Raw genomic sequence first — 113859 nt, 5'->3', positions numbered from 1 at the left:
CGATAACCCTGAGAACTTGAAGTTCGTGGGAGAGCAAGGGACACTCGCCAGGATTTCCCAAGCCCGTACAGTCGCTTGGGCCAAGCTCCGGCCGGGGACCAAGCCCGCTATGCGCAAGGATGGGACACCGAAATTCTCAACAAGCTCCTCATTCCCAAGCCCCTTCGTGGCTTGCAGCTCAAGACAGTCGCTCTCCCCGCAAGCGGGGAGAGGGGACTTGCCCCACGTAACGTTGGAAGTTTGGGAAGCCGTTGCGGCATATCCCCTTCTCCCCAGCGGGGAGAAGGTGCCGGCAGGCGGATGAAGGGGGATGCCGAAGGCAGAAAGAAAAGTTTCTCTTTGCCGCCCCCCTCATCCAACCCTTCGGGCCACCTTCTCCCCGGGGGGAGAAGGGAAGGACGGCGACGTCGAATTCTATAGGCGATGACCCTGCCGCCTACGGGGAGCAGGGGCGTACCTTACTTGCGGCTATTGGTTGAGGAACCCGGTGCGGCATATCTCCTTCTCCCCACTTGCGGGGAGAAGGTGGCCGGCAGGCCGGATGAGGGGCGGACCCCGGCCAAAAAAGACATCGCCCCTATTCGATGAACACCCGCACGCTCGCCGCCCGCCCGGCGGCGTCGATCACCGTCAGCGTCGAGAAGCCCGCGCCTTCCGGCGTCCACTGCGTCGTGCGCCGGCGTGCGGCGTCGGGCAGGACCTTGCCGTTGGCGAGCCAGCGGAAGGGCGCGCGGCCGCCCTGGAGCTTCAGGATGAGGGGTGAGATTTCCGCGCCGGCCGTCGCGCCGAGCTCCACATGGGCACCCTCCGGCGGATAGACGATCTCCGGCGCCGGCTCGCGCCCGGCGGTCGCGACGAGGCCGCTCGACGTGGTGGAGAAGCGGCGCATGCTGGCCGGCAGTTCCGATTGCGCGATGCGCACGGCGCCGGCCGGCGCGCGCGGCAGCGCGGTGATGGCGACGCCGGAGCGCGAGAAGGCTTCGAAGAGGATGGGCGCGGCAGCGCCATAGCCCGTCAGGCCCGGCACGGCGCCGTTGTCGGCGCGGCCCACCCAGACGCCGAGCACATGCCGGCCGTCGTATCCGACCGACCAGGCGTCGCGGTAGCCGTAGCTCGTGCCGGTCTTGTAGGCGATGCCGAGCCGGCGGCTGCCGGTCGGCGGGATGACGCCGGACAGCACGTCCGAGACATGCCAGACGGCGACGGGGTCGAGCAGCGGATCGCCGTCGATGACGGCGGCATCGCCCGTGATGCCGTCGCCGAGCCGGATCGGCATGCCGCGATTGGCGAGCGCGGCATAGAGCTGGGTGAGGTCGCGCAGCGTGATGCCGAGGCCGCCGAGGCCGATGGCAAGGCCGGGCGTCTCGCCCGGCGGCAGCTCCGGCCGCACCTCGGCGCGGCGGAAACGCACCATCAGCCGCGTCGGGCCGACGGCGTCGAGCAGGCGCACGGCGGGCACGTTGAGGGACAGTTGCAGGGCCTTGCGCACGCTGATGTCGCCCTGGTAGGTCATGTCGAAATTGCGCGGCCGGTAGCCGGAGAAGTCGGCGGGACGATCCTCGACGATGGTCTCCTGCGCGACGAGGCCCTCCTCGAAGGCGAGGCCGTAGATGAACGGCTTCAGCGCCGAGCCGGGCGAGCGGCGGATGCGCGTCATGTCGATCCAGCCCGCGCGGCTGCCGTCGAAATAATCCGCCGAGCCGACCTCGCCGAGGATCTCGCCGGTGCGGGCATCGGCCATCACCATGGCGATGGAGACCTTCGGCCCGAGCCGCTCGGCCGCCTCGTGGGCGACGGTCTCCAGCCCGTCCTGCACGGTGCGGTCGAGCGTGGTGCTGCGCGTGACCGCCTTCGGGTCCTTGCGCAGCGCGAGCTCCGAAAGATGGGCGGCATAGGACGGAAGCTGCCGGCGGCGGGTGGGGATGGCCTCGGCGCTCGCGCGCTCGGCCTCGCCCTCGCCGATGATATCGGAGACGGCCATGCGGTTCAGTACGCGCTCGCGCGCCTTTTCCGCCACCTCCCGGTGCCGGTCGGGCCGGCGCTTTTCGGGAAGCTGCGGCAGGGCGACGAGGAGGGCGGCTTCGGCGACGGACAGCCGCTTCGGTTCCTTGCCGAACCAGGCGAGGCTTGCCGCCCGCACGCCTTCGAGGTTGCCGCCATAGGGTGCGAGCGTCAGGTAAAGGTCGAGGATCTCGCCCTTGGAGAGCCGCCGTTCGAGCTGGACGGCGCGCGCCATCTGGCGCAGCTTGGCGAGCATCGACCGGCTCTCGCGCGGCTCGATCAGGCGGGCGACCTGCATGGAGAGCGTCGAGCCGCCCGAAACGATATGGCCGCTGGTGACGAACTGGCCGGCGGCGCGCAGCAGCGCCAGCGGATCGATGCCGGAATGCGCGTTGAAGCGCCGGTCCTCATAGGCAAGCAGCATGCGGACGAACTGTGGATCGACATCAGCGGCCGTGGTCTTCAGCCGCCAGTGCCCCTCCGGCGTCGCGAAGGCGCGCAGCAGCCGGCCGTCGCGGTCGAGCACTTCCTTCGAGACGGTGTCCGCCACCGCCACGGGCGGCGGATAGGCGCGGTCCGCACGGTCGAGCCCGAAGGCGAGGGCGGCAATAGCCGCCGCCCCGCTCAGGGAACCGACGAGGAGCTTGCGCCAGAGCGCCATGGCGTCTCCTCCTACTCGGCCTTGACGACCTGCATGCGACCGGTCGCCGTGCGGGCGGAGTATTGCGGACGGTACATGTCCTCCACCTGCGCGGCCGGCAGGTCGTAGGTGCCGGGGGTCACGGCGCGCACGACATAGGCGAGCGTCACCTCGCGGTTGTCGCCTTCGCTGCGGTTGAAGGCCGCCACGAAGCGGTCGTAGCGGAACTCCGTATGCGCCGCCTCGGTCTCGCCGAGCCAGTCGAAGTTGGAAAGCTTCGCGCTGTCGACGAGGCTCGGATTGTCGATCTCGAAGCCGGCGGGCAGGAGGTCGGTGATGATGATGCGCGACGGCCAGCTATTGTGCTCCGTCACTTTCAGCACCACGACGTAACGCTCGTTCTGCGTGGCCTCCGTGATGTTCGCCTCCTCGCCGTCTAGCGTATAGTAGGCGCGCTCGATGGCGAAGCCGTCGCCGCCGGCCGGCAGCGGATCGGCCGGGGCCGCGACGGTGGTCAGCATGGCCGAGACCGGCTCGCCGGTGCGGTTGGCGATGGTCAGCGGATACTCCAGCAGGGACTTGCCGGTCATCTGCGCGGCATAGCCGCCATCGCGCGGCGCGCCGTTGATCTCCAGCTTAAGGCCCTTGTCGGCATCCCGTACGGAGCGCGCGGCGAGCAGCATCCATGTCTGTTCCTGCGTGCTGGTCCAGCGCTTGTTATCCCACTCCTTGGCGACGAGCTTGGTCAGCTCCGGAATGACATCGGGAACCGGCCGGCTTTCCGCGGCGAGCGCCAGAATCGCCGCGCCGTCGCGCAGCGACGAGCCGTAGTCGGTGCGCGAGAGGCTGGCATTCATGACGGTCTCGCGCGACAGGCCGAGCGCGTTGGAGAAGATCGTCATCGAGCGCTGGGCATCGCCGTAAAGGCCGAGCGCGCCGGCGATCTGCGCGCGGGCGAGCGGCGAGGAGAACTCCGGGAGCTTCGTATCCGCATAATAGCGCAGGTCGCTGATCGCGGCCTTGCGGTTGCGGGCGAGCACATAGAGCGCATAGGCGATCTCGTTGCCCTGGGTCGAGACATTGACGTCGTAGGAGAGGGCGTTCTGCAGGTTGGAGAGCGCCTGCACCATCGCCTGTTCCGGCACCTCGAACTTCTGCTCGCGGGCGCGGGTCAGGAAGTCGGTGACGAAGGCGTCGAGCCAGAGGTCGCCATAGCCGGGAGACCAGAGGCCGAAGCTGCCGGAGGAGGACTGGTTGGCGAGCACGCGATAGATGGCGTCCTGCACCCGCTTCTGCGTTTCCGTGTCCTCCGGCAGGCCGGACTGCCTGGAAAGCTCGCTCAGATAGAGGAGCGGCAGGGCGCGGCTCGTCATCTGCTCCGTGCAGCCATAGGGATAGCGGTCGAGCGCCATCAGGAGGGCCGGAATGTCGAAGGCGGCGGCGCGCGAGACGTTGAGGCTCACCGAGGCGCCGGCAAGCTGGCTGTCGGCGAGCAACTGGTCGTCGATGGTGAGGCTGCCGTTGGCGGCGATCTCGATGGGCCGGCGCGTGGTGATGGGCATGGCGGCCGGGCGCACCGGCACGTTGAGCACCTGCTCCAGCGACATGTCGGCGCCGTTCGTCAGCCTGACGGTGATGAGGCCGTCACCGGCCTCCCCGCCGATCAGCGGCAGGGTGAGCGCGGTCTTGCCGCCGGGTTCGAGCTTCAGCACCTGGCCGGCGCCGGTCTGATCGACCATGACCGAGGCATTGTGCGTGACCTCGACCATATAGTCGCCGGCCGGCGCGTCGGTATTGGCGATGTCGAGCCTCAGGTCCGCGCGGTCTCCGGGGGCGAGGAACTTCGGCAGGCTCGCCGTCACCACGACCGGATCGCGGATGACGACGTCCTTCGACGCGCTGCCGACGCCCGTCTTCGTCCAGGCGACGGCCATGACGCGGGCGGTGCCGTTGAACTGCGGAATGTCGAAGCTGACCTTGGCGTTGCCCTCCGCATCCAGCTTCACCAGGCCGGCGAAGAAGGCGACGAGCTTTTCCTTCGGCGGGTTGCCCTGCAGCGCCCCTTCGCCGCCGTCGCCGCCGGTGCGCAGGCGCCCCGTCGTGCCGAGCGAGCCGTCGATCAGGCGGCCGTAGATGTCGCGGATCTCCATGCCGAGGCGGCGCTGGCCGAAATACCAGCCGGCCGGATCGGGCGCCTCGTAGCGGGTGAGGTTGAGGATACCGACATCCACGGCGGCGACCGTGACATAGGCCTCCTCGTTGGCGCCGGCGCCCGCGACCTTCAGCGAAATGTCGAGCGGCTGGCGCGGCAGGGTCTTTTCCGGCACGTCGAGCGCGATGTCGAGTTTCCGCTCAGCGGGATCGACCTTCAGCCAGGTGATGCCGATGGCGCGCATCGGCATGCGGCTTTCCTGGTCGGAGCCGGGACGGAAGAGCGTCGCAGTGACGTAGGAGCCGGAACCCCATTCCTCGGTGACCGGGATTTCCACCTCGCCGTCTTCGGCGCCGATGGTGGCGGTCTGGGTGGCGATCAGGCTTTCCGCGCCGATGGTGACGAGGAGCTGGCCGGCATGGCGCGGCGAGACCTTGAGCTTCGCCGTCTCGCCGACGGCATAGCTTTCCTTGTCGAGCGAGATTTCCAGCGCGTCGGGCGTTTCCGTCGAGCTCGCCGCGACATACCAGCCGGCGTCGAATTCGATGCTCGTCGCCGGGCCGTCCGGCTCGGGGCTCTCCACCTCGAGGCGATAGCGGCCCCAGGTGACGGGAACCGAGATGCGGCCGCCGTCGGCGGTCACGTCCAGCGTACCGTTGGCGATCTGCGTCGTCGAGAGCACCGGCTCGTAGCGCCATGAGCTGCCGTCGCGATACCATTGATAGTTCCGCTCGACGGAAAGCAGCTTCCAGGGCAGGCCCTGCATCGCCGCCCTCGCGCCATCAGGATCGACGGCGACGACATGGAAGTTGGCGACGCTGTTCTCCGAAAGCTCGCCGGCAAATTCCGGCTTCACGCCGATCATCGGGCCGGATGCCTTGACGGGCAGCGTCAGGTTGCGTTCGACCGCGCGGCCGCCCGCCTCCTTCATGCGCAGCGTCACCAGCGCTTCGAGGCGCTGCGTGGTGGAGGGAAGGTCGGAGACGGTGAGGTCGAAGGTCGTCCTGCCCTCGTCGTCGAGTACGTCGAGGCCGTCAAGCGGGATGCGGTTCTCCTCCAGCGCTTCCTCGTCGGCAAGGCCGAAGACATAGTTCGGATAGGCGGCATCCTGCCGCGTCGGCTTCAGGGCGACGTCGCCCTCGATCTCGAGCCCCGCGCCCGGCGCGCCGTAGAGATAGCGGCCCTCGACCGTGATGGGGGCCGGCGTCTCGGCATCGACGAACTTCGCGTCCGTCTTCATGTCGAATTCGATGCGATCAGGCACGAAGTCGTCGACGAGGAACTGCTTTTCGGCGATCGCCGTGCCCTTCGCGTCGGTATAGACCTGCATGGTCCAGGTGCCGCGCATGCTGTTTTCCATGAGCGGCAGGTCGACGGCATAGCCGCCGAGCGCCGCGCCGTCGGCCACCATGCGGCGGTCCTCGACGCCATCAGGGCGGCTGAAGACGAAGGTGAGCGGCAGCTTCTCGACAGCGTTCGATTCGATGTCGCGGGCAAGCGCCGCGACATGCACCGTCTCGCCGGCGCGGTAGATGCCGCGTTCCGTCCAGGTGAGCACGTCGATGGCGCCCGGCGCCGGGCGGCCGGTGACGCCGCGGTCGGAAAGGTCGAAGCCGGCGCGCGTCATGTCGAGGAAGACGAAGTCGCCCTCGCCCTTCTTTGCGAGGATCACGGCGGGCGTGTTGGCGGCGGTGCCGCGGATGAGGCCGGCGGTGAAGGTGGCGCGGCCGTCGGCATCGGTCGTCGCGGTGCCGAGCACCTCGTTGTTCTTGGCGATGAGCTGCAGCTCGACGCCTTCCAGCGGGCCGGCACTGTCGAGCGAGCGGGCGAAGACGTTGAGGCCATCAGTGCCGGCATAGGTGGTGAGGCCGACATCCGAGACGACGAACCATTGCGTCGCCTTCGAGTCCCATTCGTTGCTGCGCCCGTTCGTTGCCGCGGCGGTCAGCACGTAGACGCCGGGCTTGCGCTCGGGCAGCGCCTCGTCGACCGGGAAGCTGGTGACGACGTCCTTGTTGAGCTCCGGCGAGATGTCGATCTTGCCTTCCCAGACGAGCTCGCCGTTCTGGTTCTCGATAGTGCTCGCCGAATAGCCGTCGAGCTGGGTGAGGAAGCGGCTGTCGGCGAGCAGTCCGGCGATGGCGCGGTCGCCGACGCGGTAGAGCTTCAGGTCGGCGCTGTCGGTGTTGACCGAGACGATCGGGATGCCCCTGCGGACGCTGCCGGGCAGCACGAAGCCGTCCCCGGTGAAGCGCACCATCGCGGCGCGGTCCTGCACGTAGACATCGAGGTCGACGGCGTTCGCCAGCGGCTCGTCGACGGAGGAGGGCAGGCCGGGGCGGAAGGCGATCTTGTAGCGCTGGCCGTGCTTCAGGCCCTCCACGCAGATCTGCCGATCCTTGGCTTCCACGGCCTTGGGCGCCGCGCCGTCGAGCGTGACGAAGGAGGCGTAGTCGGCGCCGGATTTTACCAGCGGCTCGGAGAATTCCACGCAGGCCCGCGGGCTGGCGCTGTCGGAATCGATCGTGTGGTTCACGACGCGGAAGCCCTGCCGGTCCCGCAGGCCGAGATAGGCCGAGCGCACCGCCACGTCGTCCTTCAGGTCCAGGCTCGCCTTGTAGGCGTTGATGCCGGCGCGGTAGCTGCCGGACTTGTCGAGCGTGTCGCCGAGCACGGCGAGCGCGCGGGCGCGCGTTTCCGTCGAGCGCGAGAGCTGGTAGGCGTTGATGGCGGCAAGCGCGCCCTGGCCGGCGAGATAGCTGTTGTCCTTGGCACGGCCCATGGCCTCGGCCGTCTCGATCCACAGATAGTAGTCGTCGGGGGCAATCGAGAGGGCGCCCCTGTAGGCGGCCAGCGCCTCGTCGAAGCGGCTGGAGGACGCCTCGATGCGGCCGAGCGAGGCAAGGCTTTCCGAACCCTGGCCCTCCTGGCCGTCGGGAAGCGCGAGATTGTCGCGGAAGGCGCGGGCGTCGTTCGCCATGGATTCGCCGATGAAGGAGAGCGCCGGCGGCGCGCCGAGGTCGGCGGCATCGTCCGCCTTGACGATCTTGCCGGCGACGGCGCCCTGGAAATGGTTGAGCTGGTTGAAGTCGCTCTTCAGGAAGCACCACTTCACCTTGGGATTATAGGTGAAGGCGCGGCAGGACAGGTCGTCGATGCAGTCCGTCTTGCACTGGTCCAGCGTCACGTCCTGCACGGTGCGCAGGTCGAAGCCGAAATAGTCGCTGTTCTCGGTGGTGACGACGGTGCGCGTCTCTGCCGCATGGGCGGGCAGGGGCGGAGCGGCGGCCGCGAGAACAAGAAATGCCGAGAAACCGAAGATTGCGCGCATAGACATCAAGTCCTCCTACCGCTGCCCGTCCCGTTGGCGCCACTGTCCAGACCCGATCCCCGCTTGTCAATCGAAAGACCGGGCATATGGGAGGGCGGAAGGAGGATGGCGCATGGAACCAGGGGAAAGACGTTTGAGGCAGGCGGTTCAATCGCCCGGAAATGCGAAATTCTTCGATCTCCGCCGCGTTAACCTTTTGTTAACCATATGCGCGCAGACTTCACATCATCGACGGGCGTTATTCTGTCATAAGGCTGTTACAGCGGGCCGGTAGAACCCTCGTCAGACACGAAAGTCGTGTTTCGCACACGCGGTGACCACGGATGTACTGGCACCCGCGCGAAACACTTCCCCGGCCAGGCCGGGATGAGGAAGCGGGGGGCGACCCTCGCTTTTTTCATTTGTGGCAGTCTCTCCCCCAGGCGATGCATCGTCTTGATTTCATGGGCTTCCCGATGCGGGGTGTACCGTACGCCCTGCCGGAATTGCTCTGGACCCTTCCCGTCGATTGGCCTACCCATGAAGCCGCAGGGCGGCCGCCTTGCCGCTTCTCCCTCCTTCGGACGGTTTCATGTCGGACGTCGCCCTCAATGTCCTTCCCATCTTCGCGCTGATCCTGATCGGCTGGCTGCTCGTGCGCACCGGTTACCTGCGGGAGGAACTGGGCGAGGGGCTCGGCGAGTTCGTCTTCCGGGTCGCCGTGCCGGTCCTCTTGTTCCGCACCATCGCGGAGGCGGATTTTTCCGGCGAATCGCCGTTGCGCATCTGGCTCGCCTATTTCGCGGGCGTCGCCTTCACCTGGACCGTGGCCCACCTCGCCGCAACGCTCGGCTTCGGGCGGGATCGGCGGATCGGCGTGCTGGCCGGCGTCTCCTCCGCCTTCGCCAACACCATCTTCATCGGCTTGCCGCTGGTCTCGCGCATTGTCGGAAACGAGGGCGTGGTGGCGCTCTCGGTGCTTATTTCCGTGCACCTGCCGGTGATGATGATCGCCGGAACCGTCCTCATGGAGCGGGCGGAGCGGAAGGAACATGCGCGCGAGCCGCAGCGCTTCTCCGCGCTGCTGCTCGGCATCGGCCGGAGCCTCGTGCGCAACCCGCTGGTGATCGGCCTTGTCGCCGGGGCGCTGTTCCATACCGGCGGCGTGCCGCTTTCCGGCCCGGTGAAGGTGGTGATCGACCAGCTCACGGCCCTTGCCGCGCCGGCCGCGCTCGTTTCCATCGGCATGGCGCTCAACAAGTACAAGGTCGGCGGCAATGCCGGCATCGCGCTCGCCATGACCGGCCTCAAGCTCCTCGTCCTGCCGGGCTCCGTCTATGTCGCCTGCCGGCTGCTCGGCCTTTCGCCGGAATGGACGGCGGCGATGGTGCTGACCTCTTCCGTGCCGACGGGCGTCAACGCCTGGCTGCTCGCCAACCATTTCGGCGTCGGCCACGCGCTCGCCTCCTCGACGATCACCATGACGACGGCGCTCGGCGTCTTCACCGTTTCCTTCTGGGCCTGGCTGCTCGGCTGAGATCCCCTTTCGCCGGCAACAAAAAACCCGGCGCGAAGGCCGGGTTTTCCAAATCCGTGGCTGGCGCTCTTTTTACTGAGCGGCCGGCTGTTCCGTCGTGGTGCCCTGCGTGGCGCCGCCCTCGGCCGGAGCCGCGCCCTCGGTCGTGGTTGCCGCGCCGCCTTCGGCCGGGGTCGCCGCGCCATCCTGCGTTGCCGCAGCGCCGCCTTCGGTGGCCGCGCCGCCCTCAGCGGGGGCTGCGCCTTCCGTCGCGGCCGCGCCTTCGCTCGAAGCGGTCGGCAGCGGCGCCGGATTGTCGGAGAGCGTGCGCAGATAGGCGATCAGGTTGGCGCGCTCGTCGTCCTTCTTGAGGCCGGCAAAGCCCATGGCGGTGCCGGGAACGTGCTTCTTCGGCGCTTCGAGGAAGAAGTTCAGATGGTCGAAGTCCCAGACGACCTTGTGGCCTTCGGAGAAGGTGGTCATGCCGGCGGAGTAGCTGAAGCCCTCATGCGAGGCGATCGGGCGGTTGACGACATCCCAGAGGTTGGGGCCGACCTTGTTCGGTCCGCCCTTCTCTGGGGTGTGACAGCTCGCACATTTCTTGAAGACGGTTTCGCCTGCGCCCGCGTCGGCGCTGGCGAGCAGGGTCGCGATCGGAACGGCTGCCGCCGCGGCCTCGCCGCCGCCTGCCGCCTCGCCGCCCGCTTCCTCGGCAACGATCGCGAAACCTTCCTTCTCGGGAGCGCCCGAATGGAAAATGCCTTCAGAAGCGATCGACACGGACATCAATACGAAGACGGTGCCGAGCAGGGCACCCACGCCCATGTTCACATAAGAGTTCATCCAAACGCTCCCCTAGCAACCGGCGGACCTGATACCGGCCAGTCTTGAAATCGCGCGGAACCTATGTCTTTTGCTGCTTCGTTGCAACAGTGATTGTAGCCCCCGCACTGAGACTTTTTGACACTTTTCCAGGGGGTTTTGAAGGGCCTGAGATGAATCGCGCCAATTTTGACAAGACCCTCGTGCTCATACCGGCGCGCATGGCCTCGACCCGGCTTCCCGGCAAGCCGCTTGCCGATATTGCCGGCCTGCCGATGATCGTGCAGGTTGCGCGCCGGGCCGCGGCGGCCGATGTCGGCCGCGTCGTCGTCGCCGTCGATCACCAGGACATCTTCGATGCCGTCGTCGCGGCGGGTTTTGCGGCGGTGATGACCCGGGTCGACCACCAGTCCGGCTCCGACCGCATCCACGAGGCGCTGGCGAAGAGCGACCCGGAAGGCCGCGCCGAGGTCGTCATCAACGTCCAGGGCGACCTGCCGACCATCGACCCGGAAACCATCCGCGCCGCCCTGCGCCCGCTGGAGAACGCCGCGACCGACATCGCGACGCTGACGACAGAGATCCGCGACGAGCACGAGAAGACCAATCCCAACGTGGTCAAGGTCGTCGGCTCGCCCATCGGCGAGAGCCGCCTGCGCGCGCTCTATTTCACGCGCGCGACCGCGCCCTACGGCAACGGCCCGCTCTACCACCACATCGGCCTTTATGCCTACCGCCGCAAGGCGCTGGAGACCTTCGTGACGCTGCCGCCATCGACGCTGGAAAGGCGGGAATCGCTGGAGCAGCTTCGGGCGCTGGAGGCCGGCATGCGCATCGACGCGGAGATCGTTGACACCGTTCCGCTCGGTGTCGATACTCCCGCCGACCTCGAAAAGGCCCGCGCGATGCTCGCCGCCCATCCCATCTGACACGGATACCTGCCATGATCATGAAGACCAACAAGATCGCCTTCCAGGGCGAGTTCGGCGCGAATTCCGACATGGCAAGCCGCGACATGTTCCCGAACATGGAGCCGCTGCCGTGCCAGACCTTCGAGGATGCGTTCCTCGCCGTCGAGAACGGCGATGCCGACCTCGGCATGATCCCGATCGAGAACACGATTGCCGGCCGCGTCGCCGACATCCACCATCTCCTGCCGGAATCGCGCCTGCACATCGTCGGCGAATATTTCATGCCGATCCGCTTCCAGCTCATGGTGCTGCCGGGCGTGACGAAGGACGAGGTGCGCACGGTCCACAGTCATATCCACGCGCTCGGCCAGTGCCGCAAGATCGTCCGCCTCAACGGCTGGAAGCCGGTGATCGCCGGCGATACGGCGGGCGCGGCGAAGCTCGTCTCGGAGACCGGCGACCGCACCATGGCGGCGCTCGCCCCGCGCCTTGCCGCCGACCTCTACGGCCTGTCGATCATCGCCGAGAATGTCGAGGATACGGAAAGCAACGTCACGCGCTTCGTCGTGCTCTCGCGCGATCCGGTGCCTGTCGTGCGCGACGGCGACGAGATCATCGTCACCACCTTCGTCTTCAACGTGCGCAACATCCCGGCCGCGCTCTACAAGGCGATGGGCGGCTTCGCCACCAACGGCATCAACATGACGAAGCTGGAAAGCTACCAGATCGGCGGCAAGTTCTACGCCACGCAGTTCTATGCCGATATCGAGGGCCATCCGGACGACCTGCCGGTGCGGCGCGCGCTGGAGGAGCTGCGCTTCTTCTCGGAAAAGGTCCGCATCCTCGGCACCTATCGCGCCCATCCGATGCGCAGCGCATTCTGAACGATCCGCCCGAACTTGACGATTGTCAGGCAGGGCGGAACCACGCCGCCCTGCGGGCATTTCCCAATGGAAAGGAGATGCCCATGCGCACGATCACTTACATTACCATTCTCGTGTCGATGATGGTGAATGCCGTCGTCTTCGGTGCCGGCACCATCGCCATCCTCACCGTTCCCGTCCTCAACGAGTACGCGAAATACCTGCTGCCGGCCTGGATCGTCGTCACCTTCCTCGTCAGCCCGGTCATCGCGCGCTTCATGGCGCCGAGCCTCAGGCTGCGCGAGCACCCCGGCGACCAGCCGCATTTCAGCCTGCGCTGATCAGCCGCCCCAGTCCAGCCAGTCGCGCATCAGCCGGTGCGCGATGGCACCCTTCGGCGGCGGGGTGGTCATGCCGGGCGTCACCCCGGACAGGGCGCTGCGGGCGATCATCGCCGCCGTTTCCTCGCGGGTGAACCAGCGGCAATCCTCCAGTTCCCGCTCGTCGCGGCGTATGTCGAAGGAGATCGCCTCGCCATAGCAGCCGATCATCAGCGAATGCGGCATCGGCCAGGGTTGCGAGGCGTGGTAGCGCACGCGGCCGACCCGGATGCTGGATTCCTCGAATGTCTCGCGGCGCACGGTATGCTCGATCGTCTCGCCCGGCTCCAGGAAGCCGGCTAGGCAGGAATACATGCCCTCCGGGAAATGCGGCGAGCGGCCGAGCAGGCACAGGTCCCGCTCGATATCGATGACCAGCATGATCGCGACCGGATCGGTGCGCGGGAAGATCGTGTGGCCGCAGGCCTCGCAGACGCGGCGGTAGCCGCCGATCTCCGATCGGGTCGCCGAGCCGCACTTGCCGCAGAAGCGGTTGTTGCCGTTCCAGGTCATCAGGCTGGAGGCTTGGGCGAACTGGCCGAGCAGGTCGTCGTCGAGCATCTGCTGGCGGTAGAGCGTGCGCCCGTCGGCCGCCTTCAGCGGCTCCTGCAGCGTATCGGGATCGGCCCTGACGGGGATCGCCAGCCGCGGCTCGCCGTTCTTCAGGTAGCCGAGCAGGATGGCGTCTTCCGGCATCGGCCCGAGCTCGGCGAGCTCGTAGGGCGCGAAGAGCGGATCGATGATCTTCTCGTCATGCTTGACGACCAGCTTGCCGCCGGCCAACGCAAAGGCATGCACGTTCTCCGCCCTGAAAGCCTGCTCCAGGCAGTCCGGCGCACGGTGCTCCGACTGGCGGTCGAGGCTGTTTTCCGCAAAGGCCACCATGGTGCTGGGTTCCGGATGCGGGCGGTAGAGATCGAAAAGCGATGGCTTCATGGGGTCAGTGCGTCCAGCAGCTTGGCGGCGAAGGCCTTGGTTTCCTCGGCCGAGCGCGGCTCGGCGGTGCCGTGGCCCCAGACGGGACCGGGCCAGTTCGGGTCGCCCTCGCTGCGCGCGACGACATGGACGTGAAGTTGGCGGACGATGTTGCCGAGCGCGCCGGTGTTGATCTTCGTCGCGCCGGTCACCGTCTTCAGCGTCTCGGCCACGAGGTTGGTCTCGAAGGTCAGCATGGTCTGGTCGAGCGGCGTCAGGTCGAAGACCTCGCTGACATCCGCGCGCTGCGGCACGAGCACCAGCCAGGGCCAGCGCTTGTCCTTCATGAGGCGCAATTCGCACAGGCCGATCCTCGTTACGAGATCGCTGTCGCGAACCAGCCGTTCGTCAGGTCGAAAATCGCTCAAGGGAGCCTCCCGAATGCTCATTGCAACGCACTACCAGCAAAAGCGTAAAGCGGATTTACGTCCGGTACAGACGATTCATGCCACGCACCCGATTTCGCTCCAACAGTTTTTTATCGCCTCCGCTTGCATTCGGATGGAATATTGCCGATATGGGGAGCGGGAGGTTGGTGGTGGACGAGCCACTCGCCAACCGGGTCAGGTCCGGAAGGAAGCAGCCCTAACGAGCCCCGGCACGGGTCATCGTGCCAGCCTCCCACCTTTCCGTCCTGTCGGGACAGACGTTCGATTAACGGCAGGGTCGATGAGCGACGCAACCTCAAATCCGTCCACCGAGAAGCCGGCCGCCTACCGGGTGCTTGCCCGCAAGTATCGTCCGAAGGACTTCTCCGACCTCATGGTCGGCCAGGAGCCGATGGTCCGCACGCTGACCAACGCCTTCGAGACCGGCCGCATCGCCCAGGCCTACATGCTGACCGGCGTGCGCGGCGTCGGCAAGACGACGACCGCCCGCATCCTCGCCCGCGCGCTGAACTACAAGACATCAGAGATCGACAAGCCGACCATCGACCTTCGCGTGCCCGGCGAGCACTGCCAGGCGATCATGGAAGGCCGGCATGTCGACGTCATCGAGATGGACGCCGCCTCCCATACCGGCATCGACGACATCAGAGAGATCATCGAGCAGGTGCGCTACCGCCCGGTCTCGGCGCGCTACAAGGTCTATATCATCGACGAAGTGCACATGCTCTCCACGCAGGCCTTCAACGGTCTCTTGAAGACGCTGGAAGAACCGCCGGAGCATGTGAAGTTCATCTTCGCGACGACGGAGATCCGCAAGGTTCCGATCACCGTCCTGTCGCGCTGCCAGCGTTTCGACCTGCGCCGCATCGCCGCGTCGGACCTCGTCGGCCTCTTCACCACCATTCTCGGCAAGGAAGGCGTCGAATTCGAGCCGGACGCGCTCGCCATGGTCGCCCGCGCGGCCGAGGGCTCGGCACGCGACGGCCTGTCGCTGCTCGACCAGGCGATCGCCCATGGCGCGGGCCGTGTCGAGGTGGAGGCCGTGCGCTCCATGCTCGGCCTTGCCGACCGCGCCCGCATCGTCGATCTCTTCGAGCATGTCGTGAAGGGCGATGCGGCGGCGGCGCTGGCCGAGTTCGCCGCGCAGTACGAGGCGGGCGCCAGCCCCTCGGTCGTCCTCACCGACCTTGCCGATTTCACCCATCTCGTCACCCGCATGAAATATGTGCCCGACGCTGCCGGCGACCAGTCGCTGAGCGAGATCGAGCGCACGCGCGGCGTCGAGTTCGCCAATTCCATCGCCGTCACCGCGCTTTCGCGCATGTGGCAGATGCTGCTGAAGGGCATTCCGGAAACCGAGGCCTCCAGCCGCCCTGCGGGTGCTGCCGAGATGGTCATCATCCGCCTTGCCCATGCCGCCAACCTTCCCTCACCGGAAGAGGCCGCGCGCCGGCTCGCCGAACTTTCGAACGGCGAGGGCGGCGGCAATGGCGGCCGCGCGCCGCAATCCGGCGGTTCTTCCGGCCAGCCCTCGGCGCAGGCGTCCGTTTCCGCCGTCGCGCGCCAGCCGGATGCGCCGCTGCGCGCCCAGTCGAACGGCGCGACCATGCTGCGCGCCGTGCCGCAGGCCGAGCCGGCGCCCCAGCCCGTCGGCCGCACCGAGGCCGCTCCCGCCGAACAGCCGGCCGCCACGCCGAAAGTGCCGGTCAATTCGCTCTCCGACATCGCCGATCTCTGCACGAAGAACCGCGACATCCGCCTGCGCGCCCTCGTGCGCGCCTTCGTGCGCCCGGTGAGCGTCGAGGCCGGCAAGCTGGAAATCGGCCTTGCCAATGATGCCCCCAAGTCACTCATCGCCGACCTCCAGAACCGGCTTCTGGAATGGACCGGCATCCGCTGGCTGGTGATCCTGTCACGTGAAGCCGGCGGGCCGACCCTGTCGGAAGCCGAAACCATGGCGCAGGAAGCGCGCGTCGCCGATGCACGCCAGGACCCCGACGTCGCCGCCATCCTGCAGCGCTTCCCCGGTGCGAAGATCACCGACGTGCGCATCAAGGTGCAGGAAACGGAAGACGAGGCCGAGACCGTCGAGGTCGTGGCCGCCGCCGAATCCGCCGAGGGCGACATCCTGCCCGGCGACGATATCGAACATTAAATAGTTAGAGACGAAGAGGAGAGGCCGATGCGCGACATCATGGGCATGATGGGCAAGGTCAAGGAAATGCAGGCCAAGATGGAGAAGATGCAGGAGGAGATCGCCGCGCTCGAAGTGAGCGGCACCTCCGGCGGCGGCCTCGTCTCCGTCACGCTCGACGGCAAGGGCACGCTCAAGGGCCTGAAGATCGATCCCTCGCTCTTCAAGGAAGACGATGTCGAGATCCTGGAGGACCTGATCGTTGCCGCCCACAAGGATGCCAAGGACAAGGCCGAGGCCGAGGCTGCCGAGAAGACCAAGGCGCTGACCGCCGGCCTGCCGATCCCGCCCGGCTTCAAACTGCCGTTCTGATCCTGTAGGCTCGAAGGCTCCCCAGGAGGAATTCCCATGAGCCTGACGACCCTGCTTGTCTTTGCCGGCGCGCTGATGATGGCGGCCGGCTCGCCCGGCCCGAGCATCGCCGCTCTGGTCGCCCGCGTGCTGTCCCGCGGGCCGAGGGACGTGCTTCCCTTCCTCGCCGCCATGTGGATCGGCGAGGGCGTCTGGCTCACCTGCGCCGTGCTCGGCCTTGCCGCCATCGCCGAGACCTTCCAGGCCGCTTTCGTCGCCATCAAGTGGCTCGGTGTCGCCTACCTGCTCTATCTCGCCTGGAAGATGTGGTCCGCGCCGGCCGATACGGGCGAGGAGGCCTTGCCCGAGGCGCGCTCGGGCGTAAAGCTCTTCTTCGCCGGGCTGACGGTGACGCTCGGCAATCCCAAGATCATGATGTTCTATGTCGCGCTGCTGCCGGCGATCATCGATCTTGGCGCCGTCACGCTCGCCGGCTGGGCGGAGCTGGTGGCGACCATGTTCGTCGTGCTCGTCGCCATCGATCTCGCCTGGGTCTTCCTCGCTTCGCGCGCCCGTCTCTTCCTGAAGAGCCCGCGCGCCGTGCGCATCGCAAACCGCGTCAGCGCCGGCACCATGGCCGGTGCGGCGGCCGCCATCGCCACCCGCTGATCAGCCGGTGAGCGCCGCGCGCAGCTTGTCGTTGATCGGCGCGGCGAGGTAGCGGAGGCGGTCTTCCTCGGCAAGGTTCTTGCCGTAGGTACGCAGCAGTTCCGGCATGGTGACGGGCTCGCCGTCGAAGGGCGTGTAGGTTACGGCATCGCCGGCCTGGATGACGCCGTCGCGCAGGACGCGGCAGTAGAAGCCCGGCCGGCCCGCCTGCATGAAGCGTTTTGCAAAGGCCGGATCGCCCATCCGGGCGGTCAGCGTGTTGCAGGGGATGCGGGTGGAGGTCACTTCGAGGAGCACGCTCTCCGTCTCGAACCGGTCGCCGACGGAAACACTGCGGCTGTCGAGGCCCGAGATGACGAGGTTTTCGCCGAAGGTGCCGGGCGCGACGGTCCGGCCGAGCTCCTTCGACCACCAGTCGAGATCGACGGAGCCGAGGCCGTAGACCGCCTGTTCCGGCCCGCCATGGTGCTTGCGGTTGCAGATGGCGTCGCCGAGAAGGCCCTCGCGGTCGACGACCACGGCCGCATCGATCGGCGTCTTGAAAATGCCGGTCTTGTAGCTTTTGCCGGGCACCGGCCGGGCAAGGCCCGTGCATACCGCGACTATCCTGATCAGTGCTGCCTCCCGCGAGGTGGATTCCGTTTCCCCTTGATATGGGCTAGATACCGGCAATGGCAAAACGAGTCACCGGCCCCGAAATCGAAAAACTCATCCAGCTTCTGGCGAAGGTGCCGGGCCTCGGGCCGCGCTCGGCGCGCCGCGCGGCGCTGCATCTCGTCAAGAAGAAGGACCAGCTTCTCGGCCCCCTCGCCGAGGCGATGGGCGAGGCGCATCGCAAGGTGCGCATCTGCTCCTGCTGCGGCAATGTCGATACCAGCGATCCCTGCACGGTCTGCACGGATGTGCGGCGCGACCAGTCGGTCATCATCGTCGTCGAGGACGTCTCCGACCTCTGGGCGCTGGAGCGCGCGGGCGCGATGAACGCGGCCTACCACGTTCTCGGCGGCACGCTCTCGCCGCTCGACGGCGTCGGGCCTGATGATCTCAACATCCGCGGCCTCGTCGACCGGGTGGCCAAGGGCGACGTGCGGGAGCTGATCATCGCCGTCAACGCCACCGTCGAGGGCCAGACGACGGCGCATTACATCACCGACCAGCTCTCCGGCCTCGACGTGAAGATCACGCGGCTCGCCCATGGCGTGCCGGTCGGCGGCGAGCTCGACTATCTCGACGAAGGCACCCTGACGGCGGCGCTGCGCGCCCGCACGGCGATCTGAGGAGACCCATGCAGCTTATTCGCACTGTTCTCAAGGCTTCCGCCGGCATCGCGCTGATCGCGCTTGGCCTTGCTCTTCCCGCCCATGCAGCCTCCAAGGCCGAGGTGGAGAAGATGTTTCGCGCCTGGATCGACAGGGATCTCTGGCCCTCGGCCCGCAAGGAGGGCGTGAGCGAGCGGACCTTCCGCGTCGCCATGCAGGGTGCGACGCTCAACTGGGACCTGCCCGACCTCGTTCCGCCCGGCTCCAGGCCGAAGAAGGAGCAGGCGCAGAGCCAGGCGGAGTTCTCCTCGCCGGGCGCCTATTTCTCCGAAAAGCGGCTACAGAGCCTTGCCGGCCGGGGAGGCAGCCTTGCCAAGACCCATGCCGCCACGCTGCGCAGGATCGAGAAGCGCTTCGGCGTGCCGGGCGAGGTCGTCCTTGCGGTCTGGGGCCGCGAATCCGGCTTCGGCAGCGCGAAGATCCCCTATTCCGCCGTGGACGTGCTGGCGACGAAGGCCTTCATGTCGACGCGCAAGGACATGTTCCGCAAGGAGCTGATCGCCGCGCTCCATATCGTCGACGGCGGCGACCGCACGGTGGACCAGCTCAAGGGTTCCTGGGCCGGCGCGCTCGGCCAGCCACAGTTCATGCCGACGAGCTTCCTGAAATATGCCGTCGATTTCGACGGCGACGGCGTGCGCGACATCTGGGGCTCGGTACCGGACAGCCTTGCCTCCATCGCCAACTACCTGGCGCAGAAGGGCTGGCAGGCCGGCCGCGGCTGGGGCTACGAGGTCTCCATTCCGGATGGCGTCTCCTGCGCGCAGGAAGGCCCCGACCTCGCCAAGCCGATCTCGGCCTGGGCATCGAGCGGCATTACGCGCATTTCCGGCAAGGCGTTTCCGGCCGGCGAGGCGAAGGCATCCGGCATGATGCTGGTGCCGGCGGGAACGCACGGGCCGGAATTCATCGTCACGCCGAATTTCTACGTGATCAAGGAATACAACAATTCCGACCTCTACGCCCTCTTCATCGGCAATCTCGCCGACCGCATCGCCTTCGGCAGCGGCCCGTTCCGAGGCGAATGGGGCGATGTCGGCAAGATGCTGCGCTCGGACGTTCTCGCCATGCAGAAGGCGCTCGTCGCCAGGGGCTACGATGTCGGCAAGGTCGACGGCCTGCCCGGCTACAAGACGCGCCGTTCGCTCGGCGACTGGCAGGCCAGGAGCGGGCTTGCGCCGACCTGCTATCCGGATGCCTCGCTGAAGGCGAAGCTTCGCTAGAGCAGGCCGAACGAAAGTGCGCGACGGTTCGCGTCCGCAATTGCCGGGAAATTACCGGGCGCCGCGTGCCTAGTGAATTTCGATCTGCCGCTTGAAGCGCTCGTATTCGTGCGGGACGATCGTCTGCCGCTCGATCATGCGGTGGACGCGCGGATCCTCCGCGCCGCGGTGCAACTGACGCAGCCTCTCGCCGTTGGCGGCATCCGCATGGGTGCGGCGCAGGTTGTGGCGCACATATTCCACCCAGGTCGGCACATGGTAGGTCTCCGTCCAGATCGTCGGGTTTTCCAGGTCGCGCATCAGCGCCCACTGGCCGGCGCCGTCGCGGATGCGGATGCGCCGCCGCTCGGTCATCGTCTCCAGGAATTCGGGGATGTCCGCCTCCGCGATCTCGTAGTCGATGAGGACGACGATGGGGCCGCTGCGCGGCTTCAGGTCGAGCGGCAGGTCCGGCTCGCTGAAGCGGCCCAGCGGATCGACATTGAGGCTCTGCAGTTCCGGCAGGCCGTAGCGAAGGCCGAGCGCCGCGCCGGCGATCATGACGACCGCGGAGGCGAGCAGCGCGGCCTCCGCGCCGTGCGTGTCCGCCGTCGTGCCCCAGATCCAGCTTCCGGCGGCGATCCCGCCGAAGGTCGTCGTCTGGTAGAGCGAGAGCGCGCGGGCGACGACCCAGCGCGGCGTCGAGAGCTGGACGGTCGTGTTGAAAAGCGAAAGCGCCATCACCCAGGAGGCACCTGCGATCAGCAGGACCGCGCCGGTCAGGACGGCGGACGAGCTGACGGCCGAGACGGTGGCGCTCGCCGCAAAGCCGGTGAAGGCGAGGCGGGCGATGGTCTCGCTGGTCAGGCGCTCGCGCACCCGGGCGTTCATCAGCGCGCCGCCGATGGCGCCGAGCCCGAAACAGCCGAGCAGCACGCCGTAGGTGAGCGGCCCGCCGGCAACGAGGTCGCGGGCGATCAGCGGCAGCAGCGAGAGGATGGAGCTGGTCGCAAGGCCGAAGGCGAAGCCGCGCAGCAGCACCTTGCCGATATTCGGCGACATGGAGACATAGCGCAGGCCCGCCGAGATGGCGCGGCCGAAATCCTCCCGCGGCAGCGTGCTTGGCGAAACCTTCGGCTTCCAGCGGACGAGCGCGTAGAGCAGGGCGAAATAGCTGAACGTGTTGGCGGCGAAGGCCGCCGCCGCCCCCGCCGCCGCGACGATCACGCCGCCGATGGCCGGGCCGACGCTGCGGGTGATGTTGAAGCCCATGCTGTTGAGAGAGACGGCCGCCGGCAGGTCCTCGCGCGGCACCATGTCGCCGACGGAGGCCTGCCAGGCCGGATTGTTGAGGGCGGTGCCGCAGCCGATGAGGAAGGTGAAGGTGAGGAGAAGCCAGGGCGTTATCGCGCCGTACCACGCGCAGAGCGTCAGGGCGATCGAGACCGTGAACATGAAACACTGGGCCGTCAGCATCAGCTTGCGCCGGTCGAAATTGTCGGCAAGTGCGCCGGCGGCGACGGAGAAGAGCATGATCGGCAGGGAGGTGGAGGCCTGCACCAGCGCCACCATGTTGGCCGAGGAGGTGATCGAGGCCATCATCCAGGCCGCGCCGACGGACTGGATCAGCCCGCCGAAATTCGAGATCAGGCTGGCTGCCCAGATCACCCGGAAGGTTTCGTTTCGGAAGGGGGCGAGGGGGGATGTCCGGTCCGGCACGATGGGCACTCATTCTCGACGCAGCGTTGTGTGCAATCTAGTTCATGGGACGAAAGCGGCAAGCCGGTGGCAGGAAAGAAAGACCCCTCCCCGCAAAGGAGGAGGGGCTAGACCTGCCGCTCCGCTGGCGCGCGATTTCGAACGATGAGCAGACCCCCTCCTTCTTCCCGCTTGTGGGGCAAATGCCGGCAGGCGAAGGCGAACTTACGCGGAACTTGCAATTCCGGCGAACCCGGTCTATATCACCCTCAAATTCTTGATCGTCAGATGAAGAGTGGGCCCGCGAGGACCCGCTCTTTTTTATTGCCCCGATCGAGCGCATCATAACGACTATCCCGGGAGGGCATGTCATGACCGACACGACCCAGACAGAAATCGCCGTGGAGCCGAGGCTCGTCGTCGAGACCGGCCTCGACCGGCGCGTTGCCGACATCATCGAGCCGACCATCGAGCAGATCGGCTACCGCCTCGTGCGGGTCCGGCTGTCCGCGCAGAACGGCGCGACGCTGCAGATCATGTGCGAGCGCCCGGACGGCACCATGACCGTCGAGGACTGCGAGAAGGTCTCGATGGCCGTCTCGCCGGTGCTCGACGTTGAGGATCCGATCGACAAGGCGTATCATCTGGAAGTGTCGTCGCCCGGCATCGACCGGCCGATGGTGCGCAAGTCGGACTTTTCGCGGTGGCTCGGCCACCTCCTGAAATGCGAGACGTCGATCCTCGTCGACGGGCGCAAGCGCTTCCGCGGCAAGATCGTCGCGACCGACGAGAACGGCTTCACGCTGGAGCGGGACCAGCCCGCCGCCGGCGACGAGCCGACGGTCGTCATCCCCTTCACGGCACTTGCCGAGGGCCGGCTGATCCTGACCGACGAGCTGATCCGCGATGCGCTCGCCGCCGACAAGAAGGCGAAGGCCGCGCAGGCCGCCAACCAGAACGACGAAGACGGCGACGACGAAGAATGAGTTTGTGAGTGCGTTCCGCCCACTAAGGCGGGGCGGAGAGGACGGAACCGGAGCGGCGCGCCGCTCCACGGATGCCGGCGGCAACGCCCCGGCTCGACCATGGAGACCTGAGACAATGGCAGTCAGTGCGAACCGGCTTGAGCTTCTGCAGATCGCGGATGCCGTGGCCCGTGAAAAGGTCATCGACCGCGAGATCGTGCTTGCCGCGATGGCCGACGCCATCCAGAAGGCGGCCCGCTCGCGTTACGGCACGGAATCCAACATCCGCGCCGACATCAATTCCAAGACCGGCGAAATCCGCCTCCAGCGCCTGCTGGAAGTCGTCGAGCATGCCGAGGACTATTCCACCCAGATCCCGCTGGAACTGGCGCGCGACCGCAACCCGGACGCCAAGCTCGGCGACTTCATCGCCGACCCGCTGCCGCCGATGGATTTCGGCCGCATCGCCGCCCAGTCGGCCAAGCAGGTCATCGTGCAGAAGGTGCGCGAGGCCGAGCGTGACCGCCAGTACGACGAATACAAGGACCGCATCGGCGAGATCGTCAACGGCACGGTCAAGCGCGTCGAATACGGCAACGTCATCGTCGACCTCGGCCGCGGCGAAGGCATCATCCGCCGCGACGAGATGATCCCGCGCGAGAACATGCGCTACGGCGACCGCGTCCGCGCCTATGTCTACGACGTGCGCCGCGAGCAGCGGGGCCCGCAGATCTTCCTGTCGCGCACCCATCCGCAGTTCATGGTGAAGCTCTTCACCATGGAAGTGCCTGAGATCTACGACGGCATCATCCAGATCAAGTCGGTCGCCCGCGATCCGGGCTCGCGCGCCAAGATCGCCGTCATCTCGAACGACTCGTCCATCGATCCGGTCGGCGCCTGCGTCGGTATGCGCGGCTCGCGCGTCCAGGCCGTCGTCGGCGAATTGCAGGGCGAGAAGATCGACATCATTCCGTGGAGCCAGGACCCGGCCTCCTTCATCGTCAACGCCCTTCAGCCGGCGGAAGTCGCCAAGGTCGTTCTGGACGAGGATGCCGAGCGCATCGAAGTGGTCGTTCCCGACGAGCAGCTCTCGCTCGCCATCGGCCGCCGCGGCCAGAACGTGCGCCTCGCCTCGCAGCTGACCGGCTGGGATATCGACATCCTGACGGAGGCCGAGGAGTCCGAGCGCCGCCAGAAGGAATTCAACGAGCGCACCAACCTCTTCATGGACTCGCTCGACGTCGACGAGATGGTCGGCCAGGTCCTGGCTTCCGAAGGCTTTTCCGCCGTCGAGGAACTGGCCTATGTCGATCTCGACGAAATCGCCTCCATCGACGGCTTCGACGAGGACACGGCCCAGGAAATCCAGACCCGCGCCCGTGAATATCTCGAGCGCATCGAGGCCGAGATGGATGCCAAGCGCAAGGAACTCGGCGTTTCCGACGAACTGCGCCAGATCGACGGCATGACGGGCCAGATGCTCGTCGCCCTCGGCGAGGACGGCATCAAGACGATGGAAGACTTCGCGGGCTGCGCGGCCGACGACCTCGTCGGCTGGTCGGAGCGCAAGGACGGCGAGACGAAGAAGTTCGAGGGTCTCTTCTCGAAGCTCGAGGTCTCCCGCGCCGAGGCCGAGGCCATGATCGTGCAGGCCCGCCTTGCGGCCGGCTGGATCACGGAAGAGGACCTCGCCACCGAGGAAGAGGCTGTGGAAGGTGCCGTGGAAGGCGCCGAGTAGGACGCCTGACCGGCGTCCTGTACGGTTCGACATGCCGCCCGCCCCGTTGCGCAGCGGTTTGCGTTGGCGAGAGCGGAAACCTATATGGGCAAGAAGGACGACGGCGTGAACGACCGCATGTGCATCGTGACGCGCGAAAGCGGCGAGGCGGATGATCTCATCCGCTTCGTCGCAGGTCCCGACGGCAGCGTCGTGCCGGACCTCAAGCGTGAACTTCCCGGACGCGGATGCTGGGTGAAGGCCGAACGGGCGATCGTCGACAAGGCGGTCGCCAGGAAGCTTTTCGCCCGCGCCCTTCGGGCGGATGCCAAGGCGGGCCCGGAGCTCGGGGCCGATGTGGACCGGCTTATCGCGGCCCAGCTCGGCGGCATGATGAACATGGCGCGCAAGGCCGGCCAGTTCATCACCGGCTCGACGAAGGTCGACCAGGCGGTGCGCTCTTTGGCCGCCCTTGCCGTGTTCCACGCGACGGATGCGGCCGAGGACGGCGTGAGGAAGATCGACCAGGCGAGGAAGGCTGCAAGCTTCCTCACCGAAGACGAGATGCAAATACCCTCCTTCAGGCTCTTCTCGGAGGGCGAATTGGAGGGCCTTTTGGGCCAGAATGCTTTTATCCATGCCGCAGCGCTTGCAGGGCAGGCGGGTGAGGGTGTAGTGAAGCGCGCAATCATGCTCGAAAAATACCGGGGCGGCGCCCGGGTGGGAGCACATGGCGGCGCTGGCCAGCCAAACCAATGACGCGGTCACCGGCATTCCGCCGGACGAAATCGCATTGGATGTACACAATTGAACGACAGGGTCCGATCCGCATCCGGCCCTGATCTTAGGAACGGAACGGAATGACCGACAACGAAGACGACAAGACGATCAGTGTGGCTGGCAAGAAGACCCTGAGCCTGAAGCCCTCGGGGGTTCACCAGGGAACCGTGCGCCAGGACATGGGTCGTGGCCGTACGAAGGCCGTCGTGGTCGAGACCCGCACGAAACGCCATTTCTCCCGCCCGGGCGAGGAGCGCGCGGCGCCGGCACCTGCCGCGCCCGTACGCCAGCCCGAGCCGCAGCAGAAGCGCCCCGCTCCGCAGCCCTCGCGTCAGGCCCCGCAGGCCGAGCAGAGCCGCCCGCGCGTCGGTGTCGTGCTGAACCAGCTTTCGCCCGATGAGGTCGAGGCCCGTCGTCGCGCGCTCGCAGAAGCGCAGATCCGCGACGCGGCCGAAGCGCGCCAGCGCGCCGAGGACGAGGCCCGCCGCAAGGTGGAAGAGGAAGCCCGCAAGAAGGCCGAGGAAGAAGCCCGCATCATCCGCGAGAAGGAAGAGGCCGAGCGCCGCGCCGCCGAGGCCGCCGCGCCGGCGCCTGCCGTCGAGGAAGTGGCCGCCCCGCAGCCTGTGACAAGGCCTGCCGCTGCCGCGGAGACCCGCCCGCAGCCCGGCCGCGCGCCGGTCCCGGCGCCTGCCGCGACCCCGCTCGCCGGCCGTGGCCGCCGTGAAACCGAAGAAGACGACGACAAGCGTCCGCGCGGTGGCGCGCCTGCCAACCGCGGCGCCGTCAAGCGCCCGGAACCGGCCAAGGTCCCGGCCCGTCCGAAGGCCGATGACGGCCGCCGCCAGGGCAAGCTGACGCTGACGACCGCCGCGACGGACGAGGACGGCGCGCAGCGCGGCCGTTCGCTGTCTGCGATGCGCCGCCGCCAGGAGAAGTTCAAGCGCAGCCAGATGCAGGAGACCCGCGAAAAGGTCATGCGCGAAGTCATCCTTCCGGAAACCATCACCATTCAGGAACTGTCGCAGCGCATGTCAGAACGCGCCGTCGACGTCATCAAGTACCTGATGAAGGAAGGCCAGATGATGAAGCCCGGCGATCTGATCGACGCCGACCTGGCCGAACTCATCGCCGGCGAATTCGGCCACACGGTCAAGCGCGTCTCCGAATCCGACGTCGAGGAAGGCATCTTCAACGTCGCCGACCAGGAAGGCGACATGGAATCCCGTCCGCCGATCGTGACCATCATGGGTCACGTCGACCACGGCAAGACCTCGCTGCTCGACGCTATCCGTCATGCAAACGTGGTCGCTGGCGAAGCCGGCGGCATCACACAGCATATCGGCGCCTACCAGGTCGAGCAGAACGGCCACAAGATCACCTTCATCGACACCCCCGGCCACGCCGCGTTCACGGCCATGCGTGCCCGTGGTGCGCAGGCGACCGACATCGCGATCCTCGTGGTGGCGGCCGACGACAGCGTGATGCCGCAGACGATCGAATCCATCAACCACGCCAAGGCGGCGGGCGTTCCGATCATCGTGGCGATCAACAAGGTGGACAAGCCGACGGCGGACGTCCAGCGTGTTCGCACGCAGCTTCTCCAGCACGAGGTCTTCGTCGAATCCATGGGCGGTGAAACGCTCGACGTGGAAGTCTCGGCCAAGAACGGCACGAACCTCGACAAGCTGCTGGAAGCGATCCTGCTGCAGGCCGAAATCCTCGACCTCAAGGCGAATCCGAACCGGACCGCCGAGGGCGTCGTCGTCGAAGCCCAGCTCGACCGCGGCCGCGGCGCCGTTGCCACCGTTCTCGTGCAGACGGGTACGCTGAGACCCGGCCAGATCATCGTGGCCGGCGACCAGTGGGGTCGCGTGCGCGCGCTCGTCGACGACAAGGGCGACCACGTCAAGGAAGCCGGCCCCTCGATGCCGGTCGAAGTGCTCGGCCTGTCCGGCACCCCGGCCGCCGGTGACAAGTTCGCCGTCGTCGAGAACGAAAGCCGTGCCCGCGAGATTTCCGAGTACCGCCAGCGCCTCGCCCGCGAGAAGCAGGTGGCGCGCCAGTCGGGTTCGCGCGGCTCGCTCGAGCAGATGATGACCCAGCTCCAGAGCTCCGGTCTCAAGGAGTTCCCGCTGCTCATCAAGGGCGACGTGCAGGGCTCGATCGAAGCCATTGCCGGCGCGCTCGAAAAGCTCGGCACGGACGAGGTGCGGGTGCGCATCGTCCATTCCGGCGCAGGCGCCATCACCGAGTCGGACATTTCGCTCGCCGAAGCGTCCAACGCCGCCATCATCGGCTTCAACGTCCGTGCGAACGCACAGGCGCGCTCGCTCGCCGAGCGCCAGGGCATCGAGATCCGCTACTACAACATCATCTACGACCTGGTGGATGACGTGAAGGCGGCGATGTCCGGCCTGCTCTCGCCGGAGCGCCGCGAAACCTTCCTCGGCTACGCCGAGATCCTCGAGGTGTTCAACATCACGAAGGTCGGCAAGGTCGCCGGTTGCCGCGTCACCGAAGGCAAGGTCGAGCGTGGCGTCGGCGTGCGTCTGGTGCGCGACAACGTCGTCATCCACGAAGGCAAGCTCAAGACGCTCAAGCGCTTCAAGGACGAGGTCTCGGAAGTCAATGTCGGCCAGGAATGCGGCATGGCCTTCGAGAACTACGAAGACATCCGCGCCGGGGACCAGATCGAGTGCTTCCGCGTGGAGCACATCACGCGCACGCTGTAAGCGTCCGTTGGATAGAGTATCGTGCGAGCGCCGGACCGTTTCGGCGCTCGCATTTTTTTGAAGGTGACGACCCATGACCAGAGCAACATCCTCGGCGCCGTCGCAACGCATGCTGCGCGTGGGCGAGCAGGTGCGCGCGGCGATCACCCAGGTTCTCCAGCGCGGCGAAGTGCGCGACCCGCTTCTCGAAAAGACGGTGATCGCGATTTCGGAAGTGCGCATGTCGCCGGACCTCAAGCACGCCACGGCCTATGTGACGCCGCTCGGCGTCAAGGACCACGATGCGGTGATCGAGGCGTTGAACCGCAACGCGAAGTTCATCCGCGGCCGCCTCGGCCCGCAGCTTCGCCAGATGAAGTACATGCCGGACGTGCGCTTCCGCGACGATACCAGCTTCGACAACTACAAGAAGATCGACGAAATCCTGCGCTCGCCGGAAGTCGCCCGCGATCTTGACGCCGAAGACGGCGACGACGATCAATAATCCAGGATACAGATGTCCAGACCCCGCAAACCCAAGGGCCGGCCGGTTTCCGGCTGGCTGATCCTCGACAAGCCGTTCGACTTCGGCTCGACCGAGGCCGTCTCCAAGATCAAGTGGCTGTTCAAGGCGCAGAAGGCCGGCCATGCCGGCACGCTCGATCCGCTCGCCTCCGGCATGCTGCCGATCGCGCTGGGCGATGCCACCAAGACCGTGCCCTATGTCATGGACGGCCGGAAGATTTACGAATTCACGGTGACCTGGGGCGAGGAGCGCACGACGGACGACCTCGAAGGCGAGGTGACGCAAAGCTCCGACAGGCGGCCGACCGCCGGCGAGATCACCGCGATCCTCGGCGGCTATACGGGCGTCATCCGCCAGGTTCCCCCGCAGTTCTCCGCGATCAAGATCGACGGCGAGCGCGCCTATGACCTCGCCCGCGAGGGCGAGACCGTCGAAATCCCCTCGCGCGAGGTGGAGATCCACCGCCTGACGCTGATCGGCTCGGACGAGAACACGGCCGCCTTCGAGGTGGAATGCGGCAAGGGCACCTATGTGCGCGCGCTCGCCCGCGATTTCGGCCGCCAGCTCGGCTGCTACGGCCATATCTCGGCGCTGCGCCGCACCTTCGTCGCGCCCTTCGGCGAGGACGACATGGTGCCGCTCGCCGACCTCACGGCGCTGGAGAAGATCGAGGACGATGCCGAGCGGCTCGCCGCCCTCGATGCCTTCCTGATCGATACGGGCGAGGCGCTTTCCAGCCTGCCGCAGGTGGTCGTCAACGACGACCAGGCCCACCGGCTGCGCATGGGCAACCCGATCATCCTGCGCGGCCGCGACGCGCCCGTTTCGGCGGACGAGGCCTATGCCACGGCGCGCGGAAAGCTGGTCGCCATCGGCGAGATCGGCGGCGGCGAGTTCCGCCCGAAGCGGGTTTTTGCAGGCTAGCAGCCGGAGCGAGGGAACCCGGCGCGCCCGACTTGATTTCACCACAAGCTGAGGGTCTTATGGACCGGCGAGGTTCGCCGAGGGCGGGCACGATGGCGTTTTGCCGTCGCGGCCGGCTTGGGCGAGGGGTTGAAAGGGCTGGCCGTTGACGATTGCGCCGACTGACCGAACGGTTTCCGCAAGGGAAGCTGACAAGGACGCCGGCCGGGTCCGGGATCGCCGGCGCATGCATCATCCGGTCGCCTTCTATCTCGTCTGCCTCATCCTCGTCGTCGTCATCCCCGCCTTCCTCTTTTCGATCGTCGTGCTGAAGCGCACCAACGAGGCGCAGGAGCGCATCTTCGAATCCCTGCTGCGCACCTCGACGGGCGCCGTCAACCGCGCCGTGGAGCGCGAGATCACCGGCATGTTCTCGACGCTCAATTTCCTGTCGACGTCGGACAGCCTGGAGACGGGCGACTATGCCGCGCTGCACGCGCAGGCGCGCAGGGCGCTCGACGGCACGGACATCTATTTCATCGTCATCGACCAGACGATGCGCCAGCTTCTCAACACGCGCGTGCCCTACGGCATGCCGCTGAACACGGCGTCCGAGCCGGTCTCGGCGGGGCTCGCCCTCGCGCGGGGCGAGCGCATGGTCTCCGATCTCTTCTTCGGCAGGACCGCGCAGCAATGGGTGTTCAACGTCTATCAGCCCATGCGCCTCCGTGATGGCCGCCATGTGCTGCTGACGCTGACGAAGAACGCGGAGGCGCTGCGGCGCGCGGTCAATCCCGACATCCTTTCGCCCGGCTGGAACGCGGCGGTGCTCGACACCCAGGGCACGGTCATCGTCTCGACGGACGAGAAGCAGAAGACCGGCCAGCCGTTCTTCCTGCGCGTCGTCCCCTCGCTGCGCCTCGGCGTCAGCACCATGCGCCAGGACGGCACGAACTATCAGGTCGTGACCGAGTTCTCCTCGCTCGCCGGCTGGCGGATGATCGCCTGGGCGAAGTCCTCGGACGTGCAGGCACCTGCCGTGTCGTCCTTGCTCTGGCTGACCATCGGCGGGTCTGTCTTCGCCATCCTCGCCGCCATCAGCGCGGCCGGCATCGCCCGCGTGCTTTCCCGCGACGTGCGCCTGCTGGCGCAGGATGCGCGCCGGCTCGGCCGCGGCGAGCGGGTCGCGCCGCGGCCCTACGCGATCTCCGAACTCGAGACCGTCTCGCGCGCGCTCGCCGAGGCGGCGGATGCGCGCGTGAAATCGGAAAACGAGGTGCGCTTCCTGATGCGCGAGGTCGCGCACCGCTCGAAGAACCAGCTCACCGTCATCCAGGCCATGCTGAACCAGTCGGCGGCCGGTGCCGAGAATGCCGTCGATTTCGCCGAGACCTTCCGCAAGCGCGTCGCGGGCCTTGCGCGCTCGACGGACCTGATGATCGCCAACGCGACGCAGGGCGTGAACCTCGGCGAACTCGCGCGCAACCAGTTGAAGCCCTTCACGCCGGACGATGCGGGGCGCGTGCGCATCGCCGGACCGGCGGTGCTGCTCGATCCGCAGGCCTCGCAGACGCTCGGCATGGCGCTGCACGAACTGTCGACCAACGCCACGAAATACGGCGCGCTCGCCACCGAGGCCGGCATCGTGTCCCTGAGCTGGACGACGTCGGGCGACCATCTCGACCTCGTCTGGCGCGAAAGCCGTGCCGTGATCGACAAGGACGCCATCGCCGCGAGCCGCAAGGGGTTTGGCAGCGTGGTGCTGGAGCGCATGCTCGGCATGGCGCTCGATGCGAAGCTGGATTTCATCGTGCACGACGACGGCATAGAGTGGCGGGTGACGATCCCGCTCGCCCGCCTGCGCGACGAGGAGGCCCATCAGCCGGGCGAGGCGGGATGACGGCGCCGGCCCTTCCTTGGCGAAGATCTGTGTGACGGCGTTCCTGCTGCGCGCCGGGCCTGCCGGGGCCCTCGATGACGGCCCTTCCATTTCGGCAGGGAATGGTTTATAGGCACCGCCAGCAATGCGGGCCGCCCGCTTGCCTTCACGGCCATTGCTGGACGACATCCCGGCTTTTGGCGTCCTCGGTTCTCCATTCATGAAAGGACATACGATGTCGATCACTGCTGAGCGCAAGGCTGCGCTGATGAAGGAATACGCCACCAAGGAAGGCGACACCGGTTCTCCGGAAGTTCAGGTCGCGATCCTCACCGAGCGTATCAACAACCTCACCGGCCACTTCAAGGACCACAAGAAGGACAACCACTCCCGTCGTGGCCTTCTGACGCTGGTCTCCAGCCGCCGCTCGCTTCTTGACTACCTCAAGAAGAAGGACGAAGCCCGTTACAGCAAGCTGATTGCTGCCCTCGGTATTCGCCGCTAAGCAATTTCGGCGGGCGTTCTTCGTGAGCGCCCGCCGCTTTCTTTTGCGAAGCAGACGCTTCGCCAGACGTTTCGCATGTGCCGGTTGCGACCGCCCTCGCGAAACGGTTTCTCCAGCAGGCCGGATGGGCCGGTCCTGCGGAACCAACCGATGACCTGTCATGGGGCAGGATTGCAGGATGCTTCAGTCCCGTGAGAACGCGGGCCGCCTGCCGGAAGCCTCCCGCTGTCTTGCCCATGATGCGTCACGAACGCGGATAGACCACCTGCGCCTTTCGGGCGGCGGTGCGCGTATCCGCCAAGAAGGACAAGACATGTTCGATACCCATACGGTTGAAATCGAGTGGGCGGGCCGTCCGCTCAAGCTGGAAACCGGCAAGATCGCCCGTCAGGCCGACGGTGCGGTCCTCGCGACCTACGGCGAGACCGTCGTTCTCGCCACCGTCGTTTCCGCCAAGGCGCCCAAGCCCGGCCAGGATTTCTTCCCGCTCACCGTCAACTACCAGGAAAAGACCTACGCCGCCGGCAAGATCCCGGGCGGCTATTTCAAGCGTGAAGGCCGCCCGTCGGAAAAGGAAACGCTGGTTTCCCGCCTGATCGACCGTCCGATCCGCCCGCTCTTCCCGGAAGGCTACAAGAACGACACCCAGGTCGTCGTCACGGTCGTCCAGCATGACCTCGAAAACGACCCGGACGTCCTGTCGATGGTCGCCGCTTCCGCCGCGCTGACGCTCTCGGGCGTTCCCTTCATGGGCCCGGTGGGCGCTGCCCGCGTCGGCTACATCAACGGCGAATACGTCCTCAACCCGCATCTCGACGAAATGGACGAGTCGAGCCTCGACCTCGTCGTCGCCGGCACGCAGGACGCCGTCCTGATGGTCGAGTCCGAAGCCAAGGAACTTGGCGAAGAGATCATGCTCGGCGCCGTCATGTTCGGCCACAAGGGCTTCCAGCCGGTCATCGACGCGATCATCAAGCTCGCCGAAGTGGCTGCCAAGGAGCCGCGCGACTTCCAGCCGGAAGACCATTCCGCCCTCGAAGCCGAAATGCTCGGCCTTGCCGAAGCGGAACTGCGCAACGCCTACAAGATCACCCAGAAGGCCGAGCGCTACGCCGCCGTCGACGCCGTGAAGGCCAAGGTCAAGGCGCACTTCTTCCCGGAAGGCGTCGAGCCCAAGTACACGGCCGAAGTCGTCGGTGCCGTCTTCAAGCATCTGCAGGCCAAGATCGTCCGCTGGAACATCCTTGACACCAAGAGCCGCATCGACGGCCGCGATCTGGAAACCGTTCGTCCGATCGTCTCGGAAGTCGGCATCCTGCCGCGCACGCACGGCTCGGCCCTCTTCACCCGCGGCGAGACCCAGGCGATCGTCGTCGCCACGCTCGGCACCGGCGAGGACGAGCAGTATGTCGACAGCCTGACCGGCATGTACAAGGAACGCTTCCTGCTGCACTACAACTTCCCGCCCTATTCGGTCGGTGAAACGGGCCGCATGGGCTCCCCGGGCCGCCGCGAAATCGGCCACGGCAAGCTCGCCTGGCGCGCCATCCGCCCGATGCTGCCGACGGCGGAACAGTTCCCCTATACGCTGCGCGTCGTCTCCGAGATCACCGAGTCGAACGGCTCGTCCTCGATGGCCACCGTCTGCGGCACCTCGCTCGCCCTCATGGACGCCGGCGTTCCGCTGGCAAAGCCGGTTGCCGGCATCGCCATGGGCCTCATCCTGGAAGGCGACCGCTTCGCGGTTCTCTCCGACATCCTCGGCGACGAAGACCACCTCGGCGACATGGACTTCAAGGTCGCCGGTACCGCCGACGGCATCACCTCGCTGCAGATGGACATCAAGATCGCCGGCATCACCGAGGAGATCATGAAGGTCGCTCTCGGCCAGGCACAGGGCGGCCGCAAGCACATCCTCGGCGAGATGGCCAACGCCATCACCGAAAGCCGCGGCCAGCTCGGCGAATTCGCCCCGCGCATCGAAGTCATGAACATCCCGGTCGATAAGATTCGTGAAGTCATTGGCACGGGCGGCAAGGTCATCCGCGAGATCGTCGAGAAGACCGGCGCCAAGATCAACATCGAAGACGACGGCACGATCAAGATCGCGTCCTCGTCCGGCAAGGAGATCGAAGCGGCCCGCAAGTGGATCCACTCCATCGTCGCGGAACCGGAAGTCGGCCAGGTCTATGAAGGCACGGTCGTCAAGACCGCCGACTTCGGCGCCTTCGTCAACTTCTTCGGCCCGCGCGACGGCCTCGTGCACATCTCGCAGCTCGCCCAGGAGCGCGTTGCCAAGACCTCCGACGTCGTCAAGGAAGGCGACAAGGTCTGGGTCAAGCTGATGGGCTTCGACGAGCGCGGCAAGGTCCGCCTCTCCATGAAGGTCGTCGACCAGGCGACCGGCAAGGAAATCTCCGCCGAGAAGAAGGGTGACGGCGAAGCCGCCGAGTAATCCTGTCTTCCAATATTCGAAGGGGGCGCGGAGCGGCACGTTCCGCGCCCCTTTCCTTTGATCGACACACGCACCGCCCGCCGAAAGCCAGCCATGACCCGCGAAGCCCTCAAGACCCTGTTCCATCCCTTTGCCTCCGGTACGCTCGCCATGCCGGGCGAGGGCGAACGCTACCTCTTCCTCGGTGCAGAAGCCGGCCAGCGTCCGCCGGAAGGCTTTGGCGCGGCCCTTGAGGCCGTGCAGCCGCTTCGCTCGCTCTATCGCGGGCTGGAGGCCATGCGCGTGCCGGTCACGCCGCTGGTCGAGGGCGAGGACTATGACGGCGCGCTCGTCCTGATCAACAAGCACAAGGGCGAGAACGAGAACCGCATCGCCGAGGCGCTGCGCCGCGTGCGGACGGGTGGCCTGATCGTCGTCGCCGGCAGCAAGGAAGACGGCGTGCAGTCCATGCGCAAGCGCCTCGACCAGCTCGGACTGACCGGCGATTCCATGCCGAAATACCATGGCATCGCCATCTGGTTCGCCCGCCCCGAGGATCCGGCGGAGGCGATCTCGAAACTGGCGGCCAAGCCGGTGCGCATCGTCGGCCGCTTCACCGCCGCGCCGGGCATGTTCTCGCATGACCGGATCGACGAGGGTTCCGAACTGCTCGCCACCCGCATCCCGGAAGATTTCCACGGCCATGCCGCCGATTTCGGCGCCGGCTGGGGCTACCTTTCGGTCATGCTCGGCGGCCGCGCGCCGCAGGCCAAGGGCATCGACCTCTTCGAGGCGCATTACGAGGCGCTGGAAGCGGCGAAGGAAAACATGGCGGAGAACTGCCCGAACGTTCCGGCCCGCTTCTACTGGTTCGACCTGACGGCCGAGGCGCCGCGCGACCATTACGACCTTATCGTCATGAATCCGCCCTTCCATGAGGGCCACGCCGCGGATCACGGCCTTGGTGCCGGGATGATCCGCATGGCGGCGAAATCGCTGAAGTCCGGCGGTCGGCTGCTGATGGTGGCCAATCGCGGCCTGCCCTACGAGCCCGTCCTGAAGGAAGCCTTCAAGGAAAGCGGGGAAGTCTGCCGCAACGCCCGCTTCAAGGTGCTGTGGGGCCGGCGCTGACAGCGCGCCCGCGCACGCTCAGGGCGGATTGACGCAGCGGATTGCCAACGATCCAAAAGAGGTTCACCATCTTCGGAGCGTACCGTTCCGGAGATCAGCAATGGCTTTTGGACCTGCAAGACCGCCGATGATGGAAGATGTGGCGGAAGTCATCGCGAAGGACGTGAAGGAAGGGGAGGGGCACACGCCGACCTCCGAGGTGCCGGTCGCCTTTCTCAGGCGCGGCACTGCCGGCAAGGGGCTGGAGATGAACAGCCGCGTGCGCATGCTGCTCACCGGCACCCTCGCCGCCGTGATCCTGCTCGTCGTCGTGCTCATGGCGCTTTGAGAGGCAGGAGGAGACGGCGCGAAGCGTCGGGCCTCGCGCCGTATTTTCCTATTCGCTGTCCGCCTTGGCCAGACGCTCCAGCGTCGGCATGGAGGTGATGTTGTAGCCGGCGTCCACATAGTGGATTTCGCCCGTCACGCCGCTCGAAAGTTCGGAGAGCAGGTAGAGCGCCGAATTGCCGACGTCCTCGATGGTGACGGTGCGGCGGAGCGGGGCATTCTTCTGCTGCCAGGAGAGCATGGCGCGCGCATCCGAAATGCCGGCGCCCGCAAGCGTGCGGATCGGGCCGGCGGAGATCGCGTTGACGCGGATGCCCTGCGGACCGTAGTCGCCGGCAAGGTAGCGCACGGAGGCTTCCAGCGCGGCCTTGGCAACGCCCATGACATTGTAGTTCGGCATGATGCGCACCGAGCCGCCATAGGTGAGCGTCAGCATCGCGCCGCCGTCGGTCATCAGGCCGGCGGCCCGCTTGGCGATCTCCGTGAAGGAGAAGCACGAGATCACCATCGTGCGCGAGAAGTTGTCGCGCGAGGTGTCGGCATAAAGGCCCTTCAGCTCGTTCTTGTCGGAAAAACCGATGGCATGCACGACGAAGTCGAGCCTGCCCCATTTCTCCCCGATCGCCTCGATCGCCGCATCCACCGATGCGATGTCCTCGACATCGCAGGGAATGACGAAATCCGAGCCGAGCTCGGCGGCGAGCGGCTTGACCCGCTTGCCGAGCGCTTCGCCCTGATAGGTGAAGGCGAGTTCGGCGCCGGCGCCCGCAAGCTTCTGGGCGATGCCCCAGGCGATGGAATGGTTGTTCGCGACCCCCATGATGAGGCCGCGCTTGCCGTTCATGATCCCCGTCATTGACATCATCCGTTGTGGCGCTGGAAGACCAGCGTGGCGTTCGTGCCGCCGAAGCCGAAGGAATTGGAGAGAACCGTGTCGATCTTGGCATTGTCGATGCGCTTGCGCACGATCGGAACGCCTTCGAATTCCGGGTCCAGTTCGGTGATGTGCGCGCTCTCGCCGATGAAGCCGGCCTGCATCATCAGGAGGCCGTAGATCGATTCCTGCACGCCCGCCGCGCCGAGCGAATGGCCGGTCAGCGACTTGGTCGACTGGATGTGCGGGATCTTGTCGCCGAAGACCTCGCGGATCGCGCCGATTTCCTTCGAATCGCCGACGGGCGTCGAGGTGCCGTGCGTGTTGATGTAGTCGACATCGCCCTTCACGGTGGCGAGCGCCTGGCGCATGCAGCGCACCGCGCCTTCGCCCGAGGGGGCCACCATGTCGTAGCCGTCCGAGGTCGCGCCGTAGCCGACGATTTCCGCGTAGATCTTCGCGCCGCGCGCCTTGGCGTGCTCCAGTTCCTCAAGGACGAGGACGCCCGCGCCGCCGGCGATGACGAAGCCGTCGCGGCTGATGTCATAGGCGCGCGAGGCCGTCGCCGGCGTGTCGTTGTACTTGGAGGACATGGCGCCCATGGCATCGAAGAGGTTCGACATGGTCCAGTCGAGGTCCTCATGGCCGCCGGCGAACATGATGTCCTGCTTGCCCCACTGGATCATTTCCGCGGCATTGCCGATGCAGTGCGCCGAGGTCGAGCAGGCCGACGAGATGGAATAGTTGACGCCGTGGATCTTGAACCAGGTGGCGAGCGTCGCCGAGGCCGTCGACGACATCGCCTTCGGCACCGCGAAGGGGCCGATGCGCTTGGGTGAGTTGTTCTTGATGGTGATCTCGGCCGCCTCGATCAGCGTGCGGGTGGAAGGTCCGCCCGACCCCATGATGATGCCGGCGCGCGGGTTGGCCGAGTAGTCGGATTCTTCGAGGCCCGAATCGGCGATCGCCTGCTTCATCGCGACGTGGTTCCACGCACCGCCCTGCGAGAGGAAGCGGGCCGCGCGGCGGTCGACGAGGTCGGTCGTGTCGATGTTCGGCGAACCCCAGACCTGGCACTTGAAGCCGTGGTCGGCGAAATCCTGCGAGAAGCTGATGCCGGAGCGCGCGTCGCGCAGCGATGCCGTCACTTCGTCCGCATTGTTCCCGATGGAGGATACGACCCCCAGACCCGTGACAACTACCCGTCTCATATTCCTGACCTTTTCTTGAACGTCTCGTGGCGGGGGCGGCGTGCCGCCCCCGAGGCTTTCCGCCTCAGGCTTCCTTGTCCTTCGACAGGCCGACGCGCAGGTCGCTCGCCTGGTAGATGGTCTCGCCGTCGGCCTTCAGCCAGCCGTCCGCCGTGCCGAGCACGAGCCGGCCGCGCATGACGCGCTTGAAGTCGATGCCGTATTCGAGGAGCTTCGTGTCCGGGCGGACCATGCCCTTGAACTTCACTTCGCCGGTGGAGAGCGCCATGCCGCGGCCGGGCTCGCCGAGCCAGCCGAGAAAGAAGCCGGTGAGCTGCCACATGCCGTCGAGGCCGAGGCAGCCCGGCATGATCGGGTTGCCCTGGAAGTGACAGGGGAAGTACCAGTCGTCCGGCTTCACGTCGTATTCGGCGCGGATATAGCCCTTGTCGAAGGCGCCGCCCGTTTCGGAAATGTCGGTGATGCGGTGGACCATCAGCATCGGCGGCAGAGGAAGCTGCGCGTTGCCCGGGCCGAAAAGCTCGCCGCGGCCGCAGGCCAGGATTTCCTCATAGTTGTAGCTGGATTGCCTGGTCGTCATCGATTGTCTCATCCCCGGTCTGTATTCGCTTCGTCAGCGATAGATTTAGAGGAGGTGCGGTGCGAATTGAAGCACCCCGCGCCGTCCCATTTTGTCGCCGCACCCGGCATGGGCGCGACATTAATTCAGCAGTTCGCATACATGATGCGTGCGGTGACAGCCAGCGCAAATTGCCGTGAAGCGGGCGAAGGCCCCGGTTTTCCGCATGTTGCGCGCCCTTTGCGCGTCGTAATCCTATTGAATACCGGCAACGCTAAAGTTATATCGAAAGTTCAAGAATGTTGTTCAAGGCCAGACAAGCGGATCCGTCGCCCATGACGCATGCACATGAATTGCCCATCGAGGAGCGCCTGCGCCACTCCGGCCTGCGCCCGACGCGCCAGCGTGTGGCCCTTGCCGACCTGCTGTTCGCCAAGGGCGACCGGCATCTGACGGTGGAGGAACTGCACGAGGAAGCCGTCACCGCCGGCGTCCCGGTCTCGCTTGCAACCGTCTACAACACGCTGCACCAGTTCACGGAGGCCGGCCTCATCCGGGTTCTGGCCGTCGAAAGCTCGAAGACCTATTTCGACACCAACGTGTCGGACCACCACCATTTCTTCGTGGAGGGCGAGAACCACGTCCTCGACATTCCCGTGAGCAACATCGCCATCGGCAACCTGCCGGAACCGCCCGAAGGCATGGAGATCGCGCATGTCGACGTGATCATCCGCCTGCGCCCGCGCCGCGGCTGATTTGTCCCGTTACATCACGTCGTCCGGATGCCGCCCCGGCCGCGGCCGGTAGACCGGAAAGCGCCAGCCGAAGCGCAGCGCCCCGCCGCGCACGATGAAGGCCGCGCCGATGCCGATGGCCGAGGCCGCCCAGAGCGGCGCGCCGGCGACCGTCGCCGCCGTGAAGGCGGCAGCGCCGATGAGCGCTGCGGTGATATAGATTTCCGGCCTCAGCAGCACCGAAGGCTCGTTCGCCAGAAGATCGCGGATGATGCCGCCGAAGCTCGCCGTCAGCACGCCGGTGGTGATCGCGACGGTCGGCGAGCCGGTCGCCGCATAGCCCTTGGCCGCGCCCATCACGCAATAGGCCGACACGCCCATGGCATCGAGCCAGAGCAGCAGCCGGTAGCGCGACTCGATGCGGTGCGCGAGCACGAAGACGATCAGCGCCACCGCCACGCAGACGATGAGATAGGTCGGGTTCACCACCCAGAAGACCGGCGTCGCGCCGAGGATCACGTCGCGGAACGTGCCGCCGCCGATGCCCGTCGCCGCGGCAAGGAACAGGAAGCCGATGATGTCGAGCTGCTTGCGCGAGGCCGAAAGCGCGCCGGTCGCGGCAAAGACCGCAACGCCCGTGTAATCCAGCAGTTCAAGGATCGTCACGTCTTTCCCCTTCTCGCGCGGTCCTGCCGAGGCCAAGCCTCGCGTCAGCTTTGCCGCATAAAGCTGTTCCCGCAAAAATGCGCAGCGGTTTTGCGTACAGCAAAGCTGGCGTGCCCGCGCGGCAGAATCACGCCGCGCGCCGCCCCGGCCGCATAATGACCGAATCGCCCGCCATGGAAAGGTTTGAGAGATGGCCATCCGCATGAGTTTCCTCGCGCTCCTCTCCGCCGCCCTCGTCGCGGCCGCCACGCCCGCCCGCGCGGCCGAGCTCGTGCCGGACGCCATGGCGGCCGTGCAGACGGAGGTGTCCGGCCGCTGCAAGACGGCCATCTACGGCGAGGATTTCGCCGACAACGTCGACTTCAACAACGACCGCCTCGTGGATGCCATCTTCAATCTGGGCGCGGTCAATTGCGACGGCGTGCCCGGCGGCCTCTGCGGCAATGTCGGCTGCCCGCACGAATTCTACATCCGCGTGGCGGAAGGCGGCTATTTCCTCGCCGCCACGGCCGATCTCTACGGCTACGAGATGAAGAAGCGCTTCGGCAACATGGTGCTGGAGCTGAAGGCCAATGCCGCAAGCTGCGGACGCGATGACGACGAATACTGCACCATGACCATCCGCGTGCGGAACACGCGCTTCGAGACCATCTCGAAAAAGTGATCCCTACTGCGGCAGGAGCGTGTGGGTCCGGCCCGCGAGGTAATAGAACAGGAGGCCCGTCCATTCGCGCAGCGCCGTCGTCATCAACTGGCTGTTGGCCGACGGCTGGGTGAAGTCGAGCCCGAGGCCGGCGCGCCCGCTCGTGCGGTAATCCGTCGGCCACGGGCGCACCGCAAGGCCGAGCTTGCGGAAGAGGCCCACCGAACGCGGCATGTGGAAGGCCGAGGTCACCAGCAGGCAGTCCCGCAGGCCGTTCGCGGCAAGAAGCGCCCCGGTATTGCCGGCATTCTCGAACGTATCGCGGGAGCCCTCTTCCCGGATCAGCCGGCTGGCGGCAACGCCGAACGCCTCGAAGAAGCGCGCGCCGACCACGGCATCCCCCTCATAAGCGCCGCTGAACGACCCGTCGCCGCCGGAAATCAGGATGCGCGCCTCGGGAAATTCCCGCGCCAGCCGCAGCGTCTCGACGAAGCGGTCGCCGGCCTGGGTCATCTCGAAGCCGCCGCGCGCCGCGATGATCTCCGATTCGAATCCGCCGCCGAGCGTGATGATGCAGGCCGGGCTGCTCCCTGCGAGGTCCGCCCGGGGAATACGGTCCTCCAGCACCTGCAGCAGGACCGCGCCGGTCGAGGTGAACAGCGTCAGGAAGAGGACGATCGCGGCCGCCGCGCTCGCCAGCGTCCGGATGCGGCCCCAGCGCAGCCAGCCCGCGACGAGGCCGATGACGAGGAGCAGGAAGGCGAGCGAAAGCGGCTGGGCGAAAAGCCAGAAGATCTTCGAAATGTAGAACGTCACGTCTCGCGCCTCCTGCCTCTGCCGTCGCGCGCCCTCGCCGAGACTGCCGTGCCGCAGATAGAGGATGCCCGTGGCAAGCGCAATGCGGCGAGGCGGGAACTTTCGCGGCCGCTCCCCCATTCATGACGATGAATGGAAGGGAACAAGACCATGAACGACGACCGCGAAGACCGCATCCGCAGGCGTGCCTATGAACTCTGGCAGCAGGAAGGCTCGCCCGAAGGCAAGCCGGACGACCACTGGCTCCAGGCAGAGCATGAGATCGACCACGGCGACGGCGAGATCGAAGGAGACGACGAGCCCAACCTCGCCGCCCTGCGCGAAGCCGCCCGCCAGCACAGCGACACCTTCCTCGTGAAGACGGACCTGGAGGACGCCGACCAGCGCGAGGCGACGCCCGGCATGCGTGAGCAGCCGTAGGGCGCGATGGGCGTGAGCAACCATAGGGGCTGCGGGCCGATCCGTTTGTGTCGGTACAAATTCTGACGGTCGCGGCGAGACTCCTGCGATGGCGGACTATCTGGTCGATGAGGTCCGTCTTGGCGTGAGCAGGGTCGGGAGCGCGGCGTTGTGCGCGCAACAGGGGCCTGGCCGAAGTCTCTTTCTTGCTCTGTTTCACGAGGCACCTCCTGTTGGAGAGTGCCGCCGGTCACATGCAAGGAACCAGCCAGGCGGCCAAATGAATTGCCGCCTTGGCCAGTTGTAACGCTCAGGGCGTTACGAGGTTGATTTCGAGCTTGGCTCCAGTGGCCTCGGCATAACGGCGCAGGGTGGAGAGGGACGGGGAAACGCCGCCGCCTTCCAGCCGGGCGATGGCCGATTGCGTCGTGCCGATGCGCTTTGCAAGCTCGGCCTGGGAGAGCTTCGCCTTCGTCCGGGCATGGACGAGGGTTTCGATAAGCCGGAATTCCGCGTCGGCCTTCTCGTATTCCTGCCGGAATTCCGGGTTGTCCATCAGCTTCTTCTTGAGGTCTGCAATCTTCGTCATGGCTTCACCTCTTTCATCCGCGCTCTCGCAATCTCAAGGGCGGCTTTCGGGGTCTTCTGCGACTTCTTCACGAAGACATGCAGGATGACCACGCGTCGTCCGGTGACGGTCACGTAAATGCCGCGTGCGATACCTTCGGAAGCCTTGGCGCGCAGCTCCCAAAGCTTGCCTTCGAGATGTTTGATATGCGGCTCCCGCAACTGCTCCAGGCCAACGTTCTCGACCGCTTCCATGAGGCGGATGAGCCGGGCTGAAGTCCGGGCGGCAGCGCCTCGATTCCTGAATCGACAATTTCGAGGGTTTCAACCGTCTATCGCATGGATGCCATATAGCGAATATGCGATAATCATGCAATGGGCATGGCGGTAGGAGGCAGAGCGCTGATTTGCGTCCTCGGGGTGCCCCGAAGTCCGAAAGCAGAATACAGCGAAAGCCGCTGATTGATAACTTACTGTATTATCAGGGGGAGTTTGGTGGAGCTAAGCGGGATCGAACCGCTGACCTCTTGCATGCCATGCAAGCGCTCTCCCAGCTGAGCTATAGCCCCATAACGGGTCCGGCAAGGCCGGTTTCCGGGAACCGGGGCGGCATTGCCGTCCGGTGTGGCGGCTTATTACTTCCGGGTTTCGGAGATGGCAAGCCGAAAAATGAGATCCGGCCGGATTTTTTTGAAACCGGCCGGAAAATCAAACCCTTAAGCTTCGTCTTCGTCGCCCGTGACGCCGATGAGGCCGGTCATGTCGTCATCGTCGTCGTCTTCGTCCTGTTCCAGGAACGTGTCGTCGTCGTCGCCGTCGATTTCGACGTCGTCGTCGCCGAGATCCGGCAGGTCGTCGCCGCCGGATGCATCCTCGTCGGCATCCTCGAGCGAGACGAGCTCGACTTCCGTGTTCTCCGTATCGACTTCGTTGACGTCCTCGTCCTCATCCTTTTCCAGGACTGCGGCTGCGGAGGTCTCCTCGAAGAAGGAGAGCGGGTAGGACTTGCCCGTATAGGGAGAAACGATCGGGTCGCGGTTCAGGTCGTAGAACTTCTTGCCCGTTTCCGGATCGATGCGTTTGGTTCCGAGTTCCGGTTTTGCCACTGTCAAAGCCTCTAAGGTGCCGTTCGTTTCCGGCGTGGCCGGGGTTCCGGCGCGTTGAAGGGGAAAATGATTAGCCGGTCCCCTTAATCGTCTTGCGCTATCCTGTCAAAGCCAAACTTCCGCATCGTCCGGCGCCATCCTTTCCGGCGAATGTTTTTCGGCGGGATGATGACGCTTTAAATCGTTTATGATAGCAAGCCCGCGTTCTCCCGGGCGATCCCTGCCGGGGAGCCGTGGATATATAAGGAAGACGCCCATGTCGCACGGCGCCAGCGCACGGCCCGCAACCGCCCGCAAATCCTCCGGCCTTTCCGGAACCGTCCGCATCCCCGGCGACAAGTCGATCTCCCACCGCGCCTTCATGTTCGGCGGCCTTGCGAGCGGCCAGACGCGCATCACCGGCCTGCTCGAAGGCGAGGACGTCATCAATACGGGCAAGGCCATGCAGGCCATGGGCGCGAAGATCCGCAAGGAGGGCGATACCTGGATCATCGACGGCGTCGGCAACGGCGCGCTGCTGGCGCCCGAGGCGCCGCTCGATTTCGGCAATGCCGGCACCGGCTGCCGCCTGACGATGGGTCTCGTCGGCGTCTACGATTTCGATTCCACCTTCATCGGCGATGCCTCCCTCACCAAGCGCCCGATGGGCCGCGTGCTCAACCCGCTGCGCGAAATGGGCGTGCAGGTCACGTCCGCCGAGGGTGACCGCCTGCCGGTGACCCTGCGCGGGCCGAAGACGCCGACGCCGATCACCTATCGCGTGCCGATGGCCTCCGCCCAGGTGAAGTCCGCCGTCCTGCTCGCCGGCCTCAACACGCCCGGCATCACCACCGTCATCGAGCCGATCATGACGCGCGACCATACGGAAAAGATGCTGCAGGGCTTCGGCGCGAATCTCACCGTGGATACGGATTCGGGCGGCGTGCGTACCATCCGGCTTGAAGGCCGCGGCAAGCTGACGGGCCAGGTCATCGACGTGCCGGGCGACCCGTCCTCGACGGCCTTCCCGCTGGTCGCGGCGCTGCTCGTGCCGGGCTCCGACGTGACCATCCTCAACGTGCTTATGAACCCGACCCGCACCGGCCTCATCCTGACGCTGCAGGAAATGGGCGCGGATATCGAGATCCTGAACGCGCGCCTTGCCGGCGGCGAGGACATGGCGGACCTGCGTGTCCGCTCCTCCGCGCTGAAGGGCGTGAACGTGCCGGAAGACCGCGCGCCGTCGATGATCGACGAATATCCGGTGCTCGCCGTCGCGGCCGCCTTCGCCGAAGGCACGACCGTCATGAACGGTCTGGAAGAGCTGCGCGTCAAGGAAAGCGACCGTCTCTCCGCCGTCGCCAATGGCCTCAAGCTGAACGGCGTCGATTGCGAGGAGGGCGAAGCCTCGCTCGTCGTGCGCGGTCGCCCGGATGGCAAGGGCCTCGGCAATGCGTCGGGTGCGGCCGTTGCGACCTATCTCGACCACCGTATCGCCATGAGCTTCCTCGTCATGGGCCTCGTCTCGGAGAACCCGGTGACGGTGGACGACGCGACGATGATCGCCACGAGCTTCCCCGAATTCATGGACCTGATGACCGGCCTCGGCGCGAAGATCGAGCTTCACGACACGAAGGCCGCCTGATGACCTTCACCATCGCCATCGACGGTCCCGCCGCCGCCGGCAAGGGCACGCTCTCCCGCCGCATCGCGGAGGAATACGGCTTCCATCACCTCGATACGGGGCTGACCTACCGGGCAACGGCGAAGGCATTGCTGGATCGCGGCCTGCCGCTCGATGACGAGGCGGTGGCGGCCGATGTCGCGAAGCATCTCGATCTCGGCGGGCTCGATCGCTCCGTGCTGTCGGCCCATGCCATCGGCGAGGCGGCCTCGAAGATCGCGGTCATGCCTGCGGTGCGCCGGGCGCTGGTCGAGGCGCAGCGGGGCTTTGCGGCACGCGAGCCGGGCACGGTGCTCGACGGGCGCGATATCGGCACGGTCGTCTGCCCGGATGCGCCGGTGAAGCTCTATGTCACGGCCTCCGCCGAAGTGCGCGCCAGGCGCCGCCACGACGAGATTATCGCCGGCGGCGGGGTGGCCGATTACGATACGATCCTCGACGATATCCGCCGCCGCGACGAGCGCGACATGGGCCGGGCGGACAGTCCGCTGAAGCCGGCTGACGATGCGCACTTGCTCGATACCTCGGAAATGAGTATAGAGGCGGCGTTTTCCGCTGCAAAGTCGTTCATCGACGCTGCGGTTAAGCACCAGTAACGCCAGGAAAAGTGCGCAAGCGGTTTTCCGTCCGGTGTTGCGAAACATAAGAACAAGGCCTGTCCCCGCGCCGGATTTGCTGCCCAAGGGTAGCGGATGGAGCCTCGTTCATCACCAACGCTAACCCCCGGCGCCCGTGCCATTGGCACACCAGGAGTTTCAATGTCTCAAGCAAACCCCACGCGCGAAGATTTCGCAGCCCTTCTGCAGGAATCCTTTGCCACGAACGATCTCGCCGAAGGCTATGTCGCCAAGGGCATCGTTACCGCGATCGAAAAGGACGTCGCCATCGTCGACGTCGGCCTCAAGGTTGAAGGTCGCGTTCCGCTGAAGGAATTCGGCGCCAAGTCCAAGGACGGCACGCTGAAGGTCGGCGACGAAGTCGAAGTCTACGTCGAGCGCATCGAAAACGCGCTTGGTGAAGCCGTTCTGTCGCGCGAAAAGGCTCGCCGCGAAGAGAGCTGGGCCAAGCTCGAAGTCAAGTTCGAAGCCGGCGAGCGCGTCGAAGGCGTCATCTTCAACCAGGTCAAGGGTGGTTTCACCGTCGATCTCGACGGCGCCGTCGCCTTCCTGCCGCGTTCGCAGGTCGACATCCGCCCGATCCGCGACGTCACGCCGCTCATGCACAACCCGCAGCCCTTCGAAATCCTCAAGATGGACAAGCGCCGCGGCAACATCGTCGTTTCGCGCCGCACGGTTCTCGAAGAGTCGCGCGCCGAGCAGCGTTCTGAAATCGTCCAGAACCTCGAAGAAGGCCAGGTTGTCGACGGCGTCGTCAAGAACATCACCGATTACGGTGCGTTCGTCGACCTCGGCGGCATCGACGGCCTGCTGCACGTCACCGACATGGCCTGGCGCCGCGTCAACCATCCGTCGGAGATCCTGTCCATCGGCCAGCAGGTCAAGGTTCAGATCATCCGCATCAACCAGGAAACCCACCGCATCTCGCTCGGCATGAAGCAGCTCGAGTCGGATCCGTGGGATGGCATCGGCACGAAGTACCCGGTCGGCAAGAAGATCTCCGGCACCGTCACGAACATCACCGACTACGGCGCGTTCGTCGAGCTGGAACCGGGCATCGAAGGCCTGATCCACATCTCCGAAATGTCCTGGACCAAGAAGAACGTACACCCCGGCAAGATCCTGTCCACGAGCCAGGAAGTCGACGTCGTCGTTCTCGAAGTCGACCCGACGAAGCGCCGCATCTCGCTCGGTCTCAAGCAGACCCTCGAGAACCCGTGGCAGGCCTTCGCGCACAGCCACCCGGCTGGCACGGAAGTCGAAGGCGAAGTCAAGAACAAGACCGAATTCGGCCTGTTCATCGGCCTCGACGGCGACGTGGACGGCATGGTGCACCTCTCCGACCTCGACTGGAACCGTCCGGGCGAGCAGGTCATCGAGGAGTTCAACAAGGGCGACGTCGTCAAGGCCGTCGTTCTCGATGTGGACGTCGACAAGGAGCGCATCTCGCTCGGCATCAAGCAGCTCGGCCGCGATGCGGTCGGCGAAGCTGCCGCTTCCGGCGACCTGCGCAAGAACGCCGTCGTTTCGGCTGAAGTCATCGCGGTCAACGATGGCGGCATCGAAGTGAGGCTCGTCAACCACGAGGACATCACCGCGTTCATCCGTCGCGGCGACCTGTCGCGTGACCGTGACGAACAGCGTCCGGAGCGTTTCTCGGTCGGCCAGACCGTCGACGCCCGCGTCCTGAACTTCTCGAAGAAGGATCGCAAGATCCAGCTTTCGATCAAGGCGCTGGAAATCGCCGAAGAGAAGGAAGCCGTAGCACAGTTCGGTTCGTCCGACTCGGGCGCTTCGCTCGGCGACATCCTCGGCGCGGCTCTGAAGAACCGCAACAACGCCGAGTAAGCCTCGCTTACGAAACAAAAGGCCCGCGGAGAGCGATCTCCGCGGGCTTTTTCTTTGGGGAATCGGTCAGGTCCAGTAGTCGCCGAGCTTCTGGTAGAAGACGAGGCCCGGTTCCATGACGCCGACCATGTCGGCCGTCTTCTCGCGCCGGCGCGCCATGTCGGGGCTCTCGGGCTCCTCGCCCGGCGGCTCGCCCTCGGCCTGCGCCTGTTCCTCGCCGTTCCCGTCGCCCGCATCCTCCGGGTTCTGCTCGTCCGCCTCGTCCTCATCGGACTGGTGCGGCTCCGGCCACTCGACATTTTCCTCCGCCGGCAGGTAGGGCACGAAGGCGAGCGGCACGCCGTCGCGAAGGACCGGTGCCGCGAGCAGCCTTTCGGCCGCCGCCTCGGCGAGGATCGCGGAGGGCACCGCCTCGCGGGCCGCCGGCATGGGCGCGGGCCTGTCCGGTTCCGGCGCGGCGCGCGGCTGTGCCGTCGCTTCGGGCTGTGCCTTGCCCGGCTTGGCGCTATCTTCTGCCTGCTCGCGGACGATCTGGGCAAGTTCCTGTTCGATCTGTGCACCCAGCGGGCGTTCGAGCAGCGCCCGCAGGAAGGTGGCTTCCTCCGGCGAGAGGCTTTCCATGAGATGCGCCACCGCCTGCATCAGCACTTCCGGGGAGACGTCCCGCGCAATCGCCTGCATCCCGCGGGCAAGTGCCTGGCCGGCGGTGTGGGCGGTCTGCGCCCGGGCGGGCGCCGTCTCGCGCCGGGCCGTGTCCACGTCCTCGACGCTGCCCTGGTGGCGAAGCGCCGCTGCCGCGGTGTCCACCGGCTGCCCGTCCTGCGGCTTTGCAGCGGGCAGGCGGGGCTCCGGCCGGGATGCGCCGCCGGCGGCAATGGAGGCGCGGTTCGTGCCTGCGGGCATGGGTTCGCCGGCCTCGGCCTCGGCTGCATTGGCGGCGGCCGCGCGTGTCCTACCGCTGCCGTCGAGATCGAAGATGCGCTTCAGCGCCGTCTGGAGCGCACGGACGTCGCCGGGCGTCTGTCCCGCTTGCGCCGTGTGCTGCGCGCCGTGACGGCCGACGGCGGCGAGCTGCTGGGCATTGAGGCCGACGGGCTTTTGCTGGCGCTCCGTGCCGGCTGCCGACAGGTCCTCGGCCGGCAGGTTCGTCGCCAGGAGGCTGGCGAGTTTCTGGGCCGCCGGCCCGTTCGGATCGCGCACGATCTCGACGAGGCTGCGTGTCGGCATGGCCGAGAGCACGGTGCCGACCAGCTTCTCGACGCTGGGGCGAAGCTCCGGCGGCAGCCGGCTGACGATGTCGGCAAATTTACGGGCGCTTTCGCCCTCGCGGCCCGGCAGGGTTTTCAGGGCGGCAAGCAGCGTTTCGAGAAGGTCGCGGCCAGGATTCGGCTCTGCGGTACGCGGCATGTGCTTCAGCATCGTCTCGATGAGACGGAGCAGCACCTCGGCCCGCAGATTGGCGAGCGCGGCGGCGGAGAGCACCGGCCTGACCGCGGCATCGGCCGAACCGCCCGCCGGGAGGGCGGGGGAGGGCTGCGTCACGCCGGTCGTCCGTGCCACATGCGGCAGCATGCCTGTCTCCTGTTCGCCGTTGCCGATGCCATCCGCATCGCCGGGCCTGCCAATGTTCCATCGTTCGTCGGATGGCGCATCATGCGCGACGCTGCGAGGTGATGAGCTTACGGCCCGGCTGGCCGGGCATGCATGCGTGAGGCGGCGGGTAGGGCCGCCGACGGGACCGGTCGCAAACCCCGGGACACCCGACAGTCTTCTGCCTGTAACAAATGCCATTTTATGGTTAACGAATTGCTAATACGCGCGAAAAGGCTTCGCACATGCAGCATATCCGGCCGATCTTGCCGTCGCGACGGCCCTTGCCCCTTATGCTCGGCTCGCGTAAATCTTGCCGGCATGGTCGTTTCGGGCGGCGGATGCGGCGGAGACCCTTGATGAACCTCACCAACCTCATCCTCAATACGGACAGCTACAAGCTGAGCCACTACCTGCAATATCCGCCGGAAACGCACGCGATTTCCTCCTATATCGAGGCGCGCGGCCATTCCGACCGCGCGGAAGTGCTGTTCTTCGGCCTCCAGATGTTCCTCAAGGAATATCTGTCCAGGCCGGTGACGATGCAGGACATTGACGAGGCCGAGGGGATCGTGACGGCGCATGGCCTGCCGTTCAACCGCGAAGGCTGGACGCATATCGTGCAGCGGCACGGCGGCTACCTGCCGCTCCTCATCGAGGCGCTGCCGGAAGGCACGCTGGTGCGCCGCGGCGTGCCGGTCGCCCAGGTGGTCAACACGGACCCGGCCTGCTTCTGGCTGACCTCCTATATCGAGACGGCGCTGTTGCGCGCCATCTGGTATCCGAGCACGGTCGCCTCGAATTCGCGCAAGGTGAAGCAGGTCATCCAGCCGATCCTGGAGAAGACCTGCGACGACCCGGCCGCCGTCCTGCCCTTCCGCCTGCACGATTTCGGCGCGCGCGGAACGACGAGCTTCGAGCAGGCGGGCATCGGCGGGGCGGCCCATCTCGTCAATTTCATGGGCACGGACACCGTGACCGGCGTGCTCTACGCCCGCCGCTACTACGGCGCGGACATGGCCGGCTTCTCGATCCCGGCGTCCGAGCATTCCACGATGACCTCCTGGGGCCAGGACCGCGAGGCGGACGCCTACGGAAACATGATCGACCGGTTCGGCGGCAAGGGCCTATATGCCGTCGTCTCCGACAGCTACGACATCAACAATGCCGTCTCGGAAATCTGGGGCAAGCAGCTCAAGGACCGCGTGCAGGCCGCCGGCGGCACGCTCGTCGTCCGGCCGGACAGTGGTGATCCCGTGGAAACGCCGGTGCAGGTGGTGCGCCAGCTCGCCTATGCCTTCGGCACCCATCTCAACGGCAAGGGATACAAGGTGCTCGACGACAGCGTGCGCGTCATCCAGGGCGACGGCATCTCGTCGGCCGACATCGGCCTCATTCTCGGCCGCCTGGAAGCCTTCGGCTTCTCGGCGGAGAACATCGCCTTCGGCATGGGCGCGGGCCTCCTGCAGCGCGTCAACCGCGATACCTATTCCTTCGCCATGAAGGCGAATGCCCGGCAGGATGCCGCCGGCGCCTGGCACGACGTCTACAAGCGCCCGGCGACGATGAACCTCAAGGCCTCCAAGGCCGGCCGCCAGGCGGTGGTCGAAAACTATATCGGCCTCGAGGCCGCGCGCGTCGACCAGCTCGCCGGCCGGCAGAACCTGCTGCAGCCGGTCTGGCGCGACGGCAGGCTGCTCGTCGACTGGTCGTTCGACGAGGTGCGCGCCCGCGCCGCCTGAACCCCTTGCGATCGACCAGCCGCCGCTCCATCTTTGCTCCATGACGGGAGACAGGAGATGACGGTTCGTCCGCCGCAGGCGCTCGCTCCTTCCTTCTCGAAGGAAACGGGCCTCAACATCCTCGAATACGAACTGATGTCAGAACGGGCGGATTCGCTCGGCCGGCACGGGCTGAAGGTGGAAAAGGCGCTGGCGCTGCTTGCCGAGCGCCTCGCCGCCGGCTGCGGCGAGACCGAGCGGGAAGACCTCCTCGACGACGCGGCCGACAAGGTCTGGGCCTTCTTCATCCAGCGGGAAATGTGCGGCCTGCGCAGCCAGAAGGATGCGATCCGCCGCTACGGCATCCCGCCGGCGGTCATCGCGCGGCTCGGTATCGTGCGTCGCAAGCCGTAAAACAGTTCCGGCAGCCGTGCGAAACGCCCCGGTCTTCAGGCGAAGAGCTGGCGCGTGATGAGGTCGTAGACACCGTTGTCGTCGACGCGCAGGGCGAAGATCTCCTTCTTCGCCTCTTCCTGTTCCTGCCGTTCGCGGGCGCCGGCCGCATCGAGATTGCGCACCGCTTCGCCGCTGGTCCCGGCCGTCGCGTCGGTGCTGCCCTCGTGTGACTGGTCCGGCTTGCTTCCCGTCTTCCTTGCGACCTCCGCCGCCTCGGCGCCGGCTGCAAGCAACTGGATCGTGTCGAGCACCTCGCCGGCGGTCTTGCCGTCCGCCTTGTCCTTGACGGCGGCTTCGTGGGCGCGGCCCACGGCGTCCTGGAGCTTTTCGACATCCTCGAGCTTCCGGCCCGCTTCGAGCTTGCCGATCGTCTCCTCGCGCTCCCTGCGCGTTTCGGCGTCCTCCACGCGTGTCGGATCGCGTCGGGTCCGGTCGAGCTTCAGTTCCTCCAGCGACTTCGGGTTCGCCGCATCCTCCAGGCGGGCGAGCACCTTGCGCATTTCCGGCGTCAGCGCCTTTTCCGCATCGGCCTTGTCGGCGAGCGCGTCCTTCACGCGCTGCGCTTCCGGGCCGTAGGGATCGCGGATCGCGGCGACGAGATCGCGTGCCTTGAGGCCGAGGTCGGAGAGGCCAGACGTCTTTTCCAGCGTCGCGACATCGGCCGGCAATTCGCCGCGCTGGCGCGTGAGCATGGCGGAAAGGCGCTGCTGGAAATCGGCGTCCGGCTCATCCTCGCCCTGCGTCACGCCCGTCGTCAGCGCAAGGCGGGCGACGAGGCTGGCCGCCGCGTCGTCCGAGCCGCCGCTCATCGCCTGCTTGACGGCGGAAAGCGTCGTGCCGAGCGAGAGCAGCGTGACGCCCGCGGTGCTGTCGCTTGCCGGCCGTGCCACGCTGTCGATGAGGGTGAGCTTGTCGGCGAGGCGCTGGGCGAAGGCGCGGCTGGATTCGCCATCCTGCTGGCTGACGCCGAGCATGTCGCTGAAACGGGAGATCAGCTTGGCGAGCGTATCCCCGCCGCCGGCATTGCTGCCGAAGAAATGCTCGTTGATGCGGGTATTCGCCTTGCGCGCGGCGTCGTCCGGGCGAAGCTGTGCCTGCCCGGGCATGTCGTCCTTCTTCTGGCCGTTCGCCTTCTCCGCCTCTTCGCGGCGGCGTTCCTCGATCGTCTCGACGATCGACTGCATGGCCGAGGCGGCGGCGGTGGACCGCGCGCTTTCAAGGGGTGTCAACATGGCAATCTCCGGTCTTGCCGGAGAATACCGCCGGGGCCGTTAACCGGGCGTTAAGCCTGTGCCTGCCGGATTTGACGGTGCCTCCGGCGGCTGCGGCCGGCAGACGATCGTCACGAGCACGAAGCTGACATAGAGCAGCAGGTACCAAGAGCCGAGCTTGGTGAAGGGCACCATGTGCCATGTCTGCTGGCCCGGATAGAGCCAGACGCCCGTCGCCGTGCCGATGTTCTCCGCGATCCAGAGGAAGATGCTGGTGAGGAAGGCGGCGACCACCAGCGGCATCCAGCGCGGCTTTTGCTCCACGGTATAATGGATGCGCACGCGCCCGAAGAGCAGCACAGTCGCCGCAAAGAGGACGAGGCGGATGTCGGGAAGGAAGTGGTGCATGTAGAAGTTGGCATAGATCGCGGCCGCCAGCAGCGCCGTCGTCCAGAACGGCGGATAGTGCGTGAAGCGCATGTCGAAGATGCGGATGGCACGCGCCATGTAGCTGCCGACGGAGGCGTACATGAAGCCGGAAAAGAGCGGCACGCCGGCGATGCGGATGACCGCCTCCTCCGGATAGGTCCAGGAGCCCATATGCACCTTGAAGATCTCCATCGCGGTGCCGACGAGGTGGTAGATCAGGATGACCTTCGCTTCCTCGAAGGTCTCCATCTTCAGCGCCAGGAACGTCACCTGGATGACGAGCGCCATCGCGAACAGCGCGTCGTAGCGATGGATCGGCCAGTCCGGCTGCCAGGCCAGCTTGGTAAGGATGATGAGGCCGAGCATGAGCCCGCCGAAGAGGCAGGCCCAGGCCTGTTTCAGGCCGAACAGGATGAATTCCGCAAGGCCGGGGGGAAGCGTTTCCAGCCGGGCGCGGATCAGCCGGCGCAGCGGCTCCAGCGTCGGTCCGGTCTGGTGTTGCCGGCCGTTCTCCATGGGAAGGCTCAGCTATGGGCGAAGATGTCGGTCTCTTCCCAGCCGAGAAGGTCGAGCTTGGCGCGCGTCGGCAGGAAGGCAAAGCAGGCTTCGGCATGGTCGAGCCGGCCGTCGCGCACGAGGCGGGCCATGAGCTTGTCGCGCAGGGCGTGCAGATGCAGGACGTCCGAGGCGGCATATTCGAGCTGCGCCGGCGAGAGGGTCTCCGCCGCCCAGTCCGAGGACTGCTGCTGCTTGGAAATGTCGACTTCGAGCATCTCCTTGAGATTGTCCTTGAGGCCGTGCCGGTCGGTATAGGTTCGCGTCAGGCGCGAGGCGATCTTGGTGCAGAAGACCGGCGTGGTGGTGACGCCGAAGGTGTGGAACAGCACGGCGATGTCGAAGCGGCCGTAGTGGAAGATCTTCTGGCGGGCCGGGTCCGCCAGCATGGCGGTAAGGTTCGGCGCGTCCTTCTGGCCGGCGGCGATGCGGATCACGTCGGCGGTGCCGTCGCCCGGCGAAAGCTGCACGACGCAGAGCCGGTCGCGGCGCGGGATCAGGCCGAGCGTTTCGGTGTCGATGGCGATCGCGCCGGTATAGCGGGCAGCGTCCGCCGCCGGGATGTCGCCTTCGTGATACCGGATTGCACTTGCCATGAAAAACCCCATCTAAGCTGTCTGAACGTTTGCAGGCCTATAGCGCATGTTTCCGGCCTGCGGTACTTCTTTGTGGAATGCGGAAGGCCGGCCCCGGCCGGGAAAGACGATGAAGACACGAGCCATCCTCGCCGTTCTGGCGATCCTGCTGTCCGCGCCTGCCGGGCAGGCGCAGGCGTTCAAGGATCTTCCCGGCGTCGTTCCTTCCGATGCCACGGAGGAATACAGCAACAGGAATGACGCGAACTGCACGCTGAGCGTGGAGGTACCGCGCAGCACCAGCTCCCGCTGGATGCCGCGCGATGTCTATGTCTGCGAGAAGAACGGCATAAAGTCGAGCAGCACGCGCCCGCCGCCGTCGAGCATACGCGCCCTGCGCGGCCTGAACTGGTAGCGGCAGGGCGCTGTCCGGTCAGGCCCGCTTGATGACCTTGATGAGGACGAGCAGGATCACGGCGCCGATCGTGGAATGGATGATGGCGGCGACGATGCCGGTGCCGAGGCTGACGCCGAGGGCCGGGAAGAGATAGCCGGCGATGAAGGCGCCGACGATGCCGACCACGATATTGCCGATGAGCCCGAAGCCGAAGCCCGAGACGATGAGGCCCGCAAGCCAGCCGGCAATCGCACCGACGATGAGGAAAACCAGAATACTTTCAATGCCCATGATGTGCTCCCTTTGACAGTCTCATTCTGTCGCCAGCAGAATGTGGCAGGCGACCCGGGGAAAGCAAGAGGGCATGTGACGGTTGTCCCGCGCGATACGCTCAGAAAACCCGCACCTTCACCGGCGCACGCCCCGCATCGATCCCCATGAGAAGACAGATGGCCGCAAGCGTTGCGGCGGCGATCACGGTGGCACCCAGTCCCAGAACAATCATTGCCCGTTCCTCCTGACATCATCGTCAGTCAGGACCGCTTCTACGCGCGCGAGCTTGCCCGTGGCTTGCGCAACGTCAGGCAGTGTTAATTTCGCCGAGGCCCGAAGCAGGCTATGAATTATTAACCTTCAGGCAAGGAATTAACCATAAACATGGCTTTACACGTCGGAATGGGAAATTCGCCGTTTCTCACCCAGGCATGACGCCGAACCGCCGTACCGGAACCGAGCCGGTATTCGATTTTCACCGAATTTGATCATGGATCGTCGGGTAGCGCCGCAGGCCGCCTTGCCGGCAGCGTGCCGGCCGTGAGCACGGTTCCGCGAGCCGTCTCCGCCATGTGAGGGTTCGCTCGGCTGCCGAAGGGCGGCCGGGGCATCGTGGTTTGGGAGCATAGTGGTGCAGGAAATGCCGGCAGAACAGGCTCGAACGGGACAGGCGGCCAGCCTGCGCGACCGTTTGCGCTTTGCCGGCGTGGAGAGCGCCGAAGGCGAACTGCTCCGCCGCCACCGCCAGACGCTCGAACGGCATGTCGAAACGGCGCTCCGTGACCTCTTCCAGCGTTTCCAGACCTTTCCCGATGCCGCTCGCCATTTCCAGAGCGAGCGCCAGATCGACCGCCTGCACGACCTCCAGAACTCCCACTGGAGCGTGCTGACCGACGCCCGGTTCGACGCCCTCTATGCCGAACGCGTCAAGGTGCTCGCCGACAGCGAAAGCCAGATGGGCCTCGACCCGCGCTGGCGCATCGCCGGCCATTCGGTCGTCCTGGAGACGGTCGTCACCGGCCTCATAGAGGAATACTGGCCGAAATCCATCCTGCCCGGCGCCGGCAAGGCCCGCCGCAAGGAACTGACGGACCTCGTCTCGGCCTTCCTGCGCACCGCCATGGTCGATGCGGAGATCGGCGTCTCGCTGCGCTTCAACGAATTGCGCCATGCGCACAGCCGCGCGCTCGGCGAGCAGCGCAGGGAAGACCGCGCCGAGCTCGACCGCGTCTTCGGCGAAACCATCCGCAGCCTCTCGCAGCTCGATTTCTCCGCCCGCGTTTCCGGCGAGATGCCGGAAGCCTGGCAGGAGCTGGCCGAGACGCTGAACGGCGCGCTAAACGAAATCCAGTCGCGCCTCACCTCCGCCGCCGACCGTGCGGGCGAGAGCGACCGGCTCGTCTCGACGCTGGCCTCCGGCGCGGACGCCTTGTCCAACCGCTCCGCCGAGCAATCCGCGCACCTCCTCGAAACGGCCAACGCGCTCGGCGCCATCGTCGAGCGCGTGCGCCATACGCTCGCCGAGACGCGCAAGGCGCAGGGCGCGGCCGCCTCGACCCGGCAGTCGGTCGCGCTCAGCGGCTCCATCGTCGGCGAAGCCATGTCGGCCATGGCGGATATCGAGGCTTCGGCGGAAAAGATCGGCCAGATCATCGGCGTCATCGACGAGATCGCCTTCCAGACCAACCTGCTTGCGCTCAATGCCGGCATCGAGGCCGCCCGCGCCGGCGACAGCGGCCGCGGCTTTGCGGTCGTCGCGCAGGAAGTGCGCGCGCTCGCCCAGCGCTCCGCCGATGCCGCACGCGAAATCAAGCAGCTCGTGACGGGCACCAAGGCGCAGGTGGAAACCGGCGTCGAGCATGTCCACCGCACCCAGGATGCGATCGGCGACATCGTGCGCCAGGTTGAGGGCATCAACGAGGCCATCACCGGCATCGTCCAGGAAAGCGCCGTCGATGCCGAGGGGCTGGATGGCGTGACGGCGGATATCGGCCGCGCCGGCCGCGCGCTGGAGGCGGACGCCGCCGATGCGGGCCGCATCGGCACGATGGGCGGCGACCTCCACACCGTGATCCTGGAACTCGGCCGCACGATCCGCGAATTCCGCGTCTCGGCGCGGCAGGAAACGCGCGCCGCCCGGCCGGCGCCGCGCACCTTGCCCGAGCGGCCGGACGCACCGTCTTCTCCCCTCGACTTCCTGACGGCGCGCACTGCCGGCCTGGGAGGCTGAGATGGGGACGAGACGGCCCCGGCACTGGTTCTCGACCGCGCGCAGCCGGCTTGCGGACGCAAGCCAGCCACCCGCCACGAAGACGACTTTGGACAGACGCAGACAAGGAACACGGTAATGGCGAGCAAGAAAGCCGCTCAGAAAAGTCTAAGCCTTGCCCCCGTCCTCGACCTCAACGAGGCGACGGCGCTGCACAAGCAGCTCATGGGCCTCAAGGGCAATCCGCTCGTCATCGACGCCTCGGCGGTCGAGCGGGTCGGGGCGCTCTGTGCCCAGGTCCTGATGGCGGGCGCCAAGAGCTGGGAGGAGGACAGGCAGCCTTTCACCTTCGGCAAGGTTTCCGACCCTTTCATGAAGACAATGCAACTCATCGGCGTGAACATCGATCACTTGCTGGCACAGGAGGCTAGGCAATGAAGAAAAAAGTCCTGACCGTGGATGATTCCCGGACGATCCGGAACATGCTTCTGGTCACCCTCAACAATGCGGGCTTCGAGACCATCCAGGCCGAAGACGGCATCGAGGGCCTCGAAGTCCTGGAAAACGCCAATCCCGATGTCATCGTCACCGACATCAACATGCCGCGCCTCGACGGCTTCGGCTTCATCGAGGGCGTGCGCCGGAACGAAAAATACCGCGCGATCCCGATCCTCGTCCTGACCACCGAGAGCGATGCGGAAAAGAAGAACCGCGCCCGCCAGGCCGGTGCGACCGGCTGGATCGTCAAGCCCTTCGATCCGACCAAGCTGATCGATGCAATCGAGCGCGTAACCGCCTAATCCAGGATTTTCCGCGATGGATATGAACGAAATCAAGGAGATATTCTTCCAGGAATGCGAGGAGCAGCTCGCCGAACTGGAAACCGGTCTCTTGAAGCTGAATGACGGGGATCGCGACCCGGAGACGGTCAATGCCGTGTTCCGCGCCGTTCACTCGATCAAGGGCGGTGCCGGTGCATTCGGCCTCGACGATCTCGTCTCCTTCGCCCATGTGTTCGAGACGACACTGGATTGCGTTCGATCCAACAAGCTGGAGCCCGCCCCGGACGTCCTGAAGGTCATGCTGAAATCCGCCGACGTCCTGGCGGACCTCACCAACGCGGCGCGCGACGGCGGCTGCGTCGACGAGGCGCGCAGCCGCACCCTGATCCGCGAGCTGGAAGCGCTCGCGCAGGGCCAGGCGCCGGCTGCCGCCGAAGCGCCCGCACCCAAGGCGGCCGCGCCCGCGCCCGTCATCGAAAAGCCGGCGGTGAACGAGGAGGGCTTCCAGCCGATTCCGTTCTCCTTCGGCGATTTCGACGAGGAGCCGGCCGGCCACTACGTTCCGACCGTCCAGATCGACTTCAAGCCGAAGAAGGACCTCTACGCCAAGGGCAACGAAGCGGTCCTCCTGCTGCGCGACGTTTCCCGCCTCGGCGAAGTGAGCGTCTATTGCGACATGGACGCCCTGCCGACCCTCGACAAGATGAACCCGGAGGAAGCCTATTTCTCCTGGAAGATCTCGGTCACGACCGAAAAGGGCGAGGACGGCGTGCGCTCCGCCTTCGAATTCGCCGAATGGGACTGCGACCTCGACATCCGCACGATCGAGGAAGAGGTGGCCGGCGAGGCTCCGGATGCGGAAGAGCCGCCGATGCAGGCGGTTCCGTTCGACCTTTCCCTGCTCGACGATGCCGCGCCCGCCGCAGGTGACGAAGAGCCGGCCGCCGTTGAAAGCGATGCCGATGCTGCCGCCGCCGTCGCCGCTGCCGAAGCGGCCACGAAGATCGCGCAGGTCGCAAGCCGCGCCGCCGAGAACGCCAAGGCCGCCGCGTCGGCCGCCAGCGCCGCGCAGGCAAACCAGGCCGCCGCCGGCCAGACCATCCGCGTCGACCTCGACCGTGTCGACCGCCTGATCAACCTCGTCGGCGAACTCGTCATCAACCAGGCGATGCTCTCGCAGAGCGTGGTGGAAAACGACAACAACGGCACGTCCTCCATCAACATGGGTCTGGAAGAGCTGCAGCAGCTCACCCGCGAGATCCAGGATTCGGTGATGGCGATCCGCGCGCAGCCGGTCAAGCCGGTCTTCCAGCGCATGGCCCGCACCGTCCGCGAAATCGCCGACGTCACCGGCAAGTCGGTCCGCCTCATCACGGAAGGCGAGAACACCGAAGTCGACAAGACCGTCATCGACAAGCTCGCCGAGCCGTTGACGCACATGATCCGCAACGCGGTCGACCACGGCCTCGAAATGCCGGAGAAGCGCGAAGCCCTCGGCAAGAACCCGGAAGGCACGGTCCGCCTGACGGCCAAGCACCGCTCCGGCCGCATCGTCATCGAGCTGGCCGATGACGGCGCCGGCATCAACCGCGAGAAGGTGCGCCAGAAGGCCATCGACAACGACCTGATCGCGGCCGATGCGAACCTCTCGGACGAGGAGATCGACAACCTGATCTTCCACGCCGGCTTCTCCACCGCCGACAAGGTCTCGGACCTGTCCGGCCGCGGCGTCGGCATGGACGTGGTCAAGCGCTCGATCCAGGCGCTGGGCGGGCGCATCTCGATCTCGTCGAAGCCCGGGCACGGTTCCGTCTTCACCATGAGCCTGCCCCTGACGCTCGCCGTCCTCGACGGCATGGTGGTCACGGTCGCCGGCCAGACGCTCGTCGTGCCGCTGACGGCCATCGTCGAGACGCTGCAGCCGGAAGCCTCCGCCATCCATTCCTTCGGCGCCTCGCAGCGGCTCATCTCGATCCGCAACTCGTTCTGCCCGCTGGTGGATGTCGGCCGGATCCTCAACTTCCGCGCCACGCAGGCCAACCCGATCGAGGGCGTCGCGCTTCTCGTCGAATCGGAAGGCGGCGGCCAGCGCGCCCTGATGGTCGATGCCATCCAGGGCCAGCGCCAGGTCGTCATCAAGAGCCTGGAGGCCAACTACACCCACGTTCCGGGCATCGCCGCCGCCACCATCCTCGGCGACGGGCGCGTCGCCCTGATCCTGGACGTCGATGCGGTCGTCGCCGCCTCGCGCGGCCAGTCCCTGAAACAAGACATCTCGCTTGCTGCCACCGGTTAAGCCATGACGAATGCGGTCAAGACTCTCACCCATGGACGCGAACTGATCGCCTTCCGGATCGGCGACCAGGAGTTCTGCGTGAACATCATGTCGGTCAGGGAAATCCGCGGATGGACCCAGGCGACGCCGATGCCGCATGCGCCCGCCTACGTGCTCGGCGTGATCAACCTGCGCGGCGTCGTCCTGCCGATCGTCGACATGTCGCTGCGTCTCGGCATGAAGCCGGCCGAGCCGACGGTGCGCCACGTCATCATCGTCGCCCAGGTCGGGCCGAAGGTGGTGGGCCTGCTGGTCGACGCCGTTTCCGACATCCTGACCGTGACCGACGACAACATGCAGCCGACGCCCGACATCGCCAATGAATCGGAAAAGGCCTATGCGCGCGGCATCCTCGCCATCGAGCGCCGCATGATCTGCCTCATCGAGCTGGGTGCCCTGTTCCCGCATACCGAAAGCGAAGCCGCATGACCTATTCCCCGGCCATCGATGTCAGACAGTCCCCGGACGAGTGCCTGGCGAGCGGCGAATACCCGCTGACGCGCCGGGACCTCACCGAGATCGCGGCGATGATCTATGCGGATGCGGGCATCTACCTCAACGAGACCAAGGCCTCGCTCGTCTATTCCCGCCTGTCCAAGCATATCCGCCAGCTCGGCCTCAAGGGCTTCAGGGACTATTGCGCGCTCGTCTCCTCGCCGGCCGGCGCCACCGCGCGCAGGGAGATGCTCTCGCACCTGACGACGAACTTCACGCGCTTCTTCCGCGAGAACCATCATTTCGACCACCTGCGCACCGATGTCCTGCCGGAGCTTCTGGCCCGCGCGCGCAACGGCGGGCGCGTGCGCATCTGGTCGGCCGCCTGTTCCGATGGGCAGGAGCCCTATTCCATCGCGCTCACCGTGCTGTCGCTGATGCCGAACGTCGCCGACCTCGACTTCCGCATCCTGGCGACCGACATCGACCCGAAGATCCTCGCGATCGCCCGCAGCGGTGCCTATGACGCGACGGCGCTGGAGACCGTCAGCCCCGCCATGCGCAAGCAGTTCTTCCGCGAGACGGAGGCCGGCGGCCGGCAGAAATGGCAGATCGACGACCGGGTCAAGCGGCTCATCACCTTCAACGAACTGAACCTGATGGCCCAGTGGCCGTTCAAGGGTCCGTTCGACGTCATCTTCTGCCGCAACGTCGTCATCTATTTCGACGAGCCGACGCAGACGCGGATCTGGTCGCGCTTTGCCGGCATGCTGGCCGACAACGGCCATCTCTATATCGGCCATTCCGAGCGCGTCTCGGGCGAGGCGAAGAACCAGTTCGACAATATCGGCATCACCACCTACCGCTACACCGGCAAGTACAGGAGGGGCGCATGATGGCACCTGCGCGCGTCCTCGTCGTCGATGACTCGGCGACCATGCGCGGCCTGATCACGGCCGTGCTCAATGCCGATCCGGAGGTGGAGGTCGTCGGGCAGGCGGGCGACGCCATGGAAGCCCGCAACGCGATCAAGCAGCTCAACCCCGATGTCGTGACGCTCGACATCGAGATGCCGAACATGAACGGCCTCGAATTCCTCGACAAGATCATGAAGCTCCGGCCGATGCCGGTCATCATGGTCTCGACCCTGACCCAGCGCGGTGCCGAAGCCTCGCTGATGGCGCTGGAGATCGGCGCCTTCGATTGCGTCGGCAAGCCGCAGCCGGGCGATATCCGCCCCTTCGGCGACCTCGTCGAGAAGGTGAAGGCCGCCGCCCGCTCGCAGCGCCGCCATGTCCGCGCGGACGTGCCGGCGCCGGTGCCGGCCGCCGCCAGCGTCCATCCCGTCACAGGCTACCGGCCCGGCCGCAGGGTCATCGCCATCGGGGCGTCGACGGGCGGGGTGGAGGCGCTGATCACGGTGCTCCAGAAATTCCCGGTCAACTGCCCGCCGACGGTCATCACGCAGCACATGCCGTCGACCTTCACCAGGAGCTTCGCCGAGCGGCTGAACCGCCTGTGCGCGCCGGTGGTGGAGGAGGCGACGGACGGCGCGCGCCTGGAGATCGGCAAGATCTACCTTGCGCCCGGCGGCGAGCGTCACTTGCAGGTTTCCAGCCCGAACGCACCCTGCTGCCGGCTGGTGGAACGGGATCCGGTCAACGGCCATCGCCCCTCGGTGGATGTGCTGTTCGATTCGGTGGCGGAACTGGCCGGGCGCAACGCCGTCGGCGTCATCCTGACCGGCATGGGCCGGGACGGGGCGGCGGGCTTGCTGAAAATGCGCCATGCAGGGGCGCGGACAATCGGCCAGAACGAAAAAACCTGCATCGTATATGGAATGCCGAGAGTGGCTTTCGAGCTGGGTGCCGTCGAGCATCAGTTTCCGCTCTCCTCCATAGGGGAGGAAATCTTGAAGATCACTGCGGCCCGTAGAGAAGGGAGCGAATAATGTCTATCGCTGAAAAAATCAAAGTACTCATCGTCGACGACCAGGTGACGAGCCGCCTGCTGCTGGGCGATGCCCTCCAGCAGCTCGGCTTCAAGCAGATCACCGCGGCCGGCGACGGCGCGCAGGGCATGGCCATCATGACCCAGCAGCCGCACCACCTCGTCATCTCCGACTTCAACATGCCGAAGATGGACGGCATCGAGTTCCTTCAGGCGGTTCGGTCCAACCCGAACACCAAGAAGGCGGCCTTCATCATCCTGACGGCCCAGGGCGACCGCGCGCTGGTGCAGAAGGCGGCGGCGCTCGGCGCCAACAACGTGCTGGCCAAGCCCTTCACCATCGAGAAGATGCGGGCGGCCATCGAGGCCGTGTTCGGGGCATTGAAATGATCGCAGACGCCGGGGCGCGCCGCGTCCATGTCATTCAGGGCGAATACAAGGTCGTCAACGACCCGAATGTGGTGCTCACCACCATTCTCGGTTCGTGCGTGGCCGCCTGCATGCGCGACCCGGTCATTGGCGTCGGTGGCATGAACCACTTCCTGTTGCCGGGCTCCGCCGAGGCCATGGCTTCTGGCGGCGATGCCACGCGCTATGGCGTGCATCTGATGGAGCTTCTGATCAACGGCCTCCTGAAGCAGGGCGCGCGCCGCGACCGGCTGGAGGCGAAGATCTTCGGCGGGGCGCGGACGATCGCGCGGTTCTCCAATGTCGGGGAGCAGAACGCTCGCTTCGCGCGGCAGTTCCTGATGGACGAAGGCATCAGGATCGTCGGCGAGAGCACGGGCGGCGAGCACGGGCGCAAGCTGGAATACTGGCCATCGACCGGCCGGGCCCGGCAATATGCCCTGACCGGCGTCGAGACGCAGAAGACGGTTGCGCTGGAGCAGCAGCGGCCAGCCCCCGTCGTGCGGCCGGCCGAAAGCTCGATCGAATTCTTCTGAGCGGGCGTTTCGCCCGGCGGAAGCGGGAATACGAAGTTCAAGTGCGTTGCCGGCCGCATTGCCGACCGACGCCGCGCGGCGAAAGAGGGTAACCATGCAAGCCGAGTATCTGAGTTCAGCGACTGCCATGGAGGAGACCCTTCCGGATGTCCTGATGCGGGTCGTGTCCGAACTGCACGACGTCGCCTACCTCATCGAGCGCATCGAGCCGCAGCTTGCGGCCGTCCACGCGGACACCGCCGAGCACGCGGCCGAGCGCATGATGGTGCTGCAGGGCATCGACCTTGCCGTCCAGAAGACGCGGGGGCTCGCCGAGTTCATCGACACGATCACCGGCAGCATTCCCGCGAGCTGGATCGTCGACGTCACGACGGCGCTCAACCTGGTGAAGCTTGCCGACATGCAGAAGGCGCTCGGCAACGGAATGCGCCACGGCCACTCCCAGCCGATCGGCAAGGCGGCGGGCGACTTCGAGGCTTTTTGACGGTTTGCGCAATATGATCAGCCTGTTCGGCGGCGCCCCCGGGGCGCCGTCCGCGTTTGTGCCGGCCGTTTTCGGTGCGTGGGCACGAAATGCTCGCGCAAGTTTCACGCTCTAGTCTCCAGGCCGGATCAGTTAGGTCCGCGTATTCCATGGGGCAGGTCGGTGCGTGCGGAAATGTACCGGCCCCGCCTCACGAGATTGAAAATGCGTCTGATCGCGCCGGCATCGTAGGCCGGCGCCCAGGCGACTAGTCCGTGCGGGAACAGAATGAATCTGTTGGAACAGTTGACGAAAGTCTACAGGAACCTGGCTTCGCTGGGGCAGGCGAAGCTCGCGATGCTGGCGGGAGCCGCCGTCGTCTCGGTCGGCCTGGTGCTCGCTGCCGGGATCCTCGTGAACAAGCCCGCCTATGAGACGCTTTACGTCGGACTTGAAAAGGCCGACCTCAACCAGATCGGCATGGCGCTCGCCGAGGCCAATATCGACTTCAACAACGGTACGGACGGATCGAGCATCGCGGTTCCCGTCGGCCAGACGGGCAAGGCGCGCCTCTATCTCGCCGAGCGCGGCCTGCCGAGCAGCGCGAATGCCGGCTACGAACTCTTCGACAAGGTCGGCTCCCTCGGCCTCACCTCCTTCATGCAGGAGGTGACGCGCGTGCGGGCCCTCGAAGGCGAGATCGCCCGCACCATCCAGCAGATCAACGGCATCGCCGCCGCCCGCGTGCACATCGTGATGCCGGAGCGCGGCAACTTCCGCAAGGCCGACCAGGTGCCGACGGCCTCCGTCATGATCCGCGCCAGCGCCCAGGCCGGCCGCGAATCGGCCGGCGCGATCCGCCATCTCGTCGCCGCCTCCGTTCCGGGCCTGGAAGTGGACGGCGTGACGATCCTCGATTCGGCCGGCCAGCTCCTCGCCTCCGGCGACGATCCGGAAAACGGCGCGGTCAACCGTTCGCTGACGGCGGTGCAGACCGTCCAGGGCGAAATCGAACGCAATATCGAGAAGGCACTCGCCCCCTTCCTCGGCATGGATAATTTCCGCGCCAGCGTCACGGCCGCGCTGAATACCGATACGCAGCAAATCCAGGAGACGGTCTACGATCCGGAATCGCGCGTGGAACGCTCCACCCGGGTGACGCGGGAAAGCCAGAAATCCAGCCAGCACGCCGCCAACAAGGCGACGACCGTCGAGCAGAACATCCCGCAGGGCGGCCCCAAGGGCGACGGCAGCGGCCCACAGTCCAACGACGAGGCGGACAAGAAGGAAGAGCAGACCAACTACGAGATCAACAGCAAGACCGTCGCCACCGTTCGCAACGGCTTTGCCGTCGAGAAGCTGTCCGTGGCGGTCGTCGTCAACCGTGCCCGCGTCGCCGCCATGGTGGGCGAGCCGGCCGACCAGGCGAAGATCGACGCCTATATCGCCGACATGCAGAAGATCGTCTCCTCCGCCGCCGGCCTCAATGCCGACCGCGGCGACGTGGTGACGATAACGGCCATGGAATTCCTCGATCATCAGCTTCTCGACCAGGCCGTGCCGGGACCCGGCATCATGGAAGTGCTGACGCGCAATCTCGGCGGCATCATCAATGCGCTCGCCTTCGTCGGCGTCGCCTTCCTGGTGGTCTGGTTCGGCCTTCGCCCGGCGATCCGCTCGGTTACCGGCGGCGGTGCTGCGGCCGGTGCCCTGGAAAGCGATGCGGCCGGCCTCGAACTGCCGGACTTCTCGCCCGCAGCGGGCATCGGCGGCCCCGGCGCCACGCTCATGGACGGCTTCGGCGCGGACTTCGGCTTCGACAGCACGGACGACCTGCTCAATGCCAGCGACGACAGCGAGGGCACCTTCAACCGCCGCGTCAAGGAAGGCCCGGAACGCCGCCTCGGCCGCATGGTCGAGATCAGCGAGGAGCGCGCCGCCAAGATCCTGCGCAAGTGGGCGGTGGAAAAGGAAGCCGCCTGACGGCTCCGCCACGGGCTAGGAACAACTGGACGCGGCCGGCGACGGTCGCGTCCTTTGTTTTGTGGCCGCTTCAAATGCGCCGTTTTTTTGACCTGGCGTGTCGCTTTTCGGCAACGCCTGACCTGCCTGTTCGCAGAAAATTTTACGCATGCGCGCCCCGGCGGATGGCGGGCGCGTTCACGGCCGCGTGATCGCCGAAAAAAGTTTACCGCTGCCAAGCAGCCGTAAACGTGGCGGCGAAAGGCAGGCCCTCCTCACGCGAACCGCGCCGCGCGCATCGACCGTTTCCAATATTGTATGGTTAACAGAGACTTAACCTGAAGTCGTTGCCGGCCTTCCTGCACAGCGCCGAACGCAAATCATCGCGGCCAAATCGACTCACAGATGCCGGCAAAAGTAAATCCCGAGAAGATGCCGGTGGTTTTTAGCGAAGACAGATGTACACTTTAGTTACTGATTCGCTTGGTGATTCTTGCCGATGCGGCCTGACCGGGGAGGGTTCGGACGGTTCCGAGCCCTTGGCGGGAAGGAGGCATGGATCTCCGTTCGGAATCGGAACAGGGGGCTATCATGGAAACGATCCGGTCGGAAGGCGCGGCCCGGGAATCCTATGGATTCTCAGCCGAGTCGGGTGAGCGTAAGAGTGCGCGTGAACGTTTGGTTCAACACCTCGGACGCTGTGCGGATCGCGCCAGCCTTTCCGCCGGTCTCAGGGCGCTGACCGATTATGTGAGCGCCTCCCACTTTCTTCTCGTCCGTCACGACGCCTCGCCCGAGGCCGGCCTCGAAGCCGTGGTCGGGTCGGACTGGCCGTTCGATCTGGTGCGTTGCATTGCCGCCACCATCGTCGCCAGCCAGTCGCGCATGGGCGAGCTGGATAAGTGCCTGACGCTCCTCAAGCCATGCTTCAGTCACCTTGCCGACGACGTGGCGGTGCCGGCGGGCATCAGCCGGGAATATTGCATCATCGCCTTCCATGTCGGCCGGGTGCGCATGTCGCTGCTGCTTCTCTTCCCGGAGCATTTCATCCTCTCCCAGAGCAAGCTGCGCGATGTCGGCGTCATGACCGGCTATTTCGCGAGCGTCTGCTGCAAGGGTGCGATCCTCAGGCACGACCGGGAGATGGAACTCACGGAGCGCGAGATCGAATGCCTCTACTGGATCGCCGAAGGCAAGACGAGCGACGAGATCGCCGTCATCCTCGGCATCTCGCGCAACACGATCAACAATTACATCACCAGCGTGATGCGCAAGACCGCGACGAAGACCCGGTCGGAAGCGATCGCCTGGGCCGTTCGCAACAGCCTGGTCTGAGGAGCGCGTCATGGATATCCAGCTTCCCGCCTCCGCAACCCTGGAGACGGAAATCCGGCTCGCGCGGCCGGCCAAGGCCACGCGCGCATCCGATTTCGTTTCCCGCCTGCAGGTGATCCAGACGATCCTCGGCGCCCAGCATTTCGCGGTGCTGCGCCTCACCGGCCACGGACTGCCGTCCGCCCGAAAGCTCACCCTCTCGCTCCATAACTGGGGCCAGGACGTAGACGGCAACGCCCGCGCGCTTATCGAGGCCTATGGCGCGGCCATGCTCGCCCATCTCGAAGTCTCCATGCTGCCGCTGATCTGGGAAGGGGCAGGAGACAGCCACTTCGCCGAATCGGGCGCGGCCCCCTTCACCGAGCGCCTGCCCGCGCGGCTGGTGCCCTGGTCGGGCATGGCCTTCCCGGTTCGCCTCGGCGCGCATGGCAACGGCTATGTCGTCTTCCTCGGCACCTTCATCGCGCCTTCCAGCGATCTCGTCGTCGACATGCACATGAAGAGCTGCCAGGTGCTGATCGACATGCTGGCGAGCGAGGAGAAGAAGCTGGCACCCTCCGAGGCGCTCAGCGAGCGCGAGATCACCTGCCTCCAGATGGCGGGCGATGGTTGCATATCCGAAGCGATCGCGGAGAAGATGGGCCTTTCCGTGCACACGGTGAACGCCTATCTCGGCACGGCGACGACCAAGCTCGATGCGGTGAACCGCATCCAGGCGATCGCGAAGGCCATCCGCCTCGGCTATATTACCTGACAGGGCAGGGGCCGGCCGTCTTCCGCCGCCGGGCAAGCCGGGGGCGACGGAGCGGGCGCGTCTTCCAGCGTTCAATGGGCGAGATGCGACGACGGATCGGTCTTCACGTACCGCGCTTGCGCGAGGCTCCTGCGCAGGAAGGCGGTGTTGTCGTCGGGATCGGCGGACGGATCGTTGAAGGCGACATGGGTCACCTCCACGCCGGCCTTGTCCTTCTGCAGGAGAAGCTTCGCATAGACGGTCACGCCCTGGGGGCGCAGTTCCATGTCCAGCGTCACTTCCGGCTCGGTATCCCAGTCGAGCCGATAATCGCCGCCGGCGCCGAAATTGACCGTGCCGGGCAGGAAATAGAGCTCGGCCGCCGAAGAGACCAGGTCGGCAAGGTTACCGTAGCACTCGAAACGCAACAACGAGACGAGGTCGGCCGCGTCGAGCAGTCTGAGCTCGGTGGCGACCGGGCAGATTGCTTCGGCAACAATCTTCTCGCGCTCGGCGGAGTAGGTGCATTTTCTCATCGGATCTAGTTTACCCGTCTGGTCTGGGGCGAAGCTGCGTAAACCCGGTGAATCAGCTCCGCCACGGCTTTGTAGAACACCGGCGGAATCACACTATCCACCGAGACTTGCGCAAACATTGAGCGTGCGAGCGGTGGATCCTCGAAGACGGGGATTCCGTTCTCCTCGGCGATCTCGCGAATCTTGAGCGCGATGAGGTCCTGGCCCTTGGCGACGACGACCGGCGCATCGCCCTCTTCGCGCACATAGCGAAGCGCCACGGCGAAGTGCGTCGGGTTGGCGATGACGAGGGTCGCGCGCGGCACGGCCGTCATCATGCGGCGGCGGATGCGGTCGCGCTGGATCGAGCGCATGCGGGCCTTGACGATCGGGTCGCCCTGCGCCTGCTTCATTTCCTCCTTGACCTCCTGCTTCGTCATCATCAGCTCGGTGAACCAGTGGTGGCGGGTCCAGGCGAAGTCGATGCCGGCAATGAGGGCGGTGGCGAAGAGGACGATCAGCAGCACCTTGTTGACATCGGAGGTCATCATGTAGAGGAGCGCGGCGGGCTCGGAGAACATCGTGTCGAGCGAGGCGAAATAGTTGCCCCGCATGGCGAGCGCCACGACCAGCGACACGAGGAGGATCTTGATCAGCGACTTGCCGAACTCCACGAGGCCCTGCTTGCCGAACAGACGCCCCAGTCCCTTCATCGGATTGAGCCGGCCGATCTGCGGCCGCACGCGCTCCAGCACCGGGCTCGGCAGGTTCTGGAAGACCGAGGAGGCGATGCCGAACAGCATCATCATGGCGAGGATGGGCAGCAGCAGCTTGCCCGCTTCCCAGCCGAGATGCCGGAAGATCGCGATGACGTCGGTGCCGGACTTGAGGTTCCAGGCCTCGGGCTGCTCGAAGAAGTCGCGCAGCGTCTCGTTCATGCGGGAGACCCCGTCCGGCAGGAAGAAGACGAGGAAGAGATAGATCGCCAGCGTCGAGGCGAAGATCGTGATCTCGCGCGAGAAGGGCGTATTGCCCTTTTCCATCGCGTCGCGAATCTTCTTCTCGGTCGGGAGTTCTGTTTTGCTGTCCTTGTCGTCGTCCGACACGTCGCGCTCCCAGGGCAAATCCGGCAAAAGGCCGAGCGGCTTTGCGTTTGCCAACGAAAACGGCCCGAACCCCCGTCAGGAGATTCGGGCCGCTGATACGCTCGGCTTGCGGCCTTGTCGTGTCAAGCCGGATCAGGCCGCCTGCTGCTCCCCGGCCGTCTCCTTCAACTGGATTTGCCCGGCGGCGGCAAGGCGGATGGCTTCCTGCGTGATCGAGCGGCGGGCGATGGCCACCTCGCGCGGATTGACGCCCTGGTCGCCGGCGGCAAGGTCCGACTCGATCATGCGGCGCTGGCGTGCGCCGATGGCGGACAGGACCGCCTCGCGCAGTTCCATCGAGGCCCCGCGCAGCGCAGCTGTGATGATGTCGCCCGCGACGTCGTTGAACAGCGACACCCGGCTTCTCTGCGGCATGAGGAGCACGTCCTCGAAGAGGAAGATCTTCGGGCGCACCTTCTTGACCGATTCGGTCGAGACCGTTTCGAGCGAGGCAAGCATCTCGTCGACCTGCGACTTGTCCAGCTCGTTCATGAGGTCGGCGACCTTGTTCGTGCCGATCGAGTTGCGCTCGGCATCCAGCGCGTTGATCATCTCGATGACGCGCGCCTCGACGATCGCCGTCGCCTTGGGGCTCGCATCCTTCAGGTTGACGGTGCGGTTGATGATGTCGGGCCGGTTGGCCTCGGGAATTTCGAGCAGCACCTTCGCGCCGAAGGACGACGGCATCATCGACAGGATATAGGCGATGGTCTGCGGATGCTCGTTGAGCAGGAAGCCTGCCACGAAGACCGGGTCGGCATCCTGCAGGCGGTCCCAGATCGTGTTCTCGTAGGCCTGGAAGGCGGCGCGGCGGCCGAGCAGGCCGTCCACCTCGTCCGGCGTCAGGCCTTCCTCAAGGATGCCTTCCATCATCTTGGCATTGTCCATGAGGCCCGCGCCTTCGGTGAACAGGTCCTCGAACTCGTTGACGAGGTCGATCAGTTCATGGGGCGGGATGGCGCGCAGGTTCTGCGCGGCGGCGATGATCTGCTGCAATTCGCTCTGGGTGAAATATTTCAGCAACTTGCCGGCGACGCCCTTGCCCATGGCCAGAAGGACGGCTGCTGCCTTCTCGACCTGCGACAGCGGTGTTCCGACCGCCGTGGACGTCCCGAAATTTTCGAAATCCATCATGGATTTATCTCCCTGAACCCTCGACCGGGTATCAGATCTTGCGTGTACTCTTTACTTCGATGAGCTTGACCCCGAAGCGGGTGTCGTCGTTTTCCAGAACGGTGATCTCGCCGCGGCCGATCACCCGGCCGTTGACCATGACCTCGACCGGCTCGCCGATGCGGCGGTCGAGCGCGATGGTGGCGCCCTCGCTGAGGTTCATGAGACTGGAGACCTGCATCTGCGACGAGCCCAGAACGATCTGCAGATCGATCGGGATGTCCATGATGAGGTCCATGTTGGACTGCATGGCGCTGCCCGGGCGCTGCGCTTCGCGCGGTTCGGCGGAAAAATCGCCGCCGGCGCCGAAGTCGGATCCGGCAAAGCCGGTATTCGCGCCGAAATCCGTCGCCGCCGCGCCGCCGCCGAAGTCCGAACCGCCGAAATCGCCGCCGAACGCGGCGAGCGGATCGTCCGCCCCCCGTGCCGGAAAATCGGTGTCGATCCCGCCGGAGGCATCCTTCTGAAGAACGCCGCGCAGGTCGTCGATCGCCTGTTCCAGCTCCTCGTCGCCGGCGTTGATGGAAGACATGATGTCGTCAGCGATGGGTGTTTTCTTCGGTGCCATAAGCCCACTATTCCATTCGAAACTTGCCTGAGGCGTGCCGCTTCACAGGCTTCACGCGCAAAACTATCCGATGATGTGCTGGAGAAGATCGTCCTCCGAGCCGTAGGTATCCTTGACGCGGACCGTGTAGCGGGCACCTGACCGGCCGAATTCGCAGACATAGAGGTCGCGGCCGTTCGCATTCACCTCCACGCGCACGTCGCCCGCCTCGTTGAACGGGATGATGTCGCCGGCCTGCAGCCTGCTGATCGTGTCGAGGGTCTGCGCTTCGAGGTGGATGCGCGCCTCCAGCGTCACCTTGGAGCGGCGGACCTGCTCGCCGAGCTGCTCGCTCCATTCCGCACGCGTCTTCGGCGCATTGGCGGGCGTCGGCGCGGTGACGGTCGACTTCAGCAGCACCTCCTGCGGCACGACGACATGGAAGGTCGAGAGCACCGGCCCGATGCCGACGGCCATGTTGACCATGGCGACGAAGGTGTCGTCCGAACCGTCCTCGGCGGCCTTGCGGGTTTCCGCATTGTGCGCCGGGCCGAGGAAGGGCTCGAAGCCGTTCGCGCCGCGCACGGCGGTTTTCAGGACGCCCGAAATGCGGTCGAACATCATGGCCGCGAGGTCGAGCTCGATCTTGGAGAGCGGCCGCGGCTCGGGATCCTCGATGGAGTTGCTGACGGCGCCGAGCATGTTCTCGACGAGAGTGATGATCAGCGGGCTGTCGCAGATCAGCGTGAAGTGCTCGCACCAGTCGCGCAGCGAGGCATCGCAGAAGGCCATGGCGCCGCCGAGGCCGTTCGTCACCTCGCCGTACTTGCCCGTCGCAAAGCCGGCATAGGACACGGCGACCTCGAAGCCGAGTTCGCTTTCCAGCATGTCGGGCAGGAAATCGGCGAAGACCTCGCCGAGGCTGGCGCAGAGCCGGGAGATGGTCGCCTGGTCGCCGAGCTTGCCGGTGAGCCGGGCGAGGACGGTCGGGTCCATGGTCGGAAGATGTGTCACGGTTGCTGCGCTCATGGGTCAGGCCGCCTTCGAATCGCCGCCGCCGCCGGGATTCATCATCTCCTGCTCAACCGCGTCGATCGACGGGCGCTCGTAGGAGGAGATGGTCTTGCGGCCGTATTCCAGCGCCACCTGCGGCACGGATCCGTTCATGTAGGCGAGCAGCGTCTGCTTGACGATGACGTAGAGCCGGTTCTGCTTCTCGCGCACGACCTTGATGTTCGCGGTGATCGGCGCGACGACCGAATAGGACAGGAAGATGCCGAGCATGGTGCCGACGAGCGCCGAGCCGATGAGCCCGCCGAGGACTTCGGGCGATTCGTTGATCTTGCTCATGGCCTTGATGACCCCGAGGACGGCCGCGATGATGCCGATGGCCGGGAAGGCGTCGCCCATCGTGGTCATCGCCTGGTAGGGCTTCATCTTGTCGCGCGTGATGGTCTGGATCTCCTCGTCCATCAGCGCCTCGATCTCGTGGGAGCGGGCATTGCCGATGATGATGAGGCGGACATAGTCGCAGATGAAGGCGGTGAGCTCCTTGTTCTTCAGCACGGTCGGGGCGGACTGGAAGATCGGCGATTCCTCGGGATTGTCGATATGGGCTTCGATCTCGTTGCGCGACTTGGTGCGCAGGTCCCGCATCAGGCTGTAGAGCACGCCGAGCGTATCGAGATAGTCGCGCTCCTTCGGCACCTTGTGCTTGAAGGCCTCGCCCAGCGCCTTGCCCGTCTCCTTGATCACCTTCATCGTGTTCGCCACGATGAAGCCGCCGACACCGGCGCCGCCGATGATCATGAGTTCGAACGGCTGGTTCAGCACCTCGACGTGCCCGCCCATGGCCATGAAGCCGCCCAAGACGCAGCCGATGGTGACGATGAGACCGATAATGATGTTCATGAGCGCAGGTGTCCCGACACAATTCTGACCGTTCCGGGATACGGTTCCAGCCTTGCGTGAAGCTGTACCTCACGGCGGGTTAACGGATCAGGTTCGCGCAAGCAAAACCCGTGAAGATCGTGGTTCAAAACGGACATCCATGTCGTCCCGAACCCGATCGGCAGCCCATCGTGACCACCACCTATACGAGCTACAAGCTGATTTCCGCCGACCTCTCGACGTCGCTGAAGCGCGTCTCGGAGCAGCCGGACGTCAAGCGCGAGACGGAATATTATCTTTCGAAGATCGGCGGCATAAAGTCGGTCGACGCGTTCTTCGCCGACGACAGGCTCTACAACTACGTGATGAAGGCGCATGGCCTTGAGGACATGGCCTATGCCAAGGCCTTCATGCGCAAGGTGCTGACCGAGGGCATCGACGACAAGGACGCCTTCGCCAACAAGCTCTCCGACAGCCGCTACAAGGAACTGGCGGAATCGCTCAACTTCGCCCGCCACGGCGAACTCGCCACCACCTTCGACCGCGCCCAGAAGGGCGTCGTGGACAAATATGCGCGCGAAACCCTCGAAGTCAGCGCCGGCGAGGACAATACGGGCGTGCGGCTGGCGCTCTATTTCGAGCGCATGGCCTCCTCGATCACCTCGGGCTATTCCATCATCGCCGACGACGCGCTGGCGCAGGTGGTCCGCACCGCGCTGCAGCTTCCCGCCGAATTCGCCGGCACGGACGTCGACCGCCAGGCCGCCCATTATGAAAAGGCCATCGACCTTGCCGATTTCAAGGACCCGTCCAAGGTCGGCAAGTTCCTCGAGCGCTTCACCGCGATGTGGGAACTGGAGAACCCGTCGGGCAGCTACGATCCGCTCACGGTGTTCAAGTCGTCGAGCGTTACCGGCATCTCGACCGACCTCCTTCTTTCCATCAACAACCTGAAACTCGGAGGTCGCTGAGATGCAGACCGGGCTCTATGTATCGCTTTCGTCCCAGATCGCGCTCGACCGCCGCATGGCCACCCTTGCCGACAACGTGGCGAACTCGACGACGGTCGGTTTCCGCGCCACGGAGGTGAAGTTCAACCAGGTCGTCAGCGACCAGAAGAATGCCGACGTCGCCTTCGTCTCGCAGGGCGAGGAGTTCCTCTCGGCGCGCAACGGCGGCCTGACACAGACGAACGGCCAGCTCGATTTCGCGATCCGCGGCGAAGCCTGGTTCCAGGTGGACACGCCGGCCGGTCCCGCGCTCACGCGCGACGGCCGCTTCACGCTGACGGAGGCCGGCGACCTCGTGACGCTGAACGGCTATCCGGTGCTCGATCCCGGCGGCGGTCCGATCCAGATCGATGCGAATGCCGGCCCCATCACGCTCAGCGCCGACGGCCAGCTCAACCAGAACGGCCGGCCGGTCGCCGCGCTCGGCATTTTCGAGGCCGACCTCTCGGGCGGCTTCGCGCGCGCCGGCAACAGCGGCATCATCACCACCATCCCGCCGCAGCCGGTGACCGACCGCGTCGATGCCGGCGTGGCGCAGGGCTATGTCGAGGAATCCAACGTCAACGCCATCGCCGAGATGACGCAGCTCATCCAGGTCACCCGCGCCTTCGAGAATATCGCCGCGCTGATGCGCAGCAGCGAGGATTCCATGAACGAGGCGATCCGCACGCTCGGGGGCAGCAAGTAAGCGATGGCGATGGCGGAAGGTGCGATGGCGAAAGAGACCGGCGCTCCCGAGGGCGGGCGCATGCTGAATGCCCTGGCGGGACTGGTGCGGCGCTATTCGACGCCGGAATTCTCGGTCGCCCACGGCGGCCATGTGCAGACAATCGCGGCCGGCAACTATACCGTCGGCGGCCTGTCGCGCCATGTGCGCCTCGGCGAATTCGTCGCGCATAAGAGCGCCACCGGCATCCATCTCGGCGAGGTCGTCCGCGTCGAACCGGAAACGGTGGTCGTCTGCCCCATCGAGCCGGGCGAGCCGATCGGCATCCACGACACCGTCATCCGCAAGGGCGCCTTCCGCGTTGCGCCGACCGCCGCCTGGTGCGGCCGCACGATCAACGCGCTCGGCGAGCCCATCGACGGCCTCGGGCCGCTGGTGCAGGGCGACGTGCGCCGGTCCATCTCCAACACCGCCCCGCCGTCCATGACGCGCAAGCGCGTCGAGAAGGGCTTCCAGACGGGCGTGCGCGCCATCGACATCTTCGCGCCGCTCTGCCTCGGCCAGCGTCTCGGCATCTTCGCGGGCTCCGGCGTCGGCAAGTCGACGCTGCTGTCGATGCTCGCCCGCGCCGACGCCTTCGACAGGGTGGTAATCGCATTGGTCGGCGAGCGCGGCCGCGAAGTGCGCGAGTTCATCGAGGACACGCTCGGCGACAACCTCGCCAAGTCCGTCGCGGTCGTCGCGACCAGCGACGAGAGCCCGATGCTGCGCAAGATGGCGCCGCTGACGGCCGTCACCATCGCCGAGCATTACCGCGACCAGGGCGACAACGTGCTGCTGATCATCGACAGCGTGACGCGCTTTGCCCACGCGATCCGTGAGGTGGCGACCGCCTCCGGCGAGCCGCCCATCGCCCGCGGCTATCCCGCTTCCGTTTTCACCGAGCTGCCGCGCCTCCTGGAGCGCGCCGGGCCGGGCGCGGAGGGCGCCGGCACGATCACGGCGATCATCTCGATCCTCGTCGACGGCGACAACCACAACGACCCGATCGCCGACTCGACGCGCGGCATTCTCGACGGCCACATCGTCCTGGAGCGCAGCCTTGCGGAAGAGGGGCGCTACCCGCCGATCAACCCGCTCGCCTCCATTTCGCGCCTCGCCCGCAAGGCCTGGACGCCGGACCAGGAGAAGCTGGTCTCGCGGCTGAAGGCGCTGATCCACCGCTTCGAGGAAACGCGGGACCTCCGCCTCATCGGCGGCTACCGCCCCGGCGGCGATCCCGACCTCGACATGGCGATCAAGCAGGTGCCGATCATCTACGAGGTTCTCAAACAGGCGCCGGGCGAAAGACCCGCCGGCGATGCCTTCGCCGATCTCGCGATCGCGCTGAAGAACGCGGCAGGGCAGGGCGCGGCGCCGGCCGTGCGGAGGGGATGACAGTGACGGATTCCGACGCAGACGAGACCATCCATCCGCTCCGGCGCAAGGAGCGCGGCCGGCGCTACAGCTCCGGCGACAAGCTCATTGTCGGCGCCGGCGTGATGCTTGCGGCCGGTGCGGCGTTCTTTCCCTGGTACGTCTTCCTCAACCCGGAAAAGTTCTCGGTGCCGACGCTGTGGCAAGGCACGACCCGCAACCTGCCGGAAATGCCGGGCAAGCAGGTGGTGAGCGTCTCGCCCGCCGCCATGGTCGACGACGACAAGGATCCCGCCCCCGCCAGCCTCGACCCGGTCGCCACGGCCACCACGTCCGGGCTCGGCGCGGAAACGTCGCTCGGCGCGCCGGTGGAGACCGGCCTCGACCAGCCGCTGCCGGCCGATTCCGGCTTCCGTCTGATGCATGTGGCCAACGGCCGGGCGTTGATCGAGGACGCCCGCGGCATGTATATCGTGCGCGTCGGCTCGATCCTGCCGGACAACAGCCGCCTCGCCACGCTGGAGCAGCGCGACGGCGCCTGGGTCATCGTGACCTCGAACGGCGACGTCATCAAGCGCAACTGAGAGACGGCCTGCGCGCCGTCCCGATTCGCCCGGCCTCCCGCGGCTGGCCGGCTGCGCGCCGCGACGCGCAGCCTCGTCTTTTATTTCCCCGGAAATTCAGGGGCTTGCCGGCAGGCCGCCGGCAATGCAAGTCCCACGCAAGATTGGCTCCGTAGGTTCACCGCGAACAAGGATGGAGCTTGTCATGCAACCGATACAACTGTTTGAACTGGCATCGAAACAGGCCGAATGGCTGGCCGTCCGCCAGAGCGTGGTTGCAGGCAACATCGCCAATTCCAACACGCCCGGCTTCAAGGCGAAGGACGTGACCCCCTTCCAGTCGGTGCTCGAGACGACGGGCATCCGCATGGCGGCGACGCAGCCCGGCCACTTCACCGAAACCGAAATGGCCAGCCGCGTCATCGAGACCCGGCCCACCGAGGAAATCGGCGTGCAGGAGTCGGGAAACACAGTCGGCCTTGCCGAGGAACTCATGAAAGAGGGCCAGGTCAAGCGTGAGTTCGAGTTGAATGCCGGCCTCGTAAAGGCCTTTCATCGCATGATGCTGATGACAGTCAGAAGGTAAGAAATGGATCCGCTCGTAGCTTCCCTGAAAGTTGCGGCCTCGGGTATCGAGGCGCAGTCCACCCGCATAAGAATCGTTTCGGAAAATCTCGCCAATGCCCGTTCGACGGGCGACACGCCCGGCGCCGATCCCTTCCGCCGCAAGACCGTGACCTTCTCGGCCGAGCTCGACCGCGCGACCAACGCCTCGCTCGTCCAGGTCTCGCGCCTCGGTGTCGACGAAGGCGACTTTTCCAGCGAGTACGATCCCGGCAACCCGGCGGCAGACGAGAAGGGCTTCGTCAAGATGCCGAATGTCAACGTGCTGGTTGAAATGGCCGACATGCGGGAAGCCAATCGCTCCTACGAGGCGAACCTCCAGAGCATCAAGCAGTCGCGCGACCTGATCAGCGCGACGATCGACCTCCTGAGGGCCTCGCAATGATCGACAGCATAAAGAGCATAAACGGCCTTCTTTCCGGCAGCGCCCTGACGGGCGTCGAGACGGGAAGCGCGAATTCCGTCTCCGCTGCCGCCGCGCAGGGAACGGGCTCCCAGGTGAGTTTCGCCCAGATCATGGGCGACATGGCAAGCGACATGGCGAACACGGTGAAACTCGGTGAAGCCAAGTCCTTCGAAGCCATCCAGGGCAAGGCATCGACCCGCGAAGTGGTCGACGCCGTCATGAACGCCGAGCAGACGCTGCAGACCGCCATCGCCATCCGCGACAAGGTCGTCACCGCCTATCTCGAAGTCGCAAGAATGCAGATCTGAGGACCGGACATGAAAGCCCTTGCCATCGCCGCCACCGGCATGAACGCGCAGCAGACCAACCTCGAAGTGATCGCGAACAACATCGCGAACATCAACACGACCGGCTTCAAGCGCGCCCGCGCCGAGTTCTCCGACCTGCTCTACCAGACCGAGCGCGCCGCAGGCGTGCCGAACCGCGCCAACCAGGCGGTCGTGCCGGAAGGCGCGATCATCGGCCTCGGCGTGAAGACCGCGGCCGTGCGCAACCTACACCTCCAGGGCGGCCTCGTCTCCACGGGCAACTCCTTCGACCTGGCGCTGATCGGCCGCGGCTGGTTCCAGATCGAGGCGCCGGACGGCTCCACGCTCTACACCCGCGCGGGCGCCTTCAACACCAATGCGGAAGGCCAGCTCGTCACCCTCGACGGCTACACGGTCGTCCCCGGCATCACGGTGCCGCAGGATGCGACCGAGGTCACCGTCACCAAGTCCGGCCAGGTCTTCGCGACGGTCGCCGGCCAGCAGCAGGACCTCGGCCAGATCACGCTTGCGAACTTCGTCAACGAGGCCGGCCTCGAGCCGCTCGGCGAGAACCTCTTCCGCGAGACCGCCGCCTCGGGCGCGGCCACCGTCGGCGCGCCCGACGAAGCGGGCTTCGCCTATATCCAGCAGAACTACCTCGAAGCCTCGAACGTCGATCCCGTCAAGGAAATCACCGACCTGATCTCCGCCCAGCGCGCCTACGAAATGAACTCGAAGATCATCCAGGCGGCGGACGAGATGGCGGCGGTGGTCAGCAAGAACCTGAGATAGCAACCGGACATGCGGGGAACATGATGTTTCGCCTGATAGCAGCCCTTCGTACGGGAAAGACCCTTCCGGCGCTTCGGTGCGCGGCCCTTGCCGTGCCCGCCGTGCTCCTCGGTCTTCTCGTGGCCGACGCGGCCCTTGCCGGCGTGCGCACCGCCGTCGTGCCGAAGCGCGTCATCTATCCCGGCGAGGAACTCGATGCGGGCCAGCTCGAGGAGGTCGAGGTCACCAACCCGAACATCGTGAACGGCTACGCGGAGACCATCGGCGCCGTCAACGGGCTGGTGAGCAAGCGCACGCTGCTGCCGGGCCGGGTCATCCTCACCTCGGCGCTGCGCGAGCCCTTCGCCGTTTCCCGCGGCACCACCGTCCAGCTCGTCTTCGACGCCGGCACGCTCGTGCTGCGCGCCGCCGGCACGCCCCTGCAGGATGCCGCGGTGGGCGAGTTGATCCGCGTGCGCAACAAGGATTCGGGCGTCATCGTCTCCGGCACGGTCATGGCGGACGGAACCGTACATGTGGTGGCGAAATGATGCAGTCCATTCTATGCCGCGCCGCTGTCGTTCTTGCCTGCCTGATGCTGGCCGCGGGGCCTGCCCTGCCGGCCGCGCGGATCAAGGACGTCGCCTCGCTCCAGGCCGGCCGTGAGAACCAGCTCATCGGCTACGGCCTCGTCGTCGGCCTCCAGGGCACGGGCGACAGCATGCGCTCCTCGCCCTTCACCGAACAGTCCGTGCGCGCGATGCTGCAGAACCTCGGCATCTCGATGGTCGGCACCCAGACGCGCGCCAAGAACATCGCCGCCGTGCTCGTCACCGCCAACCTTCCGCCCTTCGCCAGCCCCGGCAGCCGCATCGACGTGACCGTCGGCTCGCTCGGCGATGCGACGTCGCTGCGCGGCGGCACGCTCGTCATGACCTCGCTTTCCGGCGCCGACGGTCAGATCTATGCCGTCGCCCAGGGCTCGATCGTCGTCACCGGCGTCAGCGCCAGCGGCGATGCGGCAAGCGTCCAGCAGGGCGTGACGACCGCCGGGCGCGTGCCGAACGGCGCCATCATCGAGCGAGAACTGCCCTCGCGCTTCAAGGACGCCTCCGATCTCGTCCTGCAACTGCGCAACCCCGACTTCTCGACCGCGGTCGGCATGGCCGACGCGATCAACCGTTACGCGGCCGCCCAGTACGGTGCGCCGATCGCCGAATCGCGCGATTCCCAGTCCGTCTATGTCGCCAAGCCGAAGATGGCGGACCTTGCCCGCCTGATGGCCGACATCGAGAACCTCGTCGTCGAGACGGACGCGCCGGCGCGCGTCGTCATCAACGAGCGCACGGGCACGATCGTCATCGGCCAGGACGTACGCATCTCGCCGGTCGCCGTCAGCTACGGATCGCTGACCGTGCAGGTCAACGAGATGCCGCAGGTGGTCCAGCCGGAGCCCTTCTCCAAGGGCGTGACGGCGGTCCAGCCGAGCACGGACATCCTCGTCCAGCAGGAAGGCGGCAACGTCGCCGTGCTCGATGGCTCCAGCCTGCGCTCGCTGGTCTCGGGTCTCAACAGCATCGGCGTGAAGCCGGATGGCATCATCTCCATCCTGCAGAGCATCAAGACGGCCGGTGCCCTCCAGGCGGAACTGGTGCTGCAATGATGACAGGCATGACCCTTCCCACCCTCGCGCGCAGGCTCGCCTTTCCGCTGGCCGGCTTCGTCATGATGGCCATTCCCGGCGCCTTCGCCGAGGAACGCCCCGTGATCACGACGACCAATGCCAGCGCCGACGAGATCCGCGAATTCTGCACCAACATCGCCGATGCCGCGCGCGACCAGCGCTACCTTCTCCAGAAGCAGGAACTGGAGAAGCTGCAGAAGGATGTCGACGAGCGCATCCGGACGCTGGAAGCCCGCCGCGCCGAGTACCAGGACTGGCTGAAGCGCCGCAACGATTTCCTGAAGTCCGCCGAGGGGGGCCTCGTCGAGATCTACCGCAAGATGAAGCCGGATGCCGCCGCCGCGCAGCTTGCCGAGCTCGACCCGGAGATCGCCTCCGCCATCGTCATGAAGCTGCCGCCGCGCCAGTCGAGCACCATCCTCGGCGAGATGCCGGCCGACAAGGCCGCGGCGCTGACCCGCATCATCGCCTCGGCGACCGATCCGAACACCTCAAAGGACCCGTCATGAAAAAGACCGCCTTCGCACTCTCCGTCGCGCTGGCCTTGTCGGGCTGCTCCAACCAGGCGCTCACCGAGATCGGCAAAGCACCCGCGATGAGCCCGATCGGCAGCGGCCTGAACTACGCCGCGACCCCGCAGATGGCGGCCTATCCCAAGCAGCCGCGCACGGCGGTCTCCGGCTATTCGATCTGGAGCGACCAGCAATCGGCGCTCTTCAAGGATTCGCGCGCCTTCAAGGTGGGCGACATCCTGACGGTCAATATCCGCGTCAACGACAAGGCGAGCTTCGACAACAAGACCGACCGCTCGCGCAGCAACAAGAGCGGCATCAATTTCGGCCTCAGCGGCTCGACCGCCAGCAGCAGCGTCGACGCCAAGGGCGATCTTGGCTTCGGCTCCTCCACCAGCACCAAGGGCGACGGCTCGACCGAGCGCTCGGAAAAGCTGAACCTGCTCGTCGCGGCCGTCGTCACCGGCGTCATCGAGAACGGCAACCTGCTGATCAGCGGCTCGCAGGAGGTGCGCGTTAACCATGAGCTGCGCATCCTCAACGTCGCCGGCATCGTGCGGCCGCAGGATGTCGATGCCAACAACATGATCGCCTACGAGCGCATCGCGGAAGCCCGCATCTCCTACGGCGGCCGCGGCCGCCTGACCGAAGTGCAGCAGCCGCCATGGGGCCAGCAGGCCGTCGATCTGCTCTCGCCGATCTGACGATCTCGGCACAATCGCGAAACGGGAAAGAAGACCATGGCGGACGAAGAGCAGGGCGAGAAGAAGAAGCCGTCGCTCGTCATCACCATCGCGGCCATCGCCGTCCTGACGCTGCTGGCCGCCGGCGGCGGCTGGTTCGTGGGCAACATGCTTGCCCCGCCGCCGGCCGAAAAGCCGGCCGAGGAGGCGAAGGCGGCGCCGGCGGGCGGTCATGGCGGCGGCGAGAGCGCCAAGGGGGAGGCCGTGCCCCATATCTCGACCGAGGCCAACGGCGTGGTGCTGCTCGATCCCATCACCAGCAACCTCGCCTATCCCTCGGACAACCGCGTGCGCCTCGAAGTCGCGCTGATGTTCAAGGGGGCGCCCGACGTGGCGCTGGCCGAGGAGATCCACCAGGATATCATGGCCTATATGCGCACGGTCTCGCTCCAGCAGGTGCAGGGTCCGCGCGGCTTCCAATATCTCCGGGAAGACTTGCAGGAGCGGGTTGACCTCAGGTCCGAAGGACGCGTAACGAACGTCATGTTCCGGACCTTTGTGATCGAATGATTCGAGCCCTTCTGACCTTCGTCGCCATGATGGTGATGACCGGTGTGGCCTACGCCCAGCAGCAATTGCAATTGCCGGGCGGTCTTCTCAATGCGCCCGTCGACGGCTCGGTCGCCTCCTGGATCATCCGCACCTTCGGCCTGCTCACCGTCCTTTCGGTGGCGCCCGGCATCCTCATCATGGTGACGAGCTTTCCGCGCTTCGTCATCGCCTTTTCGATCCTGCGTTCCGGCATGGGGCTCGCCACCACGCCGTCGAACATGATCCTCGTCTCGCTCGCGCTGTTCATGACCTTCTACGTCATGGCGCCGACTTTCGACCGTGCCTGGCAGAACGGCGTCGAGCCGCTGATCGCCAACCAGATCGATGAGACCGAGGCCGCCAAGCGCATCGCCGAACCCTTCCGCGAGTTCATGGTGGCCAACACCCGCGACAAGGACATCGAGCTCTTCATCTCGCTTGCCGAGGAACGCGGCCAGAAGGTCATGGAAGGCAATGTCGCGGACCTGCGCGTCGTCATCCCCGCCTTCATGATCTCTGAAATCCGCCGCGGCTTCGAGATCGGCTTCCTCGTCGTCCTGCCCTTCCTCGTCATCGACCTGATCGTCGCCACCATCACCATGGCCATGGGCATGATGATGCTGCCGCCGACGTCCATCTCGCTGCCCTTCAAGATCCTGTTCTTCGTCCTCATCGACGGCTGGAACCTGCTCGTCGGCAGCCTCGTGCGCTCCTTCAACTGAAGCCGGTCCGGCAATATCGCGCGGGCGGTTTTCCGCCCGCGAACGCGCGTCTAACACCTTCTTAACCATAGGCATTTACCCCCGGTTCACCCTGTTTCGCGGCCGGTCGGATGCGACCTGCCGATTTAAGGAGTTGGCAAGGATTGGCTGCGAGTTTTGACCCAACACGACGGGTTTGGTGTCCCTTCACATCGCTGAAGAAACCGAGTTGGCATGAGGCCGAACCGCCGTAACCGGTAAAGTACCCAGTCCGGTATGTCCCCACCAGTATTTCGTTTAAAGGGACAACTAGAATGTCGAGCATTCTCACCAACACGTCTGCAATCTCCGCCCTGCAGACCCTGCGCACCATCAACAACGACATGGAAACGACGCAGGACCGTATTTCCTCGGGCATGCGCGTCGGTGCAGCCAAGGACAACGCTGCCTACTGGTCGATCGCGACCACCATGCGCTCTGACAACGCCGCCCTTTCCGCCGTCCAGGACGCCCTCGGTCTCGGCGCCGCCAAGGTTGACACCGCCTATGCCGGCGTGACCGCGGCCATCGACGTCGTCAAGGAAATCAAGTCCAAGCTCGTCACCGCCACCGAACAGGGTGTCGACCGCGCCAAGGTCGGCGAGGAAATCAAGCAGCTTCAGGATCAGCTCCGCAGCATCGGCGCTGGCGCTGCCTTCGGCGGTGAAAATTGGATCGCCGGCGGCGCCGCAGATGCGACGATCGTCACCGGCTTCACGCGCGGCTCCGACGGCACCGTGAAGGTGACCACCGCCTCCTACGATGCCGCTGCCAACTCGCTCTTCGGCGATTACGATCCGGCCACCGGCACGGTTGCCGATGACGGGCTGCTGGCTGAAGTTCTGGCCATCACGCTCGACGGCAGCACCGACGACGCCGCCGTGGCCGGCTTCCTCGACAACGTCGAAGACAATCTGGCCAAGGCCCAGACTGTCGGTTCGACGCTCGGTTCGCTCTCCAAGCGCATCAGCCTCCAGGAAGACTTCGCCTCGAAGCTGTCCGACGCCATCGACAAGGGCGTAGGCCGCCTCGTCGACGCCGACATGAACGAGGAGTCGACCCGCCTGAAGGCCCTGCAGACCCAGCAGCAGCTCGCCATCCAGTCGCTGTCGATCGCGAACTCCAACTCGCAGAACATCCTCTCGCTGTTCCGTTAATCTACGGACGGAGGAACGCGCGGAGGCTGACCCGCGAAAACCTCAGGAAAGGCCGCTCCCGCAGACGGGGGCGGCCTTTTCGCGTTTTTTCTCCAGGCGAAAGAATTCCTTAACCTTATTGCGGTTTTCTTAGCCCATCGAAACGGTGGGTTAACCAAGAAAATTAACCGGTTGGCAGGCATGATGCTGACCACCGTTGCCCGGTGAGCCCGGAATGTCCCTTTCCCAGTCAGCCATTCAAGGGGCACCTATATTATGACGAGCATTCTGACCAATGTTGCGGCCATGTCCGCTCTCCAGACGCTGCGTACCATCGGCAACGACATGGAAACCACGCAGGCTCATGTCTCCTCCGGCATGCGCGTCGGCGAGGCGAAGGACAATGCCGCTTACTGGTCCATTGCCACGACCATGCGCTCCGACAACAAGGCGCTGTCGGCCGTCCAGGACGCCCTCGGCCTCGGCGCCGCCAAGGTCGACACGGCCTATGCCGGCATGAACGCTGCCATCGACGTCGTCAAGGAAATCAAGGCCAAGATTACCGCCGCCACCGAACAGGGCGTCGACAAGGCCAAGGTCCAGGAAGAAATCAAGCAGCTCCAGCAGCAGCTCGAATCCATCGCCAGCGGCGCTTCCTTCAACGGCCAGAACTGGCTCGTCTACGACGACACGGTCGACACCGTCGCCGACAAGACGGTCGTCTCCGGCTTCGTCCGCGCCGCCGACGGCACCGTGAAGGTCAGCACCACGACCTACACGCTCGCCAACACGCCGGACGTTGCCAACGGCGACAACTCGAACGTTCTCTTCACCAAGCTCAACGACGGCACCGACCCGACCAGCGGCGGTATCCTCGGTTCGGAAGCCGGTGCCCTGGGCGTGACCCCGGTCTCAACCACCTGGGACAGCACGACGACCGTCGTCAGCATGGACATCACGGATTACACCGACGAAGACATGGCCGACGCCCTGTCGCTTGTCGAAGCCGCCTTCCAGCAGATGACCAAGGCCGCCTCGCAGCTCGGCTCGATCTCCATGCGCATCGGCCTGCAGGAAGACTTCGCCAACCGACTGACCGACGCCATCGACAAGGGCATCGGCCGCCTGGTCGACGCCGACATGAACGAGGAGTCCACGCGCCTCAAGGCCCTGCAGACCCAGCAGCAGCTCGGCATCCAGTCCCTGTCGATCGCCAATTCTTCGGCAGAAGGCATCCTCTCGCTCTTCCGTTGATCGGAAGCCGCAAGGGAAATTACGGCAAGGCCCCGGTTCTCCGGGGCCTTCTCGCATTTCAGAGCGGCGGCTTGAGGAATGAGGGCATCGCCGCTTCCGCCGCCCGCCGGTCGAGGAAAAGCCTTGCCGTATCCAGCGCTTCGCGGATCGTCACGTCCATGTCGAGATAGCGGTACGTACCGAGCCGCCCGACGAAGGTGACGCCGCGCTCCATTTGCGCGAGCGCGACATACTCGGCCAGTTGCGCCTTCTCCTCGACGAGGCGGATGGGATAATAGGGGATGTCCCCGGGTTCGCACGCCCGCGAGAACTCGCGGTAGCAGACCGAGCCGGCGTGCTCCTCCCATGGGGCAAAATGCTTGTGCTCGGTGATCCGGGTGTGGGGTACGGCGAGGTCGCCGTAGTTCATCACCGCGCAGCCCTGGTAGTCGCCGTCGTGGGTGAAGCGTTCGAAATCGAGCGTGCGATAGCCGAGCCGGCCCCGCGCGTAGTCGAAATAGCCGTCGAGCGGGCCGGAATGGAAGATGTGGGCGAAGCCGGTCCCCTGGCCGCGCCGGAAATCCGTCCCCAGCGTCACCGTGATGTCGGGATGGTCGAGGATGCGCGCGACCATCGCGCTGTAGCCGTCCTTCGGGATGCCCTGGTAGGCGTGGAAGAAATAGTTGTCGTCGTAGTTGAAGCGCACCGGCAGCCGCTTGAGGATCGAGGCCGGCAGCTCGGTCGGCGAGCAGCCCCATTGCTTCTGCGTGTAGCCCTTGAAGAAGGCCTCGTAGAGCGCGCGGCCGACGAAGCGCAGCGCCTGCTCCTCGAAGGTCCGCGGATCGCTGATGGTCCTGTCCGCCTGCTCCTCTATGAAGGCGCGGGCCTCGTCGGGCCGCAGGCTCCTGCCGAAGAACTGGTTGATCGTGTGGAGGTTGACCGGCAGCGAATAGACCTGCCCGCCGACCGTCGTCTTCACGCGGTTCCTGTAGGGCAGGAAGGTCCCGAAGCCGTTCACATAGGACCAGACCTCCGCGTCGTCCGTATGGAAGACATGCGGGCCGTAGACATGCACCATGACGCCTGTCGCCGCGTCCCGCTCGGTATGGCAGTTGCCGCCGATATGGCCGCGTGAATCGACGATCTCGACCTTGCAGCCTGCCTGCGCGAGTTCCCGGCCGATCACCGCACCGGAAAGCCCGGCGCCGACGACGAGGATCCGTTCCCCTGCCTTCATGACCTCGCCGCCCTTCCTGCGCTACCGCCCGGCCGCCGCCGGCCAGAGGCGGGAATCGGGCGGGATCGGCGCGAAGTCGTCGAGGGCCGCCAGTTGCGCGCGGTAGCGTGCGCGATAGGCCGCATCGTCCTCGAATTCGATGCCTTCGGCCGCGAGCTCGGCACCGATCTCGTAGTAGATGTCGAGGTTGCGCAGGTCCGGCACGGGCGTTTCTCCCCGCTCGGCATCGCCCTGCATCTGCCAGAACAGCTCTTCGAGACGCCGGGCGAGGGCGGGCATGTCGCGCAGCGGGCAGCTCTCGCGCTGGCTTTCGAGCGCTTCGCGCATGGCCGCAAGGCTTGCCGGGTCTTCGGCAAAGGCGATGGCCTTGCGCACGTAGTCATCAGGGCCGCTGCAAACCATTTCGGGAATGCCGGCGGCGGTGACGATGCTGGCGCAAAAGCGCGAGGAGAAGCTCTTGCCCGCGATGGTGAGGACGGGCAGGCCCTGCGTGACCGCATCGGCGGCGGTGGAATGCGCGCCATAGGGGAAGGTGTCGAGGAAGAGGTCGGCAAGGCCGATCCGCGCGAGATGGTCCGGGTTCACCGCCTTTCCGGCGAAGATCAGCCGGTCCGGCGCGATGCCAGCCTCCTGCGCCAGCACGCGGAGGCGCTCGTTGGCGACGTCGTCGCCGGCGAGCAGCCAGAGCACGCTGCCGGGCGTCGCCGCCAGGATCGCCATCCATCGGGCAAAGCAGGCGGCGGTGACCTTCTGCATGCCGTTGAAGCTGGCAAAGACGAAGGCGTCCTCCGGCAGGCCGGCGGCCGTGCGGCTGGGCCGGGGGCTCACCGCACGCTTGCGGTCGACCGGCTGGTTGCAGGCGATGCGCAGGACCTTTTCCGTATAATAAAGCTCGTTTTCCGGCGGCACGATCGTCCCGTCGGCGATCATGTATTGATGGTACGGGCTTCCCATCGTGCCGGGATAGCCGCAGAAATTCACGATCACCGGCGCGGGCCGATAGGCGAAGATCTTCGTGCGGGCGTGCTTGGTGTACCCGTTGACGTCGATGAGGATGTCGATCTCGTCCGCGACGATCTGCCGGGCGGCGTCGATGTCGCTGAGGGTGGCGATGTCGCGCCAATGGTCGACGGCCTGCCTGATGCGCGCCTGCGTCTGGTCGATCGGCGCCGGATCGCCGCAATAATAGGCGAAATTCTCGATGGACGACTTGTCGTGCAGTTCCAGCACCTCGCTCAGCGCGAAGCCTACGGCATGCTGGCGCAGGTCCGACGAGACGTAGCCGATGCGCAGGCGCTCGCCGCTGCCGGTCCTCTGCCGCACCGGCCTGCGCTCCAGCGCCGCAAGGTCGGCCGGCCGACCGATGGTCTGGCGGCAATAGCGGTGTGCCTTCGCCATCTGGAACAGCGGATCGTCCGCATGGCAGGCGATCGACATGGCGGACATGGCGTCCATGAAGTGGCGGGTCGTCAGATGGATGGACGGTGCGATGACGGGCCACTTGCACTGGCGCATCCGAAGCGAGATCCAGTGCTGCGCCGCTTCCGTGCGCGAGGGCTGCAGCTCCATCGCCTGCCAGAGCGCCGCCTCGGCCTCCTCCAGATGGCCGGTGCCTTCGAGCACGCGGCCGATGTGCTGGAGGGCGAGCAGCCGGTTGCCGAGCCGGTCGGGCGTCACCTCGGCCGTCGCATCGGCGAAGGTGCGCCACTGCTGCACGGCCTGGCCGGTCAGCCCGCAATCCTCCAGTGTCCGCCCTAGATTGATATGCGCCTGGCCGAAGAGCGGGCTCAACCGCACGGCCGCGCGCAGGGCATGCAGCGTGCCTGTGACGTCCCCGGCCTTGGAAAGCGAGACGGCATAATTGAAATAGGCCAGATGCAGCAGCGGATTGGCGTCGTTGAAGGCGATCCACGTCTTGTAGAGCTCGATCGCCGCCGCCGTCTGGCCCGCCCCGGAAAGCGTCTCGGCCGTCTGGAACAGGTCCGCGAGCGAGAGCTGCTGCGTGCGCGCGCGCAGCAGGAGATGGAGGAACGGCGCATTGGGATCGGGCGCGGAAGAGGGGCTGACGGTCATGGTCATCCTGCGGCAAGGGGCCGGCTGGCCGGGCTGTTGGACGGCTCGCAACGAGCGCGCCCCTTGCTAGCAAAGCAGCCTTGTCTCGGGCTGGCCGATTTCTGCGGACTGCGGGAACACGGGCAATCTATTAATTGTAAATTAAAGGTTGTGACCTAACAATCCAGCCAGTCGCGGATCTCGTGGCTGCTGGCATAGGGATCGGGTCCGTTTTCGGCGGCCCGGAAGCATGACGCCCCGATGCACAGGCTCGTGCGAGCCATGTCCTCCTTAATTTTCCTCGTCTGCAGGATTCCAGAGCGCTTTGGCCACTGGGAGCCGCTGTGGCTTGAAGCGTGAACGCTCGGGCGCCGAATTTTCGGCGGGGAAGTAAATTTGGCACAGCATTGAGGTAGCACACTCATGTCGATTATTTCCGCCCTGAAACCCGATCAATTTGCACTCATCAAGACCGCTGACCTTGCAGGCCTGACCAAGGAAGACGTCAAGTCGCTCACGGCTGCGCAGATCAAGACGCTCGACAAGGATGAACTGGCCGAGCTCAACAAGGAAGGCCTTGCAGAGTTCAGCGCCGCCCAGTGGAAGGCCGTCTCGGCCGCTGCCGCATCCGGCCTCACGCCGGACCAGGTCGACGCGCTCGGCGACAAGGTCAGCCTTCTGTCCGCTGCCCAGATCAACGAAATCTACAAGGCCAGCGGTACGCTCAGCAACACGCAGGTGACCGCGCTGACGGCGACCCAGCTCAAGGCCCTCGACAAGGATGCCGTTTCGGCGATCCTGAACACGTCCGGCGCCACCTTCCAGCAGGGCGAGATCGAGGCCATCAGCACCAAGGTGATCTCCGAACTCAGCGATGCCGATCAGAAGGCCCTGCTCGTCCTCGGCGGCGCGGCTGACAATACGAAGGTGACCACCCTGACGGCCAAGCAGATCGCGGCGTTCAATCCCGTGATGGTCGGAACCCTCGAAGCCGCCGATTTCGCCGCGCTCAACACGACCCAGATCAAGGCCTTCTCGGCCGCCCAGGTCAAGCTGATCGACATGGAGGAGTTCACCGCGAACTTCAAGGATCTCAGCGCCAAGCAGATCGCCGCGCTCGACGCCGATACCCAGATTGCAGGCCTGGCCAACGACCACCTGAAGGACCTCGACAAGACGCAGGTCGCAGCCTTCACGAACGCGCAGGTCGCAAAGCTGGACATGACCGAATTGGGCGATCAGGTCCAGTTCTTCACGGCCAAGCAGATCGCAGCCATCGACACGACCAAGATTGCTGACGTCGATGTCACCAAGCTGAACGTGACCCAGGTCAAGGCATTCACGGCCGCGCAGTTGGTCGAGGTGGATTTCACCAAGTTCGGCAACGATGCTGACGGCAAGGACCAGCTCGCGGCCCTGACCACCAAGCAGCTCGCCGGTACCGGCATCGGCGCCAAGCTTGCGACGCTGAGCGGCACCCAGATCAAGAGCCTGACCCCGCAGCAGGTCGCTTCGCTGGGCAAGGACACGATCACCGCCCTGGCGGGTGCGGATCTCATCAAGGAGATGACCGACGGCCAGCTCAAGGCGATCAGCGTCAAGGCCATGGCCGGCCTGACTGACGCTCACATCGCCGACCTCGCGAAGGAACAGATCGCCGTTCTCACGGACAAGCAGATCGGTTCGCTGACCAAGGAACAGGCCGCCGGCCTGACCGGTGAGCTCGCCACGGCACTGACGAAGGACCAGATCGCCAAGATGAGCGCCGATGCGCTGTCCGCGATCTCGGCAGAAGACTTTGCGACCTTCGAGCCGGATGAAATCGCCGCCATCAGCACCAAGGCCCTCTCCGCTCTGGGCGCCGGCTACTTCGAAGCGCTGGCCGACACCGGCAACACCCTCGGCGACGCGCAGATCGCGGCCCTGACGGACAAGCAGGTCAAGGCCCTGAACGATACCCAGCTCAAGGCTCTTGGCGACGGTATCGCGAAGCTGTCCGACAACAGCTTCAAGGCGCTGTCGGCCAAGCAGATCGGCGGCCTGGCAGCCGGCCAGATTCCGAAGCTGAACGTGACGCTTCTGTCGCCGGCACAGGTTGCCGGGATGACGCCCACGCAGGTCGGCGAACTCGAGGACACCCAGATCAAGGCGCTGACGGAAGGTCAGATCAAGGCCCTGACCACGGCGCAGCTCTCGAGCATGGAAGCCGATCAGGTCAAGGCGCTGGAAGTCGGGCAGATCGCATGGCTTACCGCAAAGCAGGTCGGCGCGCTGACGTCCACCCAGACCAAGGAGTTCAGCAAGGAACAGGCCGAGGCCCTGACGACCGCCCAGATCGGCAGCCTCTCGGCTGACGCGGTCGGTGGCTTCACGGACGAAGCTCTTGCCAACTTCACGGTCGGCGACATCACCCTGATCAGCACCAAGGCCATCTCCGGCCTGAAGGAAGAGCAGCTCGCCCAGCTGAGCGCCGATCAGATCAAGGAGTTCTCCGACAAGCAGGTCGCCGCCATGACCAACCAGGTCCTGATGAAGGTGATCGAAATGTACGCGGAGAACAACACCACCCCGTAAGGCCCTCGGGCCTGCGGAAATCTCCGGGAACCAACGGCGCGACCTCGGTCGCGCCGTTTCTCGTTCGTGCCGCCCGCTGCAAGTTCCGGCCATGGAAAATTCAGGATTTCTTCATCGACCTTACCGGTTCCTTAACGCCATTAACCTTTTGTTAACCATTACCCGTTAACCAGTCGTTAAGAACGACGGACTGGCGCCCAGGGCAAACGAGTGGCGCCGGATGCATGAAGCCCTCGGTCGTTACCGGTTCCCGCCTCACTCCGGCATGTCCCGACAAACTCCTTCTCCAGGGCAAGTGCCAAATGACCAGCATCCTGACCAACTCCGCCGCCATGGCGGCGCTGCAAACCCTCCGTTCCATCGACAACAGCCTCGAGACGACGCAGGCACGGGTTTCCTCCGGCCTTCGCGTCGAAACCGCCGCCGACAACGCCGCCTACTGGTCGATCGCCACCACGATGCGCTCCGACAACCGCGCGATCTCCACCGTCGCGGATGCCCTCGGCCTCGGCGCGGCCAAGGTCGACACGGCCTATACCTCGCTTGAGAACGTCATCGAGGTGATGAGCGAGATCAAGGCCAAGCTCGTGGCCGCCCGCGAGCCCGGCGTCGACAAGAACAAGATCAACGACGAGATCCTGGAGCTGAAGAACCAGCTCGTTTCGGCCTCCCAGTCCGCCTCCTTCTCCGGCGAGAACTGGCTCTACAATACCGGCACCGATCCCTTGGGCGTCAAATCGGTCGTCGCCTCCTTCGTCCGCAGCGCCGGCGGCAACGTGAAGGTCGCGACGCTCGACTTCAACACCGAGAACTCGGTGCTGATCGACATCCAGGACCCCGACCGCGGCTACCTCACCAAGGCCATCGAAATCGACGACATCATGGAAAATCCCCCGGCCGGCATCGGCCCCTATGTGATGATCGACATGGATCTGATCGACAATCCCGATCCCGACGCGACCGGCGTCATCCAGATCAAGGGCGACACGACCTACGAAGAGCTCGACGCCATGATCAGCGTCACGGACTACATCATCAAGGACCTGACCAACGCCGCCTCCACGCTCGGCGCCATCACCAAGCGCATCAACATGCAGGAAAGCTTCGTCGCCACGCTCGGCGACGTGATCGACAAGGGCATCGGCCGCCTCGTCGATGCGGACATGAACGAGGAATCGACCCGCCTCAAGGCGCTGCAGACCCAGCAGCAGCTCGGCATCCAGTCGCTCTCCATCGCCAATTCCAGCGCCGAGAACATCCTCCAGCTCTTCCGCCAGTAAGGGCAGGCAGATCAATCCGCCCGGCCGCTGGTCATCGGCCGAGGTGGGCGGTTGGGTCGCGCTATTTGCCCTGGCGCGGCCCAACACCCTTCATCTTCATCCTCGCACAAGTTTGAACCCCTAGGCTCGACGGCACGATCAGGAAGATTGCGCGCCCTTTCGCCACCCGGAAGGCGCGGTGTCCGGGAGACAGGTCAGCAGTGTTGTCAGGTAAGAGTGTCATTGCGAGGAAACGTCCAAGCGGCCCGCGGCCATCCCGCCGGGCCCTGCCGGCGTTCGGCGGGTATGCTGCGGGACCGGGGGATGCGGCATGAGCACCCATCTTGCCCGATACCTCAAGGATTTCGGCGCGCCGCCGCGCATTCAGGCACAGGTCTTCCCGCAGCCGCGCTTCGCGCAGGAGGGCGCCGTGCCCGCCGAGCCCTTCGCCCTGCCGCCCGCCCTGCCGCCGGTCGACGTGGAGGCCGAGCGGGCGGAAGCCTACGCGGAGGGCCGGGCCGAAGCCGGCACGGAGCTTGCCGCCACGCACGAGGCCGAGATCGCGGCACTGAACGAAGCGCACCGGGCCGAACTCGAAGCACTGAGGATCCGCTACGAGCAGGACTATGCGGCAGCGCTTGCCGAGCGGTTTTCCACGCTGGCGGAGACGGTTTCCGATCGCGTCGCCGCGCAGGCCGCCCAGGTGCTCGCCCCCGTCATGAGCCAGGTGCTGACGAAGGGCGCGGTGGCCGATCTCGCCCGCATGATCGCCGAGGGCCTGCAGGAGGGCGAGGGCGTCACGATCACCGTGAAGGGACCGTTGAACCTCTTCGAGCAGTTGAAGTCGCATTTCGAGGAGCCGGCCCCGGTCTTCCGCCATGTTGAGATGCAGGATGTCGATCTGACGGTGGAGTTCGGCGATACCGTCCTGGTGACGCGGATGGCGGCCTGGGCTGACACCGTGCGCAAGGTGCTTGCATGAGCGAAGGCGAAAACCACCACCACGGCAAGAACGAGATCATCATCGTCAAGCGCCATGGTGACCATGACGGCGACCACCATGCCGCCGCCTGGAAGATCGCCTATGCCGACTTCATGACGGCGATGATGGCGTTCTTCCTCGTCATGTGGCTCGTCAACGCCGCGAACGAGGAGACGAAGGCCTCCGTCGCGTCCTATTTCAACCCGATCAAGCTGACCGACGACAAGCCGGCGGAAAAGTCCCTCAAGAAGCCTGCCGACAGCAGCGAAGGCGCCTCCACGCAGGACAAGTCCAAGGAGGAGGGCCAGCAGCAGGCAAGCGGCAACGGCGCGGAAAAGGGCCGGGACGAGAACACGACGGCCGGCGAGGAGACGAAATATTCCGAGGCCGATTTCTTCAGCAATCCCTATTCGGTGCTCTCCGAGATCGCGCAGGAGGTCGGCCAGCAGGCCAATGTCAGCGCCAAGGGCGAGGGCGGCGCGGCCAATTCCGGCCCCGCCACCGGCGCCAATGGCGGCGAGGCCTATCGCGATCCGTTCGACCCCGATTTCTGGACGCAGCAGGTCGAAATCTCGCAGGCGACCGACGCCGGCAGCGAGGGCAAGCCGCAGCAAGACAAATCCGGCCAGCAGATGGCCGCGGTGGACAAGGATCGCACCGTAGAGGAAGCGCTGGCCAAGGCGGACGCGGAGGCCGGGGCGAAGGCGGCGGAAGAGGCGAAGGCCGCGACGGACGAGGCCGTCGCCGAGGCCGCGAAGGAGCGGGAAGACCAGGCGAAGGCCGAGGAGCAGAAGAAGGCCGACGAGCTCAAGCAGCAGATCACCAGGGAGATCGGCACGCTCGGCAAGCTGGCCGAGGGCCTGTCGGTCACGCCCTCCGAGGGCGGCCTTCTCGTCAGCCTCACCGACCAGCTCGATACGCCGATGTTCAATATCGGCTCGGCCGTGCCGCGGCAGGAAATGGTGCTGGCCATGCAGAAGATCGGCAAGATCCTCGAAGGCCGGCCCGGCGCCGTCGCCATCCGCGGCCATACGGACGCGCGACCTTTCGCCGGCGGCAAGAACGACAACTGGCGCCTTTCCATGGATCGCGCGCAGAGCGCCTATTACATGCTGGTGCGCGGCGGTCTGGAGGAGAAGCGCGTCAGCCAGGTCTCCGGCTTTGCAGACCGCCGCCTGAAGGTGCCGGACGATCCGATGGCGGATGCCAACCGCCGCATCGAAATCCTGATCCAGGCCGCAGGCGGCTGACACGATGGGCTTCCTCCGCCGCCTTCTCCTGACGGGTACGCTCATCGGCGCGGCGCTTGCCGTCGCCGTGTGCGCGCGCGCGGAGAGCCTGGACGACCTCGCGCCCTACAAGATGATCCGCTCGCTGCAGTTCGTGCAGGACACGGTGGTGCTCGGCGACCATTCCGCGATGGAGATGCAGCGGTTCCTGCTGACGACCATCGACGAGCGCCTGCGCACGGCCGAGCCCGCCATCTTCGATGACCCGCGAAACGTCGACGCGGCGCTCGTCTATGCGATGAGCGGCGGCAATCCCGACACGCTGGAGCTCCTGATCAGGAAGGATATAGCCGGCCACTTCGATTCCCGCCTCACCGATGCCCTGCGCAGTTATCTCGGCGGGCGGGGCAGCCAGAGCGTCAAGTCGCTGGCGGAGATCTTCCCGGAATACAAGCGATCGCGCGTCGGCCCCTATCTGGCGCTGGTCTCGGCCAATTCGGTCATCCGCAAGGATCCGAAGCTTGCGCTCAGCTATTTCGACTGGGCCCGCCTCGTGGCGCCCGGAACCATCGTGGAAGAGGCGGCCCTGCGCCGTTCCATCTATCTGGCGGGCGAAGCCGGCTGGGTCGACAAGAGCATGACCTATGCCAATCGCTACGCGCGGCGCTTCCTGCGCTCGCCCTATGCGAGCCAGTTTGCCGATCTCTTCGTGAAGCTCGCCGTCGACCATTTCGACGCGCTCAAGGAGGAGGACATCCTCGAGGTCCTCTCCTTCATGGACGTGCCCCGCCAGCGCGAGGTCTATCTGCGCATGGCGCGGCTGGCGGCGATCTCGGGCAAGAACAAGCTGGCCTCGCTCGCCGCCGAACGCGCCCAGATCCTTTCGGGCGACGGCGAGAGCGTTCCGAAGGTGCTGGCCGATCTTTATTCCGGCCTCGCCTCGGTACCTTCCAGCGACGTCGCCTCGGCCATGGAGGCGATCGCCGCCATTCCCGACGACCAGCTTTCGGCGAAGGACCGGGCGCTGAAGGCGGCGGCGCGCGCGGTGGCGGAAGAGGTTCTGCGCACGCCGAAGGCGGCAAGGGTGCCGGACGCAGTAGCGGAGGAACCGGTGCCCCAGGCGGCGGAAGACGCCTCCTATGATGGGTTGAACGAGGCGGAGAGCGCCGAACGGACGATGGATCCGCAGGCCGCGGACGGCGGGCAAACGCCGGTCGCTGCCGCGCCGCAAAAGGAAACAGAAGAGCAGCAGGACAAGGCGGGCATCGACCCGGCATTCGACTCGTTCGTGTCGAGCGGCCGGTCCAAGCTCGACGAGATCGATGCGCTCTTGAAAGGAGAAGGCAGTTGAGCACCATAGATAGCGGAGTTTTGGGTATCGCGCCCGGCCAGGCGCCGTCCCGGGGCAAGGCCGCCGGCTCCTCCGAGAAGGGCGATTTCGCCGCCACGGTCGCAAGCTTCCATCCGAAGGAAGGGGAGGAGGGCCGCAGGGGCGGTCGCATCTCGATCTCCGGCAACGGCCAGGGCGAGCATGAAGCCGAGCCGATGAACGGCGTACGGGCGAAGGCGTCCCATCGCGACGTCTCGGCGCTTGCCGAAGCGCTGCGCAAGGCCACCGCCGAAACGTCCGGCGAGGATGGCGAGGACAAGCCGGCGGCGCATGCGGGCGCAGGCCGTTCCGGCCGCAAGGCCCATGCCGGCGCCCGCGAGGGCGGCGGGGCGGAGACGCCGAAGGCCGGCGACCCGGCTGTCGACGGCACGAAGGAAGCCGCAGCGGGCGGGACGGAGGTCGGCAATCTGCTGGAGCTTCTGGCGGCGCCCGCCGTCCCGGCCCATGCGGCGGCGCCCGACGGTGCCGCGATCCGGGAAGCCCGTGCGCAGGCGAGCGGCAAGGCCGCCGGCAAGGTGGATCTGTCGGCCGGCGGGGTGGTTGCCGGTACTGACGACGCCGCTGCTGGCGAAGCCGCAGACGCAGGCGACGTGCAGCGATCGGGCAAAGACAGGCTCTTCCGCCTGGCCCGCGCGGACGGCAAGGGCCGCGAGCTTGACATGACCATCGCCGGTGCCGGTGACCGCGCGACCCTTCGCGATGCCAGCCCGACCGGGCCGCGCGGCGAGACGGTGACGGTGGTGGATGCGCGCCGCTATATCGGCCTTGCGCCCACGGGCAATGCCGGCGCCGTGACGACCGCGATCACGCAGGATCCGCAATGGACGTCGTCGCTCAGCGCCACCGGGGGCCTCACCCAGGCGGAGGCGGCGACCGGCAAGGTCGTCAACACGCTGAAGATCCAGATGCATCCGATCGAACTCGGCCTCGTGACGGCGACGCTGCGCCTGCAGGGCGATGCGCTGGTCGTCTCGCTGCAGGTGGAGACGGGTGAGGCCTATCGCCAGCTCAACGACGACCAGGATGCCATCGTGCGGGCGTTGCGCGGCCATGGCTTTGCCGTCGACCAGGTCACCGTGCAGCTTGCGCCGGCGGATCGCGGTGCAGGCACCCAGCAGGGCGACGGGCAGGGGCAGCAGTTCTCCGGCCAGCCGCAGGCCCGCGCAGGCGGCAACGGCCGTGAGGGCAACGGCGAGGGCGCAGGCACATTCGGACGCGAAGGAAAGTCTCATGAGGGCAATATGTCGGAAAACGCTGCTGGCCTCGCTGGCGGCCAGTCTGTGCGCTCTGGCGGCGTCTATCTCTGACGCTGCCGCTTCCGTCGGCTCCTGCGAGCGGGAAATTCTCGCCGCCGCCGCCAAGTACGATATTCCGGCAGGCATCCTCTATTCCGTCGGCCTCACCGAGACCGGCAGGAAGGGCTCCTTGCAGCCCTTCGCGCTGAACATCGAGGGCAAGGCCTATTTTGGCAGGAGCCGCGAGGAGGCTTTGCAGGCTTTCGAGGCGGCGCGCGCCCGCGGCGCCAAGCTGATCGATCTCGGCTGCATGCAGATCAACCACCACTTCCACGGCGATCATTTCGCATCGCCTTCCGAGATGTTCGACCCGCGCAAGAACGTCGAATATGCGGCCGCCTTTCTTGCACGCCTGCACGCCCGCCACGAGACCTGGACCATGGCCGTCGCGCGCTACCACGCCGGCCCGAACAACGACCCAGCCCAGAAGCGATATGTCTGCCGGGTGATCGCGAACCTGGTCGCGACGGGGTACGGAAGCTGGACGCCGAACGCCAGCCAGTTCTGCAAATAACTCGACCGGAAGTTGAATTTCCGTTCTACCCAGGATTTGTCCCACAATGTGGCGGGATTGCGCCTGTTTTGCGATGGCAAGGCAGGGCGTTAACCTTTATTAACTTTTCCACCAAAAAATTGTGCCTTGTCTCGCCTCGGGATACTATATGTAGACCAAATCGGCACAGATTTCTTAATCAACTGTTAAAACCAGCCGTTTAGTTCCTCTAGTTGCCGGCGATTCGGCCGATTCGTACCAGTGTTTGAACGAGGCACCACACTGATTCGGAGGCGGACGAATGATCGTAGTGGTTGATGAGCGCGAGCTCGTTAAAGACGGCTATACTTCTCTTTTTGGTCGCGAGGGCGTGCCCTCGACGGGGTTCGATCCCCGTGAATTCGGCGAGTGGGTCAACACCGCCGCCGATTCGGACATCGATGCGGTGGAAGCGTTCCTGCTCGGCCAGGGCCAGATTTCCATGGAACTGCCGCGCGCGATCCGGGACCGCTCCCAGGCCCCGGTGATCGCGGTCAGCGACACCCCTTCTCTCGAAACCACGCTTGCCCTCTTCGACAGCGGCGTCGACGACGTGGTGCGTAAGCCGGTCCACCCCCGTGAGATCCTGGCCCGTGCGGCGGCCATCCGGCGTCGCCTGAAGGCGCTCACCAACTACACCGATATCGGCCCGATCCGCGTCTTCTCGGACGGCCGCGATCCGGAGATTTCCGGCAGCGTCTTCCCGCTGCCGCGCCGCGAGCGCCGCATCCTGGAATATCTGGTCGCCAACCGCGGCCGTCGTCTTTCAAAGACGCAGATCTTCAACGCGATCTACGGCATCTTCGACGAGGACGTCGAGGAAAACGTCGTCGAAAGCCACATCAGCAAGCTGCGCAAGAAGCTGCGCAAGAAGCTCGGCTTCGACCCGATCGATTCCAAGCGTTTCCTTGGCTACTGCATCGACTGGCAGAGCTGAAACGGGATTGCGGCTGGCGGGAAGGCGGATCCCGGCAGCCAGCTTCACGCAAGGCCCATCCCATAGGGTCTGAGCACGAGACGAACGGGGAATTCCAGATGAGCCTTTACGGTACGATGAGAACGGGTGTTTCCGGCATGAACGCGCAGGCGAACCGCCTCAGCACGGTCGCCGACAACATCGCCAACGCGAACACGACGGGCTACAAGAAGGCTTCCACGCAGTTCTCCTCGCTGATCCTGCCCACCACCGGCGGCGCCTACAATTCGGGCGGCGTGACGACGGACGTGCGCTATTCGATCTCCTCGCAGGGCACCTTCACCTACACGACATCAACGACGGACCTTGCCATCAACGGCAAGGGCTTCTTCATCGTGCAAGGCTCCGACGGCGTGGAATACCTGACCCGCGCCGGCGCCTTCACGCCCCAGGCCGACGGGACGCTGCGCAATTCCGCCGGCTTCACGCTGATGGGCTATCCCTATTCCTCCGATGCAGACCCGACGATCGTCATCAACGGCTTTGCCGGCCTCGAAAAGATCAATCTCGCCTCGGGCGAGCTGAACGTGCAGGCCTCCAAAAGCGGCTACCTGCATGTCAACCTGCCCTCCAACGAGGCCCATCCCTATTCCAAGGCGACGTCGCTCGTGGCCTATGACAGCCTCGGCAACACCCGCAAGCTCGACTTCACCTATTCGACGACGGCAACACCCGGCGAATGGGAACTGACCGTCACCTACACCGATCCCGAGACCAACGACGTCTACGACATGATGGATCCTGCCGGCCCGAGCGTGATCGTGCCCCCGGCGACGGCCACCCCGACGCAGCTTTCGTTCGACACGAACGGCAAGCTCGACATCGCCGGCGGCGCTCCCGACAAGATCACGACGGGCGAGCTGACGATCGGCGGCGGGGTCCTCAACGGCCTGGAAATCTCCATCGGCGGCGCCACGGGCGGCAGCACGCAGCTTGCGGCGGCCTTCGCGGCCAAGGGCGACATCGACGGCATCGGCCCCAGCGGGGTCGCGGGCTACGAGATCAGCGACGACGGCATCGTCTATCTCAAATACGAGAACGGCGACCTGTCGCCGAAATACCGCATCGCCATGGCGGACGTGCAGAGCCCGGACAATCTCAAGCCGCTGCCCGGCAACGTCTACTCGCAGAGCAGCGATTCCGGCGTCATCGTCATGGGTTATGCCGGCAACGGCGGCTACGGCAAGATCCTCTCCGGCGCGCTGGAGGATTCCAACGTCGACATCGGCGAGGAACTGACGGCCATGATCGAATCGCAGCGAAACTATACGGCGAACTCCAAGGTCTTCCAGACCGGTTCGGAACTCATGGAAGTTCTCGTCAACCTGAAGAGATAAGGCGGCCGCGGCCGCGCGTGCATTCGAGAGTTAGGTAGAACCGATGTCGCTTTCAGCAGCAATGAAGACTGCTCAGTCCAGTTTTTCCAACGTCGGCCTGCAATCGGCCGTCGTTTCGAAGAACATTGCCAATGCAAGCAACCCGGCCTACGCCCGCCGTGCGGCGATCCTTGCCACGGCGTCCTCCGGCGCGACGGTGGTCGAAACCCAGCGCGCCCAGAACGAAGCGCTGCTCAAGCAGAACCTTCTCAGCATCTCCAAGGCAGCCGGCCAGGATACGCTTCTTGCCGGCCTCTCGCAGATGAAGATGATGCTCGGCGGCGAGGACTACGAACTCGCCCCGTCCACCTACCTCGCCAAGCTGCGCGACAACCTGCAGACCTTCGCCGACAAGCCGAACGAGGTCTCGCTCGCCGAGACGGTCGTGGCGGATGCGATCGATGTCGCCAATTCGCTGAACGGCACGTCGCAAGCCCTGCAGAAGCTGCGCGCCGAGGCGGACGCCGACATCGACACGGCGGTGACCGAGCTCAACCGCCTGCTCAAGGAATTCAAGACCTACAACGACAAGGTCAAGCAGAGCACGGCGGCCGGCGCGCCCGACAACGACGCGCTCGACCAGCGCGACAAGCTGCTGACCCAGATCTCCGGGATCGTCGGCGTCACCACCGTCAACCGCACGAACAACGATCTGGCGCTCTACACCAGCGACGGCACCGTGCTGTTCGAGACGGTGCCGCGCACCGTCAGCTTCCAGCCGACGACGACCTACACGGCGGCGGTCGACGGCAACCAGGTTCTGATCGACGGCGTACCCGTCCAGGCCGGTGCGGGTGGCAACACCAGTGCGCAGGGCTCGATCGCCGCGCTTCTCCAGATCCGCGATCACACGGCGCCGACCTTCCAGAAGCAGCTCGACGAGATGTCGCGGACGCTCATCGCGATGTTCTCCGAGAATGTCGACGACGGCTCCGGTACCCTCGTGCCGACGGAGGGCCTCTTCACCTGGAGCGGCGTGCCCACGGTCAATTCGCCCGGCCTCGGCGCCGTCATCAAGGTCAATCCGGCGGTGATCACCAGCCAGGGCGGCAACGCCATGCTGCTGCGCGACGGCATCAACGAGACGTTCAACGTCGACAACAATGCCAGCTTCTCGGAGCTTCTGAACGGCTATGCGGCGGCCTTCGAGACGCCGACGACCTTCGATCCGGACGCGGCGATCGACACGACCGGCACGATCCTCGCCTTCTCGACCGGCTCGGTCGGCTGGCTGGAGCAGGTGCGCAGCGCCGCCACCACGGCGAGCGACGACAAGAACGCCCTGCTCGGCCGCACCCAGGAAGCGTTGCAGAACGTGACCTCCGTCAGCCTCGACGAGGAGCTCGCGCTGCTTCTCGACCTCGAGCAGTCCTACAAGGCGTCGGCGAAACTCGTGGCGGCGGTCGATGAGATGATCAACGCGCTTCTCCAGGCGGCGGGCTAAGTCATGAAGGCTTCCTTCGTTTCCAACATGTCTCTCCAGAACACCATGCGGCTCACCGTCGCCAAGGCGCAGAAGGAGATGCAGCAGCTTCAGGAGGAAACGGTCACCGGCCGCCACGCGGACGTGGGCGCCGTGCTGGGCGCCAAGACGGCCCGCACGCTGAACCTGCATCGCGACCTCCAGCGCATGGAATCCCTGAAGAGCACGAACGCCCTGACGACGCAGCGCCTCGCCGCCTCGCAGGAAGCCCTCGGCCAGATGTCCACGGCGGCGAACGACGCCATGGAGGTGCTGATCGCGCTTTCCGGCATCACCTCCGCCGACCAGCTCGATCTCGCCAAGCAGAATCTCGGCAACGCCCTTTCCACCTTCACAGCAGCGGCGAACACCTCGTTCAGCGGGGAATACCTCTTCGCCGGCATCAATTCCGACGTGATGCCGTTCAAGGACTATTTGCAGGAAACCCCGCCGTCTGACGCCAAGGTCGCGTTCGATGCCGCGTTCTCTGCGCATTTCGGCTTCACGCAGACCGACCCGGCCGTCTCCAGCATCACGCCCGACGAGATGCAGGATTTCATCGCCAGCCTCGAGACGAGCTTCATGGGGCCGGACTGGCAGACGGACTGGTCGAACGCCTCGGACGAGAACATGCAGAGCCGCGTCAGCGCGGCCGAGACCGTGCAGAGCTCGACGAACACCAATGCCGATGGAATGCGCTACATGGCGCTCGGCCTCGTGCTCGGCCAGGAGCTGCTGGCGCTCGGCCTGTCCGAAAGGACGCGCAAGACCGTCAGCGACTCGGCGATCGACTACATGGGCAAGGCGGTTTCCGGCATCGACGGCGAACGCTCCAAGCTCGGCATCTCCGAAGCGCGCGTCACCCAGGCCAATGTCTCGCTCAACGCCCAGATCACCATCCTCGGCACCAGCGTCAAGGACATGGAAGGCATCGATACCTATGAGGCCGCGACGCGGATCACCACGCTCGAATCGCAGCTCTCGCTCGCCTACACGCTCACGTCGAGGATCCAGAAGCTCAGTTTGCTGAATTACCTCTGATGACCAGAGGATACGGACACACATGAAGGATGTCTGAATGTATCAGTTTTCATACGCCGAGATCATGGAGGAGGGCGTCGCCGTCTCGAAGGATCGGGAGCGGCAGGTCCTCGAACGGTCGATCGAGCTCCTGAAGGCTGCAGCCGCCCGTGATGGCGGAAACTACGGCAAGGAGGCGGTGGAAGCCGTCTATTTCACCCGGCGGGTCTGGATCCGTTTCATCGAGGACCTCGGCAACCCCGAAAACCAGCTCGAGGACGAGCTTCGGGCAAACCTCATCTCGATCGCGATCTGGATCCTCAAGGAACTCGAAAAGATCCGCAAACGCGAATCCACGAATTTCCAGGGCATTATCGATATCACCACCATCATCAAGGATGGCATACAATGAAAAGTACACTGCGTATTTCGCTGAAGTCCGGGGAACGCATTTTCGTCAACGGCGCAGTCCTCAGGGTCGACCGCAAGGTGGCGGTCGAGTTCCTCAACGACGTGACCTTCCTCCTGGAAAACCACGTCCTTCAGCCCGAGCAGGCCACCACGCCGCTCCGCCAGCTCTATTTCATCGCGCAGATGTCGCTGATCAATCCGGAAGGCGCCGAGCAGTCGATCGCCATGTTCCGCAAGTCGGTCATCATGTTGCTGTCCTGCTTCAAGAACGAGGAAGTGCTGGCCGAATTGAAGCGCGTCGACGCGCTCGTGACCCAGGGCCGCGCCTTCGAGGCGTTGAAGGCCATCCGCGGCCTCTATCCGATCGAGGATCGCATCCTCAACAACCAGGAAATGGCTCCGGCCACCATCGAACAGATCCGCAGGGAGATCGCACCATGGTAGACGCCGTCGGCACCCCGACCTCTTCCGGCTACATGCCCGGCGTGACCGCCGCCGATTCGGGCAAGGACACGAAGTCCGCGACGCTGAACTACGAGAGCTTCCTCAAGCTGCTCGTGGCGCAGATGAAGAACCAGGATCCGACCGAGCCGATGGACGCGACCCAGCAGATGGCCCAGCTTGCCACCTTCTCGCAGGTCGAGCAGACCATCAAGACCAACAAGAACCTGGAAAACCTGCTGCAGCGCACCTCGCTGCAGGAGGCCAATTCCGTCATCGGCCGCACCGTCACCAGCAACGACGGCAAGACTTCTGGCGTGGTCAAGGAAGTCACGCTATACAACGACGGTATCGTAGCGACGCTTGAGTCGGGCGAGAAGATCGTCGTCGGACCGGGCGTAACCGTGAAGTGAACCCATTCCGTGAATGAGGCAGACGCCCTCGACATAGCACAGGCAGCCATCTGGACGGTCATCGTGGCCTCCGGTCCGGCCGTCCTTGCCGCGATGATCGTGGGCGTCGCCATCGCCTTCATCCAGGCGCTGACCCAGGTGCAGGAAATGACCCTCACCTTCGTGCCCAAGATTCTCGCGATCTTCGTCACGATCGCCATCTCGGCCCCTTTCATCGGCGCCCAGATCTCCATCTTCACCAATCTCGTCTTCTCGCGCATAGAAAGCGGCTTCTAGCGGCGCTGCCCGGTCCTCGGCGGCGAAGGAGAGGCTTGCGCAAGCTTCGTTCTGTACCTCATCGGGTGAAATGGGCGACGCGTGTTCCGCGCCGCCGCCTCTCATGATGAGATGGGACGCATTCAGATGGCGCAAGTACCGGCAATCAACCTATCGAAGGTAAGCCCCAGCGGCCGCGACATCGCGTTCGCCGTGGGCATCCTCACGATCCTGTCGATCCTTTTCCTGCCGATCCCGGTCTTCATGATCGATATCGGGCTGGCCTTCTCCATCGCCTTCTCCGTCCTCATCCTCATGGTCGCGCTGTGGATCCAGCGTCCGCTCGACTTCTCGTCCTTCCCGACCGTCCTGCTGATCGCGACCATGGTGCGCCTGGCGCTCAACATCGCCACGACGCGCGTCATCCTTTCCCACGGCAACGAGGGGCACGATGCGGCGGGCGGCGTGATCGCGGGCTTTGCCAGCCTCGTCATGTCCGGCGACTTCGTCATCGGTATCATCGTCTTCATGATCCTGATCGTGGTGAACTTCATCGTCATCACCAAGGGCGCGACACGTATCGCCGAAGTCGGCGCGCGCTTCACACTCGATGCGATTCCCGGCAAGCAGATGTCGATCGACGCCGACCTCTCGGCCGGCCTGATCGACGAGAAGCAGGCGCAGCTCCGCCGCCGCGAGCTGGAAGAGGAGAGCTCCTTCTTCGGCTCGATGGACGGTGCCTCGAAATTCGTGCGCGGCGATGCCATCGCCGGCCTTCTCATCACCGCCATCAACGTCTTCGGCGGCATCATCATCGGCTATTTCCGCCATGGCATGGAGCTTTCGGAGGCTGCCGACGTCTTCGTCAAGCTGTCGGTCGGCGACGGTCTCGTTTCGCAGATCCCGGCCCTCATCGTCTCGCTCGCCGCCGGCCTCATCGTCTCGCGCGGCGGCACGGCGGGCTCGACGGACCAGGCGGTCATCAACCAGCTCAGCGGCTATCCGCGCGCGCTTCTCGTCGCGGCCGGCCTGATGGTGCTGCTCGCCCTCGTGCCGGGCCTGCCCTTCTTCCCCTTCATGGTGCTCGGCGGCATCATGGCCTTCGGAAGCTGGGTCATCCCGCGCCGCATCGCGGAGGAGAACCGCGTCAAGCGCGAGCAGGAGGCCCAGGAGGTCCAGGCCACGCGCGACCAGGAGAAGGATTCGGTCAAGTCGATGCTGAAGACGGCCGAAATCGAGCTCCTGCTCGGCAAGCAGGTATCCACGCGCCTGCTCGGCGCCCATCAGGAACTGGCTTTCCGCGTCGGCAAGATGCGCAAGAAGTTCGCCGCGCAGTACGGCTTCGTCGTGCCGGAAATCAAGGTGTCGGACGACATCACCATTCCCGACAAGTCCTACCAGATCCGCATCCACGGCACGACCGTCGCCTCAAACATCGTGCGGGTCGGCGAAGTGCTCGTGGTCACCGGCGGCGGTCGCAAGCCGAGCGTGCCGGGCGACGACATCCGCGAGCCCGCCTTCGGCATGCCGGCCGTCTCGATCCTGGAGACCTTTGCCGAGGACCTGCGCCGCGAAGGGTTCCACCCGATCGACAACGTGTCGGTCGTCCTCACGCACCTGTCCGAAGTCATCCGCAACAACCTGCCGCAGCTTCTGTCCTACAAGGACGTGAAGGTGCTCATCGAGCGCCTCGATCCGGAATACCGCAAGCTGGCGGACGAGATCTGCTCGTCGCACATGTCCTATTCCGGGCTGCAGGCCGTGCTCAAGCTGCTGCTCGCCGAGCGTGTCTCCATCCGCAACCTGCATCTCATCCTCGAAGCGGTCGCCGAGCTCGCCCCGCATGTCCGCAAGACCGAGCAGATCGTCGAGCATGTGCGCATCCGCATGGCCCAGCAGATCTGCGGCGACCTCACCGACAACGGCATCCTGCCGGTGCTGCGCCTCGGCAACAAGTGGGACATGGTGTTCCACCAGGCGCTCAAGCGTGACTCGAAGGGCGAGATCGTCGAGTTCGACATCGATCCCCGCCAGCTTGAGGAATTCTCCGAGCAGGCGACCCGGGTTATCCGCGAGTTTCTAGACCGCGGCACGCCGTTTGTGCTGGTCACGTCGCCCGAATCCCGCTCTTATGTGCGCATGATCATCGAGCGCCTCTTCGCAACATTGCCGGTTCTCTCGCATGTCGAGCTTGCCAAGGGCATCGAGATCAAGATTCTCGGCTCCATTTCATGATCACCGACCCGCAGGGCACGGTGCTGGCGCTGTTCGCCGCCTTCTGCCGTGTCGGCGGGTGCTTCATGCTGCTGCCGGGCTTCTCCTCCGCCCGCCTTTCCATGCAGATCCGCCTGTTCCTGGCGGTCGGGATTTCGCTGGCGATCCTGCCGATCATGTGGGACACGATCTATCCGCACACGTCGGGCGCGCTCGACGGCTATCTCAAGCTCATCGTTTTCGAGACGCTGACCGGCGCGGTCATCGGCCTCATCGCGCGCTACTACGTGCTCGGCCTGCAATTCGCCGGCACGGTGCTGACCATGATGATGGGCTTCAACTCGCCGCCGACGCCCGATGTGCTGGAGGACACGGCGGAAAACCAGTTGACGAACCTTCTGTCCTTCGCGGGGCTCCTCATTCTCTTCATGCTCGATTTCCACCACGTCGTCCTGCGGGCGCTGGTGGATTCCTACAATGTCATGCCGCTCGGCGAGGGCTTCAACCCGCAGAGCGCGCTGATCACGCTCACCGACACGCTGAGCCAGACCTTCATGATCATGCTGCGGCTCGCCAGCCCCTTCATCCTTTACGGCCTGGTCTTCAACGTTTCCATCGGCCTCATCAACAAGCTCGCCCCGCAGATACCGATCTATTTCGTCTCGCTGCCCTTCATCATCATGGGCGGCATGCTGCTTCTCTATTTCGGCGTTTCCTCGCTGCTGGAGATCTTCACCGCCGGCTTCCTGCCGGTCTTCCGGGGAGAGTAGCATGGCGCAGAGCCGGTCGGACAAGCTGAAGCGCCTTGTGACGGTCCAGCGCCATCTGGAGAAGATGGCGGAGATCGACCTTGCCACCACCACCCGCCAGCGCCGGGAGGTGGCCGAGACGATGGACGTCGTCGTCGAGGCGATCAACTCGCTCGATCCCGTGCACCGCAGCTTCTCGCGCCACTATTCCGGCCAGTACGGCAAGCTCCAGCAGCAGGAGCAGATGCTGGCCAACGTGCAGGAGATGCACGAGATGCGCCTGGTACGCGAGCGCGCCAAGGGCGACCGCATGGAAGACCGCATGAAGGAAGCCCGCAGCGCCGAGGACCGCGAGGCGGCGGACGATTCGATCTACGATCTCATCGACCAGCACATCGCCTATAAGGGGGGCGAATAGCGCCATCGCCAAGCCGCTGGAAGAAAAGGTGATTTACCGCCCGCTTATCTAGCTTGCGCCAAAATGGATTCCGCACCCGCCGTGCTTGCGGCATCGTCATCCGCCACCAGCCTCCCGTAAGGTTGAGAAGCGATAGTCGCATCAGGACGATGAAGAGGTTTGCCGGAGCGGCTGCGGAAGCGGCGCGGGCGGAACCGTATGTCCGCGATGGTCATGAGGCTGGCGGACCGCCATGAGGACGGGTCCGGCTCTCGAGGTTTCACCTGAAAGGCTTTGAGACGTGGCAATTACACCCCCCAGCGACCTGGTGCTCGACGTCGTGCGCGCGGCCGACCCGGCACAGGTTCAGGAAGCGCAAGCCAGGCTGAAAACGAACCGCGCCGCCTTCGAGGCGAACAGCCTTGCCGAGGCGGGCGCCGGCTTCCAGGCCGCCGTCGGCATCCTCAACCGCGATACGGCCGCAACGCACGCCGCAGAAGGCGTCAAGGCCGTGGGTGCGAAGGCCATTCCCGAGCACCTGCGCAAGTTCGAATCGATGGTGCTGCAGAATTTCGTGAAGTCGATGATGCCGGCCGAGAGCGAAGAGGTCTACGGCAAGGGCACGGCCGGCGAAATCTGGCGCGGCATGATGGCCGACCAGCTCGGCGAGGCGCTGGCCAAGGGCGGCGGCATCGGCATCGCCGAAAGCCTCGCCGCCAAGAGCGGCGTCACCAAGCGGCCCCAGGAGAACGATGTCGACCGCGTGGCTGCCGGCATGGTGCAGTCCATGCAGCGCCAGGCCTTTGCCGACCTGACGCCGGGCATCAAGGAAGACGACAAGAAAGCATAAGCGGAGAACAAGAAAATGGAACAGGCGAACAACGAATTGCGGATCCGCACCGTCCTCGGCCGGCTCGAGACGATCATCGACAACGAGAACGACAATATCGGCAGCGATCCCCATTTCGATCTGCCCACCTCGAATGCTCACAAGAGCCGTTGCCTCTACGAACTGGCGATGCTGACGCGCGACGTGCGGCCGGAAGAGGTTCCGCCGACCTTCTCGACGCAGCTCGGCCGCGTGCGCGAGAAGCTCGCCACCAACGCCCAGCGCGTTTCGGCCCATCTGGAAGCGGTGCGGGAGGTCGTCGTCATCCTGAAGAATGCCGTTCAGGACCTGGAGGCTGACGGCACCTATTCGCAGGAACAGTTCCGCCTGGGTTACGGTACATGATCAAGCTGATAGGCACCGGCGTCTGGATTCTCGCGATCACGCTCGCCTCCGTCTACTTCTCGCTCAAGATGGCGTCGGCCCCGAAGGTCGATGCGGCCGCGGCCGAGCGCGAGGCGGCGATGGAATTCGTCAGCGGCCTGACTACGACGGTGCCTGTGATCGGGGAGGGCGGGGTCAGCGGCTACCTGCTGACCAAGCTCGCCTACAAGGCGAACAAGGACCTTGCGGCCAAGCAGGTCGTGCCCTTGCCGGAAATGATCACCGACGAGCTCTATACGCTGCTCGTCGGCAAGAAGATGATCGACGTTGCGGCGGCGGGCAGCTTCGACCTCGATGCTTTCCGGGGCGTGGTGAAGGAGGGGCTGAACCGTCGCTTCGGCGCCGAGGTCATCGCCGAGGTCTATGTCGAGCAGATCGACTACCTCACCACCGCCTCCGTGGCGAACCCGCCACCGAGGCGCGGCGTGACGCTCTTCAAGGGCGAGGTCCCGGCAGCAGAGCCGGCGCCGAAGAGCGGGCACTGATACCCTACGCCGATGATCGAATGCTGCAAGGCCGGTCGCCTACAGCGAGCCGGCCTTTGCCGTCCTTGCCGGGCCGCGTGATGCCGTCACGCTCGACAGCTTGTGGCGCAGGACGTGATAAAGGAAGACAGGTGCGGCGAGATCCGGCTGCCGAGCGAAGCGGCGCAGCCGCTCGAGACGGCTCGCGCGAACGGCGGCCGCCTTACGATACGTGCCGTCGGCAATCGCCTCGAACAGGCCCGCGACGCTCAGCACCAGCCGGGCGTGGCCGGGCCCGACATGCCGGTCGATCCATGTTTCCTGTGCCGGGCTGCCCATGGAGACGAGCAATATGTCCGCCTTCGCGGCACGCACGCGCTCCATGACCGCATCGGATTGCGCCCGGTCGAAGGCGCCGTCGGCGATCGGCAGGATCTCGTGCCAGGGCGTGTGGCGGCGCAGTTCCTCCGCCGCCTGCATCAGCATGGCCTGCTCCCCGCCGACCAGCGCGACGCGCATGGGCCGCGCAAGATAGGTCAGAAGCGCCGGCACGAATGTGGTGCCGCTGAGATTTGCCGGAAATCTCCGGCCGTGGAACATCTTGGAGGCGATGTCGATGCCGTCGCCTTCGGGCAGCACGATCTGGCGCTCCAGCACGGCCCGGTATTCCCTGTCGCTCATCATGCGGTTGCCGTTCCTCGCGTCGAGGAAGGCGATGACGCTTTGCCCGAAGGGCAGGCTGGCCATTTCTTCCGCGAAGGCCAGCGCCTCCGCCCAGCCGAGGTCGTAGACCGGCAGGCCGAGAATGTCCCGTTGCGAAGCGGCGATGTTGCCCGACGCGAAGGTCATGACGCAGTTCCTTCCCTTGCGGCTGCCCGCCTCCGGCAGGTCATCACCCGCGCGGCCGGCGCATTCTGCAATGCCCGCGGAACCGGCGTCGTGCCGCTTCCGCAAGGCTTGCCCTGCCGTCGATCTAGCAAGTTCGCCTGAAGGGCCGTTTAAGGATTTCGGGAAAACACGGTCGAGCAGATTCACGCTTCGCTAACCATTCGATCAAGCCTTTGATAAATATATGTATTTTGCAGATTTCACGATTTTCGCGGTTCCGGCGGCCGAAGAATTCCTCATCGACGACGTCCGGCGGGACCTTGCGGCGCTTGAAGGGTTTCGGCACGGCACATCGCAGCAATGACGCGAAAGCGCCTTGCATGCGGTTTTGCGTCGCGCTTCCCGTCCGGGGCGCTTGAAATTATGTGATTTGGACAGCATAGGGCGTTAAGAGGCCATCCCGTCGAACGGCCGCCCCACTAGAGTGGGTTCAAAGCATCCAGGGAGAGAAATGTGACCACCATTATCGATGGGAAGCAGGTTGCCGCTTCCGTGATTGAGAGCGTCAAGTCCGCGACCGCCGCGCTGGAGAAGGATGCAGGCGTCAAGCCCGGCCTTGCCGTCGTCATCGTCGGCGACGATCCGGCCAGCCACGCCTATGTCTCTTCCAAGAGCCGCATGGCCAAGGAATGCGGCTTCAACTCCATCCAGCATACGTTGCCGGAGGAGACGACGCAGGAAGAACTCGCCCGTCTCGTCGAGACCCTCAATGCCGACGAGAACATTCACGGCATCCTCGTGCAGCTTCCCCTGCCGAAGCACCTGAATTCGGAGCCGATCATCCAGTCGATCCGGCCGGAAAAGGACGTCGACGGCCTGCACGTGGTCAATGCCGGCAAGGTCGCGACGGGCGATCTCGACGGCGGCCTCGTCTCCTGCACGCCGGCCGGCGCCATGGTCTTCGTGCGGCGCACGCATGGCGAGGATCTGTCCGGCCTCAATGCCGTGGTGATCGGCCGCTCCAACCTCTTCGGCAAGCCGATGTCGGCGCTGCTGCTCGCCGCCAATGCGACCGTCACGACCGCCCATTCGCGCACGAAGGACCTGCCCGCCGTCTGCCGCAACGCCGACATCCTCGTGGCGGCCGTCGGCCGGCCGGAAATGGTCAAGGCCGATTGGGTGAAGCCCGGCGCGACCGTCATCGATGTCGGCATCAATCGTGTCCCGGCCCCGGAGAGGGGCGAGGGCAAGTCGCGCCTCGTCGGCGACGTCGCCTTCGAGGAATGCGCGAAGGTGGCGGGTGTCATCACCCCCGTCCCGGGCGGTGTCGGCCCGATGACCATCGCCATGCTGATGGCCAATACCGTGATCGCCGCCTACCGCAAGGCCGGCAGGACGCCCCCGAAGTTCTGAAGCGGTTTCCGGCAAAAGGGCGCCCTTGGGGCGCCTTTTCATTTGGCGGGCGCCGGTCCCGTCGAGGCGCGCACGATGAGGTCGGCTTTCCAGAGTTCCTGCTGCGGCAATGTCTCCAGGTCGAGAATACCCGCGATGAGGCGGCGGGCGATGCGCTGGCCCGCGGCGCGCAGCGACGAGCGGGTCGTCGTCAGCGGCACCATGAAATTTTCCGGCTTCAGCATCGGCAGCACGTCGTCATGGGCAATCAGCGAGATGTCCGCGCCGAGCTTCAATCCCGCCTGGTTGATCGCGCGCACCGCGCCGAGGGCAAGGACCGTGCTGGAGCAGAGCACCGCCGTCGGCGGCGTTTCGAGCTGGAGGAAGCGCTCCATGGCGGTGAAACCGTGCTCGTCCGTCATCTGCGAGTGCTGCACGCATTCCTCGCGCAGCGTCAGGCCGTGTTCGGCGAGCGCGCGTTCCGTGCCTTTGCGGCGGCGGATCGCGAAGGCGAGGTAGTCCGGCCCGTTGATGAGGGCGAACTGGCGGTGGCCGAGCTGCGCGAGCAGGCGGGCGGCATCGTGGAAGGCGCCGGTATTGTCGATGTCCACGAAGGGGTAATCGGTGGCGACGCCGATCGACCGCCCGTGCACGACGAAAGGCATCTTCAGCGACTTCAGCATGGCGATGCGCGGATCCTTCTCGCGCATGTAGGCAAGGAACAGCGCATCGACATTGCCGCTCGCCACCAGCCGCCGGCAGGTCGCCGCCTCGTCTTCCGGATGGCTCGGATTGATGACGAAATGGAAATCGTGCTTGACCGCCTCGTCGCCGAGGCCAGCCAGGAATTCGCCGAAATGCACGTCGGATTCGATGCCATCGGCGGTCGGCATGACGAGGCCGATGGAACCGGCCCGGCCGGTCGCAAGGCGCTGGGCGGCGCGGTTCGGACGGTATCCGGTCTCCCTGACGGCCTCGAGCACGCGCTGGCGCGTCTCGGCATTGACCTCGGGATAGCCGTTCAACGCCCTGCTCACGGTTGTCTGGGAGAGGCCCAGCAATTGCGATAACTGCTTGAGATTCACATGCTTAGCTTTCTTGAAACATTCGAAGCGCTTTGAATTCCTCCGGCCGGTGTCTCCCCAGTCGCCTCCAAAACGCCCCGGCATCTAACATCAGCAAAACCTTCAGGAAAAGCCGCATCTGGCCGTTTTGCGACGCAAAACTACGCTGCACTGCACCAGAAGCGGCATTTCCCATTCAAATGATTTAGGGGGTACTTGACGAGGATGAGGGGTAGATGGGATGAAAGGAAATCCAAAGCGCTTTGAATTTTGGGGTTTTTTAGGGAATGCCTGCCCCGGGAGAGGGCGGGTTGCTATGGGAGGCAAATCAGGTGAAGAAGACATTGATGATGACCGCTGCCCTCGCGTTTCTGATGGCCGGCGGCGCCGTCGCGGCTGATCTGAAATTCAAGCCGGGCGAGGATTCCAAGTTCAACTGGCAGAGCTTCGAGGACTTCAAGAAGGACCACGACCTCAAGGGCCAGACGCTCACCATCTTCGGCCCGTGGCGCGGCGAGGACGAAGCGCTCTTCAAGAATGTCTATGCCTATTTCGTCGAGGCGACGGGCGTCGACCTGAAATACTCCTCCTCCGAGAACTACGAGCAGCAGATCGTCATCGACACGCAGGCCGGCAGCCCGCCCGACGTCGCCATCCTGCCGCAGCCGGGCCTGATCGCCGACCTCGCCTCCAAGGGTTACCTGACGCCGCTCGGCGACGAGACGAAGCAGTGGCTGCTCGACAACTATGCCGCCGGCCAATCCTGGGTCGACCTGTCGACCTACAAGGGCAAGGACGGCAACGCCGCGCTCTTCGCCTTCCCCTACAAGATCGACGTGAAGTCGCTGGTCTGGTACGTGCCGGAGAACTTCGAGGACGCCGGCTATGAAGTGCCGAAGACCATGGAAGACCTCAAGGCGCTGACCGAGAAGATCGTCGCCGACGGCGGCACGCCCTGGTGCATCGGCCTCGGTTCGGGCGGCGCCACCGGCTGGCCGGCGACCGACTGGGTCGAGGACCTGATGCTGCGCACGGCATCGCCGGAAACCTACGACAAGTGGGTGACGAACGGCATTCCCTTCACCGATGCCGCCGTGGTCGGCGCGCTCGACGAATTCGGCTGGTTCGCCAAGAACGACAAATTCGTCGACGGCGGCGCGGCGGCGGTCGCCTCCACCGACTTCCGCGACAGCCCGAAGGGCCTCTTCGCCTCGCCGCCGAAGTGCTACCTGCACCACCAGGCATCGTTCATCCCGTCCTTCTTCCCGGAGGGCACGGTGGTCGGTCAGGACGCGGACTTCTTCTACATGCCGCCCTATGCCAGCAAGCCGGAACTCGGCAACCCGGTCCTCGGTGCCGGCACGCTCGCCATGATCACCAGGGACACGCCCGCCTCGCGCGCCTTCATCGAGTTCCTCAAGACGCCGATCGCCCATGAGGTGTGGATGGCGCAGTCGAGCTTCCTGACGCCCTTCAAGAGCGCCAACAAGGAAGCCTATGCCAATGCCCCGATGAAGAAGCAGGGCGAGATCCTGCTCGATTCGACGACCTTCCGCTTCGACGGTTCCGACCTGATGCCGGGCAAGATCGGCGCGGGCGCGTTCTGGACGGGCATGGTCGACTTCGTCGGCGGCAAGTCGGCCAACGACGTGGCGGCCGATATCCAGAAGGCCTGGGACGCCATCAAGTAGA

At 65.5% G+C, this 113859-nt stretch carries 110 protein-coding genes, 1 tRNA gene, 1 other RNA gene and 1 pseudogene; 82 read left to right on the top strand and 31 right to left on the bottom strand.

The annotated features are described in order from the left end of the window. Window positions 1-577 precede the first annotated feature (577 nt). Both pbpC and L0976_RS20125 read right to left on the bottom strand, forming a co-directional pair. On the bottom strand, window positions 578-2662 hold the full coding sequence (gene pbpC, locus L0976_RS20130; RefSeq protein ID WP_234189000.1) for a penicillin-binding protein 1C: 2085 nt from the start codon (window positions 2660-2662) through the stop codon (window positions 578-580). Between the two features lie 11 nt (window positions 2663-2673). Beyond that, window positions 2674-8124 carry an alpha-2-macroglobulin family protein gene (locus L0976_RS20125; protein WP_234189023.1) on the bottom strand — a complete coding sequence of 1817 codons (5451 nt, stop codon included), beginning with the start codon at window positions 8122-8124 and terminating at the stop codon, window positions 2674-2676. A 571-nt stretch (window positions 8125-8695) separates the two neighbouring features. Between L0976_RS20125 and L0976_RS20120 the strand changes: the two genes are divergently transcribed. Beyond that, the gene (locus L0976_RS20120; protein ID WP_234188999.1) at window positions 8696-9640 is read left to right on the top strand and encodes an AEC family transporter; all 945 of its coding nucleotides are present in this window, start codon (window positions 8696-8698) and stop codon (window positions 9638-9640) included. Window positions 9641-9712: 72 nt separating this feature from the next. On the opposite strand, the gene L0976_RS20115 is transcribed toward L0976_RS20120, so the two are convergent. Continuing rightward, entirely contained in the window at window positions 9713-10462 is a 750-nt protein-coding gene (locus tag L0976_RS20115) for a cytochrome c family protein (protein ID WP_234188998.1), read from the bottom strand. Between the two features lie 152 nt (window positions 10463-10614). On the opposite strand from L0976_RS20115, the gene L0976_RS20110 reads away from it, so the two are divergent. From L0976_RS20110 to L0976_RS20100, 3 genes are all read left to right on the top strand, one after another. Further along, window positions 10615-11370: a 3-deoxy-manno-octulosonate cytidylyltransferase gene (locus tag L0976_RS20110; protein WP_234188996.1), complete on the top strand. Its 756-nt coding sequence runs from the start codon at window positions 10615-10617 to the stop codon at window positions 11368-11370. A 14-nt stretch (window positions 11371-11384) separates the two neighbouring features. After that, a complete protein-coding gene (locus L0976_RS20105) occupies window positions 11385-12236 on the top strand; it encodes a prephenate dehydratase (RefSeq protein ID WP_203317489.1) in 852 nt (283 codons plus the stop codon). An 83-nt stretch (window positions 12237-12319) separates the two neighbouring features. Beyond that, on the top strand, window positions 12320-12556 hold the full coding sequence (locus L0976_RS20100) for a hypothetical protein (protein WP_203317490.1): 237 nt from the start codon (window positions 12320-12322) through the stop codon (window positions 12554-12556). Here L0976_RS20100 and nudC read toward each other — a convergent pair whose 3' ends face one another. Continuing rightward, window positions 12557-13531 (bottom strand): NAD(+) diphosphatase, encoded by a 975-nt coding sequence (nudC, locus tag L0976_RS20095; RefSeq protein WP_234188995.1) that lies wholly within the window; start codon window positions 13529-13531, stop codon window positions 12557-12559. It abuts the gene before it with no gap. Beyond that, window positions 13528-13959, bottom strand: a complete 432-nt coding sequence (locus L0976_RS20090; RefSeq protein WP_234188993.1) for an HIT domain-containing protein — start codon at window positions 13957-13959, stop codon at window positions 13528-13530. The genes nudC and L0976_RS20090 overlap by 4 nt, the downstream gene beginning before the upstream one ends. 138 nt (window positions 13960-14097) lie before the next feature. Between L0976_RS20090 and ffs the strand changes: the two genes are divergently transcribed. From ffs to L0976_RS20070, 4 genes are all read left to right on the top strand, one after another. Next, an RNA gene (ffs, locus tag L0976_RS20085) (signal recognition particle sRNA small type) lies at window positions 14098-14195 on the top strand. Between the two features lie 44 nt (window positions 14196-14239). After that, complete coding sequence (locus L0976_RS20080) at window positions 14240-16114, top strand: DNA polymerase III subunit gamma/tau (protein WP_234188991.1); 1875 nt, start codon at window positions 14240-14242, stop codon at window positions 16112-16114. A gap of 27 nt (window positions 16115-16141) precedes the next feature. Continuing rightward, the gene (locus L0976_RS20075) at window positions 16142-16465 is read left to right on the top strand and encodes a YbaB/EbfC family nucleoid-associated protein (protein ID WP_203317494.1); all 324 of its coding nucleotides are present in this window, start codon (window positions 16142-16144) and stop codon (window positions 16463-16465) included. 36 nt (window positions 16466-16501) lie between these two features. Continuing rightward, the gene (locus L0976_RS20070) at window positions 16502-17113 is read left to right on the top strand and encodes a LysE family translocator (protein WP_234188990.1); all 612 of its coding nucleotides are present in this window, start codon (window positions 16502-16504) and stop codon (window positions 17111-17113) included. Here L0976_RS20070 and L0976_RS20065 read toward each other — a convergent pair whose 3' ends face one another. After that, on the bottom strand, window positions 17114-17725 hold the full coding sequence (locus L0976_RS20065) for an MOSC domain-containing protein (protein WP_234189020.1): 612 nt from the start codon (window positions 17723-17725) through the stop codon (window positions 17114-17116). Window positions 17726-17784: 59 nt separating this feature from the next. On the opposite strand from L0976_RS20065, the gene recR reads away from it, so the two are divergent. Both recR and L0976_RS20055 read left to right on the top strand, forming a co-directional pair. Continuing rightward, window positions 17785-18390 carry a recombination mediator RecR gene (gene recR, locus L0976_RS20060; RefSeq protein ID WP_203317496.1) on the top strand — a complete coding sequence of 202 codons (606 nt, stop codon included), beginning with the start codon at window positions 17785-17787 and terminating at the stop codon, window positions 18388-18390. Window positions 18391-18398: 8 nt separating this feature from the next. Further along, the gene (locus L0976_RS20055) at window positions 18399-19655 is read left to right on the top strand and encodes a lytic murein transglycosylase (RefSeq protein WP_234188988.1); all 1257 of its coding nucleotides are present in this window, start codon (window positions 18399-18401) and stop codon (window positions 19653-19655) included. A 69-nt stretch (window positions 19656-19724) separates the two neighbouring features. Here the strand turns inward: L0976_RS20055 and L0976_RS20050 are convergent, their stop codons facing one another. Beyond that, complete coding sequence (locus tag L0976_RS20050) at window positions 19725-21353, bottom strand: MFS transporter (protein ID WP_203319914.1); 1629 nt, start codon at window positions 21351-21353, stop codon at window positions 19725-19727. Between the two features lie 350 nt (window positions 21354-21703). Between L0976_RS20050 and rimP the strand changes: the two genes are divergently transcribed. From rimP to L0976_RS19995, 11 genes are all read left to right on the top strand, one after another. Then, window positions 21704-22318 (top strand): ribosome maturation factor RimP, encoded by a 615-nt coding sequence (gene rimP / locus L0976_RS20045; protein ID WP_203317498.1) that lies wholly within the window; start codon window positions 21704-21706, stop codon window positions 22316-22318. Window positions 22319-22433: 115 nt separating this feature from the next. Beyond that, entirely contained in the window at window positions 22434-24035 is a 1602-nt protein-coding gene (nusA, locus tag L0976_RS20040; protein WP_234188987.1) for a transcription termination factor NusA, read from the top strand. A gap of 84 nt (window positions 24036-24119) precedes the next feature. Continuing rightward, on the top strand, window positions 24120-24773 hold the full coding sequence (locus L0976_RS20035) for an RNA-binding protein (RefSeq protein WP_234188985.1): 654 nt from the start codon (window positions 24120-24122) through the stop codon (window positions 24771-24773). Window positions 24774-24874: 101 nt separating this feature from the next. After that, window positions 24875-27526, top strand: a complete 2652-nt coding sequence (gene infB / locus L0976_RS20030; RefSeq protein ID WP_234188984.1) for a translation initiation factor IF-2 — start codon at window positions 24875-24877, stop codon at window positions 27524-27526. Window positions 27527-27599: 73 nt separating this feature from the next. Beyond that, window positions 27600-28010 (top strand): 30S ribosome-binding factor RbfA, encoded by a 411-nt coding sequence (gene rbfA / locus L0976_RS20025; RefSeq protein ID WP_203317502.1) that lies wholly within the window; start codon window positions 27600-27602, stop codon window positions 28008-28010. Between the two features lie 12 nt (window positions 28011-28022). Beyond that, complete coding sequence (gene truB / locus L0976_RS20020) at window positions 28023-28955, top strand: tRNA pseudouridine(55) synthase TruB (protein WP_234188983.1); 933 nt, start codon at window positions 28023-28025, stop codon at window positions 28953-28955. Window positions 28956-29181: 226 nt separating this feature from the next. Beyond that, window positions 29182-30834, top strand: coding sequence for a sensor histidine kinase (locus tag L0976_RS20015; protein ID WP_203317504.1), 1653 nt, complete (start codon window positions 29182-29184; stop codon window positions 30832-30834). A 214-nt stretch (window positions 30835-31048) separates the two neighbouring features. Beyond that, a complete protein-coding gene (gene rpsO, locus L0976_RS20010) occupies window positions 31049-31318 on the top strand; it encodes a 30S ribosomal protein S15 (protein ID WP_203317505.1) in 270 nt (89 codons plus the stop codon). A 313-nt stretch (window positions 31319-31631) separates the two neighbouring features. Beyond that, a complete protein-coding gene (pnp, locus tag L0976_RS20005; RefSeq protein WP_203317506.1) occupies window positions 31632-33773 on the top strand; it encodes a polyribonucleotide nucleotidyltransferase in 2142 nt (713 codons plus the stop codon). 93 nt (window positions 33774-33866) lie between these two features. Further along, window positions 33867-34883, top strand: coding sequence for a class I SAM-dependent methyltransferase (locus L0976_RS20000; protein WP_234188981.1), 1017 nt, complete (start codon window positions 33867-33869; stop codon window positions 34881-34883). A 100-nt stretch (window positions 34884-34983) separates the two neighbouring features. Next, complete coding sequence (locus tag L0976_RS19995) at window positions 34984-35211, top strand: hypothetical protein (RefSeq protein ID WP_234188979.1); 228 nt, start codon at window positions 34984-34986, stop codon at window positions 35209-35211. A 48-nt stretch (window positions 35212-35259) separates the two neighbouring features. Here the strand turns inward: L0976_RS19995 and fabI are convergent, their stop codons facing one another. The 3 genes from fabI to fabA all read right to left on the bottom strand — a co-directional run bounded on the left by fabI (window position 35260) and on the right by fabA (window position 37875). Continuing rightward, on the bottom strand, window positions 35260-36066 hold the full coding sequence (fabI, locus tag L0976_RS19990) for an enoyl-ACP reductase FabI (RefSeq protein ID WP_234188977.1): 807 nt from the start codon (window positions 36064-36066) through the stop codon (window positions 35260-35262). Window positions 36067-36071: 5 nt separating this feature from the next. Then, the gene (gene fabB / locus L0976_RS19985) at window positions 36072-37295 is read right to left on the bottom strand and encodes a beta-ketoacyl-ACP synthase I (protein ID WP_203317510.1); all 1224 of its coding nucleotides are present in this window, start codon (window positions 37293-37295) and stop codon (window positions 36072-36074) included. Window positions 37296-37359: 64 nt separating this feature from the next. Beyond that, entirely contained in the window at window positions 37360-37875 is a 516-nt protein-coding gene (gene fabA / locus L0976_RS19980) for a 3-hydroxyacyl-[acyl-carrier-protein] dehydratase FabA (RefSeq protein WP_203317511.1), read from the bottom strand. Between the two features lie 314 nt (window positions 37876-38189). Here fabA and irrA point away from each other — a divergent pair, with 314 nt between their 5' ends. After that, window positions 38190-38609 (top strand): iron response transcriptional regulator IrrA, encoded by a 420-nt coding sequence (gene irrA / locus L0976_RS19975; protein ID WP_203317512.1) that lies wholly within the window; start codon window positions 38190-38192, stop codon window positions 38607-38609. Window positions 38610-38618: 9 nt separating this feature from the next. On the opposite strand, the gene L0976_RS19970 is transcribed toward irrA, so the two are convergent. Further along, a complete protein-coding gene (locus tag L0976_RS19970) occupies window positions 38619-39254 on the bottom strand; it encodes a trimeric intracellular cation channel family protein (protein WP_203317513.1) in 636 nt (211 codons plus the stop codon). A 190-nt stretch (window positions 39255-39444) separates the two neighbouring features. Here L0976_RS19970 and L0976_RS19965 point away from each other — a divergent pair, with 190 nt between their 5' ends. Further along, window positions 39445-39918, top strand: coding sequence for a hypothetical protein (locus tag L0976_RS19965; protein WP_234188975.1), 474 nt, complete (start codon window positions 39445-39447; stop codon window positions 39916-39918). A 3-nt stretch (window positions 39919-39921) separates the two neighbouring features. Here the strand turns inward: L0976_RS19965 and L0976_RS19960 are convergent, their stop codons facing one another. Continuing rightward, a complete protein-coding gene (locus tag L0976_RS19960; RefSeq protein ID WP_234188973.1) occupies window positions 39922-40713 on the bottom strand; it encodes a YdcF family protein in 792 nt (263 codons plus the stop codon). 162 nt (window positions 40714-40875) lie between these two features. Between L0976_RS19960 and L0976_RS28795 the strand changes: the two are divergent. Further along, a pseudogene (locus tag L0976_RS28795) lies at window positions 40876-41133 on the top strand (DUF2934 domain-containing protein); the annotation flags it as partial. 289 nt (window positions 41134-41422) lie between these two features. Here the strand turns inward: L0976_RS28795 and L0976_RS19950 are convergent. The 4 genes from L0976_RS19950 to L0976_RS19935 form a co-directional block, all read right to left on the bottom strand. After that, window positions 41423-41701: a helix-turn-helix domain-containing protein gene (locus L0976_RS19950; protein WP_203317517.1), complete on the bottom strand. Its 279-nt coding sequence runs from the start codon at window positions 41699-41701 to the stop codon at window positions 41423-41425. Then, window positions 41698-41934 carry a type II toxin-antitoxin system RelE/ParE family toxin gene (locus L0976_RS19945; RefSeq protein WP_234188971.1) on the bottom strand — a complete coding sequence of 79 codons (237 nt, stop codon included), beginning with the start codon at window positions 41932-41934 and terminating at the stop codon, window positions 41698-41700. Before L0976_RS19945 ends, L0976_RS19950 begins: the two co-directional genes overlap by 4 nt. A gap of 238 nt (window positions 41935-42172) precedes the next feature. Further along, a tRNA-Ala gene (locus tag L0976_RS19940) sits at window positions 42173-42248 on the bottom strand. A 147-nt stretch (window positions 42249-42395) separates the two neighbouring features. Continuing rightward, on the bottom strand, window positions 42396-42785 hold the full coding sequence (locus L0976_RS19935; RefSeq protein ID WP_234188969.1) for a TIGR02300 family protein: 390 nt from the start codon (window positions 42783-42785) through the stop codon (window positions 42396-42398). Window positions 42786-43041: 256 nt separating this feature from the next. Between L0976_RS19935 and aroA the strand changes: the two genes are divergently transcribed. From aroA to rpsA, 3 genes are all read left to right on the top strand, one after another. Beyond that, window positions 43042-44409, top strand: a complete 1368-nt coding sequence (aroA, locus tag L0976_RS19930; protein WP_234188967.1) for a 3-phosphoshikimate 1-carboxyvinyltransferase — start codon at window positions 43042-43044, stop codon at window positions 44407-44409. Then, a complete protein-coding gene (gene cmk / locus L0976_RS19925) occupies window positions 44409-45044 on the top strand; it encodes a (d)CMP kinase (protein ID WP_234188964.1) in 636 nt (211 codons plus the stop codon). Before aroA ends, cmk begins: the two co-directional genes overlap by 1 nt. A 162-nt stretch (window positions 45045-45206) precedes the next feature. Further along, window positions 45207-46913 (top strand): 30S ribosomal protein S1, encoded by a 1707-nt coding sequence (rpsA, locus tag L0976_RS19920; protein WP_203317546.1) that lies wholly within the window; start codon window positions 45207-45209, stop codon window positions 46911-46913. 66 nt (window positions 46914-46979) lie between these two features. Here the strand turns inward: rpsA and L0976_RS19915 are convergent, their stop codons facing one another. Continuing rightward, the gene (locus tag L0976_RS19915) at window positions 46980-48485 is read right to left on the bottom strand and encodes a hypothetical protein (RefSeq protein ID WP_234188962.1); all 1506 of its coding nucleotides are present in this window, start codon (window positions 48483-48485) and stop codon (window positions 46980-46982) included. A gap of 377 nt (window positions 48486-48862) precedes the next feature. Between L0976_RS19915 and L0976_RS19910 the strand changes: the two genes are divergently transcribed. Beyond that, window positions 48863-50245, top strand: coding sequence for a nicotinate phosphoribosyltransferase (locus L0976_RS19910; RefSeq protein ID WP_234188960.1), 1383 nt, complete (start codon window positions 48863-48865; stop codon window positions 50243-50245). Between the two features lie 57 nt (window positions 50246-50302). Beyond that, complete coding sequence (locus L0976_RS19905) at window positions 50303-50638, top strand: DUF6665 family protein (protein WP_234188959.1); 336 nt, start codon at window positions 50303-50305, stop codon at window positions 50636-50638. Between the two features lie 35 nt (window positions 50639-50673). Here L0976_RS19905 and L0976_RS19900 read toward each other — a convergent pair whose 3' ends face one another. Genes L0976_RS19900 through L0976_RS19890 form a run of 3 tightly spaced genes read right to left on the bottom strand, consistent with a single transcriptional unit; the run spans window position 50674 to window position 53471 of the window. Then, on the bottom strand, window positions 50674-51912 hold the full coding sequence (locus L0976_RS19900; protein ID WP_234188958.1) for a hypothetical protein: 1239 nt from the start codon (window positions 51910-51912) through the stop codon (window positions 50674-50676). A gap of 39 nt (window positions 51913-51951) precedes the next feature. After that, window positions 51952-52836 (bottom strand): DUF817 domain-containing protein, encoded by an 885-nt coding sequence (locus L0976_RS19895; RefSeq protein WP_234188957.1) that lies wholly within the window; start codon window positions 52834-52836, stop codon window positions 51952-51954. Between the two features lie 8 nt (window positions 52837-52844). After that, complete coding sequence (locus tag L0976_RS19890) at window positions 52845-53471, bottom strand: ribonuclease D (RefSeq protein ID WP_203317552.1); 627 nt, start codon at window positions 53469-53471, stop codon at window positions 52845-52847. Between the two features lie 109 nt (window positions 53472-53580). On the opposite strand from L0976_RS19890, the gene L0976_RS19885 reads away from it, so the two are divergent. Then, entirely contained in the window at window positions 53581-53865 is a 285-nt protein-coding gene (locus tag L0976_RS19885; RefSeq protein ID WP_203317553.1) for a hypothetical protein, read from the top strand. 18 nt (window positions 53866-53883) lie between these two features. On the opposite strand, the gene L0976_RS19880 is transcribed toward L0976_RS19885, so the two are convergent. Continuing rightward, window positions 53884-54138 (bottom strand): GlsB/YeaQ/YmgE family stress response membrane protein, encoded by a 255-nt coding sequence (locus tag L0976_RS19880; protein WP_203317554.1) that lies wholly within the window; start codon window positions 54136-54138, stop codon window positions 53884-53886. 622 nt (window positions 54139-54760) lie between these two features. On the opposite strand from L0976_RS19880, the gene L0976_RS19875 reads away from it, so the two are divergent. The 13 genes from L0976_RS19875 (at window position 54761) to visR (ending at window position 67289) form a co-directional block, all read left to right on the top strand. Then, entirely contained in the window at window positions 54761-56350 is a 1590-nt protein-coding gene (locus L0976_RS19875; RefSeq protein WP_234188956.1) for a globin-coupled sensor protein, read from the top strand. Between the two features lie 117 nt (window positions 56351-56467). Further along, window positions 56468-56767, top strand: coding sequence for an STAS domain-containing protein (locus L0976_RS19870; protein ID WP_203317555.1), 300 nt, complete (start codon window positions 56468-56470; stop codon window positions 56765-56767). Continuing rightward, window positions 56764-57129, top strand: coding sequence for a chemotaxis response regulator CheY1 (cheY1, locus tag L0976_RS19865; protein ID WP_069059983.1), 366 nt, complete (start codon window positions 56764-56766; stop codon window positions 57127-57129). The genes L0976_RS19870 and cheY1 overlap by 4 nt, the downstream gene beginning before the upstream one ends. Before the next feature lie 16 nt (window positions 57130-57145). Then, window positions 57146-59407 carry a chemotaxis protein CheA gene (locus L0976_RS19860; protein WP_234188954.1) on the top strand — a complete coding sequence of 754 codons (2262 nt, stop codon included), beginning with the start codon at window positions 57146-57148 and terminating at the stop codon, window positions 59405-59407. 3 nt (window positions 59408-59410) lie between these two features. Beyond that, window positions 59411-59875 carry a chemotaxis protein CheW gene (locus tag L0976_RS19855; protein WP_203317557.1) on the top strand — a complete coding sequence of 155 codons (465 nt, stop codon included), beginning with the start codon at window positions 59411-59413 and terminating at the stop codon, window positions 59873-59875. Beyond that, complete coding sequence (gene cheR / locus L0976_RS19850; protein ID WP_234188953.1) at window positions 59872-60777, top strand: protein-glutamate O-methyltransferase; 906 nt, start codon at window positions 59872-59874, stop codon at window positions 60775-60777. The genes L0976_RS19855 and cheR overlap by 4 nt, the downstream gene beginning before the upstream one ends. Then, window positions 60774-61832, top strand: a complete 1059-nt coding sequence (gene cheB, locus L0976_RS19845) for a chemotaxis response regulator protein-glutamate methylesterase (RefSeq protein WP_203317559.1) — start codon at window positions 60774-60776, stop codon at window positions 61830-61832. Before cheR ends, cheB begins: the two co-directional genes overlap by 4 nt. Then, a complete protein-coding gene (locus L0976_RS19840; RefSeq protein ID WP_203317560.1) occupies window positions 61832-62221 on the top strand; it encodes a response regulator in 390 nt (129 codons plus the stop codon). The genes cheB and L0976_RS19840 overlap by 1 nt, the downstream gene beginning before the upstream one ends. Next, window positions 62218-62775: a chemoreceptor glutamine deamidase CheD gene (gene cheD / locus L0976_RS19835; RefSeq protein WP_203317561.1), complete on the top strand. Its 558-nt coding sequence runs from the start codon at window positions 62218-62220 to the stop codon at window positions 62773-62775. The genes L0976_RS19840 and cheD overlap by 4 nt, the downstream gene beginning before the upstream one ends. A gap of 94 nt (window positions 62776-62869) precedes the next feature. After that, complete coding sequence (locus L0976_RS19830) at window positions 62870-63259, top strand: hypothetical protein (RefSeq protein ID WP_234188952.1); 390 nt, start codon at window positions 62870-62872, stop codon at window positions 63257-63259. 267 nt (window positions 63260-63526) lie between these two features. Then, window positions 63527-65221 carry a flagellar basal-body MS-ring/collar protein FliF gene (fliF, locus tag L0976_RS19825; protein WP_203317563.1) on the top strand — a complete coding sequence of 565 codons (1695 nt, stop codon included), beginning with the start codon at window positions 63527-63529 and terminating at the stop codon, window positions 65219-65221. Window positions 65222-65791: 570 nt separating this feature from the next. After that, window positions 65792-66535, top strand: a complete 744-nt coding sequence (gene visN, locus L0976_RS19820) for a transcriptional regulator VisN (RefSeq protein ID WP_203317564.1) — start codon at window positions 65792-65794, stop codon at window positions 66533-66535. A gap of 10 nt (window positions 66536-66545) precedes the next feature. Further along, the gene (visR, locus tag L0976_RS19815) at window positions 66546-67289 is read left to right on the top strand and encodes a transcriptional regulator VisR (protein ID WP_234188951.1); all 744 of its coding nucleotides are present in this window, start codon (window positions 66546-66548) and stop codon (window positions 67287-67289) included. A 71-nt stretch (window positions 67290-67360) separates the two neighbouring features. On the opposite strand, the gene L0976_RS19810 is transcribed toward visR, so the two are convergent. From L0976_RS19810 to motA, 6 genes are all read right to left on the bottom strand, one after another. Further along, entirely contained in the window at window positions 67361-67804 is a 444-nt protein-coding gene (locus tag L0976_RS19810) for a hypothetical protein (RefSeq protein ID WP_203317566.1), read from the bottom strand. Window positions 67805-67809: 5 nt separating this feature from the next. Continuing rightward, the gene (gene flhB / locus L0976_RS19805) at window positions 67810-68889 is read right to left on the bottom strand and encodes a flagellar biosynthesis protein FlhB (RefSeq protein ID WP_370577004.1); all 1080 of its coding nucleotides are present in this window, start codon (window positions 68887-68889) and stop codon (window positions 67810-67812) included. Window positions 68890-69021: 132 nt separating this feature from the next. After that, entirely contained in the window at window positions 69022-70062 is a 1041-nt protein-coding gene (gene fliG, locus L0976_RS19800) for a flagellar motor switch protein FliG (protein ID WP_203317568.1), read from the bottom strand. A 31-nt stretch (window positions 70063-70093) separates the two neighbouring features. Beyond that, window positions 70094-70669, bottom strand: coding sequence for a flagellar motor switch protein FliN (fliN, locus tag L0976_RS19795; RefSeq protein WP_234188950.1), 576 nt, complete (start codon window positions 70667-70669; stop codon window positions 70094-70096). A gap of 63 nt (window positions 70670-70732) precedes the next feature. Beyond that, on the bottom strand, window positions 70733-71677 hold the full coding sequence (locus tag L0976_RS19790) for a FliM/FliN family flagellar motor switch protein (RefSeq protein ID WP_234188949.1): 945 nt from the start codon (window positions 71675-71677) through the stop codon (window positions 70733-70735). A 3-nt stretch (window positions 71678-71680) separates the two neighbouring features. Further along, the gene (gene motA, locus L0976_RS19785) at window positions 71681-72559 is read right to left on the bottom strand and encodes a flagellar motor stator protein MotA (RefSeq protein ID WP_203317571.1); all 879 of its coding nucleotides are present in this window, start codon (window positions 72557-72559) and stop codon (window positions 71681-71683) included. 170 nt (window positions 72560-72729) lie between these two features. Here motA and L0976_RS19780 point away from each other — a divergent pair, with 170 nt between their 5' ends. From L0976_RS19780 to L0976_RS19705, 16 genes are all read left to right on the top strand, one after another. Then, complete coding sequence (locus L0976_RS19780) at window positions 72730-73509, top strand: DUF1217 domain-containing protein (protein WP_203317572.1); 780 nt, start codon at window positions 72730-72732, stop codon at window positions 73507-73509. Between the two features lies 1 nt (window position 73510). Beyond that, complete coding sequence (gene flgF / locus L0976_RS19775) at window positions 73511-74236, top strand: flagellar basal-body rod protein FlgF (protein WP_234188948.1); 726 nt, start codon at window positions 73511-73513, stop codon at window positions 74234-74236. A 24-nt stretch (window positions 74237-74260) separates the two neighbouring features. Further along, window positions 74261-75652 carry a flagellar protein export ATPase FliI gene (fliI, locus tag L0976_RS19770; RefSeq protein ID WP_370643751.1) on the top strand — a complete coding sequence of 464 codons (1392 nt, stop codon included), beginning with the start codon at window positions 74261-74263 and terminating at the stop codon, window positions 75650-75652. Beyond that, complete coding sequence (locus tag L0976_RS19765) at window positions 75649-76215, top strand: flagellar protein (RefSeq protein WP_234188947.1); 567 nt, start codon at window positions 75649-75651, stop codon at window positions 76213-76215. Before fliI ends, L0976_RS19765 begins: the two co-directional genes overlap by 4 nt. A 184-nt stretch (window positions 76216-76399) precedes the next feature. Continuing rightward, complete coding sequence (gene flgB / locus L0976_RS19760; RefSeq protein ID WP_203317576.1) at window positions 76400-76780, top strand: flagellar basal body rod protein FlgB; 381 nt, start codon at window positions 76400-76402, stop codon at window positions 76778-76780. A 3-nt stretch (window positions 76781-76783) separates the two neighbouring features. Beyond that, on the top strand, window positions 76784-77203 hold the full coding sequence (gene flgC / locus L0976_RS19755) for a flagellar basal body rod protein FlgC (RefSeq protein WP_234188945.1): 420 nt from the start codon (window positions 76784-76786) through the stop codon (window positions 77201-77203). After that, the gene (locus L0976_RS19750) at window positions 77200-77532 is read left to right on the top strand and encodes a flagellar hook-basal body complex protein FliE (RefSeq protein ID WP_234188943.1); all 333 of its coding nucleotides are present in this window, start codon (window positions 77200-77202) and stop codon (window positions 77530-77532) included. The genes flgC and L0976_RS19750 overlap by 4 nt, the downstream gene beginning before the upstream one ends. 9 nt (window positions 77533-77541) lie before the next feature. Continuing rightward, window positions 77542-78324 carry a flagellar basal-body rod protein FlgG gene (gene flgG, locus L0976_RS19745; protein WP_234188942.1) on the top strand — a complete coding sequence of 261 codons (783 nt, stop codon included), beginning with the start codon at window positions 77542-77544 and terminating at the stop codon, window positions 78322-78324. 20 nt (window positions 78325-78344) lie between these two features. Then, the gene (gene flgA / locus L0976_RS19740) at window positions 78345-78854 is read left to right on the top strand and encodes a flagellar basal body P-ring formation chaperone FlgA (protein ID WP_234188941.1); all 510 of its coding nucleotides are present in this window, start codon (window positions 78345-78347) and stop codon (window positions 78852-78854) included. Between the two features lie 44 nt (window positions 78855-78898). Next, window positions 78899-79966, top strand: coding sequence for a flagellar basal body P-ring protein FlgI (locus L0976_RS19735; protein WP_234189016.1), 1068 nt, complete (start codon window positions 78899-78901; stop codon window positions 79964-79966). Next, window positions 79966-80496 carry a MotE family protein gene (locus L0976_RS19730; protein WP_234189014.1) on the top strand — a complete coding sequence of 177 codons (531 nt, stop codon included), beginning with the start codon at window positions 79966-79968 and terminating at the stop codon, window positions 80494-80496. Before L0976_RS19735 ends, L0976_RS19730 begins: the two co-directional genes overlap by 1 nt. Further along, window positions 80493-81203 carry a flagellar basal body L-ring protein FlgH gene (flgH, locus tag L0976_RS19725; protein WP_234188940.1) on the top strand — a complete coding sequence of 237 codons (711 nt, stop codon included), beginning with the start codon at window positions 80493-80495 and terminating at the stop codon, window positions 81201-81203. Before L0976_RS19730 ends, flgH begins: the two co-directional genes overlap by 4 nt. Window positions 81204-81239: 36 nt before the next feature. Further along, the gene (gene fliL, locus L0976_RS19720) at window positions 81240-81752 is read left to right on the top strand and encodes a flagellar basal body-associated protein FliL (RefSeq protein ID WP_203317583.1); all 513 of its coding nucleotides are present in this window, start codon (window positions 81240-81242) and stop codon (window positions 81750-81752) included. After that, window positions 81749-82495 (top strand): flagellar type III secretion system pore protein FliP, encoded by a 747-nt coding sequence (gene fliP / locus L0976_RS19715; RefSeq protein WP_234188939.1) that lies wholly within the window; start codon window positions 81749-81751, stop codon window positions 82493-82495. The genes fliL and fliP overlap by 4 nt, the downstream gene beginning before the upstream one ends. A 293-nt stretch (window positions 82496-82788) precedes the next feature. Then, on the top strand, window positions 82789-83670 hold the full coding sequence (locus L0976_RS19710; protein WP_234188938.1) for a flagellin: 882 nt from the start codon (window positions 82789-82791) through the stop codon (window positions 83668-83670). Between the two features lie 255 nt (window positions 83671-83925). Then, complete coding sequence (locus L0976_RS19705; RefSeq protein ID WP_203317586.1) at window positions 83926-84903, top strand: flagellin; 978 nt, start codon at window positions 83926-83928, stop codon at window positions 84901-84903. A gap of 58 nt (window positions 84904-84961) precedes the next feature. Here L0976_RS19705 and L0976_RS19700 read toward each other — a convergent pair whose 3' ends face one another. Together L0976_RS19700 and L0976_RS19695 are read right to left on the bottom strand one after the other, a co-directional pair. Further along, entirely contained in the window at window positions 84962-86119 is a 1158-nt protein-coding gene (locus L0976_RS19700; protein ID WP_234188937.1) for a UDP-galactopyranose mutase, read from the bottom strand. 21 nt (window positions 86120-86140) lie between these two features. Then, window positions 86141-88192 carry a glycosyl transferase gene (locus tag L0976_RS19695; RefSeq protein ID WP_234188936.1) on the bottom strand — a complete coding sequence of 684 codons (2052 nt, stop codon included), beginning with the start codon at window positions 88190-88192 and terminating at the stop codon, window positions 86141-86143. 402 nt (window positions 88193-88594) lie between these two features. Here L0976_RS19695 and L0976_RS19690 point away from each other — a divergent pair, with 402 nt between their 5' ends. From L0976_RS19690 to L0976_RS19590, 21 genes are all read left to right on the top strand, one after another. Beyond that, on the top strand, window positions 88595-90745 hold the full coding sequence (locus L0976_RS19690; RefSeq protein WP_234188935.1) for a hypothetical protein: 2151 nt from the start codon (window positions 88595-88597) through the stop codon (window positions 90743-90745). A 302-nt stretch (window positions 90746-91047) separates the two neighbouring features. After that, complete coding sequence (locus L0976_RS19685; RefSeq protein ID WP_203317590.1) at window positions 91048-92025, top strand: flagellin; 978 nt, start codon at window positions 91048-91050, stop codon at window positions 92023-92025. A 310-nt stretch (window positions 92026-92335) separates the two neighbouring features. Next, window positions 92336-92986: a hypothetical protein gene (locus L0976_RS19680; protein ID WP_234188934.1), complete on the top strand. Its 651-nt coding sequence runs from the start codon at window positions 92336-92338 to the stop codon at window positions 92984-92986. Next, window positions 92983-94236, top strand: coding sequence for a MotB family protein (locus tag L0976_RS19675; RefSeq protein ID WP_234188932.1), 1254 nt, complete (start codon window positions 92983-92985; stop codon window positions 94234-94236). The genes L0976_RS19680 and L0976_RS19675 overlap by 4 nt, the downstream gene beginning before the upstream one ends. Window positions 94237-94240: 4 nt before the next feature. After that, a complete protein-coding gene (gene motC, locus L0976_RS19670; RefSeq protein ID WP_234188931.1) occupies window positions 94241-95566 on the top strand; it encodes a chemotaxis protein MotC in 1326 nt (441 codons plus the stop codon). Beyond that, on the top strand, window positions 95563-96912 hold the full coding sequence (locus tag L0976_RS19665) for a flagellar hook-length control protein FliK (protein ID WP_234188930.1): 1350 nt from the start codon (window positions 95563-95565) through the stop codon (window positions 96910-96912). Before motC ends, L0976_RS19665 begins: the two co-directional genes overlap by 4 nt. After that, a complete protein-coding gene (locus L0976_RS19660; RefSeq protein ID WP_234188929.1) occupies window positions 96836-97414 on the top strand; it encodes a transglycosylase SLT domain-containing protein in 579 nt (192 codons plus the stop codon). The genes L0976_RS19665 and L0976_RS19660 overlap by 77 nt, the downstream gene beginning before the upstream one ends. A 280-nt stretch (window positions 97415-97694) precedes the next feature. Continuing rightward, window positions 97695-98369: a transcriptional activator Rem gene (gene rem / locus L0976_RS19655; RefSeq protein ID WP_203317596.1), complete on the top strand. Its 675-nt coding sequence runs from the start codon at window positions 97695-97697 to the stop codon at window positions 98367-98369. A gap of 98 nt (window positions 98370-98467) precedes the next feature. Next, window positions 98468-99745, top strand: a complete 1278-nt coding sequence (locus L0976_RS19650; RefSeq protein ID WP_203317597.1) for a flagellar hook protein FlgE — start codon at window positions 98468-98470, stop codon at window positions 99743-99745. Window positions 99746-99788: 43 nt separating this feature from the next. Next, on the top strand, window positions 99789-101228 hold the full coding sequence (flgK, locus tag L0976_RS19645) for a flagellar hook-associated protein FlgK (RefSeq protein ID WP_234188928.1): 1440 nt from the start codon (window positions 99789-99791) through the stop codon (window positions 101226-101228). A gap of 3 nt (window positions 101229-101231) precedes the next feature. Continuing rightward, the gene (locus L0976_RS19640) at window positions 101232-102287 is read left to right on the top strand and encodes a flagellar hook-associated family protein (protein ID WP_234188926.1); all 1056 of its coding nucleotides are present in this window, start codon (window positions 101232-101234) and stop codon (window positions 102285-102287) included. Between the two features lie 37 nt (window positions 102288-102324). Then, window positions 102325-102678, top strand: a complete 354-nt coding sequence (gene flaF, locus L0976_RS19635; protein ID WP_203317600.1) for a flagellar biosynthesis regulator FlaF — start codon at window positions 102325-102327, stop codon at window positions 102676-102678. Then, window positions 102675-103121 (top strand): flagellar biosynthesis repressor FlbT, encoded by a 447-nt coding sequence (gene flbT, locus L0976_RS19630; protein WP_234188924.1) that lies wholly within the window; start codon window positions 102675-102677, stop codon window positions 103119-103121. The genes flaF and flbT overlap by 4 nt, the downstream gene beginning before the upstream one ends. Continuing rightward, window positions 103115-103531: a flagellar hook assembly protein FlgD gene (gene flgD, locus L0976_RS19625; protein ID WP_203317602.1), complete on the top strand. Its 417-nt coding sequence runs from the start codon at window positions 103115-103117 to the stop codon at window positions 103529-103531. Before flbT ends, flgD begins: the two co-directional genes overlap by 7 nt. 9 nt (window positions 103532-103540) lie before the next feature. Beyond that, window positions 103541-103807, top strand: a complete 267-nt coding sequence (gene fliQ / locus L0976_RS19620) for a flagellar biosynthesis protein FliQ (RefSeq protein WP_203317603.1) — start codon at window positions 103541-103543, stop codon at window positions 103805-103807. Between the two features lie 126 nt (window positions 103808-103933). Next, on the top strand, window positions 103934-106021 hold the full coding sequence (gene flhA / locus L0976_RS19615; RefSeq protein WP_203317604.1) for a flagellar biosynthesis protein FlhA: 2088 nt from the start codon (window positions 103934-103936) through the stop codon (window positions 106019-106021). Beyond that, entirely contained in the window at window positions 106018-106770 is a 753-nt protein-coding gene (gene fliR, locus L0976_RS19610; protein WP_203317605.1) for a flagellar biosynthetic protein FliR, read from the top strand. The genes flhA and fliR overlap by 4 nt, the downstream gene beginning before the upstream one ends. Before the next feature lies 1 nt (window position 106771). Then, window positions 106772-107167 carry a hypothetical protein gene (locus tag L0976_RS19605; RefSeq protein ID WP_234188923.1) on the top strand — a complete coding sequence of 132 codons (396 nt, stop codon included), beginning with the start codon at window positions 106772-106774 and terminating at the stop codon, window positions 107165-107167. A 280-nt stretch (window positions 107168-107447) separates the two neighbouring features. Continuing rightward, a complete protein-coding gene (locus L0976_RS19600; protein ID WP_234188922.1) occupies window positions 107448-107996 on the top strand; it encodes a rod-binding protein in 549 nt (182 codons plus the stop codon). Between the two features lie 15 nt (window positions 107997-108011). Continuing rightward, a complete protein-coding gene (locus L0976_RS19595; protein WP_203317608.1) occupies window positions 108012-108380 on the top strand; it encodes a hypothetical protein in 369 nt (122 codons plus the stop codon). Next, window positions 108377-108904, top strand: a complete 528-nt coding sequence (locus L0976_RS19590) for a hypothetical protein (RefSeq protein WP_234188920.1) — start codon at window positions 108377-108379, stop codon at window positions 108902-108904. Before L0976_RS19595 ends, L0976_RS19590 begins: the two co-directional genes overlap by 4 nt. A gap of 39 nt (window positions 108905-108943) precedes the next feature. Here L0976_RS19590 and L0976_RS19585 read toward each other — a convergent pair whose 3' ends face one another. After that, window positions 108944-109732: a WecB/TagA/CpsF family glycosyltransferase gene (locus tag L0976_RS19585; RefSeq protein WP_234188919.1), complete on the bottom strand. Its 789-nt coding sequence runs from the start codon at window positions 109730-109732 to the stop codon at window positions 108944-108946. A 492-nt stretch (window positions 109733-110224) separates the two neighbouring features. Here L0976_RS19585 and folD point away from each other — a divergent pair, with 492 nt between their 5' ends. After that, on the top strand, window positions 110225-111124 hold the full coding sequence (folD, locus tag L0976_RS19580; RefSeq protein ID WP_203317611.1) for a bifunctional methylenetetrahydrofolate dehydrogenase/methenyltetrahydrofolate cyclohydrolase FolD: 900 nt from the start codon (window positions 110225-110227) through the stop codon (window positions 111122-111124). 38 nt (window positions 111125-111162) lie between these two features. Here the strand turns inward: folD and L0976_RS19575 are convergent, their stop codons facing one another. Beyond that, the gene (locus L0976_RS19575; RefSeq protein WP_234188918.1) at window positions 111163-112188 is read right to left on the bottom strand and encodes a substrate-binding domain-containing protein; all 1026 of its coding nucleotides are present in this window, start codon (window positions 112186-112188) and stop codon (window positions 111163-111165) included. A 326-nt stretch (window positions 112189-112514) separates the two neighbouring features. On the opposite strand from L0976_RS19575, the gene L0976_RS19570 reads away from it, so the two are divergent. After that, the gene (locus L0976_RS19570; protein WP_255696083.1) at window positions 112515-113858 is read left to right on the top strand and encodes an ABC transporter substrate-binding protein; all 1344 of its coding nucleotides are present in this window, start codon (window positions 112515-112517) and stop codon (window positions 113856-113858) included. The last annotated feature ends 1 nt before the right edge of the window (window position 113859 follow it).

Source organism: Shinella sp. NM-101 (genome assembly GCF_021401195.1).
GTDB lineage: Bacteria > Pseudomonadota > Alphaproteobacteria > Rhizobiales > Rhizobiaceae > Shinella.
Note: the sequence above shows the minus strand (reverse complement) of the source record. Positions and strands in the feature narration are given on the sequence as shown.

Bases quoted from the DNA above. Each gene is read 5' to 3' on its own strand.
- L0976_RS19900 (WP_234188958.1), bottom strand. From the start codon at position 51,912: ATGTTGACACCCCTTGAAAGCGCGCGGTCCACCGCCGCCGCCTCGGCC.
- L0976_RS20110 (WP_234188996.1), top strand. From the start codon at position 10,615: ATGAATCGCGCCAATTTTGACAAGACCCTCGTGCTCATACCGGCGCGC.
- cheD (WP_203317561.1), top strand. From the start codon at position 62,218: ATGATCGCAGACGCCGGGGCGCGCCGCGTCCATGTCATTCAGGGCGAA.
- L0976_RS19870 (WP_203317555.1), top strand. From the start codon at position 56,468: ATGGCGAGCAAGAAAGCCGCTCAGAAAAGTCTAAGCCTTGCCCCCGTC.
- L0976_RS19810 (WP_203317566.1), bottom strand. From the start codon at position 67,804: ATGAGAAAATGCACCTACTCCGCCGAGCGCGAGAAGATTGTTGCCGAA.
- L0976_RS19830 (WP_234188952.1), top strand. From the start codon at position 62,870: ATGCAAGCCGAGTATCTGAGTTCAGCGACTGCCATGGAGGAGACCCTT.
- nudC (WP_234188995.1), bottom strand. From the start codon at position 13,531: ATGAAGCCATCGCTTTTCGATCTCTACCGCCCGCATCCGGAACCCAGC.
- L0976_RS19895 (WP_234188957.1), bottom strand. From the start codon at position 52,836: ATGGAGAACGGCCGGCAACACCAGACCGGACCGACGCTGGAGCCGCTG.
- fliN (WP_234188950.1), bottom strand. From the start codon at position 70,669: ATGGCACCGAAGAAAACACCCATCGCTGACGACATCATGTCTTCCATC.
- recR (WP_203317496.1), top strand. From the start codon at position 17,785: ATGGCAAAACGAGTCACCGGCCCCGAAATCGAAAAACTCATCCAGCTT.
- fabI (WP_234188977.1), bottom strand. From the start codon at position 36,066: ATGACGGGGATCATGAACGGCAAGCGCGGCCTCATCATGGGGGTCGCG.
- pbpC (WP_234189000.1), bottom strand. From the start codon at position 2,662: ATGGCGCTCTGGCGCAAGCTCCTCGTCGGTTCCCTGAGCGGGGCGGCG.
- L0976_RS19910 (WP_234188960.1), top strand. From the start codon at position 48,863: ATGAACCTCACCAACCTCATCCTCAATACGGACAGCTACAAGCTGAGC.
- L0976_RS19880 (WP_203317554.1), bottom strand. From the start codon at position 54,138: ATGGGCATTGAAAGTATTCTGGTTTTCCTCATCGTCGGTGCGATTGCC.
- L0976_RS19840 (WP_203317560.1), top strand. From the start codon at position 61,832: ATGTCTATCGCTGAAAAAATCAAAGTACTCATCGTCGACGACCAGGTG.
- L0976_RS20035 (WP_234188985.1), top strand. From the start codon at position 24,120: ATGGGCAAGAAGGACGACGGCGTGAACGACCGCATGTGCATCGTGACG.
- flgH (WP_234188940.1), top strand. From the start codon at position 80,493: ATGAAAAAGACCGCCTTCGCACTCTCCGTCGCGCTGGCCTTGTCGGGC.
- rem (WP_203317596.1), top strand. From the start codon at position 97,695: ATGATCGTAGTGGTTGATGAGCGCGAGCTCGTTAAAGACGGCTATACT.
- L0976_RS19640 (WP_234188926.1), top strand. From the start codon at position 101,232: ATGAAGGCTTCCTTCGTTTCCAACATGTCTCTCCAGAACACCATGCGG.
- L0976_RS19660 (WP_234188929.1), top strand. From the start codon at position 96,836: ATGAGGGCAATATGTCGGAAAACGCTGCTGGCCTCGCTGGCGGCCAGT.
- L0976_RS20055 (WP_234188988.1), top strand. From the start codon at position 18,399: ATGCAGCTTATTCGCACTGTTCTCAAGGCTTCCGCCGGCATCGCGCTG.
- L0976_RS19905 (WP_234188959.1), top strand. From the start codon at position 50,303: ATGACGGTTCGTCCGCCGCAGGCGCTCGCTCCTTCCTTCTCGAAGGAA.
- L0976_RS19945 (WP_234188971.1), bottom strand. From the start codon at position 41,934: ATGGAAGCGGTCGAGAACGTTGGCCTGGAGCAGTTGCGGGAGCCGCAT.
- fabA (WP_203317511.1), bottom strand. From the start codon at position 37,875: ATGACGACCAGGCAATCCAGCTACAACTATGAGGAAATCCTGGCCTGC.
- cheY1 (WP_069059983.1), top strand. From the start codon at position 56,764: ATGAAGAAAAAAGTCCTGACCGTGGATGATTCCCGGACGATCCGGAAC.
- cheB (WP_203317559.1), top strand. From the start codon at position 60,774: ATGATGGCACCTGCGCGCGTCCTCGTCGTCGATGACTCGGCGACCATG.
- flgG (WP_234188942.1), top strand. From the start codon at position 77,542: ATGAAAGCCCTTGCCATCGCCGCCACCGGCATGAACGCGCAGCAGACC.
- L0976_RS19605 (WP_234188923.1), top strand. From the start codon at position 106,772: ATGGCGCAGAGCCGGTCGGACAAGCTGAAGCGCCTTGTGACGGTCCAG.
- L0976_RS19875 (WP_234188956.1), top strand. From the start codon at position 54,761: ATGCCGGCAGAACAGGCTCGAACGGGACAGGCGGCCAGCCTGCGCGAC.
- L0976_RS19570 (WP_255696083.1), top strand. From the start codon at position 112,515: ATGATGACCGCTGCCCTCGCGTTTCTGATGGCCGGCGGCGCCGTCGCG.
- L0976_RS19790 (WP_234188949.1), bottom strand. From the start codon at position 71,677: ATGAGCGCAGCAACCGTGACACATCTTCCGACCATGGACCCGACCGTC.
- L0976_RS19995 (WP_234188979.1), top strand. From the start codon at position 34,984: ATGGCTTTTGGACCTGCAAGACCGCCGATGATGGAAGATGTGGCGGAA.
- L0976_RS19730 (WP_234189014.1), top strand. From the start codon at position 79,966: ATGACAGGCATGACCCTTCCCACCCTCGCGCGCAGGCTCGCCTTTCCG.
- flaF (WP_203317600.1), top strand. From the start codon at position 102,325: ATGTATCAGTTTTCATACGCCGAGATCATGGAGGAGGGCGTCGCCGTC.
- motA (WP_203317571.1), bottom strand. From the start codon at position 72,559: ATGAACATCATTATCGGTCTCATCGTCACCATCGGCTGCGTCTTGGGC.
- fliG (WP_203317568.1), bottom strand. From the start codon at position 70,062: ATGATGGATTTCGAAAATTTCGGGACGTCCACGGCGGTCGGAACACCG.
- fliP (WP_234188939.1), top strand. From the start codon at position 81,749: ATGATTCGAGCCCTTCTGACCTTCGTCGCCATGATGGTGATGACCGGT.
- aroA (WP_234188967.1), top strand. From the start codon at position 43,042: ATGTCGCACGGCGCCAGCGCACGGCCCGCAACCGCCCGCAAATCCTCC.
- irrA (WP_203317512.1), top strand. From the start codon at position 38,190: ATGACGCATGCACATGAATTGCCCATCGAGGAGCGCCTGCGCCACTCC.
- rbfA (WP_203317502.1), top strand. From the start codon at position 27,600: ATGACCAGAGCAACATCCTCGGCGCCGTCGCAACGCATGCTGCGCGTG.
- L0976_RS19705 (WP_203317586.1), top strand. From the start codon at position 83,926: ATGACGAGCATTCTGACCAATGTTGCGGCCATGTCCGCTCTCCAGACG.
- L0976_RS19690 (WP_234188935.1), top strand. From the start codon at position 88,595: ATGTCGATTATTTCCGCCCTGAAACCCGATCAATTTGCACTCATCAAG.
- infB (WP_234188984.1), top strand. From the start codon at position 24,875: ATGACCGACAACGAAGACGACAAGACGATCAGTGTGGCTGGCAAGAAG.
- L0976_RS19915 (WP_234188962.1), bottom strand. From the start codon at position 48,485: ATGCTGCCGCATGTGGCACGGACGACCGGCGTGACGCAGCCCTCCCCC.
- cheR (WP_234188953.1), top strand. From the start codon at position 59,872: ATGACCTATTCCCCGGCCATCGATGTCAGACAGTCCCCGGACGAGTGC.
- flgD (WP_203317602.1), top strand. From the start codon at position 103,115: ATGGTAGACGCCGTCGGCACCCCGACCTCTTCCGGCTACATGCCCGGC.
- L0976_RS20125 (WP_234189023.1), bottom strand. From the start codon at position 8,124: ATGCGCGCAATCTTCGGTTTCTCGGCATTTCTTGTTCTCGCGGCCGCC.
- flbT (WP_234188924.1), top strand. From the start codon at position 102,675: ATGAAAAGTACACTGCGTATTTCGCTGAAGTCCGGGGAACGCATTTTC.
- L0976_RS19685 (WP_203317590.1), top strand. From the start codon at position 91,048: ATGACCAGCATCCTGACCAACTCCGCCGCCATGGCGGCGCTGCAAACC.
- flgB (WP_203317576.1), top strand. From the start codon at position 76,400: ATGCAACCGATACAACTGTTTGAACTGGCATCGAAACAGGCCGAATGG.
- flgK (WP_234188928.1), top strand. From the start codon at position 99,789: ATGTCGCTTTCAGCAGCAATGAAGACTGCTCAGTCCAGTTTTTCCAAC.
- L0976_RS19735 (WP_234189016.1), top strand. From the start codon at position 78,899: ATGCTGGCCGCGGGGCCTGCCCTGCCGGCCGCGCGGATCAAGGACGTC.
- L0976_RS19590 (WP_234188920.1), top strand. From the start codon at position 108,377: ATGATCAAGCTGATAGGCACCGGCGTCTGGATTCTCGCGATCACGCTC.
- nusA (WP_234188987.1), top strand. From the start codon at position 22,434: ATGGCAGTCAGTGCGAACCGGCTTGAGCTTCTGCAGATCGCGGATGCC.
- L0976_RS19855 (WP_203317557.1), top strand. From the start codon at position 59,411: ATGACGAATGCGGTCAAGACTCTCACCCATGGACGCGAACTGATCGCC.
- L0976_RS19675 (WP_234188932.1), top strand. From the start codon at position 92,983: ATGAGCGAAGGCGAAAACCACCACCACGGCAAGAACGAGATCATCATC.
- fliI (WP_370643751.1), top strand. From the start codon at position 74,261: ATGGCGAAAGAGACCGGCGCTCCCGAGGGCGGGCGCATGCTGAATGCC.
- flgA (WP_234188941.1), top strand. From the start codon at position 78,345: ATGATGTTTCGCCTGATAGCAGCCCTTCGTACGGGAAAGACCCTTCCG.
- L0976_RS20105 (WP_203317489.1), top strand. From the start codon at position 11,385: ATGATCATGAAGACCAACAAGATCGCCTTCCAGGGCGAGTTCGGCGCG.
- pnp (WP_203317506.1), top strand. From the start codon at position 31,632: ATGTTCGATACCCATACGGTTGAAATCGAGTGGGCGGGCCGTCCGCTC.
- truB (WP_234188983.1), top strand. From the start codon at position 28,023: ATGTCCAGACCCCGCAAACCCAAGGGCCGGCCGGTTTCCGGCTGGCTG.
- flgF (WP_234188948.1), top strand. From the start codon at position 73,511: ATGCAGACCGGGCTCTATGTATCGCTTTCGTCCCAGATCGCGCTCGAC.
- L0976_RS19710 (WP_234188938.1), top strand. From the start codon at position 82,789: ATGTCGAGCATTCTCACCAACACGTCTGCAATCTCCGCCCTGCAGACC.
- L0976_RS19680 (WP_234188934.1), top strand. From the start codon at position 92,336: ATGAGCACCCATCTTGCCCGATACCTCAAGGATTTCGGCGCGCCGCCG.
- fabB (WP_203317510.1), bottom strand. From the start codon at position 37,295: ATGAGACGGGTAGTTGTCACGGGTCTGGGGGTCGTATCCTCCATCGGG.
- L0976_RS20115 (WP_234188998.1), bottom strand. From the start codon at position 10,462: ATGAACTCTTATGTGAACATGGGCGTGGGTGCCCTGCTCGGCACCGTC.
- L0976_RS19650 (WP_203317597.1), top strand. From the start codon at position 98,468: ATGAGCCTTTACGGTACGATGAGAACGGGTGTTTCCGGCATGAACGCG.
- fliR (WP_203317605.1), top strand. From the start codon at position 106,018: ATGATCACCGACCCGCAGGGCACGGTGCTGGCGCTGTTCGCCGCCTTC.
- motC (WP_234188931.1), top strand. From the start codon at position 94,241: ATGGGCTTCCTCCGCCGCCTTCTCCTGACGGGTACGCTCATCGGCGCG.
- L0976_RS20070 (WP_234188990.1), top strand. From the start codon at position 16,502: ATGAGCCTGACGACCCTGCTTGTCTTTGCCGGCGCGCTGATGATGGCG.
- L0976_RS19595 (WP_203317608.1), top strand. From the start codon at position 108,012: ATGGAACAGGCGAACAACGAATTGCGGATCCGCACCGTCCTCGGCCGG.
- visN (WP_203317564.1), top strand. From the start codon at position 65,792: ATGGAAACGATCCGGTCGGAAGGCGCGGCCCGGGAATCCTATGGATTC.
- rimP (WP_203317498.1), top strand. From the start codon at position 21,704: ATGACCGACACGACCCAGACAGAAATCGCCGTGGAGCCGAGGCTCGTC.
- L0976_RS20120 (WP_234188999.1), top strand. From the start codon at position 8,696: ATGTCGGACGTCGCCCTCAATGTCCTTCCCATCTTCGCGCTGATCCTG.
- L0976_RS20015 (WP_203317504.1), top strand. From the start codon at position 29,182: ATGCATCATCCGGTCGCCTTCTATCTCGTCTGCCTCATCCTCGTCGTC.
- L0976_RS19700 (WP_234188937.1), bottom strand. From the start codon at position 86,119: ATGAAGGCAGGGGAACGGATCCTCGTCGTCGGCGCCGGGCTTTCCGGT.
- L0976_RS19695 (WP_234188936.1), bottom strand. From the start codon at position 88,192: ATGACCGTCAGCCCCTCTTCCGCGCCCGATCCCAATGCGCCGTTCCTC.
- rpsO (WP_203317505.1), top strand. From the start codon at position 31,049: ATGTCGATCACTGCTGAGCGCAAGGCTGCGCTGATGAAGGAATACGCC.
- flgC (WP_234188945.1), top strand. From the start codon at position 76,784: ATGGATCCGCTCGTAGCTTCCCTGAAAGTTGCGGCCTCGGGTATCGAG.
- fliF (WP_203317563.1), top strand. From the start codon at position 63,527: ATGAATCTGTTGGAACAGTTGACGAAAGTCTACAGGAACCTGGCTTCG.
- L0976_RS19750 (WP_234188943.1), top strand. From the start codon at position 77,200: ATGATCGACAGCATAAAGAGCATAAACGGCCTTCTTTCCGGCAGCGCC.
- L0976_RS20100 (WP_203317490.1), top strand. From the start codon at position 12,320: ATGCGCACGATCACTTACATTACCATTCTCGTGTCGATGATGGTGAAT.
- visR (WP_234188951.1), top strand. From the start codon at position 66,546: ATGGATATCCAGCTTCCCGCCTCCGCAACCCTGGAGACGGAAATCCGG.
- flhA (WP_203317604.1), top strand. From the start codon at position 103,934: ATGGCGCAAGTACCGGCAATCAACCTATCGAAGGTAAGCCCCAGCGGC.
- L0976_RS19765 (WP_234188947.1), top strand. From the start codon at position 75,649: ATGACAGTGACGGATTCCGACGCAGACGAGACCATCCATCCGCTCCGG.
- L0976_RS19890 (WP_203317552.1), bottom strand. From the start codon at position 53,471: ATGGCAAGTGCAATCCGGTATCACGAAGGCGACATCCCGGCGGCGGAC.
- L0976_RS19965 (WP_234188975.1), top strand. From the start codon at position 39,445: ATGGCCATCCGCATGAGTTTCCTCGCGCTCCTCTCCGCCGCCCTCGTC.
- L0976_RS20000 (WP_234188981.1), top strand. From the start codon at position 33,867: ATGACCCGCGAAGCCCTCAAGACCCTGTTCCATCCCTTTGCCTCCGGT.
- rpsA (WP_203317546.1), top strand. From the start codon at position 45,207: ATGTCTCAAGCAAACCCCACGCGCGAAGATTTCGCAGCCCTTCTGCAG.
- L0976_RS19585 (WP_234188919.1), bottom strand. From the start codon at position 109,732: ATGACCTTCGCGTCGGGCAACATCGCCGCTTCGCAACGGGACATTCTC.
- L0976_RS19950 (WP_203317517.1), bottom strand. From the start codon at position 41,701: ATGACGAAGATTGCAGACCTCAAGAAGAAGCTGATGGACAACCCGGAA.
- L0976_RS19885 (WP_203317553.1), top strand. From the start codon at position 53,581: ATGAAGACACGAGCCATCCTCGCCGTTCTGGCGATCCTGCTGTCCGCG.
- L0976_RS19860 (WP_234188954.1), top strand. From the start codon at position 57,146: ATGGATATGAACGAAATCAAGGAGATATTCTTCCAGGAATGCGAGGAG.
- L0976_RS20080 (WP_234188991.1), top strand. From the start codon at position 14,240: ATGAGCGACGCAACCTCAAATCCGTCCACCGAGAAGCCGGCCGCCTAC.
- L0976_RS20090 (WP_234188993.1), bottom strand. From the start codon at position 13,959: ATGAGCATTCGGGAGGCTCCCTTGAGCGATTTTCGACCTGACGAACGG.
- fliL (WP_203317583.1), top strand. From the start codon at position 81,240: ATGGCGGACGAAGAGCAGGGCGAGAAGAAGAAGCCGTCGCTCGTCATC.
- L0976_RS20075 (WP_203317494.1), top strand. From the start codon at position 16,142: ATGCGCGACATCATGGGCATGATGGGCAAGGTCAAGGAAATGCAGGCC.
- cmk (WP_234188964.1), top strand. From the start codon at position 44,409: ATGACCTTCACCATCGCCATCGACGGTCCCGCCGCCGCCGGCAAGGGC.